General features: G+C 66.1%; 105 protein-coding genes, 1 tRNA gene, 1 other RNA gene and 1 pseudogene (1 of these 108 running past the window's edge). 51 read left to right on the forward strand and 57 right to left on the reverse strand.

Annotated features, from left to right (window positions below):
- A partial coding sequence (locus ACNSN4_RS03820; RefSeq protein ID WP_418284456.1) for an AbrB/MazE/SpoVT family DNA-binding domain-containing protein occupies window positions 1-511 on the reverse strand: 511 nt, incomplete at its 3' end.
- A gap of 165 nt (window positions 512-676) precedes the next feature.
- A complete protein-coding gene (locus ACNSN4_RS03825; protein WP_418284457.1) occupies window positions 677-1057 on the reverse strand; it encodes a DUF7522 family protein in 381 nt (126 codons plus the stop codon).
- A gap of 167 nt (window positions 1058-1224) precedes the next feature.
- On the opposite strand from ACNSN4_RS03825, the gene aglJ reads away from it, so the two are divergent.
- The 18 genes from aglJ (at window position 1225) to ACNSN4_RS03915 (ending at window position 18308) form a co-directional block, all read left to right on the forward strand.
- Window positions 1225-2196 (forward strand): S-layer glycoprotein N-glycosyltransferase AglJ, encoded by a 972-nt coding sequence (gene aglJ / locus ACNSN4_RS03830; RefSeq protein WP_418284458.1) that lies wholly within the window; start codon window positions 1225-1227, stop codon window positions 2194-2196.
- Between the two features lie 74 nt (window positions 2197-2270).
- Window positions 2271-3377, forward strand: coding sequence for an AI-2E family transporter (locus ACNSN4_RS03835; RefSeq protein WP_418284459.1), 1107 nt, complete (start codon window positions 2271-2273; stop codon window positions 3375-3377).
- Window positions 3378-3457: 80 nt separating this feature from the next.
- Window positions 3458-4603, forward strand: a complete 1146-nt coding sequence (locus ACNSN4_RS03840; RefSeq protein WP_418284460.1) for an FtsZ/tubulin family protein — start codon at window positions 3458-3460, stop codon at window positions 4601-4603.
- A 103-nt stretch (window positions 4604-4706) separates the two neighbouring features.
- On the forward strand, window positions 4707-5441 hold the full coding sequence (locus ACNSN4_RS03845) for a profilin-fold protein (RefSeq protein ID WP_418284461.1): 735 nt from the start codon (window positions 4707-4709) through the stop codon (window positions 5439-5441).
- 90 nt (window positions 5442-5531) lie between these two features.
- Complete coding sequence (locus ACNSN4_RS03850) at window positions 5532-6713, forward strand: 5-(carboxyamino)imidazole ribonucleotide synthase (RefSeq protein ID WP_418284462.1); 1182 nt, start codon at window positions 5532-5534, stop codon at window positions 6711-6713.
- Between the two features lie 52 nt (window positions 6714-6765).
- Window positions 6766-7380, forward strand: coding sequence for a 5-(carboxyamino)imidazole ribonucleotide mutase (purE, locus tag ACNSN4_RS03855; protein ID WP_418284463.1), 615 nt, complete (start codon window positions 6766-6768; stop codon window positions 7378-7380).
- A gap of 169 nt (window positions 7381-7549) precedes the next feature.
- Window positions 7550-7966: an NADH-quinone oxidoreductase subunit A gene (locus ACNSN4_RS03860; protein ID WP_418284464.1), complete on the forward strand. Its 417-nt coding sequence runs from the start codon at window positions 7550-7552 to the stop codon at window positions 7964-7966.
- Window positions 7966-8664 carry an NADH-quinone oxidoreductase subunit B gene (locus ACNSN4_RS03865; RefSeq protein ID WP_418284465.1) on the forward strand — a complete coding sequence of 233 codons (699 nt, stop codon included), beginning with the start codon at window positions 7966-7968 and terminating at the stop codon, window positions 8662-8664. Before ACNSN4_RS03860 ends, ACNSN4_RS03865 begins: the two co-directional genes overlap by 1 nt.
- Window positions 8661-10325, forward strand: coding sequence for an NADH-quinone oxidoreductase subunit D (locus tag ACNSN4_RS03870; protein WP_418284466.1), 1665 nt, complete (start codon window positions 8661-8663; stop codon window positions 10323-10325). Before ACNSN4_RS03865 ends, ACNSN4_RS03870 begins: the two co-directional genes overlap by 4 nt.
- Window positions 10325-11395 (forward strand): complex I subunit 1/NuoH family protein, encoded by a 1071-nt coding sequence (locus tag ACNSN4_RS03875; RefSeq protein WP_418284467.1) that lies wholly within the window; start codon window positions 10325-10327, stop codon window positions 11393-11395. Before ACNSN4_RS03870 ends, ACNSN4_RS03875 begins: the two co-directional genes overlap by 1 nt.
- Window position 11396: 1 nt before the next feature.
- The gene (locus ACNSN4_RS03880; RefSeq protein ID WP_418284468.1) at window positions 11397-11858 is read left to right on the forward strand and encodes a NuoI/complex I 23 kDa subunit family protein; all 462 of its coding nucleotides are present in this window, start codon (window positions 11397-11399) and stop codon (window positions 11856-11858) included.
- A gap of 49 nt (window positions 11859-11907) precedes the next feature.
- Complete coding sequence (locus ACNSN4_RS03885; protein WP_418284469.1) at window positions 11908-12174, forward strand: NADH-quinone oxidoreductase subunit J; 267 nt, start codon at window positions 11908-11910, stop codon at window positions 12172-12174.
- Window positions 12171-12530 (forward strand): hypothetical protein, encoded by a 360-nt coding sequence (locus tag ACNSN4_RS03890; RefSeq protein WP_418284470.1) that lies wholly within the window; start codon window positions 12171-12173, stop codon window positions 12528-12530. Before ACNSN4_RS03885 ends, ACNSN4_RS03890 begins: the two co-directional genes overlap by 4 nt.
- Window positions 12530-12832, forward strand: a complete 303-nt coding sequence (gene nuoK / locus ACNSN4_RS03895; RefSeq protein WP_418284471.1) for an NADH-quinone oxidoreductase subunit NuoK — start codon at window positions 12530-12532, stop codon at window positions 12830-12832. Before ACNSN4_RS03890 ends, nuoK begins: the two co-directional genes overlap by 1 nt.
- Window position 12833: 1 nt before the next feature.
- A complete protein-coding gene (gene nuoL, locus ACNSN4_RS03900) occupies window positions 12834-14885 on the forward strand; it encodes an NADH-quinone oxidoreductase subunit L (RefSeq protein WP_418284472.1) in 2052 nt (683 codons plus the stop codon).
- Window positions 14885-16414 (forward strand): complex I subunit 4 family protein, encoded by a 1530-nt coding sequence (locus tag ACNSN4_RS03905; protein WP_418284976.1) that lies wholly within the window; start codon window positions 14885-14887, stop codon window positions 16412-16414. Before nuoL ends, ACNSN4_RS03905 begins: the two co-directional genes overlap by 1 nt.
- Window positions 16407-17918, forward strand: a complete 1512-nt coding sequence (locus ACNSN4_RS03910; protein WP_418284473.1) for an NADH-quinone oxidoreductase subunit N — start codon at window positions 16407-16409, stop codon at window positions 17916-17918. Before ACNSN4_RS03905 ends, ACNSN4_RS03910 begins: the two co-directional genes overlap by 8 nt.
- 117 nt (window positions 17919-18035) lie before the next feature.
- Window positions 18036-18308 (forward strand): hypothetical protein, encoded by a 273-nt coding sequence (locus tag ACNSN4_RS03915; protein WP_418284474.1) that lies wholly within the window; start codon window positions 18036-18038, stop codon window positions 18306-18308.
- A gap of 88 nt (window positions 18309-18396) precedes the next feature.
- Here the strand turns inward: ACNSN4_RS03915 and ACNSN4_RS03920 are convergent, their stop codons facing one another.
- From ACNSN4_RS03920 to ACNSN4_RS03930, 3 genes are all read right to left on the reverse strand, one after another.
- Window positions 18397-18627, reverse strand: coding sequence for an H/ACA ribonucleoprotein complex subunit GAR1 (locus ACNSN4_RS03920; protein ID WP_418284475.1), 231 nt, complete (start codon window positions 18625-18627; stop codon window positions 18397-18399).
- A gap of 2 nt (window positions 18628-18629) precedes the next feature.
- The gene (srp19, locus tag ACNSN4_RS03925; RefSeq protein ID WP_418284476.1) at window positions 18630-18908 is read right to left on the reverse strand and encodes a signal recognition particle subunit SRP19; all 279 of its coding nucleotides are present in this window, start codon (window positions 18906-18908) and stop codon (window positions 18630-18632) included.
- Window positions 18909-19002: 94 nt separating this feature from the next.
- Complete coding sequence (locus ACNSN4_RS03930; protein WP_418284477.1) at window positions 19003-20913, reverse strand: ATP-binding protein; 1911 nt, start codon at window positions 20911-20913, stop codon at window positions 19003-19005.
- Between the two features lie 129 nt (window positions 20914-21042).
- Between ACNSN4_RS03930 and alaS the strand changes: the two genes are divergently transcribed.
- The 6 genes from alaS (at window position 21043) to citZ (ending at window position 29426) form a co-directional block, all read left to right on the forward strand.
- On the forward strand, window positions 21043-23823 hold the full coding sequence (gene alaS, locus ACNSN4_RS03935) for an alanine--tRNA ligase (protein WP_418284478.1): 2781 nt from the start codon (window positions 21043-21045) through the stop codon (window positions 23821-23823).
- An 18-nt stretch (window positions 23824-23841) separates the two neighbouring features.
- Complete coding sequence (locus ACNSN4_RS03940; protein WP_418284479.1) at window positions 23842-24648, forward strand: alpha/beta fold hydrolase; 807 nt, start codon at window positions 23842-23844, stop codon at window positions 24646-24648.
- A 117-nt stretch (window positions 24649-24765) separates the two neighbouring features.
- On the forward strand, window positions 24766-25479 hold the full coding sequence (locus ACNSN4_RS03945; RefSeq protein WP_418284480.1) for a type 1 glutamine amidotransferase: 714 nt from the start codon (window positions 24766-24768) through the stop codon (window positions 25477-25479).
- 140 nt (window positions 25480-25619) lie between these two features.
- Window positions 25620-26165, forward strand: coding sequence for a DUF2062 domain-containing protein (locus tag ACNSN4_RS03950; protein WP_418284481.1), 546 nt, complete (start codon window positions 25620-25622; stop codon window positions 26163-26165).
- 94 nt (window positions 26166-26259) lie between these two features.
- Window positions 26260-28146, forward strand: coding sequence for a PINc/VapC family ATPase (locus ACNSN4_RS03955; protein WP_418284482.1), 1887 nt, complete (start codon window positions 26260-26262; stop codon window positions 28144-28146).
- A gap of 131 nt (window positions 28147-28277) precedes the next feature.
- On the forward strand, window positions 28278-29426 hold the full coding sequence (citZ, locus tag ACNSN4_RS03960) for a citrate synthase (RefSeq protein WP_418284483.1): 1149 nt from the start codon (window positions 28278-28280) through the stop codon (window positions 29424-29426).
- A 30-nt stretch (window positions 29427-29456) separates the two neighbouring features.
- Here citZ and ACNSN4_RS03965 read toward each other — a convergent pair whose 3' ends face one another.
- The 3 genes from ACNSN4_RS03965 to ACNSN4_RS03975 form a co-directional block, all read right to left on the reverse strand.
- Window positions 29457-30692: a digeranylgeranylglycerophospholipid reductase gene (locus ACNSN4_RS03965; protein WP_418284484.1), complete on the reverse strand. Its 1236-nt coding sequence runs from the start codon at window positions 30690-30692 to the stop codon at window positions 29457-29459.
- Between the two features lie 168 nt (window positions 30693-30860).
- Window positions 30861-31724 (reverse strand): 2-oxoacid:ferredoxin oxidoreductase subunit beta, encoded by an 864-nt coding sequence (locus ACNSN4_RS03970; protein ID WP_418284485.1) that lies wholly within the window; start codon window positions 31722-31724, stop codon window positions 30861-30863.
- A 3-nt stretch (window positions 31725-31727) separates the two neighbouring features.
- Window positions 31728-33485 (reverse strand): 2-oxoacid:acceptor oxidoreductase subunit alpha, encoded by a 1758-nt coding sequence (locus ACNSN4_RS03975; RefSeq protein WP_418284486.1) that lies wholly within the window; start codon window positions 33483-33485, stop codon window positions 31728-31730.
- A gap of 300 nt (window positions 33486-33785) precedes the next feature.
- Between ACNSN4_RS03975 and ACNSN4_RS03980 the strand changes: the two genes are divergently transcribed.
- Window positions 33786-34430 (forward strand): ferredoxin--NADP reductase, encoded by a 645-nt coding sequence (locus ACNSN4_RS03980; protein WP_418284487.1) that lies wholly within the window; start codon window positions 33786-33788, stop codon window positions 34428-34430.
- A 329-nt stretch (window positions 34431-34759) separates the two neighbouring features.
- On the opposite strand, the gene ACNSN4_RS03985 is transcribed toward ACNSN4_RS03980, so the two are convergent.
- Together ACNSN4_RS03985 and ACNSN4_RS03990 are read right to left on the reverse strand one after the other, a co-directional pair.
- On the reverse strand, window positions 34760-35248 hold the full coding sequence (locus ACNSN4_RS03985) for a PaaI family thioesterase (protein WP_418284488.1): 489 nt from the start codon (window positions 35246-35248) through the stop codon (window positions 34760-34762).
- A complete protein-coding gene (locus ACNSN4_RS03990) occupies window positions 35245-36402 on the reverse strand; it encodes a pyridoxal phosphate-dependent aminotransferase (RefSeq protein ID WP_418284489.1) in 1158 nt (385 codons plus the stop codon). Before ACNSN4_RS03990 ends, ACNSN4_RS03985 begins: the two co-directional genes overlap by 4 nt.
- 120 nt (window positions 36403-36522) lie before the next feature.
- On the opposite strand from ACNSN4_RS03990, the gene ACNSN4_RS03995 reads away from it, so the two are divergent.
- Window positions 36523-37035 (forward strand): metal-dependent hydrolase, encoded by a 513-nt coding sequence (locus ACNSN4_RS03995; protein ID WP_418284490.1) that lies wholly within the window; start codon window positions 36523-36525, stop codon window positions 37033-37035.
- Between the two features lie 783 nt (window positions 37036-37818).
- Here ACNSN4_RS03995 and ACNSN4_RS04000 read toward each other — a convergent pair.
- Window positions 37819-38226, reverse strand: a complete 408-nt coding sequence (locus ACNSN4_RS04000) for a nuclear transport factor 2 family protein (RefSeq protein WP_418284491.1) — start codon at window positions 38224-38226, stop codon at window positions 37819-37821.
- A gap of 377 nt (window positions 38227-38603) precedes the next feature.
- On the reverse strand, window positions 38604-39005 hold the full coding sequence (locus ACNSN4_RS04005) for a hypothetical protein (protein WP_418284492.1): 402 nt from the start codon (window positions 39003-39005) through the stop codon (window positions 38604-38606).
- A 199-nt stretch (window positions 39006-39204) separates the two neighbouring features.
- Between ACNSN4_RS04005 and ACNSN4_RS04010 the strand changes: the two genes are divergently transcribed.
- Window positions 39205-40002, forward strand: a complete 798-nt coding sequence (locus ACNSN4_RS04010) for a TrmB family transcriptional regulator (RefSeq protein WP_418284493.1) — start codon at window positions 39205-39207, stop codon at window positions 40000-40002.
- Window positions 40003-40179: 177 nt separating this feature from the next.
- On the opposite strand, the gene ACNSN4_RS04015 is transcribed toward ACNSN4_RS04010, so the two are convergent.
- On the reverse strand, window positions 40180-40971 hold the full coding sequence (locus ACNSN4_RS04015) for a PHP-associated domain-containing protein (RefSeq protein ID WP_418284494.1): 792 nt from the start codon (window positions 40969-40971) through the stop codon (window positions 40180-40182).
- A 167-nt stretch (window positions 40972-41138) separates the two neighbouring features.
- On the opposite strand from ACNSN4_RS04015, the gene ACNSN4_RS04020 reads away from it, so the two are divergent.
- Entirely contained in the window at window positions 41139-41435 is a 297-nt protein-coding gene (locus ACNSN4_RS04020) for a DUF7565 family protein (protein WP_418284495.1), read from the forward strand.
- A gap of 14 nt (window positions 41436-41449) precedes the next feature.
- Here ACNSN4_RS04020 and rocF read toward each other — a convergent pair whose 3' ends face one another.
- Entirely contained in the window at window positions 41450-42355 is a 906-nt protein-coding gene (gene rocF, locus ACNSN4_RS04025; RefSeq protein WP_418284496.1) for an arginase, read from the reverse strand.
- A 91-nt stretch (window positions 42356-42446) separates the two neighbouring features.
- Here rocF and ACNSN4_RS04030 point away from each other — a divergent pair, with 91 nt between their 5' ends.
- Complete coding sequence (locus ACNSN4_RS04030) at window positions 42447-42662, forward strand: hypothetical protein (RefSeq protein ID WP_418284497.1); 216 nt, start codon at window positions 42447-42449, stop codon at window positions 42660-42662.
- 83 nt (window positions 42663-42745) lie between these two features.
- Window positions 42746-43279, forward strand: a complete 534-nt coding sequence (locus ACNSN4_RS04035) for an Rrf2 family transcriptional regulator (RefSeq protein WP_418284498.1) — start codon at window positions 42746-42748, stop codon at window positions 43277-43279.
- Between the two features lie 223 nt (window positions 43280-43502).
- On the opposite strand, the gene ACNSN4_RS04040 is transcribed toward ACNSN4_RS04035, so the two are convergent.
- The 6 genes from ACNSN4_RS04040 to ligA form a co-directional block, all read right to left on the reverse strand.
- A complete protein-coding gene (locus ACNSN4_RS04040) occupies window positions 43503-44684 on the reverse strand; it encodes an NAD(P)/FAD-dependent oxidoreductase (protein ID WP_418284499.1) in 1182 nt (393 codons plus the stop codon).
- An 80-nt stretch (window positions 44685-44764) separates the two neighbouring features.
- Entirely contained in the window at window positions 44765-45619 is an 855-nt protein-coding gene (locus ACNSN4_RS04045) for a nucleoside phosphorylase (RefSeq protein WP_418284500.1), read from the reverse strand.
- A 72-nt stretch (window positions 45620-45691) separates the two neighbouring features.
- Entirely contained in the window at window positions 45692-46096 is a 405-nt protein-coding gene (gene cdd, locus ACNSN4_RS04050; protein ID WP_418284501.1) for a cytidine deaminase, read from the reverse strand.
- A 134-nt stretch (window positions 46097-46230) separates the two neighbouring features.
- A complete protein-coding gene (locus ACNSN4_RS04055; RefSeq protein ID WP_418284502.1) occupies window positions 46231-46815 on the reverse strand; it encodes a GNAT family N-acetyltransferase in 585 nt (194 codons plus the stop codon).
- 79 nt (window positions 46816-46894) lie between these two features.
- Complete coding sequence (locus ACNSN4_RS04060) at window positions 46895-47629, reverse strand: MBL fold metallo-hydrolase (protein ID WP_418284503.1); 735 nt, start codon at window positions 47627-47629, stop codon at window positions 46895-46897.
- 77 nt (window positions 47630-47706) lie between these two features.
- Window positions 47707-49587, reverse strand: a complete 1881-nt coding sequence (gene ligA / locus ACNSN4_RS04065; protein WP_418284504.1) for an ATP-dependent DNA ligase LigA — start codon at window positions 49585-49587, stop codon at window positions 47707-47709.
- A 116-nt stretch (window positions 49588-49703) separates the two neighbouring features.
- On the opposite strand from ligA, the gene ACNSN4_RS04070 reads away from it, so the two are divergent.
- Window positions 49704-51260: a glutamate-cysteine ligase family protein gene (locus ACNSN4_RS04070; protein WP_418284505.1), complete on the forward strand. Its 1557-nt coding sequence runs from the start codon at window positions 49704-49706 to the stop codon at window positions 51258-51260.
- 364 nt (window positions 51261-51624) lie between these two features.
- Here ACNSN4_RS04070 and ffs read toward each other — a convergent pair.
- Both ffs and ACNSN4_RS04080 read right to left on the reverse strand, forming a co-directional pair.
- Window positions 51625-51936: signal recognition particle sRNA (ffs, locus tag ACNSN4_RS04075), an RNA gene on the reverse strand.
- Between the two features lie 110 nt (window positions 51937-52046).
- Window positions 52047-52460, reverse strand: a complete 414-nt coding sequence (locus tag ACNSN4_RS04080; RefSeq protein WP_418284506.1) for a DUF7548 family protein — start codon at window positions 52458-52460, stop codon at window positions 52047-52049.
- A 120-nt stretch (window positions 52461-52580) separates the two neighbouring features.
- Here ACNSN4_RS04080 and ACNSN4_RS04085 point away from each other — a divergent pair, with 120 nt between their 5' ends.
- Entirely contained in the window at window positions 52581-53039 is a 459-nt protein-coding gene (locus tag ACNSN4_RS04085) for a DUF7992 family protein (RefSeq protein WP_418284507.1), read from the forward strand.
- A 48-nt stretch (window positions 53040-53087) separates the two neighbouring features.
- Here the strand turns inward: ACNSN4_RS04085 and ACNSN4_RS04090 are convergent, their stop codons facing one another.
- Entirely contained in the window at window positions 53088-54113 is a 1026-nt protein-coding gene (locus tag ACNSN4_RS04090; RefSeq protein WP_418284508.1) for an aldo/keto reductase, read from the reverse strand.
- Between the two features lie 165 nt (window positions 54114-54278).
- On the opposite strand from ACNSN4_RS04090, the gene ileS reads away from it, so the two are divergent.
- Both ileS and ACNSN4_RS04100 read left to right on the forward strand, forming a co-directional pair.
- Window positions 54279-57431, forward strand: coding sequence for an isoleucine--tRNA ligase (gene ileS, locus ACNSN4_RS04095; protein WP_418284509.1), 3153 nt, complete (start codon window positions 54279-54281; stop codon window positions 57429-57431).
- A gap of 161 nt (window positions 57432-57592) precedes the next feature.
- Entirely contained in the window at window positions 57593-58063 is a 471-nt protein-coding gene (locus tag ACNSN4_RS04100; RefSeq protein WP_418284510.1) for a GNAT family N-acetyltransferase, read from the forward strand.
- Between the two features lie 90 nt (window positions 58064-58153).
- Here the strand turns inward: ACNSN4_RS04100 and lrpA1 are convergent, their stop codons facing one another.
- The 3 genes from lrpA1 to ACNSN4_RS04115 form a co-directional block, all read right to left on the reverse strand.
- Window positions 58154-58582, reverse strand: coding sequence for an HTH-type transcriptional regulator LrpA1 (gene lrpA1, locus ACNSN4_RS04105; RefSeq protein WP_418284511.1), 429 nt, complete (start codon window positions 58580-58582; stop codon window positions 58154-58156).
- A gap of 118 nt (window positions 58583-58700) precedes the next feature.
- Window positions 58701-59639 carry a thiamine pyrophosphate-dependent enzyme gene (locus ACNSN4_RS04110; RefSeq protein ID WP_418284512.1) on the reverse strand — a complete coding sequence of 313 codons (939 nt, stop codon included), beginning with the start codon at window positions 59637-59639 and terminating at the stop codon, window positions 58701-58703.
- A gap of 2 nt (window positions 59640-59641) precedes the next feature.
- Entirely contained in the window at window positions 59642-61537 is a 1896-nt protein-coding gene (locus ACNSN4_RS04115; RefSeq protein ID WP_418284513.1) for a 2-oxoacid:acceptor oxidoreductase subunit alpha, read from the reverse strand.
- 271 nt (window positions 61538-61808) lie between these two features.
- On the opposite strand from ACNSN4_RS04115, the gene dph5 reads away from it, so the two are divergent.
- Window positions 61809-62606: a diphthine synthase gene (gene dph5, locus ACNSN4_RS04120; protein ID WP_418284514.1), complete on the forward strand. Its 798-nt coding sequence runs from the start codon at window positions 61809-61811 to the stop codon at window positions 62604-62606.
- Window positions 62607-62663: 57 nt separating this feature from the next.
- Window positions 62664-63059, forward strand: coding sequence for a CBS domain-containing protein (locus ACNSN4_RS04125; protein ID WP_418284515.1), 396 nt, complete (start codon window positions 62664-62666; stop codon window positions 63057-63059).
- A gap of 128 nt (window positions 63060-63187) precedes the next feature.
- Here the strand turns inward: ACNSN4_RS04125 and ACNSN4_RS04130 are convergent, their stop codons facing one another.
- Window positions 63188-63415 (reverse strand): hypothetical protein, encoded by a 228-nt coding sequence (locus ACNSN4_RS04130; RefSeq protein ID WP_418284516.1) that lies wholly within the window; start codon window positions 63413-63415, stop codon window positions 63188-63190.
- On the reverse strand, window positions 63405-63662 hold the full coding sequence (locus tag ACNSN4_RS04135) for a hypothetical protein (protein ID WP_418284517.1): 258 nt from the start codon (window positions 63660-63662) through the stop codon (window positions 63405-63407). The genes ACNSN4_RS04130 and ACNSN4_RS04135 overlap by 11 nt, the downstream gene beginning before the upstream one ends.
- A 111-nt stretch (window positions 63663-63773) precedes the next feature.
- Here ACNSN4_RS04135 and ACNSN4_RS04140 point away from each other — a divergent pair, with 111 nt between their 5' ends.
- Window positions 63774-64148 (forward strand): CBS domain-containing protein, encoded by a 375-nt coding sequence (locus ACNSN4_RS04140; RefSeq protein WP_418284518.1) that lies wholly within the window; start codon window positions 63774-63776, stop codon window positions 64146-64148.
- A gap of 58 nt (window positions 64149-64206) precedes the next feature.
- On the opposite strand, the gene ACNSN4_RS04145 is transcribed toward ACNSN4_RS04140, so the two are convergent.
- From ACNSN4_RS04145 to ACNSN4_RS04195, 11 genes are all read right to left on the reverse strand, one after another.
- The gene (locus tag ACNSN4_RS04145; protein ID WP_418284519.1) at window positions 64207-65349 is read right to left on the reverse strand and encodes an ABC transporter ATP-binding protein; all 1143 of its coding nucleotides are present in this window, start codon (window positions 65347-65349) and stop codon (window positions 64207-64209) included.
- 4 nt (window positions 65350-65353) lie between these two features.
- The gene (locus ACNSN4_RS04150) at window positions 65354-66226 is read right to left on the reverse strand and encodes a carbohydrate ABC transporter permease (protein WP_418284520.1); all 873 of its coding nucleotides are present in this window, start codon (window positions 66224-66226) and stop codon (window positions 65354-65356) included.
- Between the two features lie 33 nt (window positions 66227-66259).
- On the reverse strand, window positions 66260-67165 hold the full coding sequence (locus ACNSN4_RS04155) for a carbohydrate ABC transporter permease (RefSeq protein WP_418284521.1): 906 nt from the start codon (window positions 67163-67165) through the stop codon (window positions 66260-66262).
- A 142-nt stretch (window positions 67166-67307) separates the two neighbouring features.
- A complete protein-coding gene (locus tag ACNSN4_RS04160; RefSeq protein ID WP_418284522.1) occupies window positions 67308-68714 on the reverse strand; it encodes an ABC transporter substrate-binding protein in 1407 nt (468 codons plus the stop codon).
- 183 nt (window positions 68715-68897) lie between these two features.
- Window positions 68898-70145, reverse strand: coding sequence for an MgtC/SapB family protein (locus ACNSN4_RS04165; protein WP_418284523.1), 1248 nt, complete (start codon window positions 70143-70145; stop codon window positions 68898-68900).
- 233 nt (window positions 70146-70378) lie between these two features.
- Entirely contained in the window at window positions 70379-71341 is a 963-nt protein-coding gene (gene artA / locus ACNSN4_RS04170) for an archaeosortase A (RefSeq protein WP_418284524.1), read from the reverse strand.
- A 284-nt stretch (window positions 71342-71625) separates the two neighbouring features.
- Window positions 71626-72078 (reverse strand): transcription elongation factor Spt5, encoded by a 453-nt coding sequence (locus ACNSN4_RS04175; protein ID WP_418284525.1) that lies wholly within the window; start codon window positions 72076-72078, stop codon window positions 71626-71628.
- Window positions 72078-72254 carry a protein translocase SEC61 complex subunit gamma gene (locus ACNSN4_RS04180; RefSeq protein WP_418284526.1) on the reverse strand — a complete coding sequence of 59 codons (177 nt, stop codon included), beginning with the start codon at window positions 72252-72254 and terminating at the stop codon, window positions 72078-72080. The genes ACNSN4_RS04175 and ACNSN4_RS04180 overlap by 1 nt, the downstream gene beginning before the upstream one ends.
- Window positions 72255-72368: 114 nt before the next feature.
- Window positions 72369-73523, reverse strand: a complete 1155-nt coding sequence (ftsZ, locus tag ACNSN4_RS04185; protein WP_418284527.1) for a cell division protein FtsZ — start codon at window positions 73521-73523, stop codon at window positions 72369-72371.
- A 123-nt stretch (window positions 73524-73646) separates the two neighbouring features.
- Window positions 73647-75158: a D-aminoacyl-tRNA deacylase gene (locus tag ACNSN4_RS04190; RefSeq protein ID WP_418284528.1), complete on the reverse strand. Its 1512-nt coding sequence runs from the start codon at window positions 75156-75158 to the stop codon at window positions 73647-73649.
- A gap of 59 nt (window positions 75159-75217) precedes the next feature.
- Entirely contained in the window at window positions 75218-76168 is a 951-nt protein-coding gene (locus ACNSN4_RS04195; RefSeq protein ID WP_418284529.1) for a calcium/sodium antiporter, read from the reverse strand.
- A 153-nt stretch (window positions 76169-76321) separates the two neighbouring features.
- On the opposite strand from ACNSN4_RS04195, the gene ACNSN4_RS04200 reads away from it, so the two are divergent.
- Window positions 76322-76564, forward strand: a complete 243-nt coding sequence (locus tag ACNSN4_RS04200; RefSeq protein ID WP_418284530.1) for an amphi-Trp domain-containing protein — start codon at window positions 76322-76324, stop codon at window positions 76562-76564.
- Between the two features lie 42 nt (window positions 76565-76606).
- Here the strand turns inward: ACNSN4_RS04200 and ACNSN4_RS04205 are convergent, their stop codons facing one another.
- On the reverse strand, window positions 76607-76801 hold the full coding sequence (locus ACNSN4_RS04205; protein WP_418284531.1) for a DUF7333 family protein: 195 nt from the start codon (window positions 76799-76801) through the stop codon (window positions 76607-76609).
- Between the two features lie 72 nt (window positions 76802-76873).
- A complete protein-coding gene (locus tag ACNSN4_RS04210) occupies window positions 76874-77887 on the reverse strand; it encodes a PhzF family phenazine biosynthesis protein (protein ID WP_418284532.1) in 1014 nt (337 codons plus the stop codon).
- 133 nt (window positions 77888-78020) lie between these two features.
- Between ACNSN4_RS04210 and ACNSN4_RS04215 the strand changes: the two genes are divergently transcribed.
- The gene (locus ACNSN4_RS04215; RefSeq protein WP_418284533.1) at window positions 78021-79370 is read left to right on the forward strand and encodes an alkaline phosphatase family protein; all 1350 of its coding nucleotides are present in this window, start codon (window positions 78021-78023) and stop codon (window positions 79368-79370) included.
- Between the two features lie 92 nt (window positions 79371-79462).
- Entirely contained in the window at window positions 79463-80041 is a 579-nt protein-coding gene (locus tag ACNSN4_RS04220) for a DUF7097 family protein (protein WP_418284534.1), read from the forward strand.
- Window positions 80042-80132: 91 nt separating this feature from the next.
- Here the strand turns inward: ACNSN4_RS04220 and ACNSN4_RS04225 are convergent, their stop codons facing one another.
- Window positions 80133-80873: a hypothetical protein gene (locus ACNSN4_RS04225; RefSeq protein WP_418284977.1), complete on the reverse strand. Its 741-nt coding sequence runs from the start codon at window positions 80871-80873 to the stop codon at window positions 80133-80135.
- 228 nt (window positions 80874-81101) lie between these two features.
- On the opposite strand from ACNSN4_RS04225, the gene ACNSN4_RS04230 reads away from it, so the two are divergent.
- The 4 genes from ACNSN4_RS04230 to gltB all read left to right on the forward strand — a co-directional run bounded on the left by ACNSN4_RS04230 (window position 81102) and on the right by gltB (window position 90460).
- On the forward strand, window positions 81102-81770 hold the full coding sequence (locus ACNSN4_RS04230; RefSeq protein WP_418284535.1) for a DUF6517 family protein: 669 nt from the start codon (window positions 81102-81104) through the stop codon (window positions 81768-81770).
- A 2094-nt stretch (window positions 81771-83864) separates the two neighbouring features.
- Window positions 83865-85205 (forward strand): PGF-CTERM sorting domain-containing protein, encoded by a 1341-nt coding sequence (locus tag ACNSN4_RS04235; RefSeq protein ID WP_418284536.1) that lies wholly within the window; start codon window positions 83865-83867, stop codon window positions 85203-85205.
- Between the two features lie 58 nt (window positions 85206-85263).
- Window positions 85264-85431 (forward strand): HEWD family protein, encoded by a 168-nt coding sequence (locus tag ACNSN4_RS04240; protein WP_418284537.1) that lies wholly within the window; start codon window positions 85264-85266, stop codon window positions 85429-85431.
- A gap of 313 nt (window positions 85432-85744) precedes the next feature.
- Window positions 85745-90460, forward strand: a complete 4716-nt coding sequence (gene gltB / locus ACNSN4_RS04245) for a glutamate synthase large subunit (RefSeq protein ID WP_418284538.1) — start codon at window positions 85745-85747, stop codon at window positions 90458-90460.
- 63 nt (window positions 90461-90523) lie between these two features.
- Here the strand turns inward: gltB and ACNSN4_RS04250 are convergent, their stop codons facing one another.
- Together ACNSN4_RS04250 and ACNSN4_RS04255 are read right to left on the reverse strand one after the other, a co-directional pair.
- Window positions 90524-92566 (reverse strand): ABC transporter ATP-binding protein, encoded by a 2043-nt coding sequence (locus ACNSN4_RS04250; RefSeq protein ID WP_418284539.1) that lies wholly within the window; start codon window positions 92564-92566, stop codon window positions 90524-90526.
- 84 nt (window positions 92567-92650) lie between these two features.
- Window positions 92651-93253, reverse strand: a complete 603-nt coding sequence (locus tag ACNSN4_RS04255) for an NUDIX hydrolase (RefSeq protein ID WP_418284540.1) — start codon at window positions 93251-93253, stop codon at window positions 92651-92653.
- Between the two features lie 156 nt (window positions 93254-93409).
- Here ACNSN4_RS04255 and proS point away from each other — a divergent pair, with 156 nt between their 5' ends.
- The 3 genes from proS to ACNSN4_RS04270 all read left to right on the forward strand — a co-directional run bounded on the left by proS (window position 93410) and on the right by ACNSN4_RS04270 (window position 97649).
- Entirely contained in the window at window positions 93410-94900 is a 1491-nt protein-coding gene (proS, locus tag ACNSN4_RS04260; RefSeq protein ID WP_418284541.1) for a proline--tRNA ligase, read from the forward strand.
- Between the two features lie 137 nt (window positions 94901-95037).
- Window positions 95038-96225, forward strand: a complete 1188-nt coding sequence (locus tag ACNSN4_RS04265; protein ID WP_418284542.1) for a hypothetical protein — start codon at window positions 95038-95040, stop codon at window positions 96223-96225.
- 119 nt (window positions 96226-96344) lie between these two features.
- Window positions 96345-97649, forward strand: a complete 1305-nt coding sequence (locus ACNSN4_RS04270) for a DUF7345 domain-containing protein (protein WP_418284543.1) — start codon at window positions 96345-96347, stop codon at window positions 97647-97649.
- Between the two features lie 74 nt (window positions 97650-97723).
- Here the strand turns inward: ACNSN4_RS04270 and ACNSN4_RS04275 are convergent, their stop codons facing one another.
- On the reverse strand, window positions 97724-97882 hold the full coding sequence (locus ACNSN4_RS04275) for a rubrerythrin-like domain-containing protein (protein WP_418284544.1): 159 nt from the start codon (window positions 97880-97882) through the stop codon (window positions 97724-97726).
- Window positions 97883-98375: 493 nt separating this feature from the next.
- Here ACNSN4_RS04275 and ACNSN4_RS04280 point away from each other — a divergent pair.
- Window positions 98376-99350, forward strand: a pseudogene (locus ACNSN4_RS04280) (class I SAM-dependent DNA methyltransferase); the annotation flags it as partial.
- 273 nt (window positions 99351-99623) lie between these two features.
- Here the strand turns inward: ACNSN4_RS04280 and ACNSN4_RS04285 are convergent.
- The 6 genes from ACNSN4_RS04285 to btuC all read right to left on the reverse strand — a co-directional run bounded on the left by ACNSN4_RS04285 (window position 99624) and on the right by btuC (window position 104646).
- Window positions 99624-99696, reverse strand: a tRNA-Thr gene (locus tag ACNSN4_RS04285).
- 613 nt (window positions 99697-100309) lie between these two features.
- Window positions 100310-100696: a peptide ABC transporter ATP-binding protein gene (locus ACNSN4_RS04290; protein ID WP_418284545.1), complete on the reverse strand. Its 387-nt coding sequence runs from the start codon at window positions 100694-100696 to the stop codon at window positions 100310-100312.
- A complete protein-coding gene (locus tag ACNSN4_RS04295; RefSeq protein WP_418284546.1) occupies window positions 100683-100904 on the reverse strand; it encodes a hypothetical protein in 222 nt (73 codons plus the stop codon). Before ACNSN4_RS04295 ends, ACNSN4_RS04290 begins: the two co-directional genes overlap by 14 nt.
- Before the next feature lie 146 nt (window positions 100905-101050).
- The gene (locus ACNSN4_RS04300; RefSeq protein WP_418284547.1) at window positions 101051-102040 is read right to left on the reverse strand and encodes a class I SAM-dependent methyltransferase; all 990 of its coding nucleotides are present in this window, start codon (window positions 102038-102040) and stop codon (window positions 101051-101053) included.
- A 108-nt stretch (window positions 102041-102148) separates the two neighbouring features.
- Window positions 102149-103366, reverse strand: a complete 1218-nt coding sequence (locus ACNSN4_RS04305) for an ATP-binding cassette domain-containing protein (RefSeq protein WP_418284978.1) — start codon at window positions 103364-103366, stop codon at window positions 102149-102151.
- Between the two features lie 137 nt (window positions 103367-103503).
- On the reverse strand, window positions 103504-104646 hold the full coding sequence (gene btuC / locus ACNSN4_RS04310) for a vitamin B12 ABC transporter permease BtuC (RefSeq protein ID WP_418284548.1): 1143 nt from the start codon (window positions 104644-104646) through the stop codon (window positions 103504-103506).
- A gap of 62 nt (window positions 104647-104708) precedes the next feature.
- Between btuC and ACNSN4_RS04315 the strand changes: the two genes are divergently transcribed.
- Window positions 104709-105875 (forward strand): PGF-CTERM-anchored ABC transporter substrate-binding protein, encoded by a 1167-nt coding sequence (locus ACNSN4_RS04315; RefSeq protein WP_418284549.1) that lies wholly within the window; start codon window positions 104709-104711, stop codon window positions 105873-105875.
- An 85-nt stretch (window positions 105876-105960) separates the two neighbouring features.
- Here ACNSN4_RS04315 and ACNSN4_RS04320 read toward each other — a convergent pair whose 3' ends face one another.
- The 3 genes from ACNSN4_RS04320 to ACNSN4_RS04330 form a co-directional block, all read right to left on the reverse strand.
- Entirely contained in the window at window positions 105961-107187 is a 1227-nt protein-coding gene (locus tag ACNSN4_RS04320) for a pyridoxal-phosphate dependent enzyme (protein WP_418284550.1), read from the reverse strand.
- Window positions 107188-107264: 77 nt separating this feature from the next.
- Window positions 107265-107456 carry a hypothetical protein gene (locus tag ACNSN4_RS04325; protein WP_418284551.1) on the reverse strand — a complete coding sequence of 64 codons (192 nt, stop codon included), beginning with the start codon at window positions 107454-107456 and terminating at the stop codon, window positions 107265-107267.
- 112 nt (window positions 107457-107568) lie between these two features.
- Complete coding sequence (locus tag ACNSN4_RS04330; protein WP_418284552.1) at window positions 107569-107727, reverse strand: hypothetical protein; 159 nt, start codon at window positions 107725-107727, stop codon at window positions 107569-107571.
- Between the two features lie 117 nt (window positions 107728-107844).
- Between ACNSN4_RS04330 and ACNSN4_RS04335 the strand changes: the two genes are divergently transcribed.
- Window positions 107845-109158: an NAD(P)/FAD-dependent oxidoreductase gene (locus ACNSN4_RS04335; protein WP_418284553.1), complete on the forward strand. Its 1314-nt coding sequence runs from the start codon at window positions 107845-107847 to the stop codon at window positions 109156-109158.
- A gap of 176 nt (window positions 109159-109334) precedes the next feature.
- Here the strand turns inward: ACNSN4_RS04335 and ACNSN4_RS04340 are convergent, their stop codons facing one another.
- The 3 genes from ACNSN4_RS04340 to ACNSN4_RS04350 form a co-directional block, all read right to left on the reverse strand.
- Window positions 109335-110555, reverse strand: coding sequence for a thiamine pyrophosphate-dependent enzyme (locus ACNSN4_RS04340; protein ID WP_418284554.1), 1221 nt, complete (start codon window positions 110553-110555; stop codon window positions 109335-109337).
- 75 nt (window positions 110556-110630) lie between these two features.
- Window positions 110631-111530 carry a DMT family transporter gene (locus ACNSN4_RS04345; RefSeq protein ID WP_418284555.1) on the reverse strand — a complete coding sequence of 300 codons (900 nt, stop codon included), beginning with the start codon at window positions 111528-111530 and terminating at the stop codon, window positions 110631-110633.
- A gap of 116 nt (window positions 111531-111646) precedes the next feature.
- The gene (locus ACNSN4_RS04350; RefSeq protein ID WP_418284556.1) at window positions 111647-112687 is read right to left on the reverse strand and encodes an NAD(P)-dependent alcohol dehydrogenase; all 1041 of its coding nucleotides are present in this window, start codon (window positions 112685-112687) and stop codon (window positions 111647-111649) included.
- Window positions 112688-112842: 155 nt separating this feature from the next.
- On the opposite strand from ACNSN4_RS04350, the gene ACNSN4_RS04355 reads away from it, so the two are divergent.
- Window positions 112843-113525, forward strand: partial view of an amidohydrolase family protein gene (locus tag ACNSN4_RS04355; RefSeq protein ID WP_418284557.1) — the 5' portion only. It continues 379 nt past the right edge of the window; the window shows 683 of its 1062 coding nt (coding positions 1-683); the start codon lies at window positions 112843-112845; the stop codon falls past the right edge of the window.

Genomic DNA, 113525 nt, shown 5'->3' on the forward strand with positions numbered 1-113525 from the left:
CGCGGTTGAGCGCTCGCTGGGCGAGGTCGGGATTGCCGTGCGCGAGCGCCTTCACGGCCTCGCCTCGCATCGTCGACCCCGTGTTCTCCAACCGTTCGAGGAGGTTGTCGAGGGTGAAATCCTCCGGGTCGACCGAACACCGGATAGAGATGTCCTCCGGCGTCTCTTCGATGACGCCGAGCCCCATCAGCTGCGTTTCGGCCTTATACACCGCGTTGATGTGCTCGCTGTCGAGCGTTCCCTCGCTCCGGACGTGGATCACGCGCCGTCCGAGCACGTACTGCGCGACGATCGCCCGCTCTAGCGACCTCGCGTCGAGCCCGTCCGCGTTGATCACGGCCTCCGACTCCTCCGTGCTCACGGACTCCGGAAGCACCGTGAGCGTTCCTTTGCCGCCCATCCGGAGCGATACCTCGTCGCCCTTGTTGACGCCGTGTTCCTTCGCCCACTCCGCGGGGAGGGTCATCGCCAGCGTCGACGGACCCAACCGCTGGACTTTCCGCGTTTCCATGCGTATCAATACCGCGGGATCGACCTTAACGTTGTTCCTATGGTCATTATACGCTTCCGAGAATATACAAGGTCTTGTGTCACGGGCGATCCACGTCGGTGTCTCGCTGTCGCCGTCATCGGTGATTCCGACAGGCAGTTCCGGGACGAGACGCGAGCGCTCCGGTCACGACGGATCGAACGATCGGAGAATCGCGGCGAGCGCGCTCGCGAGTTCCTCGAAGCGGTCTATCTCCATCGAATCGGTGGTCACCCAGATCCCGTGTCCGCCGTCGATAACCCGCGTGAGGTATCCGTTCTCGAAGACGCGTACCGTAAACTGGTAGTGCCCGAGCTGACTGCCCGTGTACAGCGCTTGGGCGTGGAACCCGTTGCGCTCGTTCTCCGCGAATCCGACGAGGTCGGCGGTCTGACTCAGGTCGCTGCGGAGGTAGAGCTGCTCGACATCGTCTTCGGTGAAATACGTGAGACTCCGGAGTTCGTCACCGGTCGCCGTTCGCGCCGCACTGAGCAGTTCGTCGGCGTGCGACCCAATAGAGTGTGACATACTGTCACGATCGTCCGACGGATACATGAGCGTATGGGTGGCCGCAGAACCGACCGCAGCGCGTCGCGGCCGGAAAAAGGGTGACCGGCACGGGAGCTTTGGAACGCAACCAGCAGGGCGACCTCGGAAGGACAGAGTTTAGCGACTCCCCCGTGATCGCCCGGATAATGAGCGAGTACGACGACGTCTGCGTCCTGCTGCCGGCGATGGACGAGATCGAGACGGTCGCACGCGTCGTCGAGGCGTTCCGTGACGCCGGAGTCGACGAGATCCTCGTGATAGACGGCGGGTCGACGGACGGAACCCGCGAGGCGGCCCGCGAGGCCGGTGCGCGCGTCGTCGAGCAGTCCGGGCGCGGTAAGGGACAGGCGGTTCGCGAGGCCGTCCGCGACCACATCGACGCCCCGTACGTCGTGATGGCCGACGCGGACGCGACGTACGACGCCGAGGACGTCGACGCGATGCTCGCTCCGCTCCTTGCGGGCGAGGTCGACCACGTCATCGGGAACCGGTTCGCCGACATGCGGCCGGGCGCGATGACTCGGCTGAACCGGATCGGAAACCGCGTCATCAACCTCTCGTTCCGGGCGATCCACGGCGAGAACTTTCGCGACATCCTCTCGGGATACCGGGCGTTCACCCGCGAATCGTTCCTCCGGCTCCACCTCACCGCCGACGGGTTCGGCATCGAGACGGAGATGGCCGTCGAGTGCGTGAAAAACCGACTCTCCGTGGCGGTCGTCCCAATCACCTACCGGGAACGACCCGGCGGCTCCGCGACCAATCTCCACCCGCTCCGTGACGGTGGTATGATCTTCCTCGAACTGTACCGAAAGGCGAAGACGAACAACCCGCTCTTTTACTTCGGGAGCCTCGGCGGCGTCTCGACGGCGGCGGGAGCAGTCATGACCGCGTACGTGCTCTATCGCTGGTTCGCGTTCGGCATCGCCCACGAGGTGATCGCCATCGGCGCCGTCGGCGCGACCATCTTGGGGATCCAACTGCTCATATTTGGCGTCCTCGCCGACATGATCCTCTCGCTGCACCGCGAGCAGGCCGCCCGCTACGAGCGGATCGCCGACGGCAACTCGTCGAACGCGTCCGCCGCTGCCGGGATCGATGAGCGCGACGACGACTGACGGCATCCAACGGTAGACGCTGTTCGACGGCTGGCGCCCCCATGGTTTATGTCGGGAGACGGAGACGGTCGGTCATGGACGAGAAGCGGTTCGTCATCGCCCTCTTCGGTCTCGTCGTCGGGGCCGTTACGCTGTTCATCGCCTACCGATTCGTCGCCCCGCTCACCGTCGCCGTCTTCCTGTACTACTCGACGCGACGGCTCTTCCACGAGCTCGAACGCTTCCGGCTCCCGGCCCGCGTTCGGGCGGTCGTCTCGCTGTCGGTGATCGGCGTCCCGCTCATCGGACTGCTGAGCTACACCGTGCTGTTGTTGCTGATAGAGGCGCGTCGGTTCATCGAGCAGTACCCCATCGCCGAGGCGCTCGGCGCGGAGAACTCGTGGGTCGGTGACCTCGCCGAGCTCTCGAATCCGACCTTCGACGGGATCGTCGCGGCGTACCGCTCGGGCCAGTTCGACCCCCTTATCGAGTTCGCGTCCGATCAGGCCGGGCTGCTGGCGAGCACCCTGTCGGGGCTCGTCCTCAACCTGCTCATCACGATCGTCGTCACCTACTATCTGCTGCTCGACGGCTCGCGATTCCACGAGTGGCTGCTCAGCTTCGACGACGACGCGATCGTCCGCGAATACCTCGAAGCGGTCGATGCGGAGCTGGAGGCGGTGCTGTACGGGAACCTGCTCAACGTCATCGCCATCTCGATCATCGCGGTCGTGACGTACACCGGGTACAACCTCGTCGCGCCCGCTGCCGTTGCGGTCCCGTACCCCGCGCTCGCGGGTGCGCTCACGGGGATCGCCAGCCTGATCCCCGTGATCGGGATGAAGATCGTGTATCTCCCGCTCGCGGCGGCGACGTCGGTCGGACCGATCCTCGGCGACCAACTCGCGTTGCTCGCGTACGTCGCCGGGTTCCTCGTGGTCGCCGCGGTGGTGGTCGACACGATCCCCGACATCGTCCTCCGACCGTACTTCAGCGGGAAGACGACCCACGTGGGGCTGCTCATGCTCGCGTACATCTTCGGCCCCGTCGTGTTCGGGTTCCACGGGCTGTTCCTCGCGCCGATCGTCCTCGTGTTGGCCCTCACGTTCGCCGACACGGCCCTGATACGGCTGCTCGGCGGTGACGGCGACGACACCGGTCCGGAGATCCCCCGGGGCCAGCGCCAGCTCGACGAGTTCTGAGTCGCGGTTGCGGTCGCCAACCCACCGCTCCGGCGCGCCGACCGAAGAGCTAAATCCTCCGTCGACGACCGGGGTGACGTATGCGTGTACACGTCGTCGGTCTCGGTGGTGCGGGCGGTCGGATCGCCGACCGGCTCGCGGCCGACCACGAGGGAGACCGATTTCTGCAGGGGGTCAACGCGTTCGACACGGACGCCGCCGCCCTCGACGCCCTCGACGTCCTCGACGAGTCGCAACGATATCGCTTCGGTGACGCGGCCGGGGGCGACGGCCTCGACGGCGACCTCCACGCCGCCCGACGGTTGGGCGACGCTCACGCGAGCGAGCTGACCCGTGTGATGGACGACGAGAGCCCGTCGTTCGCGGAGGCGTTCGTCCTCGTCGTCGGGGTCGGCGGCGGTGCTGGCGCCGGGGTCGCGCCGGCGCTCGCGACGGAGCTCTCGCGGCTCTACGAGGCCCCCGTGTACGCGGTCGCGCTGCTGCCGGCTCGCGCGGAGTCGTCGCCGGGGGAGGCAGCTCCCGCCCGAGCCGGCGCGGCCGCCGCCGACGAGCACCCGCCCGAACGCCCGCTCGCGGAAAAGAACGCGGCGCGGACCCTCGACGCGCTCTCCGAACGCTGTGCGGCGGTGTTCCCGTTCGACACCGACGACTGGCTCCGCCCCGGCGAGTCGCTCGCGGACGCCCGCGACCGATTGAACGGTGCGGTCGCCGAGCGCACCGCGGCCCTGTTCGGCGCGGGCGAGACGGATGACGCCGAATCGACGCCGCAGCAGGTCCTCGACGCGAGCGACGTCGCCCGTGCGGTCGGCGACGACGGGGAGATCGCGGCGATCGGTCACGCGACGCAAACCGTCGAAGCGCCGTCGTCGACCTCGCGGTTCGGGCTCGGGCTGTTCGGCTCCAACGAGCCCGCCGAGGTCGACACCGGCGCCGCGGTGTCGGCCATCGAGACGGTGATCCGAAAGGCGACCCGCGGGAAGTCGACGGTGGACGTGCCCGGCGGGCGGGCGGACCGCGCCCTGCTCGTCGTCGGGGGGCCACCGGCGTGGCTCAATCGGAAGGCGGTCGCCGACGGTCGGCGGTGGCTCGCCGAGGAGACCGGCTCGGACGCGATCTTGAGCGGCGACGCGCCGGTTCCGGACGGCGACACGGTGTTCGCGGTCGTGGTACGGTCCGGGATCGACGAGCCGGAACGGGTCCGCGAGATACGCGACTCCATCCGGTAGGTCGCGTCGAGCCTCGGTCGGTCGACGGTGGCCCGCCCCAATTCGATCGCCACCCCAGATCCGAACCCGAACGGATTAACCGCATGTGGCACCCACTACCGCCGTGACTACCCACGCCGACCTCGGGCTCGACCTCGACGTTCGCGACACGGACGCCGTCGCCGAGCAGCGCGACGAGCTCGTCGCCGCCGTCCGCGACCACGCCGGAACGATCGCCTACCAGCTCGCGCGTCTCCAGGGCGGCGACTACGGACGAACGGAGCTGTCGACGCCGGGCGGCGCGTGGACCGTCAAACACGAGGCGGGCGAACTGGAGTTCCTGCTGTTCTCGCCGAAGTCGGGCTCGGACGTGTACGTGATCTCGACGAAGCAGCCGCCGGATCCGATCGACCTGGCGGACGCGCTCGCGGACTACGACAACTTCGTCGCGGCGTGGAACGAGTACGTCGACTCGCTGTCCGGCGTTCTCGACGGCGTGAGCGCGGAGTTCCCTGAACCGGTGTCGACCGACGGCGTCGTCGCCGAGCGGGATCGCGTGCTGGACGTGATCCGCGAGACCTGTACCGTCATGGCCGGCGAAATCTATCGGTACGAAGGGGACGACTACGGGACCTACACGGCCCGGGTCGACGGCGACCGCTGGGAGCTGAAGTGGGACGAAGGCGCGGTCTCGTACCTCCGCGTGGGCGGCTCCGGCGGGCTCTACCTCCTCTCGCAGTACGAGGCGCCCTCGGCGGCCGACGTGCGGGAGTACGCCGACTCGTTCCGCGGCTTCGTCGACGCGTACAACGAGTTCGTCGACGACCTCGAAAGCGACCTCGCAGCGATCGACCTGTGAGGCCGACTCGTTTTAAATAGGCACGTTCGTGGATATTCTTTCGCAGGATGTGGGAATATTTATGCACTAACGTCGGGTACGCGGCCGTGTATGTCGATCACTCTGCCGGGACCGACGCTCGGCGTCGTCGGCGGCGGACAGCTGGGTCGAATGATGGGGGAAGCGGCCGCGCCGCTCGGCGTCGATATCGTCGTGTTGGATCCGACGCCCGACTGCCCCGCGTCGCCGGTCGTCAGCGACCAGATCGTCGCCGATTTCGGCGACGAGGAGGGGATCCACGAGCTCGCGCGCCGCGTCGACGCGCTCACCTTCGAGATCGAACTGGCCGACCCCGACGTGCTGGCCGCGGCGAGCGCCAAACACGACGTGCCCGTCCACCCCGATCCCGACACGCTCCGGACCATTCAGGACAAGCTCGTCCAGAACGAGATGCTCGCGGACGCGGGTATCGCCGTTCCCGACTTCGCCGCGGTCGCGACCGCGGGCGGGCTCGAACGGGTGGCCGAGGAGTTCGGCGGGGTCATGCTCAAAGCGCGCGAGGGCGGCTACGACGGCCGCGGTAACGTCCCCGTCGAGGACCCCGCAGACGCCGCTGACGCGCTCGACGCGGTCGGCGGAAACGCGATGGCGGAGCGCTTCGTCGACTTCGAGCGCGAGATCGCGGTGATGGGCGTCCGCGGGGCCGACGGCGAGACGCGAACGTACCCCGTCACGGAGACGGTCCACCGCGAAGAGATCCTCCGAGAGAGCGTCTCTCCGGCGCGGATCGACGAGACGACCGACGACGCGGCGGAGGCGGTCGCGCGCGACGTCCTCGACGCGCTCGACGGCCGCGGGGTGTTCGGGATCGAGCTGTTCGAGACGCGCGACGGCGAGATACTGGTCAACGAGATCGCGCCGCGCCCGCACAACTCCGGGCACTGGACGATCGAGGGCGCGCGCACGTCACAGTTCGAGAACCACGTCCGCGCGGTGCTCGGGTGGCCGCTCGGGCCGACCGAGCTCGTTTCCCCCGCGGTCACCGCGAACGTGCTCGGGGATGTGGCGGAGACCCAGATCGCGACGCTTCGCGGCGTCGACACGGTGCTGGCCGCGCCCGACGCCGACCTCCACTGGTACGGGAAAGGCGACGTGCGCCCGCTCCGGAAGATGGGGCACCTGACGGTGACCGCCGGAGACGGCGACGCGGACGCCGGGGGCGCCGTCGACCGCGACGCCCTGCTCTCCCAGGCGCGGGAGCTGCGCGACGGACTGACCTTCCGAGACGCCTGATATCGTCGCCGCATCCGGCAGTTCCTTACCGTCTACCGTCGAATCGCCTCGCATGACCACTGTCTCGGACCTCATCGACCGGCTCGAAGCGGAAGCGGCGGCCGACGCCGACCCGGAAACGACCCCCGACGTGGGGATCATCATGGGGTCGGACTCGGATCTCCCGACGATGGAGGGGGCGTACGACGCGCTCGACCAACTGGGGTTCGCCGAACAGACGGACTTCCACGAGTCGCCGGACGCGCGGTTCACCTACGAGAGTTACGTCGTCTCCGCACACCGCACGCCGGAGCTCATGTACGCGTACGGCGAGACGGCGGCCGATCGCGGGCTCGACGTGATCATCGCGGGCGCCGGCGGGAAGTCCGCCGACCTCCCGAACATGACCGCGTCGCTCGCGTACCCGATCCCCGTCATCGGAGTGCCGGTGCAGGAGAAGTCCGTGGACTCGGTGATCGGGATGCCCACCGGAGCACCGATCGTCGCGGTCGACGCGGGGAAGTCGTACAACGCCGCCCTGTCGGCCGCGCAGGTGCTCGCGCGCGAGCACGAGGCCGTCGAGGAGCGGCTCGTCGATCTCCACGACGAACAGAAGACGGGCGTCGCCGACGTCTCCGCGGCCCTGCACGATCTCGGCCTCGACGGGTTCCGCGAGCGCGACGACTGAACCGCGCTATCGACCGGACCGAAAGCGGGTAGATCGCAGTCAGCGGTGGATAGATCGCAGTCAGCGGTACGGTCTCGTTCGCGGCCGGTTTCGGCAGCGTTGCCCCGGTGCGGTGAAGACTCAACGCTTATGAGGGGGCGGTCCAAACCCTCGCACGTTACAGACCTATATGAGCGATTGGATAGCTATCGGCGCCTTGGCGGTCGTCGGCCTGCTCATCCCGATAGGGATGATGACGGTGTCGGCGTTACTCCGCCCGAGTGTGCCTGAGACCGGTAAAAGTACCACCTACGAGTCCGGCGAGACCCCGACCGGCGGGACCCAGATCCGGTTCAACATCCAGTACTACATGGTCGCGCTGTTGTTCGTCGTGTTCGACATCGAGACCGTGTTGCTGTTCCCGTGGGCCGTCATCTACCGCCCGGCCATCAGTGCCGGCGTGCCGATGATCGACCTGCTGTGGCCGATGCTGGCGTTCGTCGGAATCCTCGCCATCGGACTCGTCTGGGCGTGGCGGTCGGGCGCCATCAGCTGGGCTCGGAGCCCGCGCGCCACCCGCAGAAAGACGGAGCGTGACCTGAACTAATGAGCAGCGATCAACCCTTCATCACCGACGAATCGCAAGTCGTAACCAAGACCCGAGACAGCCGTATGTCGGGTCAGGGAGACCGGTTCAACTCCCGGCTCCGTGAGGCGTTCGGCTCCTCGCCGTTCATCCTCACCAAGTTCGACAAGTTCCTCAACTGGTGTCGTGGCTCCTCGATGTTCATGCTCCAGTTCGGGATCGCCTGCTGCAGCATCGAGATGATGCACACGTACGCAGTGAAACACGACCTGGACCGGTTCGGCAGCGGTGTCCCCCGCGCCTCGCCCCGGCAGGCCGACGTGATGATCGTCCCCGGGACGATCGTCTCGAAGTTCGCTCCCCGCATGAAGCGCGTGTACGACCAGATGCCCGAACCGAAGTTCGTCGTCGGTATGGGCTCGTGTACCATCTCCGGCGGTCCGTTCCAGGAGGGGTACAACGTGATCAAGGGCGCGGAGGAGGTCATCCCGATCGACATCCACGTCCCCGGGTGTCCGCCCCGCCCCGAGGCGCTCGTCTACGGCGTCGTGAAGCTGCAAGAACGCGTCGCCAACGGTGAGGCCTCGCCGGTCACGGTCAAGCCGTACGAACTGGAGCAGTTCTCCAACCTCGAACGCGACGAACTGGTCGAGAAACTCACGGACCAGATCGACGAGGACGAACTCGTGATGCGGTACAACTTCGCTGATTCGCCATGAGTCTCGAACGACCAGACACCACCGACGACGCCGCGATCGAGCGCACACCTGACGAGATAGAAGCGCTGCTCGGCGACCTCGTCGTCGCCCGTGACGATCACCTGAACGCCCCCGGATTCGTCATCCGACCGGACACGGTCCAAGACACGCTCTCGGTTCTGAAAGAGCAGGCGGGCTACGACCACCTCTCGTCCGTCTCCGCACAGGAGTACGAGAACCGCTACGAGTCGATCTACCACCTGAAGAAGTTCGACGACCCGACCCAAGAGGTCAGCATCGTCGTCCCGGCGGACAAGGATAACCCGGTCTCGGAGTCCGCGGAGCCCGTCTTCCGCACCGCCGACTGGCACGAACGGGAGGCGTACGATCTCATCGGGATCGAGTACGACGATCACCCCGACCTCCGGCGGATCCTCCTGCCGGAGACGTGGCAGGGTCATCCCCTGTCGATGGATTACGATCAGGACCAGCCGCAGATCGCCTCGCTGCCGGACCACGTCAACCCGATCCAACAGCACCACAAGGACGACGAATCGGACACGATGTTCCTCAACATCGGTCCACACCACCCGGCGACCCACGGCGTGCTCCACCTGAAGACGGTCCTCGACGGCGAGCAGGTCATCGACGTCGAGCCCGACATCGGCTACCTCCACCGAAGCGAGGAGCAGATGGCCCAGAGCGGAACGTACCGTCACCAGATCATGCCGTATCCCGACCGCTGGGACTACATCTCGGCGGGCCTCCTCAACGAGTGGGCGTACGCCCGCGCCGCGGAGGACCTCGCGGACATCGAGGTACCGGAGTACGCGCAGGTCATCCGGACGATGGGCGCGGAGATGTGCCGTATCGCCGCGCACATGCTCGCGCTGGCGACGTTCGCGCTCGACGTGAACGGCGACTTCACGGCGACGTTCATGTACGCGATCAACGACCGCGAGCGCGTACAGAACCTGCTTGAGGATCTGACGGGTCAGCGGCTGATGTTCAACTACTTCCGTCTCGGTGGGGTCGTCTGGGACCTGCCGGAGCCGCGCGAGGAGTTCTTCTCGAAGACCCGGGACTTCCTCGACCAGCTGCCGGGGTCCGTCGAGGAGTACCACAACCTCGTCACGTCCAACGAGATCTTCCAGATGCGGACGATCGGCACTGGCATCCTTCCGCCGGAAGTCGCCAAGAATTACGGGGCGACCGGTCCGGTGGCTCGGGGATCCGGAGTCGACTACGACCTCCGCCGCGACGACCCGTACGGCTACTACGACGAACTCGATTGGGACGTCGTCACCGAGGACGGCTGCGACAACTTCTCGCGGCTGCTCGTTCGGATGCAAGAGGTCGAGGAGTCCGCGAAGATCATCGGACAGTGTATCGACTTGCTCGAAGACTGGCCCGAAGACGAGCGGACGATTCAGGCGAACGTGCCGCGGACGCTCCGCCCCGACGACGACGCCGAGATCTACCGCGCCGTCGAGGGGGCGAAAGGCGAGCTCGGCATCTACATGCGCGCCGACGGAACGGACAAGCCGGCGCGGTTCAAGATCCGCTCGCCCTGCTTCTCGAACCTCCAGACGCTCCCGGAGATGGCGAACGGTGAGTACATTCCCGACGTCATCGCGGCCCTCGGGAGCTTGGACATCGTGCTCGGGGAGGTGGACCGCTGATGACGTCGTCGGCACCGCTGTTCCCCGAGCTCATCGCCGAGACGCTCGGCATCGGCGGCGTCCTCGGACAGGCCATCGGCGCACTCATCGCGGCGGCGGTCGTCGGAAACATCGTCCTCGCGTTCACCGGTGTCGCCGGTCCGTGGGCGAAGCGGAAGATCACGGCGGCGTTCACCGACCGCATCGCCGTCGACCGCGTCGGCCCGTTCGGGCTGCTCATCATTCCGGCGGCGGCCGTCCAGCTCCTCGCGAAGGAGCTCATCATTCCCGAGGGCGTCGATCGCCCGTCGTGGGACATCGCGCCGGTGATTCTCCCGGCGTCGGCGCTGCTCGGGTTCGCTGTCATTCCGATGGGGCGGCTCGGTCCGATAAACTTCCACCTCGCGGATCCCGAGGTCGGTTTCGCGTTGGTGTTCGCGTTCGCTTCCATCGCCTCGATTTCGCTGGTGATGGCCGGATACGCGTCGAACAATAAGTACTCGCTGCTCGGCGGACTCCGCGCGGTCGCGCAGAACCTCGCGTACGAGATCCCGCTGATCGTCACGGCGATGTCGGTCGTGATCTTCGCGGGGACGCTCCAGATGAGCGGTATCGTCGGCGCGCAGACGGAGACGCTCGTGACGATCGCCGGGTTCGATATCCCGGCGTGGTACGCGTTCGTCAACCCGTTCGCCTTCGTGCTGTTCCTCACGGCGAACATGGCGGAGATCGGGCGGAACCCGTTCGACATCCCGGAGGCACCCACCGAGATCGTCGGCGGGTATCAGACGGAGTACTCCTCGGCGTACTTCGTCCTCTTTTATCTCGGCGAGTTCGTGCACATCTTCCTCGGTGGTGCGATTCTCGCCGTGACGTTCCTCGGCGGCGCATCCGGGCCCGGCCCGGAGAGTATCGGCTTCATCTGGTTCGTGGTGAAGATCTGGGGCTTCTTCCTGTTCACGCAGTGGGCCCGCGCCGCGCTGCCGCGCGTCCGTATCGACCAGCTGATAGAGATCGGCTGGAAGGGAATGCTGGTGCTGTCGTTCGCGAACCTGGTGCTCACGGCCGTAATCGTGGGGGTGATCGCGTAATATGATCGGACTCATGAAATCGATGGCGACGACGATGAAGCACGCGCTGGACGGGAAGACGTTCACGGTGGAATACCCGGAGGACGCGCCCGACGTGAGCCCGCGGTTCCGCGGCGTTCACAAGTTCAGCCAAGAGCGATGTATCTGGTGTCGGCAGTGCGAAAACGTCTGCCCGAACGACACGATCCAGATCGTCCAAGACGACCAGCGGAACGGCGAGCAGTACAACCTTCACATCGGCCAGTGCATCTACTGCCGGCTCTGTGAGGAGGTCTGTCCCGTCGACGCGATCCTGCTGACACAGAACTTCGAGTTCACCGCGGACACGAAAGACGACTTCGTGTTCAACAAAGAACAGCTCAAGAACGTCCCGTGGTACAAGGGGATCGACCCGCTGGAGTCCCGGAACCCCGATCGCAGTGCGTGGATCGGGGAGGGTGACGGCGAGATCGACTACCAGTAACGGGCGCGTCTCGAAATCTTCAAAGGGGTTCTCATAGGAGACAAACACAATGGTTTATGCTACCATCGCGTTCGGGCTGTTCGCCGCGGTCACGCTGGCGTTCAGCCTCGGGGTTGTCCTAGCGCGCGACGTGTTCCACGCCGCGTTGCTTCTAGGCGGTGCCCTGACGAGCGTCGCGGTGCACTACGTGATGTTACAGGCGGAGTTCATCGCCGCCATGCAGATCCTCGTCTACGTGGGCGGGGTTCTGATCTTGGTCACGTTCGCCGTGATGCTCACGCGATCGGACACGGAAACGGAGGTGAGTAGAGTATGAGTGACGGTGAATCAGGGAGTCGCGGACGACTCGTACCCGCAGTGGCGGTCGGACTCCTGTTCGCCGTGATGGTCGTGACGGTCCTGTCAGCGGAGTTCGGCGCGGAGGCCGCCGGATTCCCCGAGGACGCGTCGGTGATCCACAACATCGGGTACGCCATGTTCAACCTCGGCGAGTACGGCGTCGCGACGATCCCCTCCGAGGGGTTCCTCGCCGCCTTCCTCATCGCCGCGGTCGCACTCGATGTCGCCGTCGACGGAGCGGTCTACCTCGCGAAACGCGAGCAGGACGGCTCGATCGTCTCCGCGGTCGGACGGGCGTTTACCGACGGCGGTCGCGACGGGGGTGAGCGGTAATGGTGCCCGTCGAATGGTACCTGCTGCTCTCGGTCGCGATGTTCTGTATCGGATTGCTCGGCGTGTTAACGCGTCGCGACGCGCTGTACTTCCTGATGAGCATCGAGCTCATGATGAACGCGGCGAACATCAACTTCGTCGCGTTCGCGCTGTACTACGGTGACCTCACGGGGCAGGTGTTCGCGCTGTTCGTCATCGCGCTCGCCGCCGCCGAGGTCGCCATCGGAATCGGCATCATACTCGTGTTATACCGCAACTTCGGCGTCACAGACGTCACTGTTCCAACGGAGATGAGGTGGTAACATGGTGGACGCATTCGCATACGTTCCGGCGATCGTTCTCCTCCCGTTCTTCTCGTTCCTGATCGCGCTCGGGGCCGGAAAATACCTCCCGAAGGGCGGTGCCTTCGGCGGCATCGCGGCGACGGCGGGGTCGTTCCTGCTCTCGCTGTGGGTGTTCGCGACGGTCGCGGGCGGTCGCGCGTACAACGAAACGATATACACGTGGGCCGGTACCGGCGGAATCGGTCCGACCGACGTCGAGCTGACGTTCGGGCTGCTCATCGACCCGCTGTCGGCGCTCATGCTCGTCATCGTGACGCTCGTCGCGCTGCTCGTTCACGTGTTCTCGCTCGGCTACATGAACGACGAGGGCGAGACGGGGCTCCCGCGCTACTACGCCGGACTCGGCCTCTTTACGGCCTCGATGCTCGGGTTCGTCGTCGCCGACAACCTGCTGATGGCGTTCATGTTCTTCGAGCTGGTCGGGCTCTGCTCGTACCTGCTCATCGGCTTTCACTTCCGGAAGCCGGGACCGCCGTCGGCCGCGAAGAAGGCCTTTTTGGTCACCCGCTTCGGCGACTACTTCTTCCTCGTCGGCGTCGTCGCGGTGCTGGCGACGTTCGGTACCGCGCAGTTCGCCGGACCGGAGTCGTTCCCGGCGCTCGCTGACGCGGCGCTCAACGGCTCCGGCGCCGTCGCGTGGATTCCGGGCGGACTCGAACTGCAGACGTGGCTCACGGTCATCGGGCTCCTCGTGCTCGGCGGCGTCGTCGGGAAGTCGGCGCAGTTCCCGCTGCACACGTGGCTCCCCGACGCGATGGAGGGTCCGACTCCCGTCTCCGCGCTCATCCACGCTGCAACGATGGTCGCGGCCGGCGTCTACCTCGTCGCGCGGATGTTCGGCTTCTATGCCCTGACGCCGACGACGCTCGCCGTCATCGCCTTTATCGGTGGCTTCACGGCGCTGTTCGCCGCGACGATGGGGCTCGTCAAGGACGAGCTGAAGCAGGTGCTCGCGTACTCCACCATCTCGCAGTACGGCTACATGATGCTCGCGCTCGGCGCGGGGTCGTACGTGGCCGCGACCTTCCACCTGATGACGCACGCCTTCTTCAAGGCGCTGCTGTTCCTCGGCGCGGGAGCGGTGATCATCGCGATGCACCACAACGAGAACATGTGGGACATGGGCGGGCTCAAGTCTCGGATGCCCGTGACCTACTGGACGTTCCTCGCGGGGTCGCTCGCCCTCGCAGGGATCTTCCCCTTCGCGGGATTCTGGTCGAAAGACGAGATCCTCTACGAGGCGTTCATCCACGGCCTCAACGACCCGCTCCTGCTCGGCGGCTGGGTGATGGGCCTGCTCGCCGTGCCGGTCACCGCCTTCTACACGTTCCGGATGGTGTTCTTGACGTTCCACGGTGAGCCGCGGACGGAACTCGCGGCCGACCCCGAACCGGTCCGGTGGAACGTGAAGGGCCCACTCACGGTGCTCGGATCGCTGGCTGTCGTCGCCGGGTTCGTCAACATGGTTCCCGTCCAGAAGCTGTTCGGAATCGACGGGATCGACCTGCTCACCCGGTGGCTCGACAACGACTTCGGCGGTATCGACGGCGTCCGGTACTCCGCGTACAACGACCTGCTCGCAACGCACGGGCACGAGTCGGCGTACCTCGCGGACAGCGAGACGACGACCCTCCTCGTCGCCGCCGGACTCAGTCTCGGTCTCGCCGTCGCCGGCGTCCTCGTCGCGTGGCGGCTCTACAACGTTCCGTCGCCGACGGAGCACACGGCGAAGCTCGGCGGTATCAAAGACGTGCTGTACAACAACTACTACCTCGACGAACTGCAGGTATGGCTCGCGTATCGAACTGAGGACGTCGCCGGCGTCGCCGACACCTTCGATCAGGGGATCATCGACGGCGTCGTCAACGGCGCCTCGTCGGTGAGTCTCTTCGGTGGCAATCGGATTCGCCGGATCCAGAGCGGCGTGGTCTCGCAGTACGCGGCGCTGCTCACGCTGGGGCTGGTCGCGTTGATTCTGGTGCTCGGCGTCACCGGGGGGTGGTTCCTGTGATACTCGAAGCGATCATCGGATTCACCTTCGTGAGCGCGCTCGTCGTGCTGCTCGCTCCCAACGAGTGGGCGGGGAGGCTCGCGTTCGCGCTGAGCACCGTCCCGTTCGCCGGTGCCCTGTACCTCTGGTCCGGCTTCGACGGCTCCGGGAACGCGCTCACGGGCGGCACCATCGCCTACGAGACGCAGGTCGAGTGGCTGGAGGTCGGTGGTCGGTCGGTCTCGTGGTTCGTGGGACTGGACGGTATCAGCCTCCCGCTCGTCGTCCTCACGACGTTCCTCGTCCCGCTGGCTATCATCAGCGCGTGGACGCCGATCGACACCCGACAGAGCCAGTTCTACGGACTGATGCTGTTCATGGAGGCGAACCTCCTCGGCGTGTTCGCTGCGCTTGACTTCTTCCTGTGGTTCATCTTCTGGGAGGCCGTCCTCGTCCCGATGTACTTCCTCATCGGCGTGTGGGGCGGCCCCCGCCGGAAGTACGCCGCGATCAAGTTCTTCGTCTACACGAACGCGGCGTCGCTGCTGATGTTCATCGGCTTCATGTCGCTCGTGTTCGCGCTCGGCGACTCCGTGAGCTCGTTCGCGCTGCCGGAGATCACGGGGGCGCTCGCGGACGGCGGGCTCGGCACGTGGTTCGGTATCGCTCCCGGAACGATCGCGATGGGCGCGTTCCTCGCGATGTTCCTCGGGTTCGCGGTGAAGGTGCCGATCGTGCCGGTTCACACCTGGCTGCCGGACGCACACGTCGAAGCGCCGACGCCGGTGTCGGTGCTCTTGGCCGGCGTCCTCCTGAAGATGGGGACGTACGCGCTGCTCCGATTCAACTTCACGATGCTGCCGGACCAGGCGTCCGCGCTCGCGGTCCCGATCGCGGCCATCGCCGTGATCAGCGTCATCTACGGCGCGATGCTGGCGCTGGCACAGCAGGACCTCAAGCGCATCGTCGCGTACTCGTCCGTCTCGTCGATGGGGTACGTCATCCTCGGGCTCATCGTGTTCACCGAGTACGGCATCGGCGGCGCGACGTTCCAGATGGTCGCGCACGGCCTCATCTCGGGGCTGATGTTCATGGCGGTCGGCGTCGTGTACAACGCCACCCACACGCGGATGGTCGGCGACATGGCCGGGATGGCCGACCGGATGCCGATCACCGTCGGCATCCTCGTCGCGGGCGCGTTCGGCTACATGGGGCTCCCGCTGATGGCCGGCTTCGCCGGTGAGTTCTTCATCTTCGTGGGCTCGCTGTCGGCTCCGGCGCTCCCGTACGCGCCGGTGTTCACGGCGCTCGCGATGTTCGGAATCGTCATCGTCGCCGGTTACCTGTTGTCGGCGATGCAGAGCACGCTGTTCGGACCGTTCGAACTGGCGACCGACTACGACGTCGGCCCGGCGCCGTTCCACGATGTCGCCCCGCTCGCGGTGCTTCTGGTGGCTATCATCGTGCTCGGCGTCGCGCCCGACATCTTCTTCGAGATGATACGTGACGCTGCGGTTCCGGTGGTCGAGGGGGTGAGCATCGATGGTTAACGCGGTGCCAGCAATTACGGCGCTCGCGCCCGTGTTGCTCCTCGCGTTCACCGGGCTCGTGCTGTTGTTGGTCGACACCGTTCGGCCGGACGCCCGGTCGAACACGTCGAGCGCGGTCGTCGCCGCGCTCGGTTCGCTCACCGCGCTCGCTGCGACGGCGTGGCTCGTCGTCGGCGGAACCGGTGGCACAGGAACTGGCGGTGCGATCTACCTGTTCGCGGACGCGATCAAGGTGGATACGATGGCGCTGTTCTTCACCGCCATCTTCGCCTCGGTTACGGCGCTCGTCGTCGTCGCGGCGCACGACTACTTCCACGACCACGCCGACCCAGCGTCGTTCTACTCGCTCGTCGTCTTCGCCGCGACCGGGATGGCCCTCTTAGCCGTCTCGAACTCGCTCGCGGTCCTGTTCGTCGCACTGGAGATGGTGTCGCTGCCGTCGTACGTGCTCGTCGCCTTCTTCAAGCGGAACCGCGGGAGCGTCGAGGCGGGGATGAAGTACTTCCTCGTCGGCGCGCTCTCCTCGGCGATCTTCCTGTTCGGGATCTCGCTCGTCTACGCGGCGACCGGCTCGCTCATCCTGAGCGATGTCGCGGCCGGGATGGAGTCGCTCGACGGACTCGTCGGAATCACCGGCCTCGGGATCGTGATGATCGTCGGCGGAGTCGCGTTCAAGACGGCGTCCGTGCCGTTCCACTTCTGGGCGCCGGAGGCGTACGAGGGCGCGCCCGCACCGGTGAGCGCGTTCCTCTCGTCGGCGTCGAAGGCGGCCGGTTTCGTGGTCGCGTTCCGCTTGTTCACCGAGGCGTTCCCGGTCGGCGCGTCGCTCGCCGCCGACATCAACTGGGTGCTCGCCTTCGGTATCCTCGCAGCCGTGACGATGACGCTCGGTAACTTCGCGGCGGCCGTTCAAGAGGAGGTCAAACGCATGCTGGCGTACTCCTCGATCGGTCACGCCGGGTACGCGCTCATCGGCGTCGCCGCGCTCTCCGCGGACGGGAGCGGGAACGGCGCCGTGATGGGCGCGGCGATGGCGCACCTGCTCGTCTACGGATTCATGAACACCGGCGCCTTCCTCTTCGTCGCGATGGCGGAGCGCTGGGGCGTCGGACGGACGTTCGAGGACTACGCCGGGCTCGCCCGTCGGGCACCCGTCGCGTCGACCGCGATGGCCGTGTTCATGTTCTCGCTCGCGGGGCTCCCGCCGTTCGCCGGGTTCTTCTCGAAGTACTTCCTGTTCATGGGCGCCATCGATAACGGGTTCGTCTGGCTGGCGGCGTTCGGTGCCGTCAACAGCGTCGTGTCGCTGTACTACTACAGCCGCGTCGTGAAGGCGCTGTTCATCGACGACCCCGCTTCGGAGAGCGCGCTGGACACGATCGACGTGCAGCCGACGGCGCTGTACGCCGCCGTCGTCTTCGCGGCGGTCGCGACGGTGCTCCTGCTGCCCGGCTTCGGCCCGGTCATCGAGACGGCCGAGGCGGCGGCGTCGGCACTGTTCTAACGCCGCTGCGGATTTCGCCCCGCCCGGTCATTTTCGGTATTCCGCTTTCGATGGCGGTCTCGCTCTTTCTCGTCCGGTAACCGCAGGTATTACCGCGTCCAGCCCCTACGGTGTGGTATGAGTCGTAGCCGGACGTACCGGTGTTTGAACTGTCTCGAACACACGATCACCCGCGAGTTCGACGCCTCACATCTCTCGGTGACGTGTCCGAACTGCGGGTCGTTCGAGCGGTTCGTCAACGAGGACGTGTTCGAACAGTTCCAAGCGTTCGAGGAGTCACCGCCGTCGGAGATCGACTGGGGGCGACTCGAACGGACCGAGAAGTTCGTGGTCGCCGAGCGGCTCGCACGCTCGACCAAGACGATAGAGGATTTCGCTATCGCCGAGTGATCGGCCACTCGGCGCAGAGCGTGTGGGACCGCAGGGCGAACGGGGGAATGACCGGAGCCGGCGGGACGAGCGGGGCGGTTCGATTGCGTTATCGCGAGTACAGCTTTCCGCCGACCAGCGTCGCGAGTCCGACGCCGTCACCGGGCGTGACGGCGACGTAGGGGTGATCGACCGGTCCGAACACGTCGACGACGCGACCGACGGTCGAGAGCGACTCGTCGACGACGGCGGCGCCGATTCGGGGCGGCTCCTCGCCGGCGTCGCCTCTGGCGATCGCCAGGCCGCCCGCGGTTCTGACGACGGTGCCGACGCGTCGCATCGTCACTCCCGTATGACCCCGAGGTAAGCGGCGATCGCCTGTACGAGGTCGTTTTTGGCCGTGTCCTCGGTGCCTTTGACGACGACTGCGCCGCGCGGCTCGAACTCTCGCGAGTAGGTTTTGTCCCGTTCGATCACCGCGTCGTAGCCGACCTGCTGGACCGCCTTCGCGATCTCGTCGACCGTCGGGTCCTCGACGGCCAGATCCATCGGAACGCGACGCCCGTCCGACCGCGAGCGGTCGGCGTCGAAGTACGCGGGATAAACGACGTTCTCGACCATATCGGAGAGCCGAGCGCGCGGCGTAAGGTCGTTTCGGACCCGTGCCGGTGAACGCCCGTCAATCGACCGCCGACTCGCGGGCGATACGACGCACTCAGTCCGTCCGGAACTCGAACCGGGCACCGCCGCTGTCGGCGGTCAACGCGCGGACTTCCCAGCCGTGGGCCTCGGCGATCTGTTCGGTGATCGCGAGCCCGAGCCCCGTTCCCGCTTCGTCGGTGGTGAACCCGTTCTCGAACACGCGGTCGATGGCGCCTTCGGAAAAGCCGGTCCCGTCGTCCTCGATGTAAAACCCGGTTCCGGGGTCGTCGCCGCGGAACGTCACCTCACCGACGCGGACTGTGATCGGGTCTGTCTCGGAGTTTTCGTCACCACGAAAGACGGCGTCGCCGTCTCTCGAACGACCGTGTTCCACGCTGTCGCCGGACTCCGTCCGGCCGCTAGTCGAACCGTGGTCCACGCTGTTCCGAAACACGTTCTCCAGCAGCTCTCTGGTCCGCGCCGGGTTCGCGTCGAGCGTGACGTCTCCCGAGACGATCAGCTCGGCGTCTCCCGTGTCGACGGTCTCCCACGCGTCCCGTGCGAGCGTTCCGAGTGAGACTGGCTCCGTTTCGCCGACCGCTCTGCCCTGACGAGCCAGCGAGAGCAGGTCCTCGACCAGTTCGTCCATGCGATCTATCGCTTCGCCTGCCTTCGCGAGATGGGCCATCTCGCCCGTCTCCCGCGCGAGTTCGACGTATCCCTCGGCGACGGAGAGCGGATTCCGAAGGTCGTGCGAAACGATGCTCGCGAACTCGTCGAGCCGCTCGTTCTGTCGGCGGAGCGTCGACTCCCGCTCCCTGCGCTCCGTCACGTCCGTGTAAATCGCGTACCCGGAGACGTTCTCGGCGTCGAGCCGGATCGGGACCACGTGGAGGATGAAGTGTCGCGGGCCGTCGACGGTCTCGCGGGTCACCTCGCGGCGGACGTTCTCGCCGCGCCGCAGGCGCTCGTTCAGGTCGGCGGCCTCCCGCTCGGCGTCGGCGGTCGCGGGAACGATGTAGTCGTCGACGGACTCGCCGACGACGGTCTCGGCGTCGTACCCGAACGTCTCCTCGAAGGCGTCGTTCACGCGGTGGACGATCGGTTCCTCGTCGACGAAGTCGTACGCGACGGCGGGGTCCGGGATGTTCGCGAACAGCGCGAGCAGGTGGTCGCGCTCGGCCCGCAGCGCCTCGTTGGTTCGGATGCGGTCGAGCGTCTCCTCGACGTGCGACGCGAGCAGGTCCGCGAGTCGCCGGTCGGACTCGTCGAACGCGTCGGGGTCGGTCGACACCAACTGAAGGACGGTGTCGTCGCCGACGGGAACGGTGAGCGATCGGTCGTACGGGCTCTCCGCGGTCGCGCTCGGCGCGACGACCGACTCGCCCGTTTCGACGACGGTTCCGGCCGCGCCCTCGCCGACGCGGACGCGGTTGCACTCGCCGACCGGGACGGCGGCCGACGCCGCGACGGGCTCGACCCACTCCCCGGTGCGAACACCGACGAGACAGTGATACGAGGGGAACACCTCGTCGGCAACGGCTATCGCGGCTTGGTGGGCTTCCGATACGGTTCTGACGGACGCGAGCCGCGTGGTTCCCGCGTTGAGCCGTTCGATTCGCGAGGGCGACCGAGAGGGCGGCTCTCGCACGCAGTCACGCTCCTCGCGGCTCGCGAGCCAGCGGACGGTCGCGTCGAGATCCGTTGGTGAGGTCGCGATCGCATCGACGGACGGATCCGTCGCGACCGCCTCCGTTGTGTCCTCGACGAACGCGACCACCGGGCTGCTCCACGACTCCTCGCGGAGCCGGTCAAGGTCACTCTCGTCGACGACGACCACGGCATCGACCGCTGCGAGGGACTCGTCGGCGACGTCGGTGGGGGCGACGGTTCGCGACGACAGCGACTCCGGGAGATCTCCCGTGAGCGTCGACGGGTCGGCGAGGATGAGAGCCGTCGGGTCCTCGCTCGACGCGGAGTTCACGATATCGTCATCTCGCCCGCGCCGAGTATAAATATTCCTGCCGACTGTTCTCGATCGCCGAATTGGCTCCGGGAGCGGTCGGGAACCACCCCGGAACCCTTTTGGACGAACACGGGCCACGTTCGTGTAATGAGCGATCTCGAAGCGGAGTACCGTCTCGACTACTTCGAGGAGGAGGGCTTCGATCGGAAGGAGTGTTCCTCCTGCGGGGCGCACTTCTGGACCCGAGACCCGGACCGCGAACTGTGCGGCGAGCCGCCGTGTGAGGACTACAGCTTCATCGACGACCCGGGCTTTCCCGAGCCGTACTCGCTGTCGGAGATGCGTGAGGCGTTCCTCTCCTTCTTCGAGGCGCACGGCCACGAACGGATCGACCCGTACCCGGTCGCGGCGAACCGATGGCGCGACGACGTCCTCTTAACGCAGGCGTCTATCTACGACTTCCAGCCGCTCGTCACCTCGGGACAGACGCCGCCCCCGGCGAACCCCCTCACGATCTCACAGCCCTGCATCCGGATGCAGGACATCGACAACGTCGGCAAGACGGGGCGGCACACGATGGCGTTCGAGATGATGGCGCACCACGCGTTCAACACGCGAGAGGAGGTGGACGAGGACGAGTACGCCTACCACGGCGAGGTGTACTGGAAAGACGAGACCGTGGCGTACTGCGACGAGCTGTTCGAGAGCCTCGGGGCGGACCTCGAAGAGATCACCTACATCGAGGACCCGTGGGTCGGCGGCGGAAACGCCGGTCCCGCTATCGAAGTCATTTATAAGGGAGCCGAGCTGGCGACGCTCGTCTTCATGTGCATGGAGCAGGACCCGGACGGCGAGTACGAGATGAAGGACGGCAACACGTACTCGTTCATGGACACGTACATCGTCGACACCGGCTACGGGTTGGAGCGATGGACGTGGATGAGCCAGGGGACCGCGACCGTGTACGAGGCCGTCTACCCCGACGCGATCGACTTCCTGAAGGAAAACGCGGGAATCGAGCACACCGAGGAGGAACAGCGCCTCGTCCACCGTGCAGCGAAGCTCTCCGGGCGACTCGACATCGACGACGTCGACGACGTGGAGGCCGCTCGCGGCGAGATCGCCGATCGACTCGACGTCGACGTGGACCGCCTGCGCGAGCTGGTCGAGCCGCTCGAATCGATCTACGCGATCGCCGACCACTCGCGGACGCTCGCGTACATGTTCGGCGACGGAATCGTTCCCTCGAACGTCGGCACGGGCTACCTCGCGCGGATGGTGCTCCGACGGACGAAGCGGCTCGTCGACGAGGTCGACGTCGACGCGCCGCTCGACGAGCTGGTCGACATGCAGGCCGAGCGACTCGGATACCGGAACCGCGACACGATCCGCGAGATCGTTCGCACGGAGGAGCGGAAGTACCGCAAGACGCTGGAGCGCGGCTCGCGAAAGGTGGAGTCGCTCGCCGACGAGTACGCCGGCACCGGCGATCCGATCCCGACCGATGCCCTGCTCGAACTGTACGACTCCCACGGGATCCAGCCGGACATGGTCGCGGATATCGCGGCCGACCGCGGCGCCGAGGTGGACGTCCCCGACGACTTCTACGCGCTCGTCGCCGACCGCCACGAGGAGGCCGATGCCGCCGAACACGACAGCGACCGCGACGAACGGCTCGGCGACCTCCCCGAGACGGAGAAGCTGTACTACGACGACCAGGGCCGCACGGAGTTCGAGGCGGTCGTCCTCGACGTGCTCGACCGCGAAGAGGGGTACGACGTCGTCTTAGACCAGACGATGTTCTACCCGGAGGGCGGCGGTCAGCCGGCGGACAGGGGACAGCTGACCGTCGGCGAGACGACGGTCGACGTCGTCGATGTGCAGGAGGAAGACGGAGTCGTGCTTCACCGAACCGACGCGGACCCCGGCAAGGGAGAGTTCGTCCGCGGCCAGGTCGACGGCGACCGGCGCGATCGGTTGCGCGCACACCACACCGCGACCCACCTTATCGGGCACGCGGCTCGCGAGGTACTCGGCGATCACGTCCGACAGGCGGGCGCACAGAAGGGGATCGACTCCTCGCGGCTCGACATCCGCCACTACGACCGTATCTCCCGGGAGCAGGTGAAAGCGATCGAGCGCGTCGCCAACGAGCTCGTCCGCGACGACGTGTCGGTCCGACAGGAGTGGCCCGACCGCAACGAGGCGGAGGCCGAACACGGGTTCGACCTGTACCAGGGCGGCGTCCCGCCGGGAACCAATATTCGCCTGATCCACGTGGGCGACGCCGACGTACAGGCGTGTGCCGGCACCCACGTCGACCGCACGGGCTCGATCGGCGCCGTGAAAGTGCTGAAAACCGAGCCGGTGCAGGACGGCGTCGAGCGGATCGTGTTCGCCGCGGGCGAGGCGGCGATCGAGGCGACCCAGCGGACGGAGGACGCGCTGTACGACGCCGCGAGCGTGCTCGACGTCGACCCCCTCGACGTGCCCGAGACCGCAGAGCGGTTCTTCGAGGAGTGGAAGGCCCGAGGAAAGGAGATCGAGAAGTTAAAAGAGGATCTCGCGACCGCCCGCGCGTCCGGCGGCGCGGACGCCGAAGAGGTCGACATCGGGGGGGCGGTTGCGGTGATCCAGCGGCTCGACGGAGACGCCGACGAGCTACGCGCCACCGCGAACGCCCACGTCGACGACGGAAAGGTCGCGGTCGTCGGCAGCGGCGCCGACGGCTCCGCGAGCTTCGTCGTCGGCGTTCCCGACGGGGTGGACGTGAACGCCGGGCAGGTGGTCTCGGACCTCGCCGCGCGCGTCGGCGGCGGCGGCGGCGGGCCGCCGGACTTCGCGCAGGGCGGCGGTCCCGACGCGGACCGGCTCGATGACGCCTTGGCTGCCGCGCCCGAGATCCTCCGCAGCCTGCAAGAGGCGTAACTCGCCCACTGATCAGCCATGCCGTACGCGAACAACGCAGGCGTCGAGATCCGGTACGAGGTGGACGCACCGAACGCCGGCGCCCCCGACGAGGCGGTCGTGTTCTGCGGCGACGTAGGACTCGGCGCGTGGCAGTTCGGCTGGCAACACGCCGCGCTCGCTGGCCCGCACACGGTCATCACCCCAGAGACGCGAGGAATCGGCGAGTCGGATACGCCGCCCGGGCCGTACACGGTCGAGGGGCTCGCAAGCGACGTCGACGCCGTCTGCGCGGCCGAGGGCGTTCGGAACGCGCACCTCGTCGGCTACGGGCTCGGGGGGATGGTCGCGCTCGCGTACGCGCTCGGGTCCTCGCGGCCAGCGAGCCTGACGGTCATCGGCACTCCGGCGGCCGGTGACAGCTACAACCCCGCCGGCGTGTGGGCCGACCCGTCGTCGCCCGCAGCCGTGGAGGGGTCGCTGACCGGGCTGCTATCGGAATCGTTCCGCGAGGTACACCCGGACGTGATCTCGCGGATCGTCGAGTGGCGGCTCGGCGAAGACGGGGACCGCGAGACGTGTAAGGCACACTGCGCGGCGATCGAGGAATTCGACGTCTCGGGCCGACTGTACGAGATCACGACGCCGACGCTCGTCGTCCACGGCACCGAGGACACGGCGTGTCCGCGCTCCGCGGCGGTGTCGCTCGCCGAGGGACTCCCTCGGGGAGCGCTCCACGCGATCGAGGACGCGCGCCATCTCGTCGGCGTAGAGGCGTCCGCCGCGGTCAACGACGCGATCGTCGGATGGCTCGCCGAGCACGCGAGCGACTCGCTTACGGAATGATCGTCGAGTGATCCGCCGAGGAGAGTCCGCGGGTCGTGCGGGGACACCGCTCTCTGACGCCGGTACCGCTTCGCGCCGTCGCAACCGTTTTGTCTCGGTCGCGCCTCGTACGCGATAATGACTCGTCTCCGCTTCGCTCTGTTAAACGCCGCCCACGAGGGCGCGAACACCCGGCGGAACTTCCGTCGGGAGCTCGACGCCGACCTCGTCGAGTTCGACGTCACCGACGGCCACCTGCCCGACCACACCGACTTCGACGGCGTGATCGTCACCGGCTCGCGCTCGTCCGTCTACTGGGACGAGGCGTGGATTCCCCCGCTCGTCGACTACGTGGCCGACGCGGCCGAAGACGACCTGCCCGTTCTCGGCGTCTGTTACGGCCACCAGGTGCTCGCGGAGGCGCTCGGTGGGCGCGTCGCCGGAATGGACGGCTTCGAGATCGGGTACAACGAGATCCGGCATCGCGGCGGCGACGAGCTGTTCGACGGGGTCGACGAGTCGTTCACGGCGTTCACCACGCACGGCGACACGGTCGTCGAACTCCCGCCGAACGCGACGCCGCTCGCCGAGAACGAACACGGGGTCCACGCGTTCCGTGACGGCCACTGCTGGGGCGTCCAGTTCCACCCGGAGTACGACACCGAGACGGCTCGCGAGGTCGCCGACGGGAAACGAGAGCAACTCAACGACGCACGCGTGGACGCCGTCCTCGATTCGATCACTCCGGAGGCGTACGCGGCCGCCTGCGAGGCGAAGGCGCTGTTCGACAACTTCACCGCCTACGCGCGCCGAGTGCGGGCCGACCGCGATGTCGTCGTTGCGGACGACTGATATCGACCGCGTTCTTGATAGGAGCGCTGCTGAAGCGGAGGCTCCTCACGTGAGCGCTCCCGAGGTGCTCCCCTGAGTGCTCTCGGGGGAGGTCGTCGGCTCCGACAGCTACTTTCCCCCCTAGTCCATACCAACGCTTGATGGTTTTGTCTCGGGTGCAAGCGGTGTTCGACCGGGCAAAATCGGAGATTCACCGCTCGTTCACCGAAGAGTACACTCCGAGACAGACCGCGGGTAGTTTCTCGCTCGGAGTGTTCATCACGATGCTCCCGACGCTCGGCACCGGACTGATCCTCTTCGTGGTCCTCGCGTGGGCGATTAACCGAATCAACCGCATCGCGCTGTTCGCCTCTGTGATCGTGTTTAATCCGGTCGTGAAGTGGGGCGTGTACGGCACCAGCTTCGCGCTCGGAACGACGATTCTCGGTCCCGTTCCCGGCGTGACGCGTTCGGCCGTGTCGCTGTCGGCCGGATCCGACATCGTCGTCCGGCTGCTGGTCGGGAACCTGATCCTCGCAGTCCTCGCCACGGTTATCGCGTACCTCGCCGCGTTCCGGCTCGTTTCGGCGTACGAGCACGACGCGCTCCCGGTGGTCGGTGGCGTCACAGACCTTCTCGGCTCCGACGACGGCAACGCGACCCCCGACGGCGAGTCCGTCGAGTGCGCCGACGGCGGCGAGCGCTGACCGGCGCGCCGCGGTCGACGCACGAACAGATCGGTATCGACGGTGGGTGGTCACGGTCGAACACGCTTATACGGTTCCCGCCCGGAACCACCGTATGAACGTAGTACCGGACACCAGTGCGGTCGTCGACGGCCGCGTGTCCGAACGCGTCGAGGACGGCTCTTACGAGGGCGTGACGGTGATCGTCCCCGAGGCCGTCGTCGGTGAGCTGGAGTCGCAGGCCAACGACGGTCTCGAATCGGGCTGGGACGGACTGGGCGAGCTCAAACGGCTCGCCGACTACGCCGACGACGGGGCGATCGAACTGCGGTACGTCGGCAAGCGCGCCAGCGGCGACGCCCGGTCGCACGCCCACGAGGGCGACGTCGACGCGCTGATCCGCGACCTCGCCGCCGACCACGAAGCGACGCTGCTCTCCAGCGACATCGTACAGGCGGAGGTCGCCCGCGCGAAGGGGATCGACGTCGAGTACGTCGAGCCCGTCGCTCGGGGCGTCGTCGACGAGCTCCCGATCCAGCACTTCTTCACCGACGAGACGATGTCGGTCCACCTCAAGACGGGCACGAAGCCGAAGGCGAAACGCGGATCGCTCGGTGAGATGCGGTACGTCGCCATCGACGAGGAACTGACCGACGAAGAGCAGATGCGCGAGTGGGCGACGTCGATCGTCGACCTCGCGCGCCAGTCGAACGAGGGGTTCATCGAGCTCTCCGGCGACGGGATGGACATCGTCCAGTTCCGGAACTACCGGATCGCCGTCGCGCGCCCGCCGTTCGCGGACGGGATCGAGATCACGGCCGTTCGCCCGATCGCGAAGACGACCCTCGACGACTACGAGTTCGCCGACGAACTGCGAGAGCGGTTCCTCGAACGGAAGCGGGGAGTGCTCATCTCCGGCTCGCCCGGGGCTGGCAAGTCGACGTTCGCACAGGCGGTCGCGGAGTTCCTCAACGACAACGACTACGCGGTCAAGACGATGGAGAAGCCGCGCGACCTCCAGGTCGGGCCGGAGATCACCCAGTACGGTGCGCTCGGCGGGGAGATGGAGAACACCGCCGACTCCCTGCTCTTAGTACGGCCCGACTACACCATCTACGACGAGGTGCGCAAGACGAACGACTTCGAGGTGTTCTCGGACATGCGGATGGCCGGCGTCGGGATGGTCGGCGTCGTCCACGCGTCGCGGGCGATCGACGCGCTCCAGCGGCTCGTCGGTCGCGTCGAACTCGGCATGATCCCGCAGATCGTCGACACGGTCGTGTACATCGAGGCCGGCGAGGTCCACACGGTGTACGACGTGACGACGGAGGTGAAGGTCCCGGCCGGGCTCACCGCCGAGGACCTCGCGCGCCCCGTCATTCAAGTGTCCAACTTCGAGACGGGTCGCCCCGAGTACGAGATCTACACGTTCAACCGGCAGGTCGTCACGGTGCCGCTTGACGAGGACGACGAAGAAAGCGAGACCGGCGTCGGCCGCATCGCGAAACAGGAGATCGAACGCGAGATCCGGTCGGTCGCGCACGGGCACGTCGACGTCGCCCTCGAAGGCAACGATCGGGCGGTCGTGTACGTATCGGAGGGTGACATCGGCACTGTCATCGGGAAGGGCGGCGGGCGGATCAGCGATATCGAGAGTCGGCTGGGGATCGAGATCGACGTCCGCACGCACGACGAGAAGCCGGGTGAGCGCGACAGCGGCTCGGGCGGCACCGGTCGCGGATCGAACGGACAGGGCGGCGGTCAGGTCGGCGAGGAGCGCGGGACTGCCGTCCAGCCCGAGATCACCTCACGGCACGTCGTCCTCGACGTCGACGGCGGCGTCGGCGAGACGGTCGAGGTGCGTGCGGACGGCGAGTACCTCTTTACCGCCACCGTCGGACGCGGCGGTGAGGTACAGGTGTCGCGCGGCTCCGCGATCGCGGAGGAACTGGAGGACGCGATCGATCGGAAACGGACAGTGACCGTCGTCCCGGCTCGGTAAGGGGGCGCTTCCGCAGCGGCCGACGCTTCGGACTCGACCGCCGTCGTTCGACTTCACGCAATTCGACGATCGTCGTGTCCTATTCCTCCTGAAAGATAACGCTTTTTTGGCGGTGGTCGGAATCTCCGTGCATGTCAGACGAGTTAAAGCGTGGGCTCGAGGGTGTCCTCGTCGCGGAGTCGGAGCTGAGCCACGTCGACGGTGAGGCTGGCAGGCTCGTGTACCGTGGATACGACATCGAAGAGCTCGCGCGTGGCGCGAGCTACGAGGAGGTGCTGTACCTCCTGTGGCACGGGTCACTGCCGACGCGCGAGGAACTCGACTCCTTCGCCGCGGAGCTCGCCACGGAGCGTGACGTCGACGACGACGTCCTCGAGACGGTTCGGATGCTCGCCGACGCGGGAGAAGAGCCGATGGCTGCGCTCCGGACTGCGGTTTCGATGCTCTCAGCGTACGAGCTCGAGCCCGATTCGGACCCGGCCGACCTCGAGGCGACGCTTCGGAAGGGGCGTCGGATCACGGCGAAGATCCCGACGGTTCTCGCCGCGTTCGAGCGCGCCCGCCAGGGAGAGGAGCCGGTTGCTCCCGACGGTGACCTCTCGCACGCTGCCAACTTCCTCTATATGCTCACGGGGACAGTTCCGGACGACGTGAGCGAAGAGACGTTCGACATGGCGTTGACACTGCACGCCGACCACGGGCTCAACGCCTCCACGTTCACCTCGATAGTTATCGGCTCGACGATGGCGGACGTCTACTCCGGTGTCACCGGCGGGATCGGGGCGCTCTCCGGTTCGCTACACGGTGGCGCGAACCAGGACGTGATGGAGTTGCTGTACGAGGTCGACGAGTCCGAGAAGGACCCCGTTCAGTGGGTGAAAGACGCCCGCGCGGACGGTCGGCGAATCCCCGGGTTCGGTCACCGCGTGTACAAGGTGAAAGACCCGCGCGCGCGCATCCTCGAAGAGAAGCTCCGCGATCTCTCGGAATCGTCCGGCGACACGAAGTGGCTCGACTACACGACCGCGATCGAAACGTATCTCACCGACCAAGGGCTCGTCGAGAAGGGAATCGCACCGAACGTCGACTTCTACTCCGGTTCGGTCTACGACTCGATGGGAATCCCGCTCGACATGTACACGCCCATCTTCGCGATGAGCCGCGCGGGCGGTTGGATCGCACACATGGTGGAGTACCAGGAAAACAACCGACTCATCCGTCCGCGTGCACGCTACACCGGACCCGAGACTGCCGAGTTCGTTCCGATAGACGAGCGGTAGGCAGTCTCGGGAGCGGCGTCGCTTGGTGTTCTACGAACTCAACCGCTCTCGGGCGAACTTCGCGAGCAGCGGGAGGTCGTCGAGGTGGATCAGCTTCGCCATCGCGGCCTTATCGCCGTGGTTCACCTCCTCTAAGGTGTCGTTGTCAGTCTGCCGGAGATCGCGCATCAGCCGGTCGTACCGATCGTTCGGGGCGAGGTATAGCAACCGTGTGAGCATCAGCCGAGAACGCATTCGTGGTGCGACATCACGATGCCACAGGTCCTCGTATATCGAGAGGCTCTCGGCGTCGACTCGCCGCTTCGAGTCCGTGAGACACCGATCGATGGTGGCGGCCGCAGCGCGAGCGGACTTCATCCCTTTGTGAATTCCTTCGCCCCACAGCGGATCGATGGTGGGAACCGTATCGCCGATCGCGAGGAATCGATCGGTGTGCATCTCATCCGGCATCTGGATGTGTGCGGACCCGCGGTGAACCTTTCCGTTGATCTGTTCGGCGTCGGCGAATCGAGGGTCTCGTTCGATCCACTCGTTGAGGTAACCGTCTACCGTTTGTCCCTCTTTGGCGAACTCTCGGTGCCGATCGTTTTGGATGTAGCAGATCCCCACCTTCGCGGTGTCTTCACCCGTCGCGAAGATCCACGAGTAGCCGCCCGGAGCGATGTCGTGATCGAGTCGTAACATCATGGCCCGACGGAGGTCGGCGTACTCCGGATGGTTCATCTCGACCCCCTTCATCTCGTACTCGATGCCGATCGCTTGGTTCTCTCGTTCGAGGTCGACCACGTCGAGCGCGCTCGCGATGGGCGCGGCTGGCCCGGTCGCGTCCACGACGATGTCCGCGTAGATCTCCTCGTCGCCGTTGTACTGGACGCCTTCGATGACGCCGTCGTCGTCGAGAATCGGCCGTGAGACCCGGGCGTCGAACCGATACTCGGCACCGTTCTCGCGGCCGTCCGCCACGAGGAACCGCTTGAACTCCGCGAACTCCAACACGGCGCCCGGCTGGTAGCTCTCGTAGTAGTTGTTCGGTGACTCCAACACGACGTCGTCGGTGTACGACATGACCACGTCGTCGGGGATGCCGAACGCCGACATCATCGACGGGAACGTCCCGGCCGTCGACTTGTTGCTTTGGCGGGGGAAGTCGGCCTCCGGTTCCGTTTCGAGAACGACGACGTCGTAGTCGCGCGTCGCCAGGTCGCGGGCGCACTGAGCGCCGGCCGGTCCGGCACCCGCAACCACGACGTCGTAGCGATCAACCATATACTCGCTAATACGGACCCATGTAATTAGGCTTGCTGAAACTCGTCGGGAACCCCTCGCGAGACCGCTTCGTCGACCGATTTTGGCGGTTTTCCGAGGTCGGAATATTACTGCTCGACTCGCGTAGAACCGGCAGTTCCCGGTGAGAAAATTCCCGCGTCGGCCCGTTCAGTAGAACTCGCGAACGAGGTCCGTCGCGCTCTCGGGCGCGCCGTCCGGGATGACGGACATATCCTCGTCGACGCCGTGCTGTTCGTGGTACGGTACGGAGTCCTCGTTCTGGTAGATGACGCCCTGGTACTCCTGCTCGGAGTTGAGGATGGCGTCCTTCGCGTCCTCGCGGTCGGTCGGATCGTGGTCGGTCTCTTTCAGGTCGACCAGCGAGTCGCGGAAGTAATCGTACGTGTCCACGTCGTTGAACGTGACGCAGGGGGAGTAGACGTTCACGAAGCCGAATCCGTCGTGTTCGACCGCCTTCTGGATGATCTCCTGATGCCGGAGCGCGTCGGAGGAGAACGACTGCGCGATAAAGGTCGCGCCCGACGCCAGCGCCAGCGCGTGCGGGTTGACGGGGGGCTGCTTGGGCCCGTCGGGGCTCGTCGACGTCTCGAAGTCCTCGCGCGAGGTGGGCGACGCCTGTCCCTTCGTCAGCCCGTAGATCCGGTTGTCCATCACGACGTACGTCATGTCGACGTTCCGCCGGACGGCGTGGACGAAGTGGCCTGCGCCGATGGAGTAGCCGTCACCGTCGCCGCCGGCGACCATCACTTCGATGTCCGGTCGCGCCATCTTGACGCCGGTCCCGACGGGGAGTGCGCGCCCGTGGACACCGTGAAGCGCGTAGCTGTGCATGTAGGTGCCGATCTTGCCGGAACAGCCGATCCCGGCGACGACGAACGTGTTGTCGGGATCGTTGCCCGTCTCGGCGAGGGCCTTCATCATCCCGTTCATCGTGCCGAAGTCGCCACAGCCCGGGCACCAGGTCGGTTGCTTGTCGGATTTGAAGTCGGTGAATCGAATGTCTGAGCTCATTGGTTACGCCTCCACCCCCGTCGCGAGGGTCGCCTTGATATCGTCTGCGAGTTCGTCGGCCTTGAATCGCACGCCGGTGTACTTGTTTATCCGCTCGACGCGCTCCAAGACGTCGTGTTCGACGAGGTTCGCGAACTGTCCCCGTTCGTTACACTCGACGACGATCACGTCGTCGGCCGCCTGCACGTCCTCGGTGAGGTCCGGGCGCGGGAAGATGTACGGCACCGACAGGACGCGAACGGTGATGTCGTCTTCGGCGAGGAGCTCGACCGCCTCGGCGATCGCTCCCTCGTTCGACCCCCACGAGATCACGAGCGTGTCGGCGTCTTCGTCGCCGAACTCGCGCGGGCTCCAGTCTTCTCGGTCGCGGGCGGTCTCGACCTTCCGATTGCGCTTGTCGACCTGCGCGACGCGCATCTCGGTGTCCTCGGTCCGTCGGCCCTGCTCGTCGTGTTCGAGGCCGGTCGACATGTGCGCGCCGTCCGCCGTGCCGGGGAACGCGCGCGGTGAGATCCCGTCGTCGGTGATCTCGTGCGGCTGGAAGCCGCCGGACTCGCTCATGTGGCCGTCGATGTCGGCCTCGTCGACGACGAAGCCGCGGTCGATCTCCACCTCGTCCATGTCGAAGGTCTCCGGGGAGAACGTCTGCTCGGTGACCGCCATCGAGAGGTCGGCGGTGAGATAGACGGGGATCTGGTACTTCTCGGCGAGGTTGAACGCCTCGACGGTCTTCCAGAAGCACTCGTCGATCGTCGTCGGTGCGAGCACGAAGCGGGGGATTTCACCGTGCCCGCCGTACAGCATGTGGTTCAGGTCGCCCTGCTCCTGTTTCGTCGGCATTCCGGTTGACGGACCGGAGCGCATCACGTTACAGATGACGAGCGGGGTTTCGCTCGTCGCGATGAGCCCGAACGTCTCCGTCATCAGGTCGATTCCGGGTCCGGAGGTCGCGGTCATCGACCGCGCGCCCCCGCGAGCGGCACCGAGCGCCATGTTGATCGCGGACAGCTCGTCTTCCGCCTGCACGACGTGGCCGCCGTAGCGTTCGATCCGGCCGGTGAGGTACGTCATCACGTCGGTCGCGGGCGTGATCGGGTATCCGGCGTAGAAGCGGCACCCGGCCGCGATAGCGCCCATCCCGATCGCCTCGTCGCCGTTGAGGAGGACGTAGTCCTCGTCCGTGGTCTCCAGGTCGTAGTCGAACTCGTGGTCGAACTCCTCGGCGACGTACGACTGGCCCGCGCGGGCCGCCTCCTTGTTGTTGTCGACGAGCTTCTGTCCCTTGTCCGAGAAGCGCTTTTCGAGGGCCGAGTCGAGGTTCTCGATGGGGAAATCGGCCACTTCACAGGCCGCGCCGAGGGCGACGACGTTCCGCATAATCGCGCCGCCAGCCTCCTCGGCGAGGCGCTTGAGCGGCACGTCGATGCCGATCATCTCGTCGGGAATTTCGACGTTCTGCATCGTCGTGCGCTCCCCGTCGTAGATGATCACGGAGCCCTCGTGAAGCTCGTCGAGGTTCTCCTCGATGGTTCGGGGGGTCAACGCGATGAGCACGTCGAGCCGGTCCACGACGCTCTGTACCTTGTCGACGGAGGTTCGCACCTTGTAGGCGGTGTAGCCGCCGCGGATTCGCGAGGCGAAGTCCTTCGACGTAAACACGTGTCGACCCGCGCGGGAGAGCGCTTGCGCGAAGATCTTTCCCGTCGAGTCGATGCCGTCGCCGGCTTCTCCGCCGACGGCCCAGTTGAAGTCCGCTGCCATGCTATGCCGACGCTTTCGCCGGACTCATCAAAAGACTTCTGGAAGGAGTCACCGACGTGTTTTTGGACGTTTGTTTGCGGTCTCGCGAATATTGTCACTTATTAGGGGTAGTATCTGCTCACATGGCGAATACACTGGACGAACGTTTTCCACATTCCGCACGATCGACCCGCTCTGTCGCAGGGTATTTCGACGTTCGTCGAACCAATTGCTCCGGCTTCGCCACGTCATCTCCGCGGCGACACAGGCAGCGTCGTCGCCGACGGGAACACGTTTGTGTCCGCCGCTCGGATCGTATTTATGGAGACGACAGTCACGGTCAGCGCGGTCGAGGAAGTCGGCCGCAACACGTACGCGCTCACGTTTCGCGCCCCGGACGAATTCGCCGCCGAGCCCGGGCAGTTCGTCAAACTCGGCACGGAGATCGACGGCGAGTCCGTCGCCCGTTTTTATACCCTTTCGTCGCCGACGGTCGGCGAGACGTTCGAGGTCACGGTCGGGATCGACCCCGAGGAGGGCGGCGAGTTCTCGGCGTTCCTCGCCGACGTCTCGACCGGCACGGAGATGACGCTCTCCGGCCCCTTCGGCGACCAGCACTACGACGGGGAGCCGCGCGCGGTGGTCGTCGCGGGCGGGCCGGGCGTCGGCCCCGCGGTCGCCATCGCGGAGCGCGCGCTCGACGACGGCGCGGAGGCCGCGATCGTCTACCGCGACGACGACGTGTCGCACGCCGAGCGGCTGGACGCGCTGGAGGCTCGTGGTGCCGCGGTCCGCCTCCTCGACGAAGCCGAGGCGCTGGACGGGGCGGTCGCCGAGGCGCTGACGGGGGTCGAGGGCGAGACGGTCTTCGTGTACGGCTTCGCCGACCTCGTCGCCGACGCCGAGGCCGCGGTCGAGGCCGCCGGCGGCGACGCCGACGCCGCGAAGGTCGAGAACTTCGGCTAAACGTAGTTTCGGACCTTTCAAGCGATTACTTATAAATCGTCGACGCTGGGTCGATGAAGAGCGCCTCCAAAGCCCCAGCCGGGAGGCGCGCGTTTGAATCCCACCCCGCACAACACCGCCCCGCACAACACCGCCCCGCACAACACTGCCCCGCACAACACCGCCCCGCACCTCACGCCTCCCCAGCCTCGTCGGACCGGCGCGTCGCGCCGGTCCGGCTCCAGCGAGGGACCGAAGGTCTCTCTGGCAGTCGGGCTTAGCCCGACGACCTCGCACGCGCTCCTCGCGGCCTATCGGCCACTCGGAGGCGTGCGCCGACTGCGAGTCCGTCACTCCCCCTGATCGATGTCCCACGGCGCGTCGTCCGGGAGGTCGCTCGTCTTATACACGCCCCTGCCGACGGCGACCTCTCGGCCCTCGCGGTCGGGCCGCTCGCCGTCGGCACTCAAGTACTCGTCCGCGTCGCTCGCAGGCTGGACGACCGCCACGTCGACGACGGCGGTCTCGCCGCCTTCCCGGACGGCCTCGGCGGTCGCGACGAGGTCGTCGGTCGCGGGCGAGAGGTAGTCGATCCGGAAGTCGATCGTCGGCGTCGGAAATCCCACGAGCGACGTCGCGGCCGCGCCAGCGATGCTGTCGGCCAGCGAAAAGGCGACGCCGCCCTGCCCGATGGCCTGCTGCCGATTCGAGGAGTGCTTCTCACCGAAACGCAGACACCCGACGGCTCGCCCGTCCGCGGCCTCCGTCACCTCGATGTCGAGGAGGTCGCGAAACGGGCTCCGGTTGAAGTACGCGAGGATAGGCTCCTCGTCGCTCATCGCGACTCGCTCTCGGCGTCCGGATCCCGGGCCGTCGAGTCGCCTGCACCCTCACCGCCGAAGTAGTCGGCGAGCCGCTCGGCGGCCTCGACCGCTCGCGGCGTCACGAGCGCGAACCGGATCCAGTCGCCCCGGGCGGTGCCGAACGCGTTGCCGGGCATCCCCGCGACGCCCGCCTCGTCGATCAGCCGCTTCACGTTTTCCATGGTGCCGGGGAACCCGTCGAACCGCGCGAGCACGTAAAACGCGCCGTCCGGACGGCTGTACTCCGCGCCCGCGGCGTCGAGCGCGTCGGTGAACGCGTCGACCCGGTCGGCCAGCAGCTCGCGGGCTTCGGCGTAGTACTCCGGCGGCGTCTCGGCGAGCGCGTGGTGGACCGCGTACTGCGACGGCCGCGGGCCCGCGACGTTCACGAGCATGTGCCTCGCCTTCGCTCTGAACACGTGCTCGTCGGGAAACAGTCCGTAGCCGACCCGGAACCCCGTAATCGCCATCGACTTGGAAAACCCGCTCGTGACGATCACCCGGTCCGAGTCGAGCGTCAACGCGGACTCGAACGAGCCCGTCAGATCGAAGTGGTCGTACACCTCGTCGACGACGACGAGCGCGTCGACCGCTTCCGCGATCGAGAGGACCTCCCGAACCGCGTCGAGGTCGTAGATCGCGCCGGTCGGATTGTTCGGCGTGTTGAGCGCGATGAGTGCGGTGTCGTCGCTCGCGGCCTCGCGGATCGCCGCCACGTCGAGCCCGCCGTCGTACGCCGTCGGCACGAGCGTCGCCTCGCCGCCGAGCATGCTCACCTTACCGGGGTAGTACGGGTAGACGGGATCCATGAGCAACGCCTCGTCGCCCGCGTCGCGCTCGAACGCGCGCGCCATCGCGAGGTAGTTCGCCTCCCCCGTCCCGTTCGTGATGACGACGCGGTCGACGTCGACGTTTCGTCGCTCGGCGATCGCCTCGCGGAGCTCCAGCAGCCCCTCACTCGGCGGGTACTGGAACGAGTCGGACGGGAGATCGGCGTACTCTCGGAGCGACTCACGGAGTGCGACCGGCGGCTCCCAGTCGGGATTACCGCTCACCATGTCGATGACGTCACCGTCCGCCGCCCCCGCGTACTCCATAACGTGGAAGAACTTCGGCTCCTCGTACTCCATACCGACGGCTCGGGGCCGGGCTCCGTGGCTCTTTCGACCGCGGCTGGCGGCGTATTCGAACGAGGCCGCCGGCCGTCACCGATTCGGTGCTTTCACTTACGGCCCCGGCAACCCCGTCGTATGAACAAACGGGGTCACGTTCTCAACGCGCTGCTGCTCGCGCTCGGACTCGGGGTCATCATCGAGCCGAGCCTCAATCTCGAGACGGTGCGAACCACGGCACAGATCACGGTCCCGATCGTGCTGGGGGCGCTGTTTCCCGACGTCGACACGGCCTTCGGTCGCCACCGAAAGACGCTCCACAGCCTCCCGGTGCTCGGGGTCTTCCTCGCGTACCCGATCCTGTTCGGCAACCTCCAGTACGTCTGGATCGGCGTGTTGACTCATTACCTCCTCGACGTGGTCGGGAGCCGCCGCGGGATCGCTCTCTTTCACCCGTTCTCCGACAAGGAGTACGGCATGCCGACCGGCGTCACGACGAGCAGCAAGTACGCGGACCTCGTCACCGTGATCATCACCGCCCTGGAACTCGTCGTCTTCTGGGCGATCCACACCTACGTGATCACGCTCGATCTCGACGTCGCCGCCGCCACTCGGGCGGCGAGCGACGCGGCCGCGGGCCTCGGGATCTGAGTCGCTTCGGGTCGTCGCTCGTCGAGATCTGGATCGGTCAGCACCGTCCTTACCGAACTCCTCACTTGGCGACAGAAACCGATCCGATTCCGGTCAATACGGGGGATTGGCTCCGTTGAAATCCTATTCATCAGCCAATTTTCATCTGAAACAACCGGTCGCTGAAAACTGCAAACCGAACATGAGCGGCAACCGCTATTACCACAAGAGTCCTTCCTCAAAATATCAATAGAAGTTTGTACATAATGACAAAGTGTGGTCTATGCCCTCCGAAATTCATGGCTATACAACCAAAACAAAGCTACTTCATCTGATTTTCTGGACAGCTGTTCTTTCTGCGTTTATAAGCGCGTCACTGGGATACAACTTCCTAGTCACTGTGATCCTCGCCGTCATTGGTGGATCGATTGTAGCTGGTGTGGTCTTCCTAGCGATCACCTACGAGTAAACGCATCTCTGTACTGATCGATCCGATCTGGCCGAATCGGAAACAATTCTGTGTGAGATACGCGCCCTGCATCTTGCAACGTGAACGGCACGTTATCTCGAACTGATAGGATTCTCTGCGGTCAACTCGCACGCTTTGTCTACCGGCTGTTTCAGGAAGGATATGTCTGTATGATAGACTTTCAACAGAGCCGGGAGATTCACATACCGACGTGGAACACCGACCGACCCACATTGCGTCAGAAACCGCGTGCGAGATACAGGGTATGTCTGCCTCAGTTCGGACCGAGGTGACAGACGCGATTCGCGTGGAGAGTCAACAGATGAACGTCTCGTTTACGCGTCGAGCGCGGCGTTGAATAGCGCGGTGTCAGCGTAAGACCTCCACTGAACGATCTTCCCGTCTTTGAGATCAAAGACGTGTGCATTCGGGTATGTGACTGACTTCCCTGACTTGCGATACGTCCCACTCCACGTGTGAAGCAGGACCACGGTCTCACCACTGGCGACGTATCGCTCTGGATCGACCGAAACGTCCTCCCACTCGGTTCCGACCCTGGAAAAGACGTTCTCGACAATTTCGTCGAACCCGTGGTGCGTCCCGCCGCCAGCGATTCCCTTTGGTTCGTGCAACTCCACGTCGGGATCCATGAGGCCTCGGATAGCCTCGAAATCGCCCTCAGCGAACCGATCGTACAGTTCTTTCACTCTCTCGATGTTGGTTTTCTCTGTCTCTCCCGGCATATGGATCACGTTGTATACGATAGCTGAGAACATAGCGTCATAGGCTGCCACGCTACCATGGATAGTAACCAGATGGCTTGTGGGGGAATTGCCAGAGATCAACGCGCGATAATCAAGGCAGGTCGGACAGGCCAGCAATCCCGGAGAGCCCCTTCACCAGCTCTCCCCTCATTTGTGACGGGAACCTCCGGAGAAACATCGGTGCTCGATATGCGTTTTGTATGCAGCAGTGCCGTTTCGAGCTACTCAGCGTTTGTCAGTAAAACCATGACCGATACAGAGCGCGAGTTCAGCACCACGGTTCTGCCTGTTCCTATCTTGAAGGAGAGGAACTACCCCTCAATGAGCCTGCTTGTCGACTAGACAGCCTTCAAAATTCAGTTCGCCCGCACGATGATCGCCTGCGGGGACTCCGGGTCAAATAGAATATCTGCCCTCGCTGCAGGCGCTCCGCCACCGCCTTCGACAGGCCACGCGAACTGCCAATCGCTCCACTGAGCTCTCTCATCGACAGAGACGCTTAATCCTCCCGGGACGCCATCAAAGGGGATTGTGTCGCTGGCTGTCTCCGCTTCGACCTCAACCTCTTCAACATGGAAGAAATCAATTTCACTTTCTCCGATCCGGATACGAACCGTTCTGGCACTGTCGGAGTAATTGTATACGCGGATTGAATACTCTCGTTCGTCACCCGATCCCAATCCAAGCGACGTACATCCAGCGATCGCCGCGCCAACGACTGTGCCACTCCCACAGAGGAATTGCCTTCGTGAGACCATGTGTTGTCACATCTATAGTTATTTAGTAAAATTAGGCTTTGTTGAAATCCTCTACGGCTAATACTGCTAACTCATCCGCGGTCAGTACAAGTTACGCATCATCCAGTGTGGGATACCCAAATCCGGCACGGGGCTCCCGGAAACCACTGAGAGTGAACTATCTCTCCCCTTTTTCCGATATCGGCCCCTACGAGGGAGTATGGCGGAAAAGTCGACCGAACAACTCGAGTACGAGTGTGCCAATTTGCTCAAAGAGTTAGGCTTCAGCGAGTACGAAGCCTACACGTTCGTCTATCTCCTCCAACTCGGGACTGGCACCGCAAAGGACGTCGCAGAGATCGGCGACGTGCCTCGCACCCGCGTCTACGACGCGGTTGATGCCCTTCACGAAGCTGGATTAGTCGATATCCAACACCGGTCACGCAAGAAATTCACGCCGGTGTCACGAGAGAGCGCACTCCGCAAACTTGACCTCCAACGTGAGAACACCATCACCGAGTTGAGCGAACTGTTTGAACATCTCGAACCCGCCAGCCGTCAGCCCGAGGAGTTCGGAGTATGGACGGTCACGGGTCATGAGGCCGTCACCAGTCGTCTCCTCGAATTTATCGACGACGCTGACGACGAAGTCATCTACATGACAGTTGACGAACTCCTTACTGACGACCACCTCGACCATCTAGAGGCGGCTGAAGAGCGTGGCGTCGATATCTATCTCGCGGGCCTTTCCGAGTCCGTTCAGGCCGAGATTCAGGAGCGGATTCCCTCGGCTAAACTCTTTGAGACGCTGTGGGCGTGGGGCGATGAGGGAGCTGGAAGCCTGCTTATCACCGACAAGCGAACTGCCCTCGTGAGTGTCATCAGCGACCAAGACCCGACGGATCGTATCCACGAGATGGGAATTTGGGGGACAGGCAAGCGCAACAGCCTCGTTGTGGTGTTGCGAGCTATCTTCACTTGGCGACTCGACACCCTTTCGCCCGAATCCGATCAATAGCCTCCTTCAGCGAACGGCTGTTTCATTCGATACTGTGTCTGAACAAGAGATTTCAACAGAGCCTCAACTCGTTATGAAGGGTAACATTTGCACGTGACCGACCACTCGTGCAAGACTCGCGCGTTGTAGCTCGCACGGCTCCCGGAACACCCGCTCGAACTGGCAGACCCTCGGTGCTCACTTCGGTCGATAATCCGCGATTCCGCCCGCGTAGACGCTCACGTCGTCGAAGCGTCCCTCGTAAGCGACGTTGCTCGGGAGGGTCGGCTCGTCGCCGGAGAGGAAGAGCCGATCCGCCTTCGTCCACGTGTTCTCGTAGGCGAGGTGCGCGAATTCGACGAGTCCGCGGAGCCGATGACCGAGGCCGCCGCGGTGGACGACCGTTCGGGGGCGTCGCTCCCGGAAGGCGTCGACCACCGCGTCCGCGTCGTCGAGACTCCCGTCGAACTCGGTCCACGCCTCGCCGACCGTGCCGCGGAGGTGCGCGTACGACGAGCCGAATCCGGGTCGGTCCGTCGACTCGGCGATCCGACGCGCGCGAGCGTTCTGGTGGGGGAGGAGCTTCGTGTTGTACGTCTCGACCGCGTCGAGCCGAGTCGCGTGCGCCGCGATCTCCGGTCGCGTGAGCGAAATCGTCGCGAAGCCGGGATGGGGGACGAGCACGGCCGCATTCTGTCGGTCGAACTCGGCCATCGCGGCTTCGAACGTGATGTAGTCGGGGACCGGATCGGTCAGTCCGAGCACGAGGAGATGTCGGCGGTTGCCCCAATCGCCGGTGAACACCTCTCGGGCGGGGACGACGGTCAGCTCGTCGTCGGAGTGACGGGTCGCGCGCTTCCGGATCGTCGGGAGCCGAGTGAAATGCGGGGCGTACACGAGCGCGTCGATCCCACGCTCCTTGGCGAGGGAAACGACACTGTCGTCGAGCACCTTCACGTGGGCGTCGACGCGCGTTCTCGATCGAGTCACGAGTTACAGGTGTGCGTCCCCGAGCAAAGGCGTATCGTTCGACCTCGGGGCGACCCGGGGACCGGAGCGACGCAGAGTAGCGAGGGGGGCGGACCACCGACTGAGAGTCTCTCGTCCCTCGGCCCTCGGGGGAAACCGTTAATCCCCCTCGGGGGAGACCACAGGACATGCCCCGCTGGACGTGCGGAATCGACGGTTGCGACGCCGCCTTCGACGACGTGGAGTCGGCCATCGTTCACCAGACTAACGGCCACCAGCGTCACGAGTGTAAGGTGTGCGGCACGATCGTTCCGGACGGCTACTTCGCCATTCGCCACATGTTCGACGAGCACACGCGGGCCGAGTTCGTTCGCGCGTACGACGCCGACTCCGCGGCAGTGCGTCGACGCGAGGAGATCAAACGCGAGATCGAGCACGACGCCGACCTCCAGCAGGTCGTCGAGGCGCTCGATCGGGAGCAGTAGGTCGCGGTCCGTTCTCAGAGGACCCGTTTTCCGAACGCGCTCGCGGCCAGCTCGGTCGCGAGCTCCGCGGTCTCGTTGTGCTGATCGAGCGTCGGGTTCACCTCGACCAGCTCCATCGATCTGAGGCAGTCGGCGTCATCGACCGTCTCCATCGCGCTGTGGGCCTCGCGATAGGTGACACCGCCGCGGACTGGAGTCCCTACGCCAGGCGCTTCCTTGGGATCGAGCCAGTCGAGGTCGAGGCTGACGTGGACGCCGTCGGCCCCGTCGGCCGCGACCGCCATCGCCTCCTCCGTCACCGCGGTGACCCCTCGTTCGTCGATGTCGGACATCGTGTACGCGGCGAAGTCGTGTTCTCGGATCACGTCGATCTCCGCGTCGTCGACCGACCGAAGGCCAACGAGCGCGACGTTTTCGGGGGCGAGCCCGGGTGCGTTCGCCCAGTCGGTGTCGGCGAACTCGTCCAGTCCGAGCGCGGCCGCCAGCGGCATCCCGTGAACGTTCCCCGACGGGGTCGTCGACGGCGTGTTGAGGTCGGCGTGGGCGTCGAACCACACCGCGCCGATCTCCGCGTCGCGGGCGGAACCGACCAGCGAGCCGATGGCGATGGAGTGATCGCCGCCCAGCGCGAGCGGCACGTCCCCGGCCGCGAGCGTGTCGCTCACTGCGTCGGCGAGCCGCCGACTGACGTCCGCCGTCTCTCGGAGGAACTTCGCGCTTCCGCGGCTCGGCGCCTCGGTGTCCGGATCGCGCTCCTCGGCGCGCGGAACGTGGAGGTCACCGGCGTCGACCGTCTCGACGCCCGCGCCAGCGAGCTGGTCGGCGAGTCCCCCGTAGCGGATGGCTGACGGTCCCATGTCGACGCCGCGTCGGTTCGCCCCGTAATCGGTCGGCGCACCGATGATCCTGACAGTGGTCATATTCGACCACGAGACGCGCCGGGTCATGAAAGGACGGGATTGGGCCCGTCCGATCGAACACGACTTTGTCGCTCTACGCGAATCGCTTCGTATGAGCGGCCCCGGACAGGATTTCGCCCCGGAAGACATCGAACCCGTCGGAGCCATGATCGTGGTCGCGTTCACCGGCGCAGTGATCGGACTCGTCGGCGCGGGCGTCTCGCTCGTCGCGTCGGAACTGGGATATATACTCGTTCTGCTCGGCGTCGTCGTTACGCTGTCGAGCCCGGTCGCGTACGTTCGCTTTCGCGACCTCCACGGGGAGTAAGACCGCCGAACCGCGACTTCGGTCGCGATCATTTATAATGTCCTTCCATCGCATTTAAGCAGGACGGCCATGTAGACGGGTCTATGTCATCTATCGAGCTCACATCGAGTCAGAAAAGCATCCTCACGGCGCTCATCAACCTGTACGGGGAACAGGAAGACGCCGTCAAAGGCGAAGCGATCGCCGAGGAGGTGGATCGTAACCCCGGCACGATCCGCAACCAGATGCAGAGCCTGAAGGCCCTCCAGCTGGTCGAAGGCGTCCCCGGGCCGAAAGGCGGGTACAAACCGACCTCGAACGCCTACGAGGCGCTCGACATCCAGCGCATGGACGAGCCCGCTGACGTTCCGATCTTCCACGAGGGCGAGGAAGTTCCCAGCGTCAACGTCGACGGGATCGACCTCTCCAGCGTTCACCACCCCGAACTCTGCCGCGCGGAGATCCACGTACAGGGGTCGGTCCGTAACTTCCACGAGGGCGACTCCGTCACCGTGGGCCCGACGCCGCTCTCGAAGCTCGTCATCGACGGCACCGTCGACGGCAAGGACGACACCGCGAACATCCTCATCCTCCGTATCGACGACATGCGCGCGCCGGACGAACCGGCCGAGCACTGAACTGAGGACCGAACGCCGCACGCTACCGCTCCGCCCAGTTGCTTGACGGTGGCGGACGGTCCGTCGTTCGCGGACGCTTTTGCCGATTCAGGTATTTGCCGATTCAGCGGTTCGAGAACTCCGCGACTACGCGACTCACTGACCGACAAGCGGCGTCGTTAGCCGTACCTCACGCCGTTGTCGCCGCGAAAAACGGAGTCTCAGCGTCGCGTTTCGCCCGCGCTTACATATCGCCGAACGCGCTCACGCCGCGCCCGGCCGAGGAGACCTTCGCGATCCAGCGGACCGCGATCGATTTCTTCAGGAGCTTCGCGGGGGTTCCGCCGAACGTCTGAATCGGCATCCCCATCACGTCGTGTGCGACCGCCTCTTCGCCGATCGAGATGACGGTTCCCTTGTCCGTGTGTTCCCACGACTGAAGCGGTGCGCCGCGCGCGGCCCGCGCGAGGTTCTCGCCGGCGACCTCGGCGGCCTGCCAGGCGGCCTGCGCGGTCGGCGGCGCGATGTCGTCGTCGCCCTGCTCGATCAGCGCGGTGTCGCCGATGGCGAAGACGCGGTCGTCGCTGGTGGTGAAGTCAGAACCGGCGTGAACGCGGTTCGACCGCTCGTCCTTCTCAATCTCGATCGCTTCCAGCTCGGGCTGGCCCGTGATACCGCCCGTCCACACCAGTACGTCGTACCCGAGTTCCTCCGGCTCCTCGTCGTCGCCGCCGCCGAAGTACACCGCGTCCCCGTCGGCCTTCGAGATGAAATCACCGGTGAGGATCTCGATGTCGGCGTCTTCGAGCCGCTGTCGGAGCGCGCCCTGAAGCTGCGGGTCGTTCCCCGGGAAGACCTCGTCGAGCCCCTCGACGAGCGTGATCTCTATCGGGGCGCGGTGCTTGTCGCGGTACTCCGCGATCTCGCCCGCGGTCTGGATGCCGGAGAGGCCAGCGCCGCCGACGATCACTTCGGCCGGGTCCGATCGGGTGGCGTCGGCCGCGGCCGAGCGGACGTCCTCGTGGATCGCCTTCGCGTCGTCGAGGCCCTTCAGCTGGTGGGCGTTCTCCTGCAGCCCTTCGATGCCGAAGAAGGCCGTCGTGGAGCCGACCCCCAAGAGGAGGTAGTCGTAGTCGACCGTCGTCCCGTCCTCGGTCTCGACGGACTGCGACTCGGTGTCGACGTCGACGACGCGGCCCTGTACGAAGTCGGACTCGGGCGATTTGATCTCGTCGACCGGGATCGTGATCTTGTCCGCGACCCCGGGGTTTCGGATGGCGCGGTGAACCTCGTGGAGCACGAGGTGGTAGTCGTGTTCCGAGATCCACGTGAGATCGGCCTCGCCCTCGCCGACCTCGTCTTCGAACGCCTTCACTGCCCCTGCCCCGGCGTACCCGGAGCCGACGACGACGACCTGTGTAGTCATGCGTGATATTCTACGGTCCGCGGATAAAGTCGCTTTGGAACGTCTCTGACGCGGCCGTCGGTCGGGAGGCGCGCCTCGCTCTACAGCGAGAGCCCGGCGTGCCACCGGTCCGCGCCCGCCTCGCGTTTCACCTCGTCCATCCGCGCGAGGAGCTTCACGGCGAGGCTCGCGGTCTCGGCCGCCCGAGACTCGCCCTCGGTTCGGAACTCGCCGGTGATCCGATTCGCGTAGACGGAACACACCGCTCCCGCGCGGAGCCCGTACACGTTCGCGATCGTGAGAACGGCCGATGCCTCCATCTCGATGTTCTTCACGTTCGCGTCCTGCAATTCCGCGACCAGTTCGTCGGAGCCGGCCGCCTCGAACCCCTCGAATCCGGGGCGTCCCTGCCCGGCGTAAAAGGAATCGGCGCTCATCGTGATTCCGGTGTGGTAGTCGTAGCCGAGCCGTTCCGCGGCGGCGACGAGCGCGGAGACGACCTCGCCGTCGGCGGTCGCCGGGTAGTCCTCGCGGACGTACTCGTCGCTCGTTCCCTCCTGTCGGACCGCGCCGGTCGTGATCACGAGGTCGCCGACGTCCATCTCCGGCTGGATCGCGCCACAGGATCCGACCCGGATGAACGTGTCGACTCCCACGCGAGCGAGCTCCTCGACGGCGATGGCGGCCGACGGGGAGCCGATCCCCGTCGACGTCACCGAGATCGGTGCCTCATCGTAGCTCCCCGTGGCGGTGCGGTACTCGCGGTGGTATGCGACCTCCTCGTACTCGTCCCACAGCGCGGTGATCTTGTCGACGCGCTCGGGGTTACCCGGGAGGAGCACGGCGTCGGCGACGTCGCCCTCGCCGACCGCGACGTGGTACTGCCGCTCGTCGTTCGGGTCCTCGCTGTCGCCGTGGGCGGTGCCGTCGTCGCCGTGGGCGGTGTCGTCGGTCATGTTCCCGACCTTCGACGAGCCGTTTAAAAGGAGTTCCGTCTTCGGAGCAGTCGCAGGGGCGGCGACGACCGCTCAGACGTCCCGCGCGTCGTCGAGGGTGCCTTCCGAGATGGTGTTCGGGAGCAGTTCGCCGAGGGTGTACTCGCTGGTCTCGCCGTCGCCCTCGTCGCAGATCACGGGGAGGTCGGCCTCGGCGAACTCAGCGAGCGTCTGTCGGCACATGCCGCAGGGCGTGACGCCGTCGCGGACGCCGGACGTCACGACGAGTCGGTCGAACTCGCGATGGCCGTTCTTCACCGCCTCCGCGACGGCGACCTCCTCGGCGTGGAGGCTGTTGGAGTAGTTGGCGTTCTCGATGTTACAGCCGGTGTACACGGTGCCGTCGGCGGTGCGGAGCGCGGCGCCGACGCGGTACTCGGAGTACGGGACGTGCGCGTCGTCGAGGACATCGCGGGCGGCCTGTATCAGCGAATCCATATCGGAGGCGTCGGTCGGCGAGCCGATAAGCGGTGTGGGTTGACGGCGCGTCGGACGGTGTGGGTTGACGGCGCGTCGGACGGTGTGGGTTGACGGCGCGTCGGACGGTGTGGGCTGGCTGCGCGCTCCGCCGCCTACCGACCCGTGTCGTACTTGTACGTCGCTGACTCGGGATCAATGCCGAAGTCCTCGGCCGTCTCCGTCGCGTCCGCTTCCGCGTCGCCCGCCGGCTCGGCGTTCTTGAACGCGTCGCGGAACCGCTCGGGCATCTCGAACTCGTCGACGGCGAGTTCGAGCCCGACCACGCCGCCGCCGAGGAACTCCCGCTTCTCGTCGAGTCGATCTGAGAGCGCGGCCGGGAGGTCGTCCGTGTCGACTTCGTCGAACCCGAACTGCGTCAGGTACTCCGGCTGGTCGGTGAGGACGTACACCGTTTCGAACCCCTCCGCGGCCGCGGTGTCGACGAGTCGCTCGACGACGTGTGCGCCCACGCCTCGCCCGCGCCAGTCGGGAAGCACCCCGATCCCGGTGAGTTCGATCCGCTCCGTGTCATCTCCGCGATGGAGGCGGAGTCGGCCGAAGCCTGCTCTGTCGCCCGATTCTTGATCGACCGCGATCACGTAGTCCCGTGACCGGAAGGCGACATCGTCGAGCCCGAGCCGCTCGATCGCGTCCAGTAACCACGCCTCGTCACGGTTCTTGGCGTCGCGGACGTACATGCCCTACCCTACGTCGGCCGACGTAAAAACGGTTCCCTGCGTCAGGATCGACAGGCGGGTGCGATCCGTGGCGTGCCACCTACTGGTTCGCCGAGCGAGCGTCGAGCGCGACCGGAATCGACCGCGCGGCGACGTCGCCTGCGAACGCCTCGCCGTCCGCCGCCAGCTTCTCGAAGGTGTCGTAGTGGATCGGGACGACGAGATCGGGATCCATCGCCTCGGCCAACTCCGCGGCCGCGTGCCGGTCCGAGACGATGCCGCCGCCGCCGATGTTCGCGAGGAACACCGAGACGTCGAGCTCCGCGAACCCGTCGAGCGCGTCGGAGTCGCCGGGCCAGAAGACGGTCCGATCGCCGAGCCCGAGGAGGAACCCGCACCCGAGCCCGGGCGGGTGCGTCACGGACCCGTCGGCGTCGGCGTTCGGCCCCTCCGGGTCGTTGTACGCCGCGACCGACCAGACGGTCGCGTCTCCGGACGGCGTCTCGATGTCGACGCGCGCCTCGTCGTCGACGCGGACCACGTCGTAGTCGGCCGCGAGCGACTCGATCGACTCCACGTCTCGGTCGATCCCGGCGGGGTCGACGGCGTCGTAGATCACGAGCGTCGCCTCCTCGCTCGCGACCGACCGAATCCCCTCCGGATCGTAGTGGTGATCGTGCGTGACGACGACGACGTCGCCGTCGCGCGCCCAGTAGTCGTCGAGGACGCCGTACCGGCCGGGATCGGTGTACGCGACCGGCCCCTCTTCGGGTTCCAGTCGCGCCGTCGCGTAGCCGAGCCACTCCACGGTGACATCGTCGTATCGAACGGTCATACACGCGTGTCTGGACGCGTCCGTCTTGAGGGTGGCTATCGTTCGTGCGTCACCGTCGGAGCTGTCGCTCCCGAGAGCTACCCCGCGTCGTCCGCGAGGCGTGCGATCCGTGCCACCGAGTCGGCGTCGCCCACGGACTTGTCCTCGCGCACGGCGACGAACCGGGGGAACCGGAGGGCGTAGCCGGACGAGTAGGTCGGTGACGTTTGGATCTCCTCGTAGCCGACCTCGATAACGACCTCCGGGCGGAGCGTGATCTCCGTCCCCGTCTCGCTGACGACGTGCGGCTCCAGCCGCGTCGTGAGGTCGGCGAGCTCCTCGTCGGTGAGGCCGGTCGCGACCTTGCCGATCGCGGCGAACTCCCCGCCCTCGGCTTCGTTCGTGTTCGCGCCCGTCCCTTCACCACCCGAGCGCACCCCGAGCAGAAACGTTCCGAACAGCTCAGCGCGCCGACCCTCGCCCCACTCCGCGCCGACGACGACGGCGTCGAGCGTCTCCACGTCGGGCTTGCGCTTCAGCCAGTCCCGGCCCCGGTCGCCGGGCGTGTACGTCGCCTCCGGATTCTTTAGCATGACGCCCTCGTGGCCGGCGTCGAGCGCTGCTTCCTCTGCCGCCGCGATGTCGTCCGCGTCGCTCGCCAGTTCGAGCACCGCCGCCGCGTCGGGGAGCACCTCCACGAGCCGGTCGTGCCGCACCCGAAGCGGCTCGTCTAACAGGTCCTCTCCGTCGGCGTGGAGGCAGTCGAACGCGTCCAGTCGGAGAGTGACCTCGTCGCGCATCCGATCGACGTCGTGTTTGCGCCGGAACCGACGCAACACCTCCTGAAACGGGAGCGGATCGCCTTCCTCGTCGACCGCGACGACCTCGCCGTCGAGGATCACCGGAACCGACACGCGGTCCTCGATGCACTCGGCTATTTCCGGGAGCGCGTCGGTCACGTCGTCCATGTTTCGGGAGTAGAGCCGCGGACCGAGGCCCGCCGCGGCGCTCGCGTCGTCGCCAGCGCCGTCATCGTTCGCCGGTACGTAGTGGACCTGCACTCGGGCCCCGTCGAACTTCGTTTCCACGGCCACCTCGCCGAAGGCGTCGAGCGCGTCGGTCGCGGTCCCCGCCTGCGCGAGCATCGCCTGGACGGGGCGACCGACCGCCAGTCCCTCGTCCCGTAGCCCGTCGAGTCCGCCGTCTCGCGCCAGCGTCGCGACGTGGCCGTAGTCGTTCGTCACCTGCAGCGCCCCCGCGACGGCTGCGACCGCTTCGTCACTCGCTCGGAGCGCCGGGTCGTCTGCGTCGCCACCTGCCCGATCCCCGTTCCCGTCACCCGACTCGCCCGGAGCGTCTCCGTCCCCCGCAAGAAACGCCTCGGCGACGGCGTCGCGGACGGTCCCCTCGCCGACGCCGATCCGCATCTCTCCGAGCACGAGCCGCGCGAGGAGCTTCGACTCCGCGGAGCTACAGCGGTTGAACAGTCCGAACAGCGCGTCGAGCTTTCGCGATTCGCTGCCGTCGCCCGCGGTGGCCGCTACCCCTCGAAGAGCGTCGTCGACCTCGGCGACGGTGAGCGATTCGACGGAGCCGCCGCCAGCGCTCCCGTCTCCCCCGCCGAACGCGGCCAGTCCGCGTTGCCCGCCGAACTCGAACTCGGACGCGACGGCACCGATTTCGCCCCGTTCGGCGAGTCGCTCCTCGACGTCGTCTGCGGTCACGTTCGGCCCCGCGGCGCGGGCGATCGCCTCCCGACACAGCGCCGGGCCGATGTCGAGGGTCCGCGCGTCGTGCGCGGGAAAGACGCGACCGAGCAGGAATCGGGTGACGGTCGCGAGGTCGTCGGTGTCGTCTCCGCCCGCTGCCGTGCTGCTCCCCGCTGCGGCAAGTAGGTTGGCAACCCGGATCGTCGTTTCGATATCGGCCGCCTCGGCGGCCAGTCGCTCGGCTTGCTCGGCCAACGCGGCGAACTCCATACACCGAGTGGGCCGTTGCCGGGCAAAAACGACCCGATACGGGCGGGCGTGCCGTCCGTCCCCAAACCGCCGATCGGCCGGTGACCTTTTTAGTATCCGGAGTCGTCGACCGTTCCATGAGCACCGATTCCGCCCTCGCGGACGGCGTCCGCGAGGCGCTCGCGGTGGACCCCGACGAGTTCGTCGCCCGCGTCGAAGCGGAAGCGGAGATCGTCAAGCAGGAGCTGCGGGACGGCTCCTTCGACAACCACCAGTCGATCGTCGGCTTCGAGTACGAGTTCTACGCCGTCGCCGACGGCCGGTGGAGCGAGGAATCCCGGGCGGGCGAGTACGCGCTGATGCGCGTTCCGCGCCGCCTCCTCGAGCTGATGGGCTTCGAGAAGGAGCTCGGACTGCACAACGCCGAGATGTCGACGAGCCCGCAGCCGCTCTCGGACCACGGGCTTCGGGCGCAGCTCGCGGAGGTTCGCGCCCGGCTGGAGGCCGCCGAGAACACCGCCGGCGTCGAGGGAATGCGGCTCGTCTCCGACGCCCTCTGGACGATTCCGCCTGCCGGCGAGACGGCTCGAGGATACCTCACCGACAGCGTCGAGCTCGACGGAATCGTCGTCGCCGTCAACATGAGCGACGCGGTGCGGTACCACGCGATGGCGAACGCGGGCACCGACGCGAAACGCGGTACGGTCGTCGAGGCACCGGGCGTGTCGCTGCCGGCGGACACGGTGATGCCGGAGAGCCTCATCACCTCGATCCAGCCCCACTACCAAGTCGCGCAGGCCGAGACGCTGCCGGAGCACTTCCGGTACGCGCTGCGGATCGCCGGGCCGCTGCTCGCGCTCGGCGTGAACGCGCCCTTCTTCCCGCCGGAGCTGTACGACGACGACTGGGACGCCGAGCGCGTTCTCGCGGAGGGCGCGACGGAGAACCGCGTTCACGTGTTCGAGTCGGTACTCAACTCGCGGACGGACGCGGACAAGGTTCGCTTCCCGCGCGACGTCTACGACCTCGAAACCGCGATCGATCGGATCGTCGCCGACGAGACGCTCATCCCGATGCCGGAGTCGGAGGACTCAGACCGGTTCGACGACGCGTTCTCGACGTTCCGGACGAAGCACGGCAGCTACTGGCGGTGGGTCCGCCCGGTGTTCGAGGGGGCGAGCCGGTCGAGCGCGAACGCCCGGATCGAGTTCCGGCCCATCGCCGCTCAGCCGACCGTTCGCGATTCCATCGCCTTTCAGGCGGCGTTCGCCGGGCTGATGCAGGCGCTCCCGCAGCGCGAGCATCCCGTCATCGGACTCGACTGGGAGACCGCCCGCGACAACTTCTACGCCGCGGTCGCCGACGGGCTCCGCGCCGATATCGAGTGGATCGGACTCGACGGCGAGCGGACGACCGACACGGACGCGCTCTACGGCGACCTGCTCGACCACGCCGAGGCGGGGCTCCGGACCGCGGGCTGTCCCGAGGGGGAGGCGGCCTCGTGGCTCGCGCCGCTTCGGTGGCGCGTCGCCAACCGCACGACGCCCGCGAGTTGGAAGCGAGATCGGGTCCGCGAGCGGCTCGACGACGGCGACGACTTCGAGACCGCCGTGCTCGACACGCAGCGGGAGTACATCGACCGACAGTCGGAGACGCTGATCGAGGGCGGGTTCTCTGCGTGGACGGACGGCTAACCGACGAGCGAGCGCGACCACGTGTGCTCGTGACCGCAGTACCCACACGTGGCTTGGCGCGCCCGTTCGCGCCGCACGCGGCGCGAGCGGACCGCGAGGGAGGCCGGCCGGGCGCTTATAAGCACCCGGCCGCCGAGGTTGGGGAGGCGTGAGGTGCGAGGCGGTGTCCGGGCGGTGTGAGGCAGTGTCCGCGCGATGTGAGGCGGTGTCCGGTGAGGCGATTCGGCTGGGACTCTGGGGCGTCTTCCTCGACACCCGTTTATAAGCGAGCAGTCCAGGCTGTGGAACTGTTCGTCGGAGACCCGTGAAAATGCGCATATATGACGGAGTCACCGCTTACACGTCGACTGAAACCGCGTATGAATGACGGACAGGCGGGGTGGCCCGGCGTTCCAGCGCGGGGTATCCCGGTTGCCTTCTCCACCCCGCGACCCGACGAGCGACGGGCGTCCGGCGGTGGGCTGCTCGCTTCCGCGCCTGACCCGTTGTCGCCGACGAACCGCGACGGACCGCTCCTGCGAGCGGGCGTCACGGACCGCTGTCCCCGGCGGACGAGGCTTCCACGTTGGCTCTCGGGGCCCGCACCGGTCTGACCGGACGCGCCCGCTGTTCGGTCCCCGCTAAAGACTACCTCACGGGTGACGAGCGGGGCCTAACCGCCCGACCTAGTCCACTTCAGTGTACACGGGTACTCCTTAAGGGCCTTTCGTTCGCGGGAGCGACAGCGCTCCGCTCACCGATCCGCACCGATCGACTCGGCTCTCGCCGAGCGCTTCCGGCGGGCGCTCACGCCAACAGCTCGCGAGCGTACACGGCCGCAAACGCCGGGATTGGCACCGAAACGGCGACGACCGCGGGGGCGTGCCACTCCAGCCAGCGGAACTCGGCGAACATCGTCGTCGGTTCGATCGCCATCGCCCACGCCGCCGCGCTCAGAGTCGTCGCGAGGCCGAGCATCACCGCGACGCCGGCGAGGGTTCCCGGGTCGAGGTTGCCGCGCTCGACGGAGGCGATGACGACCGCGCTCACTAACGCGAACAGCGCGATGCCCCCCGCGCCGATCACCCCGGAGGCGTAGTAGCCGGCGAGCTGCGTGGCGTATCCCGACCCCGACACGAGCGCGTACGGCACGGCGAGCACGAGGACGGTGACGACCGCGGAGCCGATCCCCGCTCGACGCGAGACGTCGCGGAGCTTCATGCGAACTCGTCGGGTCGGCATCGGGGTAAACGGTCCGGATCGACATCGGGGGGCGGCGCTCAGACCGGCGTGCCACTGCGGTCCCGTATCGTTTTGAGTCGGCGGCGCGGAGAAGCGGATATGAGTCTCGATGTCGATCCACCGCACCCGCCAGAGCTCGCCGCCGTCGACCCGAACGAGTACGAGGACGCCGAGGTCGCCGGCGGGGAGTACCGCCGCGACGAGCTGGAGGCGTTCCTCCACGAGGGCGCGTGGGAGGAGGCGTTCGCGGAGTGGGCCGCCACGAGCGACATGGACGAGGAAGACTGGCAGATCGCGCTCGACCTCGAACTCCCCTCCCGATTCGACTTCTTCTGGGACGACTTCGCCGACCGCGTCGGCTACCACGCGCCGGGGATCCCCGAGGACTGGAAGGAGCGCGAGCTCCACCCCGACCTCGACTCGTGGGGAACCGTCTCCGCGATCAACGCCGGGCTCACCGAATTAGGACAGGTCGTCTGCGAGACGCTCAAATCGGAGTACATCGACTGGGAGGCCGAGTTCGAGGCGCCGGACGACCTTCCGGATTTCGACGAGTAGTGGGCGAGGCTCGCGGCCGCCACGGTGTCAGCGGCGGTTCTCGGCCCCTTAGTGTCCCCAGAGATTCCCGTCCGGGTCGTACCGCGCGTCCATGATCCGGTCCCACTGCTCGTCACTGAGGTCGAGATCTGTCGCGGCGACGTTCTCCGCGAGCTGGTCGGTCGTTCGCGCGCCGACGATCGGGACGCAGGTGAACTCGTCCCACTCCGTGAGCCACCGGAGCGCGACCTGTGCCGGAGTCGCGTCGAGCTCGTCGGCGACCTCGCGGACCGCGTCGAGGACCTTCCAGCCGCGCTCGGAGAGGTAGAAGCGCTCGAAGCGGTCGTCGAAGCTCGCCCGCGACCCGTCCGGCGCGATCACCTGCTCGGGGTCGTCGGGGTCGGCGCGCTCGTACTTTCCCGTGAGGAAGCCGCCCGCGAGCGGGGAGTACGGACAGACCGCGATGTCCTGGTCGATACACACGTCGAGGTACTCCTCGACGTCCTCGTAATAGCCCGCGTGGTGAAGCGGCTGCACCACGTCGAAGCGGGCGTAGTCGTTGACGTCGGCGGTCCACAGCGCCTTCGTCAGCTGCCACGCCGCCATCGTCGACGCGCCGAGGTAGTGCACTTTCCCCTCAGAGACCAGCTCGTCGAGAACGCGCATCGTCTCCTCGATGGGCGTCTCCTCGTCCCAGCGGTGGATGTAGTACACGTCGAGGTAGTCGGTGTCGAGCCGGTCGAGCGTCCCCTCGACCTGCGCCCGGACGTGTTTGCGGCCGAGTCCCGAGTCGTTCGGGCCGGGCTCGCCGCGCCCGTCGAACGGGAAGTACACCTTCGAGGCGATCACGTAGTCCTCGCGGTCGCGCTCCGCGAGCCACTCGCCGACGTACTCCTCGCTCGTCCCGTTCGGGTTCCCGTACACGTTGGCGGTGTCGATGAAGTTGACCCCGTGGTCGGCCGCCGCGTCGAGGAGTTCGTGCGCCTCCTCGCGGCCCGTCTCCACCACGCCGTTCGTCTCCCGTCCGAAGCGCCACGTCCCGAAGCAGAGTTCGGAGACGCTGAGTCCCGTGTCGCCGAGCCGTCGGTAGTCCATACTCACACGTCTCGTCGACGATTTATAAAGCGTGGCGGCAGCGGGCGGCGCGGTGCTCGACCGACCGATCGAGACGATCCGACGGTGTTCATTCACCCCGTCACTCCGTGTCACAGAGACACGCGACTCCGTCGTATTCAAATATCCGCGCCAAGACCGATCCGTATGGACGATATCGACGACCAGTACACGCCCGCGGACGTCGAGTCCGGGGTCGACGAGTACTGGGACGAGACGAACGCCTACGAGACGGCGAAGGAGGCGCACGCCGACGACCCGCCCTTCTTCTTCGTGGACGGCCCGCCGTACACCTCCGGGCAGATGCACCTCGGTACGGCGTGGAACAAGACGCTGAAAGACGCCGTCATCCGCCACAAGCGGATGACCGGCCACCGCGTCACCGACCGCCCGGGCTACGACATGCACGGGCTCCCGATCGAGGTGAAAGTCGAGGAGGAGCTCGGCTTCGAGAACAAACGCGACATCGAGGAGTACGGGATGGAGCCGTTCATCCAGCGGTGCAAGGAGTTCGCCCTCGAAAACCGCGCGGCGATGGACGACGATTTCAAATCGATCGGCGTGTGGATGGACTGGGATGACCCCTACGAGACCATCGACCCCGAGTACATGGAGGCCGCGTGGTGGGCCTTTTCGAACGTCGCCGAAAACGGTCTCGTCGAGCAGGGGAAACGCTCCATCTCGCAGTGCCCGCGGTGTGAAACCGGGCTCGCCAACAACGAGGTCGAGTACGAGCACGTCGACGACCCCTCTATTTACGTGAAGTTCCCGCTCGCGGACCGCGAGGGGAACCTCGTCATCTGGACGACGACGCCGTGGACGGTTCCCGCGAACACCTTCGTCGCCGTCGACGAGGAGCTCACCTACAACGCCGTCCGCGCCGAGAGGGACGGCGAGGAGGAGGTGCTCTACGTCGCGGAGGCGTGCGTCGAAGACGTCCTGCGTGAGGGCCGCTACGACGAGTACGAGATCGAGGCCGAACTGACCGGCGAGGAACTCGTCGGCTGGACATACGACCACCCGCTCGCGGACCACGTCGCCGAGTACCCCGACTTCGAGGGTGCCGGACAGGTGTACGCCGCCGATTACGTCGAGGCCGACCGCACCGGACTCGTCCACTCCGCACCGGGTCACGGTGAGGAGGACTTCCACCGCGGCACCGAGCTCGGACTCGACATCTACTGTCCCGTCGGTCCCAACGGGGAGTTCACCGACGAAGCGGGCGAGTACGCCGGGGAGTTCGTCCGCGACGCCAACGACGACATCATCGACGACCTCGTCGCCGACGGTCACATGCTCGCGCACGGCACCGTGAACCACAGCTACGGCCACTGCTGGCGCTGTGACACGGGGATCATCCAGCTCGTCACCGACCAGTGGTTCATTTCGATCACGGACGTCAAGAGCGACCTCCTCGACAACATGGAGGAGTCCGAGTGGCACCCGCAGTGGGCCCGAGACAACCGGTTCCGCGACTTCATCGAGGACGCGCCGGACTGGAACGTCTCCCGCCAGCGCTACTGGGGGATCCCGATCCCGATCTGGGTGCCGGAAGGCGCTGATCGCGGCCACCTCGACGAGGACATGGTCGTGATCGGTACCCGCGAGGAGCTCGCGGAGCGGGTCGAGGAGGACATCGACCCCGCGGCGATCGACCTCCACCGCCCCGCCGTCGACGACCTGACGATCGTCGAGGACGGCACCACGTACCGCCGCGTCGAGGACGTCTTCGACGTCTGGCTCGACTCGTCGGTCGCTAGCTGGGGTACCCTCGGATACCCGACGAACGAGGCCGACCACGACGAGCTGTGGCCCGCCGACCTCATCATCGAGGCGCACGACCAGACCCGCGGCTGGTTCTGGTCACAGCTCGGGATGGGGACCGCCGCGGTCGGCGAAATCCCCTACGAGGAGGTGCTCATGCACGGGTTCGCGAACGACGAGAACGGTCGGAAGATGTCGAAGTCCGTCGGTAACATCGTCACCCCCGAGGAGGCGATCGACCGCGCCGGGCGCGACCCGCTCCGCACGTACCTCCTCAGCCACGACCAGCAGGGGGTCGACCTCGCGTTCGAGTGGGACGGCCTCGGCGAGATCCAGGGGAAGCTCAACATCCTCTGGAACGTGTTTCGCTTCCCGCTCGAGTACATGGCGCTCGACGGCTACGACCCGGCCGACGCCTCCCTCGACGACGGCGAACTCGAACTCGTCGACGAGTGGGTGCTCTCCCGCCTCCAGTCGGTCGAGACCGAAGTGACCGAGGCGTGGGCGGACTACCGCGTCAGCGACGCCGTCAACGCCGTCATCGAGTTCGTCACGCAGGACGTCTCACGCTTTTACGTGAAAGCCGTCCGCGACCGCATGTGGGAGGAGGCCGACTCCGCTTCGAAGCGCGGCGCGTACGCCACGCTCGCGACGGTCCTCGACGAGGTCGTCAGACTGCTCGCGCCGATCGCGCCGTACCTCACGGAGCGGATGTACCAGACCCTCGACGGCGAGGCCACGACCGTCCACCAGCTCGCGTATCCCGAGCCGAACGACGGACTCCACGACCCGGACCTAGAGCGTGACATCGCCGTCCTCCGCGACGTGGAAGAGGCGGCCGCGAACGCTCGCCAGCAGGCCGGTCGCAAGCTCCGGTGGCCCGTGCCGCGGGTCGTCGTTGAGACCGACGACGAGGAGGTCGCCGCGGCCGTCGACCGGCTCGCCGACCTCATCGCCGACCGGGTGAACGCCCGCGAGGTGACCGTCACCGACGCCTTCGACGAGCTCGTCGAGACGGCGGAACCCGAGATGTCGGCCATCGGCCCCGCGTTCGGCGCCGACGCCCAGAAGGTGATGGGCGCGGTGCAGGGTGCGACCCGGACGGCGGTCGAGGCGGACGAGATCACCGTCGACGGCGACGTCGTCGACCTCGACGACGAAATGGTCGAGTACGTCGCCGAACCGCCCGAACACGTCTCCGGTGCCGACTTCGAGGGAGGGACCGTCTACGTGGACACCTCGCTCACCCCCGACATCGAGTCCGAGGGGTACGCCCGCGACGTGATCCGCCGGGTTCAGGAGATGCGCAAGGAGCTCGACCTCGACGTCGAGGCGCGGATCCGCGTCGGCGTCGCCGTCGACGACGACCGCGTCGAGGGGTTCGTCGCCGAGCACGCCGACCTGATCGCCGGCGAGGTGCGCGCGGACGAGTGGCTCGACGACCCCGCCGACGCCGCAGGCGCGGACGGCGGGCTCGTCGAGGAGTGGGACGTCGAGGACGTCATCGTCACGATCGGGATCGAGCCGGTGGCGTAGTCGGCGATCGCGTAGTCGACGATCGCGTAGTCGACGATCGTGGCGTCACTCCATCGACGAACTCCGTTCGTGACCTTCGTGAGGCGGTCGGGCGGGGCGTACACTGTGCGATCAGTTCGCAACCCGAAACCTATAGGTGACTTCTTTACTCATGGTCATACATGCATGTCCGGGCGGCCAGCCCCGACGACGCGGACGCGTTGCGAACGGCGGTGTCCCGTGCCCGCGAGACGACCGTCTTCGACGACATCGGCGCACCTTTACTCGATGTCTCCGCGGCCGGCGTCCGAGAGGCCGCCGCCGAAGCGGAGTGGTCGTACCTGATGGAAGACGAGGATGGACCCGTTGGCGTCGCCATCGCTCACCCGGACGCGGAAGGGGCGGAAGCGGAACTGCTCGCGCTCTGGGTCCATCCGAGCCGTGCGGGCGAAGGGGTCGCGAAAGAGCTGCTCGCCCGTATCGGATCCTCGGTGACCGACCGCGGCGTCGACACCCTCCGGGCGACGGTGCCAGCCGATAGCCCCGGCGCACAGGAGTTCTTCCACGCACACGGTTTCTCGCGGCGTGGTACGCGACGCGGGCACGCAGGCGACGAGTCGATCGTCGTTGCCGATGCGAGCGCGCTCGGGTGATCGCCTGACCGTCAGACCGAAAAAACCGTTATCGACTGTATCGTCCCAACGACCACGAGGATAGCACGAGGTCGAACGCTCGACCGTCGCTCACTTTAACCGTTCCTGTAAAAATGACGGGTGTGCGGCGGTGACGCCGTCGACCGCCAGCAGTTTCTCGGAGATCACGTCGCCGAGTTCGTCGCCGTCGCCAGCGCGCACCTCCGCCATCAGCATGTGGTCGCCCGAGGAGGTGTACAGCGCCTGAATCTCCGCGAGTTCTTTCAGCGCGCGGGTCGCTTCCACGTACTTGCCCGAGTCGACATCCATTCCCACCATCGCGATAGACTGCGAGGAGAGCTTCTTCGGGTCGATCTCAGCCGAATATCCGACGATCACCCCTCGCTCTTCGAGACGGTCGATGTACTTCCGAACGGTCGGTTTAGAGACCTCTGCCCGCTTCGCAATCTCGGCACAGGAGGCCTGCGCGTCCTCCTCTAACACCGACAGGATCCGTTCCTCCGTCGATACCGTACTCATACATCTACCTTGTCGCCACGGAAAAAATACCTTGCGAACCGAAAAACGAGCCGAACGCACGGAAAACAGTTGCGGGCGGACCGTCGAACAGACGGCCGGTCACCCGAACGTCACCGTCTCAGGCGTGCTTGTCGAGGAACTGGTCGTGTGAGCGCTCCCACTCGTACTCGTCGTCCCAGTACCGCTCCGCCAGCGGCTCCTCGGGCATTTCGCCGATCGTGCGCTTCTCCTGACCGTAGGACGGACGGTCCTCGTCGACGTAGTAGCGGCCGGTGAGGACCTTCCCGTCGTGCAGCGCCTCCTCCGTCTCGCGCATCATCTCCGCGGCCTCGACCTTATCGGTCGGGTCGAAGTCGTACTCTTCGGACTCCTGAACGTCGATGTACGGGACGTACTGGCGCGCGTCCTTGTTCCACGTCGGACACTGCGTCAGGAAGTCGACGTGCGCGAAGCCGTCGTGTTCGATCGCCTCGATGATGATCTCCTTCGCCTGGTTGGGGTTGACCGCGGCCGTGCGGGCGACGTAGGAAGCGCCGGCGTTCAGCGACAGTGAGAGCGGTTTGAGCGGCTCCTTGGCACTGCCGGACGGCTGCGTCTTCGACTTGTGGCCCTTCGGGCTGGTCGGGGACGTCTGTCCCTTCGTAAGCCCGAAGATCTCGTTGTTGAAGACGATGTACGTCATGTCGTGGTTCTCCCGGGCCGTGTGGATGAAGTGGTTGCCGCCGATCCCGTAGCCGTCGCCGTCACCGCCCGCGGCGATGACTTCGAGGGCGGGGTTCGCCAGCTTCGCGGCGCGGGCCACGGGCAACGAGCGCCCGTGGATCGTGTGGAACCCGTACGTGTCGAGGTAGCTGTTCAGCTTCCCGGAACACCCGATCCCGGTACACAGAAGCGTCTCTTCGGGAGTGCGTCCGACTTCCGGGAGCGCCTGTTTGAGCGCCTTCAGGACGCTGAAGTCACCACAGCCCGGACACCAGGTCGGCTGCGGCTCGACGCCGGGGGTGTACTCGTCGCGGTCGATCTCTCGCTCCTCTCCGATTGCTGAAAACGTGCTCATGGTTAGTCACCTGCGGCTGGGACGAAGGTGGTCTGATGGCCGGACGCGTCGCCGTCGCCCTCGATGATCGCGGCCTCGAACCCGTCGACGACCTCGGCGGGCTCGAACGGGTTTCCGTTGTACTTCAGCAGGCTCGACAGCTTCTCGCCGTAGCGGCCGAGGTTCTTCTGGACGAGCCCGCGGAACTGTCCGGACGCCGTCATCTCGACGACGAGGACTTCGTCGACGCTCTCGACGAACGCCTCGACCTGTTCGGTCGGGAACGGGAGCATGTCGGAGACGCCGTACGACTTCACCGAAATCCCGGCGTCGTTGAGACGACCGACGGCCTCCTCGACGGTGCCCTGCTGGCTCCCGAACGTGAGAATGCCGTACTGGGCGTCCTCGGGACCGGCGTACGAGCCGGTGTCTTCCCCATCGAGGTCCGCGCGGATCGCTTCGAGCTTCTGTGTTCGCCGGTCGATCTGCGCGACGCGGTTGTCGGGCGACTCCGCGATGTGCCCGGTCGGGTCGTGCTCGTTGCCGGTCGCGAGGAAGCGACCGCCCTTCTGGCCGGGGATCGAACGGGGTGAGACGCCGTCCTCGACGTCGTGCTGGAAGCGGTGGAACTTCCCGTCTGGCGAGTGCGGCTCGTCGGCGAGCGCGTCCTCGGTCAGCGTCTTCCCGAGCGTCGGGTTCGGATCGCGGTCGAAGTGGCTCTTCGGGACGTTTACCAGCTCGCCGCCGAGCTTCTGGTCGTACAGCAGGATCGTCGGAATCTGGTACTCGTACGCCAGCCGGAAGGCGATCCGGGACTGCTCGTAGGCCTCTTCGACGGTTCCCGGGGCCAACACGACCCGCTGGGAGTCGCCCTGAGACGTGTACAGGACGTGTTCGAGGTCGGACTGCTCCGGTTTCGTCGGCATCCCGGTCGACGGCCCGGCGCGCATGGCCTCGACGAGGACGACCGGTGTCTCCGTCATCTCGGCGAGCCCGAGCGGCTCGGACATCAGCGCGAAGCCGCCGCCGGACGAGCCGGACATGGCCTTGACGCCGGCGTGCGACGCGCCCACCGCGAGGGCGGCCGCCGCGATCTCGTCTTCGACCTGCTCGGAGATCCCGTCGAGCTTCGGCAGGTTCTGCGCCATGATGGTGAACACTTCCGTCCACGGCGTCATCGGGTAGCCGGCGATGAACCGGCATCCTTCGTCGATCGCGCCGTAGGCGATGGCGTCCGACCCGGACATGAGCAGCTGCGTCTCGTCGTGTTCGCCCGTCGGAACCGAGACGTCAGGGGCGTCGATGTCGTACTCCTCGCTGACCTGATCGTACGCGGTCTCGAGGATCTCGAGGTTCGGTTCGAGGATCTTCTCAGGCATCGCATCGCGCATGAGGTCCTCGACGTGGTCGAGTTCCATGCCTGTCAGCGCACAGGTCGCGCCGACGCCGGCGGTGTTGCGCATGACTTCACGACCCATGTCGCGGGCGAGCCCGCGGAGGTCGAGGGGGTATACGTGCCAGTTGTTCTCCTCGACGCGCTCGTCGAAGTTCGGAATCTCCGAGGCGTCAAGGAGTCCCTCGTCGTAGATGATCACGCCGCCCTCGCGGAGTTCATCGAGGTTCTCCGAGAGGGGTTTGATCTCTTCGTTCCCGTATATCGCCTCCTCCTGCGGATTTCGGGCGAACGAATCGCCGAGCGCGAGGAGGAAGTTGTAGCCGTCACCGCGGGACTGAACCGGGTCCGCGGACGCGCGAACTTCGGTGTACGTGTGGCCCCCGCGGATCCGCGACGGGTAGTGCCGATGCGTGAAGACGTTGAGCCCCGACCGCATCAAGGCTTTCGCGAAGTTCTGGCTGGTCGAAGCGATCCCGTCACCGGATCCCCCCGAAATCCGCCAGATGAGTTCATCATCAGTCATAGTGGTATGTGAGCCCGTGAGGGCCTAGTGATTCGACGTTGTAGTGGTGACCTCTTAGGGCTTGCTATGGAATCACAAGGAACAATCATGAAGATCTATTAGGAGGGTCGGGATCGCTATTATTTTCTGAGGGACTCGTCCGGGAATCGCCTCGGAGTCGAACGGAACAACCGGTCTGACCTCGACGCCGGTGGATAGCGTTTCACACCTCCGATCCGTCTGTACCGACCCGTTTCGCGCCCTTTTAACCGGCGCGCGACTGACGGACGCTATGCTCACCTTCATCGGACTCGGCCTCTACGACGAGCGATCCGTCAGCGTCGAGGGGCGCGATGCGCTTCGCGCCGCCGACCGCGTTTTCGCGGAGTTCTACACCAGTCGGCTCGTCGGAGCGACCGTCGAGGACCTCGAGGCGTACCACGATGTCGATATCGAGGTCCGCTCCCGCGAGGGCGTCGAACAAGATCCGGAGCCGATCTTGGAGGCGGCCGCCGACGGCGACGTCGCCTTCTGTACCGCGGGCGACACGATGATCTCCACCACGCACGCGGACCTCCGGCTCCGCGCCGAGGAGCGCGGAATCGACACCCGCGTGATCCACGGAGTGACCGCCCAGTCGGCGGCGTCGAGTCTCACCGGCCTCCAGAACTACCGCTTTGGCAAGGCCACCACGCTCCCGTTCCCGTACGCGCACGGCGGCGGCGACGTTCCCGATAGCGTGATACAGACGATCGAGGCGAACCGCGAGCGCGGGCTCCACACCGTCGTTTACCTCGATATCAAAGTCGGCACCGGCCCGACGGGGCCCGACCCGGACCACGAGGAGTACATGACCGCCGACGTCGCCGCCGACCTGCTCGCGGACGGGTGGCACGACGAGCTCGCCGTCGTCATCGCCCGGGCCGGCTCACCGGACGCGGTCGTCGCCGCCGACCGTCTGAGCGTGCTCGCCGCACGCGACTTCGGCGACCCGCTCCACCTCCTCGTGATCCCCGGCGATCTCCATCACGTCGAGGCGGACGCCTTGACCGGGTTAGCCGGCGCCCCGCCGGAACTCGTCGAGGAGTGATCACGAGTCGGCAGCCAACCGGTCGTTTGATATTACTGTGTCTCGTTATCACGGCTCATGGAGGATACGGACGAACTTCTCGTCGAGCGACTCATGTCCACTGATCTGCTCACGATCGGCCTCGACGAACCGGCCGCGAAGGCGGCACAGCGGATGCTCGACACCCAAAAGAACTCTCTGCTCGTCGTCGACGACGAAGGGCGGCTCTCGGGGCTGATCACGGCGACGGACTTCGTCACGCTCGTCCGCCAGAACGACCCCGAAGACGAGACGCCGGTGTCGGCGTTCATGACTCGCGAGGTCGTCACCGTCGGGCCCGACGACACCGTCGAGGAGCTCGCGGAACCGACGGCACACGGGTACACCCACCTCCCCGTGACGGACGCGGACGGCGTGGTCGTCGGGATGGTGTCGACGACCGATCTCACGGCGTACCTCTCCCACAAGCGGTAGCGGACGGTGCGTGGCCGGTTCGCGGTTCAACTCGATGGGCGCTCTCGCTACGCCCGCTTCGGCGCTCCCGCTACACCCGCTTCAGCGCTCTCGCTACGCCCGCTTCAGCGCTCGCCTCAACGCCCGACTCAGCGCTCGCGCGCTTTCGTCTGTGAATCGAAAACCGCTGCGCCGGCGATGAGAAAGCCGACGATCGCGGTGATGAGCGCAATGCTCCCGATCGCGACGACGGCGACGGAGAACAGCGCGTCCGGCAGTATCCGTGCCGAAGTGAGCAGAGAGACCGCAGTGACGAAGCCGATCAACGCCAACAGTCGCCCGAACCGCCCCGTATCGATTCCAGTGTCACTTGCCATAGTCTCGTAGCTCCGCGATCACGCCGGTGTACTCGTCTTCTCTCGCGGCCGCGCCGAGTGAGTGGATCGACTGACAGACCCACATCCCCGCCGTGAAATTCAGTAGCGCGACGAACGACACCAGTCCGACCTGCGTGTCAACGGTCAGCCCGATCACGATCGCGGCGGTGAGCGTGACGGCCATTATCGCATGCGTGAGAAGCGATCTGTTCCCGAAATCGACCAGTGCGGCGGCTACCCCTGCCATGGTGTAACACAGGGGTCGAAGGCGTATATATGACTCGTGCCAACGACCACGGATCGCCCGTCCGTTGCACGTTCCGGAAGAGTCATTTCACACGATACCACATGGCATGATATGGATATGAACGACCGGACCCGCGTCAGCGACGTGATGTCGACTCCGCTGGAGACCATCGGCGCGAAAGAATCGATCCAGGAGGCGGCCCGTCGCATGACCGACGCGAACATCAGCGCGCTCGTCGTCACCGCGGGAAGCGGCTGTATCGTCACCCAGAGCGACATCATCGGCGCGGTCGCGGCGGGTCGAGACACCACCGAAACGCTCGTCGGCGACGTGATGACCGAGGACGTCGAGACGGTGACGCCGGACCTCATGATGGAGGAGGTGGCCGCGATGATGACGATGTACGGCGTGAAACACCTCCCGGTCGTCGACGACGACTACGTCGGAATGGTGTCGTCGACCGACGTGGCCGCGCACCTCTCGTGACGACCGTCGTGGGGGCTCGACGCGTTCGGTAGCGCGTCGGTTGCTATCGTCTCAAACGTTAGTTTCCCGCCGGCGTGCCCACCGCTTCGGCATCCCCGCTCGGCGTAGAGGAGTGATACAGCGCCTCGCCGGTCTCCGGATCGAACAGATGGAGACGGTCGGGATCGTACGTGAGCTCGACGGCGTCACCGGGCTGGAGCGCGCTGCGCGGCTCGGCCTGTACCTTACATTCCGTTCCACCGACCTCGCAGTACAACAGTAAGCTGTCGCCCAACGGCTCGGTGACGGTGACGGTCGCGCCGAACGTCTCCTCGCCCAGAGACGGTGCGGCGCCAGCGAGGTACAGGTCTTCCGGGCGTACGCCGAGCGTCGCGTTCCGGATCGACTCCGGACGCGAATCGTCGACGCGTTCGGTCGGGAGCGGGATGGAGAACGCCTCCTGAACGGCGTGACCGTCGACGATCTCGACGTCGAGCATGTTCATCGCCGGATCGCCGATGAACTCCGCGACGAATCGATTCGAGGGGAAGTCGTACAGCTTTTGGGGCGGATCGACCTGCTGGATCTGCCCGCCGTCGATGACGGCGACGCGGTCCCCGAGGGTCATCGCTTCGGTCTGATCGTGGGTGACGTACACCGTCGTCGTCGCCAGTTCGTCGTGGAGCTTGGAGAGCTCCGCACGCATCTGCACGCGGAGCTTCGCGTCGAGGTTACTCAGCGGTTCGTCCATCAGGAACACCTCGGGATCTCTGCAGATGGCGCGACCGAGCGCCACTCGCTGGCGCTCTCCGCCGGAAAGCGCAGCGGGCTTGCGGTCGAGCAGGTCCTCGATGTCGAGAATTGACGCCGCCTCTGCGGCCCGCTGTTCGATCTCGTCATCGGTGAACGATCCCGCCGACTTCATCCCGAACGTCATGTTCCGTTTTGCCGTCATGTGCGGGTACAGCGCGTAGTTCTGGAACACCATCGAGATATGCCGCTCGTTGGGTTCGAGACCGGTGACATCGCGGTCTCCGATTTCGATCGTCCCGCTCGTCACCGACTCGAGTCCCGAAACGAGTCGCAGCGTCGTGCTCTTTCCACAGCCTGAGGGTCCGACGATGACGATGAACTCCCCGTCGCGAACTCTCAGGTCGATACCGTCCACCGCGGTGATGTCGTCGAACCGCTTGACGATGTCGTTTAGTTGAATTGTTGCCATGTGTCTACTTCTGTTGAACGCCGAACGTTTCCAGCAGCGGCTTGTGCAGTACTATCAGCACCACGAGCGGTGGGAGGAGCGCGATCATCGCGCCCGCCATAATCAGTCCCCACTCGATCTGTCCGGCCGCCGCGGTCCCTTCGAGGCTTTTTAGCCCCACTTGGACGACCTGCTGATCTCGGCTACTTATCACGGCGAGGGGCCAGAGGTACTGGTTCCACGCGTAGATGTAGGTGATCACCGAGATCCCGGCGATCATCCCCTTCGACATCGGGATCAGCACGTAGACCAAAAAGTGAATCCCTCCGACATCGTCGAGCTTCGCGGCTTCGACGATCGACGACGGAATGGACATAAAGTGCTGTCTGAACAGGAACACGGCGGTCGCGCTTGCGAGGTACGGGGCCGTAATCGCCAGCATCGAATTCGTCCAATCGAGGGTCACCATCAACTCGAACAACGGGACGATCCGCACTGGAACCGGGAGCATCAGCGTGAACAACACGAAGACGAACGCCGCGTTCTTGTACGGGAAATCGTAGTAGACGAGCGCGAGTGCGGCCAGCAGTGACAGGCCGACCTTTCCGACGACGATGGCGACCGCCATGATCGTCGAGTTGATCAGGTACGTCCACATGTTGAAGTCCGTCATCACCCGGTAGTAGTTCTGATACGCCTCGCTACCGGGCGAGAGGTTCGTGACGTCGTAGATCTCCGCGACCGATTGCGTGCTCATGACCGCCGCGAGAACGAGCGGCAGCGCCATCAGCCCGATCGATCCGATGAGGCCGACGTGCATCAGTAGGTCGTCCGGAAGCCGATCGCTCACCGTCTGCTCGCGGGCGTCCGTCGTCTGCTCTCTATCGCGTGTCGTCATTTCCGACGTGGACGTGCTGTTTGCCATCTGTGATCACCCGTAGTGTGCGTATCGGTCAGAGACGCGGAGTTGGACGTACATCAGCGCGCCGACGAGAACGAACAACACCAGCGACTGTGCGGACGCGTATCCGAGATTGAAGTTCTCGAACGCGTCGATGTAGAGGTTGTAAATCAGGATGTTCGTCGCGCCGCCGGGCCCGCCGCTCGTCATCAGATCGATGAGCGGGAACGTCGCGAAGAACGCGTAAATCGTGTTGATGACGATCAGGAACACGAGCGTCGGCGACATCAGCGGGACGTAGATCCGGAACAGTCGGTTGAGCCTCCCGATTCCGTCGAGCTGTGCCGCCTCGTCGATCGTGTCGGGCACGTTGTTCAGCGCCGCGATCATGAAGATGATGTTGTAGCCGAGCTGCTTCCAGATCGCGGCAACTGAGACGACCATAAACGCGAGTGGCCCGTTCTGTCGCCAGTTAAACGCGATTTCCATCCCGAACAGCGATCCTATCGCTCGGATATAGTAGGTGATAATCCCGAGGTCCGGCTGGAGCAGGAACAACAGAACGAGTCCCGCGACGGCAGGCGGTAACGCGTACGGCCAAATCGCGGCGATCAGGTATACCGACGTGCCGCGGTCGACTTCGTACATCATGAAGGCGATGAACAGCCCGCCGAGCATCGTACCGAACACGACCACCGCGGCGAACGCGAACGTCACGACGAGGCTGTTCCGGTAGCTCTCGGACGCGAACATTCGGGTGTAGTTGTACAATCCGGCGAACGACTCGTCGACGAGCGTCGTCTGGTAGAGGCTCAACCGGAACGTGTCCACTGCGGGGTAATACAGAAAGACGAGACAGACGGCGACCGTCGGGAGGAGTAACAGCGCTGCCTGCTTGTGGTCGTTGAACACCGCTCGCGCGCTCGATTCAGCCATGAGTTACCGCCACCACCTGTGCATGTGTATGGTCATGTCGAAAACGTGGGTCAAATACGTACCGTCTACCGAGCCGTCGACGTCGCTTTCGCGGTCGGCGTGGCAACAGTCGTTCGGTCGTCCGTGCCACACATCGTCGTTACTATCCCTGCCGCTCGATGTAGTCGGCGAGCGCCTCTTCGATGTCTGTGTTCGCATCGTCGAGCACTTCGTCGACGGGTTCGCCGTTGAGCACCGACACCGCTGATTCCGCGATCGTCGTCCGCGCATCGAGGAACGGCCCGATAAGCGCCCCCCGAGTCGCCGGCGTGTCTCGTCCTTCGCGGAGCTGGTCGAGTGCGACGCGGAAGTCCGGATTGTCGTCGTAAAACCCCTCGCTCTCCAGGTTCTCGACAGCCTCCTCTCGCACCGGGAAGTACCCGGTCCCGCGGTGCCACCGCTCCTGTTGTTCCGGTTGGGTCAGCCAGAGGAGGAACTCCCCGGCGGCCTGCTGCTCGGGTCCGTCCTGACCGGCGGGGATCCACACGGAGCCGCCGCCGATCGTCACGCCGGCGCGGTCGCCGCCGGGCGACGGGATCCGCGCCGCGGCCGCCTCGAAGTCGTTGTCGGCAGCCCCCTGCAGCATCGGGTTGATACTCGACGTGGAGTACAGCACCATCGGCGCTTCCTGGGTGAAAAAGCCCTGTTGGGCCTCTCCCCACGCCTCGATTCCGGTCGAGAGATACGCGCCCATCTCGTTCAGTTCCTGCCACCACTCGAAGACGTTCATCCCGGCCTCGCTGTCGAGGTACGTCTCGGTCGGGTCGCCGTCGCGACCGTTCTGGTTGTTCACGAGCGGCTGGTCTTGGAGGGCGAACCACTGCTCGACGAACCACGAGTGGTTCGGCCAGGTGATCCCGTAGTTGTACCCCGCATCCATGAGGTCCTCGGAGTAATCGAGCACCTCCTGGAAGGTCTCCGGCGGGGATTCGGGGTCGAGTCCGGCCTCCTCGAAGGCGTCTTTGTTGTACATCATGAGCGCGTTCGAGGAGTTGAACGGCATCGAGTTGAGCCGGCCGTCGATCCGGTAGTAGTTGAGCACCGGGTCGAGGAAGTTCTCGAGTTCGAGCTGTTCCTCCGGGATGATATCCTCGACCGCCACGAACGCGCCGCTGTCGAGCGCCTGCTTCGTCCCGACCTCGAACACCTGCGCCAATCCCGGTGGGTTCCCGGCGCGGACCGCGTTGATCGTCTGGTTCATCGTTTCCCGATACGACCCCTGTTCTATCGCCTCGACCGTGATCGTGTCCGACTGCTCGCTGAAGTCGGCCGCCAAGTCCGAGACCATCTGGCCGAGGTCGCCGCCGAGCCCGTGCCAGAACTCGATCTCGACGCTGTCGACGCCCTCGACCTCGCCCTCTCCGGTCACCGGTGCAGGCCCGTCGTCGTCGTCCGAACAGCCCGCAACTGCGGTCAGCCCACCGACGGACGCCGCGGCCCCGACGGTCCGAAGTACGTTTCGTCGCGACGCCGCGCCGTCGCCGACGTTTTTTTGTCGATTATTCGTCATGGTACCGCCTCTGTTGACCTCCATTATTAATAATGCTGCTGGTTCCAGTCACCGAATCTCTCGCCTGTTTCCCTGCCATCGATCGATTGTCTGTGTTAGGCAGTAAGAACGATGCTATGAGTGGTACCGAGCGCTACCGAGCGGTACCGAGCGGTACCCCGCGATACTCGCGGGCGCCCCGTCTCACAACACGAGCAGTGGAATCCCGACCGCGACCCCGACCGCGATCAGCACGAGGTTCCAGACCAGTACCGGCCGAACCAACTCGCGAGCGATGCTCGCGGCGAACGCCGTCTTGACGAGGATGCTCGCGGCCGTCCCCGCGACCACCCCTGCGACCGCCGTGTCGACGGCGATCTGTCCGGTCCCGAGCAGCGAGACCGCGGTCGTCGTCGCCGTCCCGGAGGAGACGAGCCCGGCGAGAAACGCCGTCGCGACGAACCCTCCCGCACCGAACGTCCGCTCGGCTCCGGCGGAGACGAGCAGGACGACGAGGAAGAGCGCGCCGAACGTGAGCGCGTTCCGGAGGCTGAACGGCGACGTGAGCTCCGCCTCCATCGTCGTCCGCCAGTCGCTGCGCAGCACCGCGATGGCGATGCCGACGACGGTAATCGCCCCGAGCGGAGCGCCGACGATCAGCGCCGCTTCCGGGACGAACGCGGCGACGACCGCGGCGTTCCGAAACGCCATCGCGGCGTTCGCTAACAGGATCGACCCGACGGCGATGTCACGGAGATCGGTCCGCCCCTTCGCTCGCTTCGCCATCTCGGCGACGACCGCCGTCGAGTTCACGAGCCCGCCGAAGAATCCGGTGACGGCGTAGCCGCGGCCCTGATACCGCTTCACGAGCACGTAGTTGACGAAACCGATGGCGCTGACGGCGACGACGAGCGACCAGATGAGCCGCGGCTGGATCGCGTCCCACGGGTCGATCGTCTCCGCGGGCAACAGCGGGAAGACGACGAACGCGAGGATGGTGAACTCGACCGCGCTCCGAACCTCCTCGCGAGAGAGCCCCCACGCGAACTCGTGGAGCTCCCGTTTGAGAACGAGCAGGAGAGAGGAGAGCACGGCCACCGTCACCGCCTCGATGAAGAACTCGTTCGCGACGAGCGCGCCGACTCCGTACGTCACGAGCATCGACACGGACGTCGTCAGCGAGAGCCCGTCGACGTCGTCTTCGACGAAGCTCCGGACCGCGAGCAGCACCGCGCTGGCGACGATCAACAGCCCGCCGACGACGAGCAGGCCGTCGGCGTCGAGCACCGAGAACACGGCGGCCGCGAGTCCGATCAGCGCGAACGTTCGGATCCCGGCCGACTTCTGGGACCACTCGCGTTCGATCCCGAGGAACATCCCGAGCGCGGTCGCCAACACCAGTTTCGCGACGTTCGTCTCCAGCACGACCAGCGGGTCGAACGCGTCCATCATCGGTCCAGACCTCGACGTCGCGGATACCGCGGCCGTCGTAACTGTTGTCGACACTGCAGACGCCGCAGACGTCGCAGACGTCGCAGACGTCGCAGACGCCGCAGACGCCGCCCTCGACTCAACACTATCCCTGCGCACATGCGGAGATATATCTCAGATATAGCCCTATATCTTGCTATATACACACATATATTTTGTATGCCAAAACGACGAATCCGGTGTGTCTCCGGCAGTCACCGGTTCGTCGGCTCGCGCGGCAGGTCGAGCGACTCGGTCAGGTCGTGTTCCTCGCCGGTGAGCACGTACAGCACGTCTTCCAGAATCACGACGAGCTCGGGGAGCTCGCGCACGACGAGGAACGTGATCCCGATCAGCGCGACCACCGCGAGGAGCTGGCTGATGATCCGGTCGGAGACCAGGAACGAGACGCGGTACGGGTCGCTCGCGCCGAACATCAACAGGACGAGGTCGGGCTGCCAGTGCATGTACTGGTTACCGGAGACGACCGAGATGAACGTCGTTCGGAGGATGTTGAGCACGTAAATGAGCGGAACCGACACGGCGAGCGCACGGACTTTCCGGCTCAGCGGCGCCTGCACGGCACTCACGAGTCCCCCGAAGATAGCGATGCTACCGAGGCCGGTACACGCCAGCACGACGTGAATCCGAACCGTGTGCCCGTCGTTCAACAGCCACTCGTAGGCGGCGTCGTACCCCTCGTTGCTCGTCACTCGCTCCGGAGCGTAGCCGAGGAGGTCGATCACCATTCCGGTGTGGGTCGCCACGATCTCGATGAGGATCCGCCGCGGCTCGGGGACTGCGAGCCCGGCGACCGTGAACGCGGGAATCGTCTCGAACGGGAGGTAAATGAACAGCATGATCGCGATCGCCCGCGTGAGGGTGAACAGCGATCCGCGACCGTCGTACAGGAGGTATCCGGCGTACACGCACGCCGGGACGCCGACGAGCGCGAGGATCGACTCGACGTAGCTCTGGTGTTCGAACGCGAAGTACGGTACCATCGTCAACCAGAACAGGCCGAACAGTCCCCACGTTCCCGCTGCGAGCGACCGCCCGGCGTCGAGCCCGCGGCTGTCGAGCAGCCACGAGAGGGCAAAGAGGATCGCGACGAGCCACGCAAACGTGAACGTGTCCGGCAGCACGCCTAGCGTCGCCGACACGCCCGTTGCGAACATGTCCGAACCGTCGGGTGTCGTCGGATAAAGCCCTTGTCGTTCCCGACGATTCGTCGGGTACCTCGCGGGTTGGTGTGCCCAGAGACGACCGTCCCTCGCACAGCGCCCGTACGGGGTTGTCGCACCCACGTGTTCGGGACGCGGGTGGGATACCGGACTCCTGGACGGCGGTCCGAGCGGGGAACAGACACGTCAGCGAGAAGAGAGACCGGGGAGCGGAGAGAACGAACCGCACCGGCCGAAACCCCCGGGATCAATCGAACGGTTCTCCCGCGTCAACTCGGTTACCGCTCTTCCGAGTCGAGGACGCGGATCTGGTCGCCGCGAACGGTGACCGGAATCGGGACGGTCGCCTCGTACAGCTCGACGGTCACCTGGTCTTTCCCCTCGTCGATCCGCTGCACACGGGCCTTCTCGCCCTTGAACGGGCCGGCGATGAGCTCGACGATGTCGCCTTCGCCGATCCCCTCGACGTCGGGGGTCGGCGAGAGGAAGTGCTCGACCTCAGAAAATGGACTCTCCGCTGGTCCGTCACCGGCTTGAATGACGCCGCGGGCGTGCGGGATCTCGTCCAGAATGCGAGCGAACACGCTTCCGTCGCTCGCCTCGACCATCACGTAACTCGTCAGCTGATCCGGTGCGATGACCGCCTGGATCTCGGGCATCTCTTTTTCGGCGAGCATATCGGCGACGGTCCGCTCTTGTCTCGCGGTCGTCTTGACCGAGAAGATCGGCATTATGCGCCGACCCCCGGCAGGAGGCTCATAATCGCGAAGATCATGAATCCGATGAAGCCGACGAGGATGATGCCGGCGCCGGCGATTTTCGAGACCTGGAGGAACTCGTCGGTGCTCGGCGTGCTCGCCAGCTTCAGCACGCGAATGTAGCTGTTGAGGTCGTACGGAACGTCCATGTTACGACCGAGTTCGAGACGAGACGGTTTTTACCTTTTGATGCGGCGCGTCGGCGTCGAGTGAGTGTATCCGCACTGTTGCCGCGCGAACCGGCCCCGTCTACAGCGGCCGCTTCACTCCACGTAGTCGATGTCTTCCATCTCCGCGGCAGTTCCCTCCGGCGGCTCGCCGTTACGGCCGTAGATCTGCGGGGACTCGACGCCGGTCACGACGATCATCGTCCGCATCTCGCCTTCGAGCTCCTCGTCGACGGAGGTCCCCCAGATGATCCGCGCGTCGGGATCGATCCGGTCGTAAATCTCTTCGACGACGCCTTCTGCCTCCTCGATTGACATGTCGGTCCCGCCGGTGACGTTCACGAGCGCGGAGTTCGCACTGGAGATGTCGACGTCGAGCAGCGGCGAGCGGAGCGCGCTCTTCACGGAGTCCTGCGCCTTCGAGTCGGAGTCGGACTCGCCGAGGCCGATCATCGCGACGCCGCCCTTCTCCATGACGGTGCGAACGTCTGCGAAGTCGAGGTTGACCAGCCCGGGCATCGTGATGAGCTCCGTGATTCCCTTCACCGAGCGCATGAGCACCTCGTCGGACACCTTGAACGCCTGCCGGACGGGGAGCTTTCCGACGGCGTCGAGAAGCCGGTCGTTGGGGACGACGATGACGGTGTCGCTCACGTCGCGAAGCCGTTCGAGCCCCGCCTCGGCGTTCGTCCGGCGGACTTCGCCCTCGGCTGTGAACGGGGTCGTGACGATGGCGATGGTGAGCGCGCCCGACTCGCGGGCGGCCTTGGCCACGACCGGCGCGGAGCCGGTTCCGGTCCCGCCGCCGAGCCCGGCCGTGACGAACACCATATCGGAGCCGTCGATCGCGTCCTGAATCTCCTCTTGGGACTCGATCGCGGCCTCCTCGCCGACCTGCGGCAGGGAGCCGGCGCCGCGACCCTGCGTCTTCTGCTGGCCCATGAGGATCTTCGTGTCCGCCTCGATGTTCACGAGGTGCTGAACGTCGGTGTTGGCCGCGACCAGCTTGGCGCCGTGGATCCCTTCCTGGGTCATCCGATCGACGGTGTTGCCGCCCGCTCCACCGCAGCCGACCACCGTGATGTTCGTCTGGAGGTCTTGTAGGACGTCCTGCAGCTCGTCGTCGGTCATCGTCCCGCTCTGTGGAGGGGCCCCGTCGTGGCCGTCTGCGGCGGCGTCGCCGGCCGACCCGGCGTCATCTGCCGGGGCTCCCTCGGCTTCGTCGATGGCGTCCTCTACGATAGAGTCCATTATATGGTGTGGTTGCGACCCGGACGTATTTATTTTTGCCCGATCGTCTGACGCCGGTCAGACATCCGCGACGGCCGTCAACGCGGGACGTATCGCGGGGTTCAGCGTGTGAATGCGGACGTATCACTCGCCGATACTATCATGGTCGCCGACGCGTTCCTCGCGGCCGTCTGAATCGATCGGGAACCGCTCCGCTCGCGTGCGAGAGACCGCTTCGGGCGCAACCGTCTCGCCACCCACCTCGACCGCGTCCCCGTCGGCGAGTCGGCCGAACGCCGGCCCCTCCGGGACGCCTCGCTCCGCGGCGAGCTCCGGGTCGAACGCCGTCTCCCTCGCCACGACGACCCCCTCGTCACTATCGACCTCGACCTCGTCGTATCCCCGCTCTAGTACGCTCGCGAGGTCAGCGACGAGGTCCCCGTATCCCGGCGCGCCGGTTTCGGTCGCGAACGCCGCGCGGCCCGCCGCCCGCGTCCCGGACTGCTCGGTCTGGAACGCCACCGCGTTCGCCTCCACGGCCGCGCGCGTCGCATCGGCGTCCACGCCCTGTGCCCGCGAGAGGAGCTCGACCGGGAGTTCTCCGATCCGGACCGGTTCCGCGTCCGTGTCGGCGGACGCGGACACCGGTCTCACCGCACCGAACCGGAGCCCCTCACCGACGGGTTCGAGCGTCTCCTCCAGTCGCTCGACCACCGCGAGCGGCCGATCGCCGACTTCCCGGACCCACGTCTCGCTGACGACCCGATGACCGAGGTCCTCGATCACGGCGGCGAGCTCGGGGCGACTGCCCTCGATCACGGCGAGGTCGGCCTCGCTCCGCGCGAACGCCTGCTCGATGATCGACTCGTTCGCCGCGGCCGCGCCCATCTCCCCGAGCGCCCAGTCCGCACCGACGTGGCCCACGGCCCACTCGGTCTCGCGGACGATCCGCGTGAACCGCGGGGCGTAGTGGCCGCCGCCGAACCCGACGACGTGACGGGGCTCCGTCCTCTCTTCGCTCCGGGGGGCGGTCCCCGTCCTCTCCTCGCTCCGGGGGACGGTCCCCGTCCTCTCCTCGCTTCGGAGGGCCGCCCCCGTCCCCCGAAGGTCCAACACGGCCCGGGCGACCGCGCGAGCCGCCTCGGCGTCGGTCCACTGCGGCTCGTCGGAGCCGAGTTCGACGAACAGCGACGGGACCGACACGTCGGTCGGCCCGTGGTGGGTGCACTCGATACCGACGTCGTACCCCTCGGGCGCGCGAGCCGACAGCGCCTCGACGACGCGTTTTTCCGCGCCGGGCGCGGCCCGTGCGAGCGTCCCCGGCTCGCCGCCGTACGGGGCCGGACCGAAGTTCCCGGTGACGTGCGCGGTCAGGAGTTGCCCGGTGTCGCCGGAGTGTCGAGAGACGAACGCGAGGACCTCGGGCGAGCCGTCGGCGTGCGGCGACTCGGCGAACGCGGCCGACGGGTCGTCGAGTTCGATGTGGAGGTCGTCGAACTCGCGCAGTTCGAAGCCGTCGGTCCGGTAGTACGTTCCACCCCCCTCGGCGTCGGATCGATTCGGGTCCTCGTGGGCCGTCCAGTCGCCGAGTTCGAGCAGCCGCTCGCCGATGTGTACGGAGGCGCTGTCGGCCCGGCTGACGACGATCGCTATCACGTCCGATCGGTCGGCGCGGGCGGCCGAATACCCGTCGGTTCGCTGCAGTCAGAGTGCCCTCACGGCAGTAACAAGTAGATAAACGCGACGTAGCCGGCGACGAGAACGCCGCCGTCGAGCCGCGAGAGCCGCTCGCCGCGGTACATCATCGCGACGAGGACGAGGGTGAACGCGACCAACGCGGGAAACTCGAAGCCGCGGACGCCGGGGCTCACGCTGATCGGAGTGATCACCGCGACGATGCCGATCACGCCGAGGACGTTGTAGATGTTCGAGCCGACGACGTTACCGATGCTGAAGCTCGCCTCGTCGCGGACGGCGGCGACGACGCTGGCCGCCAGCTCGGGCAGCGACGTCCCGAGCGCGAGCACGGTGAGCCCAATGAAGATGTCGGAGAAGCCGGCCGCGGCGAGCAGCGACTGCCCGCCGCCGATGAGCCAGCGCGAGCCGAGCACGAGCGCCACGAGCCCGCCGACCACGGCTCCGGCGTCACGAGCGCGCGCGTCCGGCATCTCGTCGCGTTCGGCGGCCGTGATCCCCGACTGTGTCCGTTGAATTCGACGCATGACGACGACGGTGAACGCGACGAGGACCCCGAGCAGGACGACCCCCTCGATCGGCCCGATCTGCCCGTCCCAACCGAGCCCGACGAGCAACAGCGCTGCGAGGAGCATGAACGGGACGTGTCGCTTGAGTACGGTCTCCGAGATGTCGAGCGGCCGGATCAGCGCGGAGAGGCCGAGCACGAGTCCGACGTTCGCGATGTTCGAGCCGACGATCGCGCCCAGTCCGATGTCCGTCGACACCGTGACGGCGCCCAAGAGGGCGACGAACAGCTCCGGCGCGGTCGTCGCGAACGCCACGACGGTGACTCCGACGGTTGACGCCTTTAACCCGATCGCGAGCGCGAGGTCGCTCGCGCCCCGTACGAGTAGCTCGGCGCCCGCGTACAGGAGGGCGGCGCCGCCGGCGAGCAGGAGGAGTTCGGTGAGCGGCGACCCGAGTAGCACACCCCGCGATTGAGAGCGACGGGTAAAAAGCATCGCCGTTTGACACCAACGAGGTCCGCGTTATCGGCGTTGAGTCACGTTGTCAAAGGACGAACTCTCGCCAGACAGGAACGCTCGACGGAGGATATCCCGATTAAAAACGTACTGACAGGTATGCCAGAAGAAGAGCTGTTCAAAACCGAGGAGCGGGAACCGAGATCGGCGATCGCGACGGCGTTACGTGACGCCGCGGATCAGATCGAATCGGGAACGGTCCAGTTAGCGAGCGGCGAACAAAAACGGACCGTGGCCGTTCCGGAAACGCCCCGATTCGAGGTCGAACTCGAACGACTCGCGGACTCGGAAACCGGGGAACAGCGGTACGAACTCGAGTACGAGATCAGGTGGACGAAGTAGGCGCTCGGTGTCCGTCTCCGGACGCTCTTTCGAGCCGTCGAATCAGACTTGACTCGCCCGGAACTCCCCGTGTTTCATCCCGAGGGCGAACGCGATAGCGCCGAAGACGAGCATCGACGGAACGACCATCATCAGCGTCGTCTGTAGCGTCATCATTCCACCGCCGATCAGCCCGCCAGCGCCGATCGCGACGAGCAACACGAGCAGTCCGGCCGCGACTGGGAGGTTGAACTCCATACCCCTGGTACGGTCCGATCGAACCTAAGGGTTCGGCCGACGGCAGCGTAGGCGGTCGGTTCGTGGCTGTCGTTACGCCTCGATGATCTCGTCGTCGCCATCGTCGTCCGGCACTCGTAGCTCGCCGTCGAGTGCGACCACGCCGCGCCCGCCGATCGCGACGGTGTCGTCTCCGTCCCCAGCGCCGTCACCGCCCCCGGCGTCGTTTCCGACTCGAACTCGGACGTATCCCGGGCGATCCACGAAGTGGCCCTGCTCGAACCGCAACTCGTCCGGGAGCTCGCCCTCGAACGCGTCGACGGCTCGGAGGTACCCGCCGACCGCGCCGCTCGCCGTCCCCGTCACCGGGTCCTCGGGGACGCCGTACGCCGGGGCGAACGCCCGGCCGTGCAGGGTCGACTCCGCGTCGAGCGTGTCGAAGGTGAACGCGTAGATCCCGGCGACGTCGAGCGCAGCGGAGATCTCGCGGACTGCGGCGGCATCGGGGTCCGCCTCGCCGAGCCGTTCGAGGAAGTTCACGGGGACGACGAGCCACGGGAGCCCGGTCGAGGCGACGGCGACGGGGAGGTCGGCCCCGACGTCGCGCAAGGCGGCGGGGTCGATCCCGAGGGCGTCGCCGAGTCGGTCGGCGTCGACGCGGTCGCCTTGGTCGTCCGCGTCGCCATCGGTGTCGTCTCCCGCGGCTCCCGCGGCTTCCGTATCGTCGATCACGTCGACCGTCGGCGGGTTCTGGCGCATCCAGACGGTTCCGTCGTCCCCGACCGTGATCCGCAGGTCGCCGACGTTCGTTCGGAGAGTCCGTTCGCCGCTGTCGATCGCGCCCTCCGCGTACAGGGCGGCGTAGCTCGCGATCGTGGCGTGGCCGCAGAGGTCGACCTCGTCGGTCGGGGTGAAGTACCGAACACGCTCGTCAGCGCCGTCACCGGCCTCGGTGAGGAACGCGGTCTCGGAGGCACCGAGCTCCGCGGCGATCCGTCCCATCAGGTCGTCGCTCAGTCTCGCGGCGTCAGGCAGAACGCCGGCGACGTTGCCAGCGAGCGGCTCGTCCGTGAACGCGTCGACGAGAAGGGTCCGTCGCGTTTCCATGTGCGTCCCTCTCCGCCCGTCCTCAAAAGCGTCCCGAGGGACCGTCGCAATCGTCGGCGGGTGCGCTCTTGGCCCCTTCCGATCCGGATGGTCCGATGTCAACTCTTTTGACCTCCACGACGGATGTAGCCCTATGGGCCTCTTCGACCGGCTGCGAGGGAACGACACCCCCCGGGTGGCGTTCATCGGGATCGACGGTCTTCCCCACAGTCTCGTCGCCGACAATCCGGACACGTTTCCGACGCTGTCCGCGATCGCCGGCGAGGGCGACGGCGGACGAATAGACAGTATCATCCCACCCGAATCGAGCGCGTGCTGGCCGGTGGTCACGAGCGGCGTCAACCCCGGCGAAACCGGGGTTTTCGGGTTCCAAGACCGAGAGATCGGCTCCTACGACACGTACGTTCCGATGGGGCGGGACGTTCAGGCGAAACGCGTGTGGGACCGCGCCACTAAGGCGGGACTCGACGCGACGGTGATGAACGTCCCCGTCACCTTCCCGCCGCAGCGGTCCATCCAGCGGATGGTCTCCGGCTACCTCTCGCCCGACGTCGACAAGGCGGCGCATCCGGAAGAACTCCGCCAGTACCTCACCGAGAGCAACTACATCCTCTCGGTCAACGCCAAGCTCGGCCACAAAGCCGACAAGACGGAGTTCATCTCGCACGCCCGGAAAACCCTCGACGCCCGCGCAGCCGCGTTCTCCCGGTACGTCAAGCGGGACGACTGGGACCTGTTCGTGGGCGTCTTTACCGCCCCCGACCGGATCAATCACTTCCTGTGGCGCGACTACGAGGAGAAGGGGACGTACCACGAGGATTTCCTCGAGTTCTACGCCGCGCTCGACGAACACATCGCCGCGATCCGGCGCGCGCTCCCGGACGACGTGCGTCTAGTCGTCGGATCGACGCACGGGTTCACGCGCCACCGCTACGACGTCTACTGTAACGAGTGGCTCGAACAGGAGGGCTGGCTCTCGTACGAGGACGGCGACGACCACGGCGCGTTGGCCGACATCGACGACGACACTCGGGCGTACTCGCTCGTTCCCGGTCGGTTCTATCTCAACATGGAGGGCCGCGAGCCCGACGGCACGGTCCCCGAATCGGAGTACGAATCCGTTCGTTCCGAGCTGCAATCCGCCCTCAAATCGTGGGAAGGGCCGAACGGAAAACCGGTCGCGAAACGCGTGGTCGAGCGCGAAACGGTGTTCCGCGGTGACCACGACGAGATCGCTCCGGACCTCGTCGTCGTCCCGAACAACGGGTTCGACCTCAAATCCGGCTTCCGCCCTCACGACGCGGTTTTCGACTCGAACGGTCCTCGAACGGGGATGCATACCTTCGAAAACGCGGCGCTGTTCGTCGACCACCCCGACGCGAACATCGAAGACGCCGACCTCCTCGATGTCGCGCCCACGCTTCTCCGCCTCCTCGACGTCGACTACGGTCGGACCGAATTCGACGGCGCCAGTCTCATCTAGATCCTCTTGCGGGCGTACTCCCATCAGATTCTCTTCGGCCGCCAGTTTGACTCCGTGAACGGGTTGAAGTGTGCCCCCTCCCTTGGATCGATATGGAACACACGCCGGACGGGACTCCCGTCGGCGTCGACGACCCCTACGGCGTCGCCGGGATCTGTGACCACCTCACCGACGACGGCCGCTGCCGATTCGCCCTGACGCGCTCGGGCGACGATCCCGACTTCGCCGCCGACCGCCGCGCCGACGGATACGCCTGTCACGTCGGCGCCGACGAGCGATGGCGAGCGTGTCCGCATTACCGCTCGACGACCGACGGTCGCGAGTGCGTCAGGTGCGGGCTCGGAGAGGTTCGGATCGCGCACGACGGCAGTCGACCGCTCGTTGAGGAACACCACCTTTCGTACGGCACACCGAATCGGGAGAAGGGACCCGAAAACGGCTTGGCCGTCGACTCAGACGACTCTGACTCCGGGGACGGGGACGGTCCCCACGAGATCACGGTCGCACTGTGTCGCTGGTGTCACTCGAAGGTCCACAACTCGTTCGCGCGGATCGACGACGACGCGAGTCCCGACCCCGCTGCCATCGCGGAGCGGGAGTCGCGACGGAGTACAGAACAGACAGAGTCCGCCTTCAAAACGGCAAGCGAGCGGTACGCAGACGAGCGGTAGTCGCAGACGAGCGGTAGTCACAGACGAGCGGTGGTCGTCGTCGATCGACGATCCCCGTCAACTGGTCCATCGGTGCCCGTCGACCACTGACTCACGCGTTTGGCTTCGGACGAATGAGGTCCGCCAGCGAGACGAGGATGCCGAGGAACCAGCCGAGCGGAACCGAAATCCCGATCCACATCAGGAGGTATCCGAGTCCGGCGAGCCCCCACTGTTCGCCGAACGTCTCCAGGTCGAACGCGCCGCGGAGCGTCTCGTTGACGCCGCCGACAGCGAGGAACGTGTCGAGGATCCACCGCGCCAGTTCGTAGCTCGGTGGGAGAATCACGTCGCCGACGGCCGGGGTGAGTATCGCAGCGACAACAGGGGGCAGGAAGATGGCCGTCATCGCGAACGGATACGCGAGGAGGACGCTGACGAAGCGCCCGCCGACCTTCGAAAATCCGGCGGCGAGACCGGCGGACGCGATGGCGACGACGCTGGCGAGCCCGATCCCGAGCATGACGTCCGTCGGGAGTTGGAGGTGTGCGACAACGGTCAGCGAGCCCCACACCACGGTCGCCACCAGCACCGCGCCGACGACGCCGAAGCGGGTGACCGCGGAGTCGAGCTTCGAGGCGTAGTACCGCGTGGCGAACCCGACGAGAAGGAGGGGGTACGCCACCGCGACGAGCGGTGCGCCGAGAATCGCCCAGAGGTAGTATCCGACTTTTTGAATCCCCGTCTCGGGCTTCCACTTGCCTAACACCGCGCTCGGATCGAGCTGTCTGGGGAACACCACCTCCATCCACGTCTCGTGGAGCCGAACCACGTCAAGGAGGAGCGCTTCCACCAGCCCAATTTGTCCTCGGCGTTCCATTTGGCACACGTCGCGGGCGACGTGACGTGAACTTTGTGCCTTCGCTCGGTAGATGTATCAAATACATAATGACTCATCCGGGAGAGAGGTGAGTGTGCGGTTCAACGCGCAGATAGGCAGTTGACCTCCGTACCTCGCGATTATCAGAGATGATCTTTCAGCCCGACACGTTTAACACGACAAGCTGGCGTACCCACACCCATGCATAGACGTGAACTGATCGCGGCGGTCGCCGCATCGACGTCCGTCGCCGTCGCTGGCTGCGCTGGCGGTGAAGACGGGAACTACGAGTTCGACGCGGCGCCGGCGCGGATCCCGGCCGAGGAGGCCTCGGAGGCCGGGTACGAGGGCGAGGAGCCCGAACCGTTCACACTCGAACAGGAGTTCGATGTCGCGGGCGTAAACGCGCGGGTGTCAGCGACGACGTGGGCCGCGGGGTACGAGAACTCGGACAACGGGTCCGCGCTGTTCGTGGCGAGTACGCCGGACGCTTCCGTGGGCGGTCAGTCGGTCAATCCGCTCGTTCGCGCGAACGACGCCGAGCTGATCCGGCGGCTGTTAGAGCAGGTCGACGGTCAAGGGGTGGGCGGCGACGGGACGGAGATCGAAGCCGACGACATCGAGTCCCGCGGCTCAGAGACTCGGACCATCCTCGGCGAGGAGGTCGAGGTGTCGATCCTCGAAACGACGATCGATGCGGACGTCGAGGGCGGGGACGGTTCGAGCGGTGAGACAGAGGACGTGCCCGTTCTCCTGTACCTCGCGACGGTTCAGCACCGCGACGATGTCGTTGTGCTCGTCGGCGTCCACCCGGTTGCGGTCGACGCGGGCGACCAGCTCATGTCTCTCATGCAACAGGTCGAGCACTGAGCTGAATTGGACTGAACTGAAACAGCTCTTCCCACCGAGATGCTCGTTTTTTGACGCTGTTTCACGGTGGTTTTCGATAGTCTGTTGGTACGTAGGATGTCCTCGGTCGTTTGAGGATGTTTCCGGTTCGCGAAGCTTCTGCGTTCGCAACTCCTTTATGACAGATCGGCACAGTTGAAGTATCCCGTAACACGAGACTCCGGCGAGGTCGTGGGGTTTTGACGTGCGATCACGGTGTCGCCGATCCGACAGCAGCAGCTCTCGTAGTTGCGGTTGCCCATGATGTACTGTAAGGCTCAGAGTCGTAGTCGGTTGGTGGCCGCTCTTCTACTTGGTATCATTCTTTTCTCTATTTTTTGTGTTGGTACTGGCTTAGTCTCCGCTGAAACGGAGTCTAATATTATTTTAAATAATACCGGCGAGTCTAATGGAATTTCACCCGGCGATAGGGAACATAATATATCGAATATCCAGATATCTCGTGACTTAGAAAAATCAGAAACCAATGGTAGTCTTTCGTTGTTTATTGATTTTTCTGAACTAGAAAATAATACCGTTGATTATTCTAATGTAGATCTGAAGAACATTCGGATATCAAATGGAGAATTAATAAACATATCACGAGATAGTAGTACAGATCATACTGTTCTACATTTGAAGTTGGAACAGTATAACTCAAATGAGGAACTTAACATTCACAACATAAGATTCGATAATATCAATACTAGCTCTGCAGAGGCACCATCTACGTCTCAATATAACCTTGCTGCTGTAAATTCTAGTGAGAATATTACTTTTGCTGATTTGACTGCCCAAAATAGAACTGCAGCATCGAAACCATTCAAAATAGCTGGAGCAACAATTGAGGTTCCAGATCAGGCAACAGGATCAAGTCAGCTAGAATCTGATGAACTGACTAAACCTAGCGTTACCGTTAGAAATGTCACATCTAACGTGAATACAACACTTGTAATTACGCAAGCAACAGGAGATCAGATGATTATCGGATATGATTCATACTTAATAGAACCACCTCGGGAAGCTACCTTATCTACTCGGTTTCTAGGGGGCAAAATACAGGCATACTTGGCGCCGACAGCGCGTATCAATGATGAAAATCTGACTGTAGGTGAGCCTGCGCCTCAATCGTTATATGATTCAGCTATTGCCTCTGACAACGCCCACATCTTAAAAGGGAATATTGATTTTGAAAATACAAAATATAACTCAAGTGTATCAGATAATATCACTATCGCTAACGCTGAACTTCAGGATTTAGAGAATGATGACACACCATTCGTAATTTCATTACATCCACTTACGAGTTCTGGGGACATTCTTCTTAACACATCGATAGGACACTCAAAAGTCTTATCTGGCAATAATAACGACCTAAACATATTTCTCACAAACAGTTCAGAATATCAAGTAAAACTGTGGCATAGTAATAGATTTGCAGTTACTATGCGTTTGGCTAAGAATCAAACAAAGGGAGACTATGTAAAATTGAATTCCAGTTCAGTCCTTCCAAATTCTGATTTAAATAACCAACTGGTCAGAAATGGGGTTTCTGATCAAGCCTATATTACAATTAGAACTGGAACAGGCTCGAATATATCTAGCACAGACTACGAGATCTACAACTCGACAACTATTGAAGAGCGAATCTACGCAGGAAATCCACTAATATATAATGCCAGTAACACTGATTCTGAAAAAATTGAAATCCATCATATCAAAGAGAATAACACTATTATCTCCGGTGTAGGAGACCCTATTTCCGACACTAGCCATATCATTTTTAACACCTCTGAAATGTCTAGCGGAACTTACGTTCTCTCAGATGGTTCTTCACAAATTTCTCCTAAATTCCGCATTATTGGCGATACTGAACAACAAGTGAATCTCAGCCTCAAGGATCCCACACCGACGACCGGTACTGAATTTGATACTTTTGTCCACCACAATATTAGAAATACCAATATCTCACTCACAAACACCGCAAACGAATCAATAGCCGCATCGGCTGAGCTTACAACCACAAGCGATGGCAGCATCCCAATTTCTCTCAACACGTATGCGGCCGGAGACCCGTTGCTCGCCGACGACTTCGTCACGGTCGGGGCGAACGCGACGGTTGAGTCGGTCGACGTGTCGACGCCGAACGGAACGCTACCACCGGGTGAGTACACCCTTGCTGCCCGCTCGGAGCACGGCTCCGTCACAACGAGCGCGAACGAGACGATCACCCTCAAACAGCGCGCAACCCGCAACGTGACGGCGTACACAACGACCGCCCTCGATCCCGACGAACCGGGGACCGCCGCCGACCTCAGGGGCGCGATCGCGAACGATACCCTCTCGGCCTCGGAGACGGTGACAGATGACGACACGGTCGTGTACGCGGTCGATGCCTCCGGACTCTCCGGAGCGCCAGCGGCCCGCAACACAACGCTCGACACCGGCAGCGACATTGACGATTTCGACGGGCTTTCTTTTGGCGTCCGCGCGAACAACACGACACTCGCGACCGAGACGCTCTCGACGAGCGACGATGACGACCCGATCGGCGCGGTTCCGACGGACGCGACCGCTCGCGTCGACGAGGACGGGTTCTACCTCGTCGCCGCCGGTGACGACGCACTCGCGACCGACGACCCGCCAGCCGACGGAACGGAGTTCACGGCCACCTTCCGCGTCGACGACGATCGGCTCCGGGCCGCCGCCGCACCCGACGACGACCACGTGGTCACCACGACCGTGACCTACGCGGTTGACCGAGACTCGGCGGACGACAGCGAAGCTCTCGCGGACGACGGGAACGCAACCGGTGGGGACACCGACGACGGCGGGACTGACGGAGGCGGTGACGAGACGAGTGAGACGGCCGAGAGCGGTGGAGTCGAGAGTGACGGCGCGACCGACGAGACCGGCGGAGCCGCGAGCAGCGATGGGGATGGCGGAAGCGGTACCGATGGAAGCGATGGCGGCTCCCAGCCGGGACGCGGCTCGCTCGGCACTGATGACACACCGGCGGGGCAGGAGCCAGAGGACACTGACAGCCGCACCAGCGGTGAACTGCCGACTGACGCCGCCCCGTCCGGCACAGCGACCGGTGCGCGTGCCGTCGCCGACCTCCGCGTCGCGTATCGAGATCATCCGAACGCCGTGGCCGACGCGTCTGCGACTGCCCCTCGTCCCACGGTGCGTGGCAACGATGCCGGGGAGACCGTCAACGAGAGGGCCCCGGTGGACGCGGATTCGACTCCGACCGACGGTTCGGCTGGTCGAGAGACTCCGTACGCGGAACCCGATTCTCCCGGCTACGATAACGCACCCATCCGCTCGACCGCGTACGACGTCCCGGGCTTCGGCCCAGTCGTGACGCTGGTGGCGTTGGTGAGCACGGCCCTGCTCGCGACGCGACGCCCCTGAGCACCGAGGCTCGTTAGCTGGCGATATTCTTTTGCTGGACCGACGCATTCGGGGAGACATGAGCGCCACGATCAATCCGCCACAGGAGCGGACGTGCGAGCTGTGCGGCCGCGCGGAGCGGTGGGACGCCGAGGACACCGGTTGGCGTATTGTAGACGACCCGGGAAACGTCTACTGTATCCACGAGTGGGACATCAACGGGACGTACATGCCGATAGAGGACTGACAGTCGGGGAGTGACATTTTATCTGCCTTGTTCTGACTGTTGACTGGTTGATTCCCGTTCGAAATCACATATATCATATTACGGTAGTGTAGAGGATGTTCAACTGGTATCCCGAATTTCATCGCGGTGTGCGGGACCGATCGATAGAGAATTAAACTTCTTTCTCGAATACGAGTTATATTTGTTCGCGCGTTCATATTGATGCGGGGTATTCACCCCTGATGAATAATTACCTTATATTCCCTAATGTGTGTACGATTGTTCCTACCCGTATCAGGGTCATATCTATAAGTGGGTACTCAAAGTGCGTAGTATGACCAAGCCACGTAGTGACACCCGCGGGGTAGGGGAGGCAGACCTCGCGGGCCACAGTGGGGGGCTGGCAGCGGTGACCGACGAGCGATCGAACTGCGGTATCGGCGGAATCGTCGATCTCGACGGCGACCCGACGCACGACACCGTCGCCGACGCGGTCAGTTTACTGGTGAACCTCGAACATCGGGGAACGACGGGGGCCGAACAGGACACCGGCGACGGGGCGGGTATCATGGTCGCGCGGCCGGACGAGTTCTTCCGCGACGTCGTCGACGCGGACCTCCCCGAGGAGTACGCGGTCGGCTCCCTGTTCATGCCGACCGAGCCGAGCGTCCAGGCGGAGATCCACGACGTCATCGCCGAGGTGTTCTCGGTGTACGGGCTGGAGGTGCTCACGTGGCGCTCCGTGCCGACGGACAACGACGACCTCGGCGCGACCGCGCTCGATTCGGAACCGGAGGTCGCACAGCTGTTCGCCGCGCCCGTCGAGGGCGCTGGCCTCGCCGAGCGGTTCACCACCGAAGAGACTCGGCCGGACGACGTCGACCCGGACGTGCTCGGCTTCGATCGCGCGCTGTACGCCGCCCGACGAGAGATCGAGAACGCCGTCGCCGACGTCGACGGTGCCGGCCGGTTCTACGTCTGCTCGCTCGACCGCCAGCGCGTCGTTTATAAAGGGCTGCTGAAGGGCTCACAGCTCGCCGGCTACTACCCGGACCTCGACGACGAGCGGTTCGCGAGTCACGTCGCGTTGGTCCACGCGCGGTTCTCGACGAACACGCTCGGCGCGTGGCACCTCGCGCACCCGTACCGCAACATCGTCCACAACGGCGAGTTCAACACGATCCGCGGGAACGTCAACTGGATGCGCGCCCGCGAGAACGACCTCGACCACCCGGCGTTCGGCGCGGAGCTCGACACGATCAAGCCGGTGATCGACGACCCGAACCAGTCCGACACCGCGAGCGTCGACAACGCGGTCGAACTCCTCCTGCAGGCCGGTCGCGACCTCCCACACACGCTGCGAATGCTGATCCCCGAGGCGTTCCGCGACGACGACCTCATGGACGCCGCCCGCACCGACTTCTACGACTACCACGCCTCGCTCGTCGAGCCGTGGGACGGTCCCGCGCTCGTGATCGGTTTCGACGGCGACCGCGTCGCCGGCGTCCTCGACCGAAACGGGCTCCGACCCTGCCGGTACGAGGTGACCGAAGACAACCGGCTCGTCGTCGGCAGCGAGGTCGGTGCGCTCCCGACCGATCCTGCGGAAGTGACCCGCCGCGGTCGACTCCAGCCCGGAGAGATCTTCGTCGCGGACCCCGAACAGGGCCGCATCGTCCCCGACGACGAGGTGTTCGACGAACTCACGGACGAGAAGTACGGCGAATGGGTCGCCGACGGGCAGGTCGATCTCGACGACGTCGTCGAGGAAGACGAACTCGCGGCGGGGATCGATTCGATCGAGAGCGACTCGGGGGTCGAGAGCGACTCGGCGACCGGGGGTGACCCGGCGGCCGGGGAGGGCTCCGATGACGACCCCGTGGAGCCGACGGTCCGCGCCCATCAGGCCGCGTTCGGATACACGACCGACTCGCTGAACCACCTCGTCGAGCCGATGGCGAGAGACGGGAAGGACCCGGTCGGCTCGATGGGCGACGACACGCCGCTCTCCGTGCTCGCGGACGTCGACCGCCCGCTGTTCACGTACTTCAAGCAGCTGTTCGCGCAGGTGTCGAACCCGCCGATCGACTACATCCGCGAGGAGCTCGTCACCTCGCTGGAGACCCGGATCGGGAACCAGCGCAACCTGCTCGACGAGACGCCGGAACACGCCGAACAGCTCGTCTCCGACTCGCCGGTGCTCACCGACGCCGAAACGGCGGCGCTGAAAGAACTCGACGGCTCGCCGGTCGACGGCGGTCCGTCCTTCTCGGCCGAGACGGTCGACGTGACGTACGGTCGCGACGGGTCGATCGCCGACGCCGTCGAGCGGATCCGGTCCGACGCCGCGGCGGCGATCGAGACCGGCGCAGACGTGCTCGTGCTCTCCGACCGCGCGATCGGTCCGGACCGGCTCGCGGTGCCGAGCCTGCTCGCGACGGGCGCGGTCCACCATCACCTCGTCCGGAACGGACTGCGAAACCGCGCGGGGCTCGTCGTCGAGTCCGGCGAGCCGCACGAGGTGCACCACCTCGCGACACTCGTCGGCTACGGCGCCGACGCGGTCGACCCCTACCTCGCGTACGCCTCCATCGCGGACGTGGTCGCCGGGCCCGACGGCGCCGACGAGAGCGAGGCGCTCGCGGCGTACCGCCACGCGCTGGAGGACGGGCTCCTCAAGACGATGGCGAAGATGGGGATCTCGACGATGGAGTCGTACCAGGGCGCGCAGATCTTCGAGGCCGTCGGACTGAACTCGCGGTTCGTCTCCGAGTACTTCGAGGGGACGGAGATCCGCACCGAGGGGATCGGCGCCGAACAGATCGAGGACGACCTCCGGACCCGTCACGCGATGGCGTTCGGCGCCGACCCCGAACTGGAGACGATCGGCGAGTACGAGCACCGCTCGTCGGGCGTGAAACACGGCTGGAACCCCCAGACCGTCGGGACGCTCCAGCAGGCGGTACGCGGCGGCGACTACGAGCAGTACCGCGAGTTCGCGGAGCTCGTGAACGACCAGTCCGAGGAGCTGCAGTCGCTGCGCGGCCTCCTCGAGTTCGACTCCGACCGCGACCCGGTTCCCGTCGACGAGGTCGAGTCGGTCGAGTCGATCGTGACGCGCTTCTCGACGGCCGCGATGAGCCTCGGAAGCCTCTCGCCGGAGGCCCACGAGAACAACTCCATCGCGATGAACCGACTCGGCGCGAAGTCGAACACCGGCGAGGGCGGCGAGCCGCCGGAGCGGTTCAACACCGAGAAGGAGTGCAACGTCAAGCAGGTCGCGTCCGGCCGCTTCGGCGTCACGTCGGAGTACCTGGCGAACGCGGAGGAGCTGCAGATCAAGATGGCGCAGGGTTCGAAGCCGGGCGAGGGCGGTCACCTCCCCGGGAAGAAAGTCAACGAGATGATCGCGCACGTCCGGTGTTCCACCCCCGGCGTCGGGCTCATCTCGCCGCCGCCGCAACACGACATCTACTCCATCGAGGACCTCAAGCAGCTCATCTTCGACCTGAAAGCCGCGAGCCCGGAGGCGGACGTCAACGTGAAACTCGTCTCCGAGGCCGGAATCGGCACCATCGCAGCCGGTGTCGCGAAGGCCAACGCCGACGTCGTCCACGTCTCCGGTCACGACGGCGGCACCGGGGCCTCACCGAAGACCTCGATCAAGAACGCGGGGCTCCCGTGGGAGCTCGGGCTCGCGGAGACGAACCAGATGCTCCGCGCGACCGGCCTGCGCGACCGCATCCGAGTCACCGCCGACGGCGGGCTCAAGACCGGCCGAGACGTCGCCGTCGCCGCCGCGCTCGGCGCCGAGGAGTACGTGTTCGGCACCGCGTCGCTCGTCACCTCCGGCTGCGTGATGGCCCGACAGTGTCACGAGAACACGTGTCCGGTGGGCGTCGCGACCCAACGCGAGGACCTCCGAAATCGGTTCCCCGGACAGCCGGACCACGTCATCAACTACATGACGTTCATCGCGCAGGAGCTGCGCGAGACCATGGCCGAGCTCGGCTACACCGAACTCGAGGAGTTCATCGGCCGTCCCGAGCTGCTCTCTCAGCGCGAGACGGACCACGAGAAGGCCAAACACCTCGACCTGTCGGCCGTCATCGCCGAGCCCGCGGGCGACGCGCGAACGAAGACCCGCGAGCAGGCGCATCCCGGCATCGACGAGCTGCTCGACTGGGACCTCATCGAGGAAGCGACCCCGGCCATCGAGGACGGCGCGCCCGTCGCGCTCACCCGCGACATCGACAACGTCGACCGCGCGGTCGGCGCCACCCTCTCGAACCGCGTCGTCTCCGCGCACGGCGGCGACGGACTGCCGGACGACACCGTCACCTGCCGGTTCGACGGCTACGCCGGGCAGAGCTTCGGCGCGTTCCTCGCGCCGGGGATCACCATGGAACTGTCCGGTGCCGCCAACGACTACGTCGGTAAGGGTCTCTCCGGCGGCCGGATCGTGATCGACACGCCCGACAAGGCCGGGTACGACCCCGCCGAGAACGTGGTCGCCGGAAACGTCTGTCTGTACGGCGCGACGAGCGGCGAGGTGTACGTCAACGGGGTCGCAGGCGAGCGGTTCGGCGTCCGCAACTCCGGCGTGAAAGCGGTCGTCGAAGGCGTCGGCGACCACGGCTGCGAGTACATGACCGGCGGCGTCGTCGCCGTGCTCGGCGACACGGGTCGCAACTTCGCGGCCGGGATGTCCGGCGGCGTCGCGTACGTGTACGACCCTGACGACCGGCTCGCCGCCCGCGTGAACCGCGGGATGGTGTCGCTATCGGAGACGCTCGACGAATCGGACGAGGAGATGCTTCGGCGCCTCGTCGAGAACCACCGCGCGTACACCGACAGCGAGCGCGCGGCCGAGCTGCTCGACGACTGGCAGGCGGTGCTCGACGACTTCGTCCGCGTCTTCCCCGACGCCTACGCCGATGTCATCGCCGAGGGCAAGGGCGCGGACGTCCGCGACGAGCCCCCGGCGGCGGCCGAGACGGTCCCCGGCTCCGTGGCCGACGCGACCGGACAGGTGTCGTCCGACGACTGATTCGGACGGCGAGGCTCGACTTCCGTTCGCTTCGCTATTCGGTCGGTCCGCTCTCTCAGCGGCTCAATCGTCGAGCGTCTCGCTCTCCACCGACGCCTCCGTCCGCGTCCGCTCGACCGCGCGGTCGACGTGGCGCTCGCGAGCGCGCTCGACGAACTCCTCGGGGAGCTCGTCGATCTCCCCGGCCTGCACGCCCCAGAGCTTCGCGTACAGCCCGTCGGTCGCCAGCAGGTCGTCGTGGCTTCCGCGCTCCACGACCTCGCCGTCCTCCAAGACGAGCGTCGTGTCGGCGTCGGTCACCGTGGAGAGCCGGTGAGCGATGACGAACGTGGTGCGGTCCGCGGAGAGCCGGTCCAGCGACCGCTGGATCAGCATCTCGGTCTCGGTGTCGACCGCGCTCGTGGCCTCGTCCAGGATCAGGATCGCCGGGTCCTGGAGGACGACCCGCGCGATGGCGACGCGCTGGCGCTGGCCGCCCGAGAGCTTCACGCCGCGCTCGCCGATCCGCGTCTCGTAGCCGTTCGGCAACGAGTCGATGAACTCGTGCGCCTCCGCCGCCTTCGCGGCCTCGATCACGCGCTCGCGGACCGCGTCGCTCTCGACGTCCTCGTCGATACCGGTGAAGCGTCCGTATCGGATGTTCTCCGCGATGGTCCCGTCGAACAGGGTGGTGTCCTGTGCGACGTATCCGACGTTCGACCGGAGGCTCGCGAGGGTCACGTCTCGAACGTCGCGGCCGTCGACGCGGACCGCGCCGCCGGTCACGTCATAGAGTCGGAGCAGGAGCTTCAGGAGGGTCGATTTACCGGCACCGGTCGGCCCCACGAGCGCGACAGTGTCGCCGGGATCGGCCGCAAAGGAGACGTTGCGGATCACCTCCTTGTCGGCGTCGGCGGGGTCGACCAGGGCGTTCTCCGCGTACGCGAACGAGACGTCGTCGTACTCGACCGCGCCTGAGGCCTCATTCTCGTCGCTTTTGAGGTCGACCGCCCCCTCGCCGCCGAGGTCGACCGCCCCCTCGCTGTCCGCGATCCGGATCGGGATGTCGCGGAGGCCGAACACGCGTTCGGAGGAGGCCTTCGCGTTCTCGTACTGGTCCACGATGTTCGACACCTCCGCGAGCGGCGCGACGAACTGCTGGGTGAGGAGGACGAACGTGACGAACGTCCCCACCGTGAGCGTCGTCGTGAACGGGCCCGGCGGGCCGGATGAGAGCCAGTAGCCCCCGACCGCGAAGGTGGCGGCGAACGCGAGCCCGGCGAACAGCTCCATCCCCGGTCGGTAGACGTAGTTGAGCCGGAGGATCGACATCGTGCGCTCGAAGTACCGCTTCGAGGCGGTTTCGACGCGGTCGCTCTCGTGCGCCTCGGTGTTCGAGGTCTTCACGAGCTCGACGCCCGAGAGCGCGTTTTCGAGCGCGGTGTTGAGATCGCCGACGACGGAGCGCTGCGCGACGTACCGCGGCTCGACGGCCCGCATGAACCACACGGTAAAGAGGATCATGAGGGGGATCGCGGAGAGCGTGACGACGGCGAGCTCGTAGTTGTAATAAAAGAGCACGCCGGCGATGCCGACGACCATCACGCCGAGGCGCGCGGAGTTCTGGAGGGCGTTATCGAGAAAGACCTCGAGGTTCGAGGCGTCGTTGTTCAGCACCGACATCACCTCGCCGGTCTGCTTGTCGTCGAAGAAGGTCATGTCGAGCCGCTGCATGCGGTCGAACGAGTCGGTCCGGACCGCGTGCATCACGCGGTGCGCGAAGTTGTTCGCGGCGATCCCGTAGATCCACGTGAACACCCCGGTCGCGACGAACGCGCCGACGATGAGGACCACGGAGAACTGAAACTGCGCGGCGGATTCGGCCGGGAGCCACGCGTCGGGGACGCCGGGAAGGGTGTAGGGACCGTCGCCCGTGAAGACGGCGTCGATGGCGACGCCGAGGACGACCGGCGGCACCAGCCCCGCGACGCGGGCGATCACGTTCGCGGTCATCCCGATCACGAGCCAGTGCGCCTCGGCGGCGCCGTACTCTTTAAATAGGCGGAGGAGCGGGCGATCGACGCGATCGCGGTACACTTCGAAGGCGTTGCGATCGTCGGCGGCCATGCGAGAACGAGCGGACGAGAGTGTATGTATCCGACGGCTTCGGCGGGACGTTCTGGGACCGGCGGCGGCGACCGTTTTTAAGCCTTATATCGGTAGCTCCGCGTCCGCGCCGACGACGCGGTCGGCCTCGTCGGGCGACCGCCAGTCGGTCGTGCGCTCCAACAGCTCGACGACCATCCGACCCGTCACGCCCCAGACGGTGTAGCCGTCGACGTGGAAGTAGTGAACGCGGTGGTCGCCGTACTCCGGGTGGCCGATCCGACGCTCGGACTCGTAGTTCGCCGGGTCGGTGAGCGCCGAGACCGGGAGCACGACGACCTCCGCCACCTCCGCCTCGTCGGGGACGTACTCGCGGTCGGGCGCGACGCCGACGAACGGGCGCACGGCGTACTTGCTCGACGTCCGCGTGTCGTCGAGCCGCCCCACGACGTCGACCTCGTCCGGCCGCATGCCGACCTCCTCGTTCGCCTCCCGCAGAGCGGTGTCGGTTAGGGTCCGATCGATCAGCTCGCGGCCGCCGCCGGGAAAGCTCATCTGGCCGGGATGTTCGCCGAGGTGCGTCGCCCGTTTCGTGAACAGCAGGTGAGCGTCCCCGTCGCGTGCGAGAACGGGTGCCAGCACGGCCGCTTCGCGACGGGCACCGGTGACCGTCCCGGGCGTGTGCCGCCGAAGCCCCGACAGATCCATACCGGCGGTAGGTTCCCGGACGGGGTTAACGTTTCTCTGCATTCCGACGCGCTGAAACGACCCGCTCGGCGTGGACGTCGCAGCTGACTCTCAGCGCCTCGAACGACTGGCACGGCTTCGGACGTTTTAAGCCCGCGACCAACCCTTCACTGGACAATGACCGACGACGACCAGGAGCTCGGCATCACCGAGTCCAAGTCGCACAACACCGGCGAGTGGTACGCCGAGGTCGTACAGAAGGCGGGGCTCGCCGACTACGGCCCCGAGGGCATGAGCGGATTCATCGTCACCCGCCCGCGAGCGTACGCCGTCTGGGAGCGCTTACAGGGGTTCCTCGACGCGAAGTTCAAGGACACGGGCGTCCAGAACGCCTACTTCCCCCTCTTCATTCCCGAGTCGTACCTCGAACGCGAGAAGGACATCGTCGAGGGGTTCGACCCCGAGGTCGCGTGGGTGACGGAGGCCGGGACGAAGGAACTCGAAGAGCGGCTCGCGGTCCGCCCCACCTCCGAGTCGATCATCACGCCGTACATCAGCCAGTGGGTTCGGAGCCACCGCGACCTCCCGCTGCGCGTGAACCAGTGGTGCTCGGTCGTGCGCTGGGAGGCGACGGAGACGAAGCCGTTCTTCCGCACGAAGGAGTTCCTCTGGCAGGAGGGCCACACGGCGCACGCGACGAGCGAGGGCGCGTGGGAGGAGACGCTCACGCGGCTCGACCAGTACGAGTCAGTCTACGAGGACCTGCTCGCGATTCCCGTCCTAAAAGGGCAAAAGCCCGACCACGACAAGTTCCCCGGCGCGGAAACGACGACCACCGTGGAGGCGCTCATGCCGGACGGGAAGTCGGTGCAGGGCGCGACCTCCCACCACCTCGGCCAGTCGTTCGCGGAGGCGTTCGACATCACGTTCTCCGACGAGGACGAAGAGGACCGCACCGCCCACACGACCTCGTGGGGCCTCTCGTGGCGCGCGCTCGGCGCGCTGATCATGACCCACTCCGACGAGCAGGGGCTCGTGCTCCCGCCCGGCGTCGCTCCCGAGCAGGTCGTCGTCGTCCCGATCTGGCAGGAGGACACGAAAGACGACGTGTTAGCGTACGCGCAGGCGGTCACGGACGACCTCGACGACGCGGGCGTCCGCGTCGAACTCGACGACCGCGACGAGCGCAACCCCGGGTTCAAATTCAACGAACACGAGCTCAACGGGGTCCCGCTCCGGATCGAGATCGGCCCCCACGAAGTCGAGGACGACGAGCTTACCCTCGTCCACCGGCCCGACGGCGAGAGCGTCGTCGAGGACCGCGACGGCGTGGTCGACACCGTCCGCGACCACTTCGACGAAATCTACGCGAAGCTGTACGCGGCCGCCGAGGAGACCCTCGACGGCGAGGTCCGCGAGGCCGATGACCGCGCCGGAATCTTAGGCACCCTCGGCCAGCACGGCGGCTACGTGAAGACGCCGTGGTGCGGCGACGAGGGCTGCGAGGAGCCGATCAAAGAGCCGATGGCCGCCGAGATCGTGATGGTCCCGTTCGAGGACGACGATCCGCTCGTCGGCGGTGGAGATGACGGCGATACCGACGACGAGACCTGCGCGATCTGCGGCGAGGACGCCGAGCGGACGGCGTACTTCGCGAAGTCGTACTGACGCTCGGGCGTTCGGTCCGTCCCTGTTCCGAGCAGTCGCGATCACTGTCCGCATCGTTACTGTTTCCCAATTAACCCGCGTTGATCCGGCTTAACGGAGTTCCATTTATATAGGGGGAGGGCGCGTACGCTCCGGTAATGAACCGAAGGATCGCGCTGCTCGTCGCCGTCGTCGCCCTCGTCGGACTGGCGGGAATTGCGGCGGCCGGACCGGTCGGATCGGTCGTCGCGCAGGACGACGCGGGCACCGCCGACGGCGACGCCGAGAGCGACGGAACCGAGCCGACGAACGAGACGACAGATCTCAGCCCCGGCGAACGACTTTCGGGCGTGATCGGCGTCCAGAACGCCGAGGTCTCCGGCGAGGTCGAATCGCGCGCGTTCGAGGTCGGACTCGACCGCGCGACGACCGACGAGGAGCGCGCCGCCGTCGTCGGTGACCGACTCGACCGCAACGAGCAGCGGCTCGCCGAAATCGAGGCCAGACAGCAGGAGCTCCGCGAGCGCCGAGACGCCGGCGAACTGAGCGAAGGGGCCTTTGCCGCCCGGATGGCGGAGACGAGCGTCCGCGCCGAGCAGGTCAAACGCGAGACGAACCGGAGCGCCGATGTCGCCAGGGGCCTCCCTGAGTCGGTCAGAGACGACCGTGGCCTCCACGACGACCGCCTCGACAGGGTCCGCGATCGCGCCGGTAACGCGAGCGGACCGGAGATCGCCGCGATCGCCCGCGGCGTCGCCGGAAACGACGTCGGCGGACCGCTGGCCCAGCACCGCCGCGGTGCCCCCAACGGGACTCCCGGCGGAGCAGATCGACCCGGCTCTCCGGGCGGCCCGTCCGGTGACGGCGACTCGTCCGGAACCGGGGGAGCGGCAGATGACCGCGGATCCAACGATACTCGCGGACCTGCCGACGACCGCGGACACGGGCCGGGGAACGTGACCGACGACGGAAACGCGACAGCGGTCCACGCCCCCGCCTCGGCCGGTCCCGGAACCGACGTCGACGAACGCGGCGGCACGGACGCCGCCGACGGCGCTGATGGGGGCGGAGTCAGCGACGCACCCGGGGACGTAACCGGTGGTCCGGGGGACGCGAACGGCGGTTCGAACGCCGCGAGCGGTGGGCAGAGCGACACGGAGCGCGGCAGCGGAAACGTCAGCGACGCCGACCGCGGGAGCGCTTCCCGCGCCGTCGCGACGCTGAGGGACGTCGCGGTCGACCGCGCGACCGCCGGGTGGTCGACGGTTGCCGGCACCGCGGCGTCCGTCGACGCCCGCCTGCGAAAGGGAGTCGATATCGGTTCGCTCACGGGTCCCGATGCGTAACGCGGCGACGCACGTACCTGCGGCACAGGCCGATTCTGGGAGTTCCGATCGGCGGGACGGAGAGCGACATCGCTCCTGAGATGCGAAGCGATTTATCCGATCGAAATGAGTGTCGTCACGTGCAGCGAACGGTCGTTCTTCTCGTCGTCGTCGCTCTCGTCGCCGTCGGCGGAGTCGCAACGCTTGGCAGTGTCGCCGGCACAGGCGACGCCGGCGTCCCGGCGGGCGGGTTCGAACAGATGGACGTCGATCCGGACGACGTTCTGATCACCGTCGCCGTGGAGCCGAACGGAGACGCGATCTGGGAGATTCAGTACCGCGTGCGACTGGCGACGGACGACGAGGAGCAGGCGTTCGAGGAGCTCCGCGCCGACGTGGACGCCGACCCGGAGGCGTACACGGACCGCTTCCGCGAGCGGATGGTCGCGACCGTGGACGCCGCCGAGACGGCCACCGGCCGCGAGATGGACGTCACCGACACGACGGTGACCGCCGAGCGCCGAGAGCTCCCGCAGTCGTACGGCGTAGTCACGTACCAGTTCCGGTGGCACGGCTTCGCGGCGGTTGACGACGATCGACTCAGTATCGGCGACGCCATCGACGGGATGTTCCTCGACGACGCCTCGTCGCTCATCCTCTCGTGGCCCGACGGTTACGAACTCGTTACCGTTTCCCCGTCACCGACGGAGACGCGGGACGGAGCCGTCGTCTGGACCGGCCCGATCGACTTCACCGGGGGGGAACCGCGGGTTACCGCTGAGCCCGAGGGAGTCGCTGGGCTCTCCGCGATTCTTGTCGCCGTCGCGCTCCTCGTCGTCGTCGGGGGCGCAGTCGCGTATCGTCGGCGTCAGAGCCGCCCGTCAGTTTCGACTGACGACGAGGCGACGACCGGCGCGGAGTCGTCCGCCTCGGTCGGTCAGTCCGACGACGCGACCGGCTCCAGCGAGGCGGCCGCTGTCGACGGCGTCGGCGACCGCGACGCTGGCAGTGTCGACGGCGTCGGCGACCGCGACGCTGGCAGTGTCGACGGCGTCGAGGCCACCGGCACCGAGGAAACGGCCGACGTTGGGCAGACGAGCGGTGATGACGGGTCGGCAGCTGATGGCTCGGTAGCCAGCGGTGCTGGCGACAGCGCCGCGCCCGTCGACCGAGAGCTGTTGAGCAACGAAGAGCAGGTGCTCCGGCTCATCGAAGCGAACGGCGGACGCATGAAACAGAAACGAGTTGTCGAGGAGCTCGACTGGACGGCCGCGAAGACCAGTCAGGTCGTCACGGGGCTCCGCGACGACGGCGAACTCGACGGCTTCCGGCTCGGGCGAGAGAACGTGCTATCGCTGCCCGACTTCGAGGCGGCGGCTACCACCACCGAAGACGACGTCGACGGCGACGACGAAGACGGTACGACCGGCGATGGCGAACGCTGACGGCCGCCGCGAATCCTCTCTCGGGAGTAGTCGCTACGGCTCGTCACCGCGATGCGGGCTCCGTACTGGCCGTCTCAGAGGTCCCGGGAGCGCCCGATATGCCGAAGCTCCCCGCCGCACTCACACGTTCCGGCGGTGTCGACTAACGCACCACATCTGAAACATTCGTACAGTTCTCGCTCGCTGCAGTCGTATTCTGGTCGCATACTGTGACACACGCTGCCAAGAGCCATAGCTATAGCCCTAATATACTTTATGTTGTATAACTCACGGTTAGGGACGGTATCGACGAACGATCACTCGTCCCGATGACGCTAGGTCAGTCGTGAACGGGCTGGCAAGTGGCATCGGACCCCCCGGGAAGATTCGCCGCTTGAGGGCGGCGAGGACGTCACTCGCAGAGACACTCGTATCCGCGAGATGAGCGTCCGATAATAAGTACATTATTTGATAAGTAACCGTAACTAGTCTTCTCCGCATTAGTCGAAGAAAAGTCTATACGGCTGCCCGCATTCGTCCGTGTCATACGTGATGACCCGAAAACACGTCGGGCGAAATACCAGGAATTCGGGACGGATCAACGTCTCTGGTTTCGAATTCGATAAACTCGATCTCGAGATCGGCGACGCGGTCGACATCGGAGTTACCGACGCATCCGCCGTCGAACATGTCCTCATTGACAGCAAGGATTCGGACGAATTTCTCATTGTAACCCCTCCCTGACGGATGCAACGTTCACTCACCTACCGCACGAATCGCGATCTGTTCTCTAACTACTACCTCGACGAGCATCTCCCCGAGACAGAGGAGTGGAATGAGGTTGACGACGACGAACTAGCAGCCGCGTACGACGAGATTGTCGATCTCTACGACCGGGAGAAAAGTACGGCTCCAAAGCGGAACGAATCCCAGCTGGAGGAGAAGTTCATCCGGCCGATGTTCCGGAAGCTGGGGATTCCCTTCGAAGTCGAGGAGAGCACGAGTCGGACGCAACGCCGACCGGACTACGGCTTCTTCGAGACCGAAGACGCCGCACGTGACGCCTTCGAACGTCGCGAGGGGGGTGGCGACTTCTACGAGAACGCGGTGGCCGTCGCCGACGCCAAGCGCTGGGGGCGACCACTCGACACGCGGGGTAGCGGCGAACACGAGCGCGACTTCGAGAACCCGAGCTATCAGATCCACGTCTACCTCCAGGAGACGCCCGCGCGATGGGCAGTGCTGACGGATGGCAAAAAGTGGCGGCTCTACTACGGGCCGACGAGCCACCGGCTCGACTCCTACTACGAGGTCGACCTGCCGACAGTATTGGAGACGGGCGATTTGGAGGATTTCAAGTATTTTTACCTCTTCTTCCGTCACGGTGCGTTTCTCGAGGACGCCGGCGGCGACTGCTTCCTCGACGACGTCTATGACGAGTCCAACGTCTTCGCGCAGGACCTTGGGGAGGACCTCCAAGACAACATCTACGAAGCTATCAAGGTGCTCTCGGAGGGGTATCTCCAGTATCCGGACAACGACCTCGACGAGGAGGACCTCGGTCTTATCCACGACTCGTCGCTCATCTATCTCTACCGGCTCATCTTCGTCCTGTACGCGGAAGCCGAGGGGCGTGACCTGTTGGACACGGACAACGACATTTACGAGGAGTCCTACAGCCTGAACGCGCTCAAGCAAAAAGTCGCCGACGAACTCGACGCGAAGATCGAGAAGACCGACCGACTCATCGACGAGATCGTCTACGACCTCTACGACCTGACCGACGAAGAGATCGAGATCGTCGAGTCCGCCGTCGCCGACGACTGACGACGCGGGCGACGATCACGTCACACTCGCCGGTGGACGAGACGGTAGACGAGACGAGACGAGACGAGATCACAGTGACCGACGGTGGTCCGCGAGTCGCTCTACGTCGCTTTGCTCTGCGTCATATCTCTTCCCGCGGCTCTCTGTCTCAGTCGTCCCGCCAAAAGAAGCCGGAGGAGGGATTTGAACCCTCGACCTATTCCTTACGAAGGAATCGCTCTGCCAGCTGAGCTACTCCGGCACTCACTATACAATTCCCGAAGGGAAAAATAAGGGTTCCGAAACGGCGACGGCGCCGGAATCGACCCGATCACTTCGCCGCCGGTGGGTGCGCCAGTCGCGACCTAATCGGCCGAGTACGGTTCAGATAGCTGATCGTGTTGTTATCGCAGATATCTCGGCGTGATCGTTTTGGGGCATCCCCGATATTTACAGGAATATAAGGATAACGTATAAATATCTGGTCGGACTTCGGTTTTGTTGTGGTACACTGGTCGTGTGCCGCGACGGCGGGGATAGACTCCCCGACGGTGTGCCCGGTCGGAGCCCGTACCGGGCGGCAGCAGTCACGCCGGTCGCATCCCCCACCGCGACCCGGCGCGACGGTCACCTCTCAACGCGATCCACCGCGGCCCGCCTGGGACCCACGCCTCCGGCGTGTCAAGCGCGAAATCGCCTCTGGCCCCGACGCGTCCCGCGGCCGTGGACTCTTGTCATGTGACGGGCCCGTCGCCGTTCGACCCGCGGCATCCTCGGGTCGAACGGCAGTCACGCTGTTCGTTTGTGACCGTTCCGAACAGGAGCCCCGCTCTTCGCGATTCGAGACGCCGCCGGTCGCGACCCGCACAGTGCCGTCACCGAAAGAGCCGCCTGCCGACGCCCCGCATCGCCGAGAGCCCGCTCGCGACGGCACCGACCGCTCCGGTGACCCGGACCTCGGCGGGCGAGACGCCGAGCGCGCGGGAGACGACTCCGGGGCGCGCGCCGGTGCCGAGCACGGCCACCGTACGCCCTCGAACGCGGAACTCCGTCGCGAGCCCGGTCGCGGTCAGGAATGCGGTCGGACCCGCCGCGTCGTCGTCGGGCAGGCTCCGCGCGACGCGAATCGCATCGCGAACGCTATCGATCTCGACGAAGAGCCGCGCTCCCGTCGAGTGGACGTCGAACTCGACGCCGTCGACGGTCAGCGTCAGGTCGTCCGTGACGACCGAGAGCGGCGCCCTCGGATTACTCCCGCTCACGAGTCGTGACCCGAACGGTCCCGTCGAGCCGCCAGTTGGCGTGCTCGACGTCGTCGCCGGTCCCGCTGGGCACGTCGACGGTCATCTCCTCGAACTCGTAGATTATCTCGGCGTTACGCCCGGTCAGACGGTCGTACAGGCCGATAGCGAGGTCCGGCCACGTCGTCGTCTCGTCGATACGCTCTTCGGGTGCATCTGCGTCACTCATACCCGATAGATGGTACCGAAACGACATAAAAGTGTTACCTGACAGAAACGAATTCCGGCGTGAGCCGTCTGGCTCCGCGTCTCCGTCCCCCCCGCGCACAAGGGCGCCAGGCGCGGCGTGGGGCGCGGAACGCAGTCGTGCGAGCGTTATCGCCGCGTCAGACGCACGTCGAGACACACGTTGTACTCGTGGGGCGCGTACGACTTGACGACGTGTTCGGTCTCGACCGACACGTCGTACTCGGCTCCGGCCGCCTCGCGAATCGCGCGCGTCCCCGGGCCGAACGGGTCGTCTTCGTGTTGGATGTCATAGAAGTGAAGCGCGCACTCCTCGCCCGCCAGCGCCACGGCCGTGTCGAGGAACGCGTCGGCCGAGTGCGGGAGGTTCATCACGAGGCGGTCAGCGGTATCGGCGTACGCGTCGGTCGTCTCCCGCACGTCGCCGGCGATCGCCGTGACTCTCTCCGCGACGCCGTTGCGCTCGGCGTTCTCGCGGAGGTAGTCGATAGCCACGTCGTTGAGGTCGCAGGCGACGACGTCCGCGCCGCGCGCCGCCATCGGGATCGCGTACGGCCCGACGCCGGCGAACATGTCGATCACGGACTCGTCGGGAGTCACCTGCTCGATCACCCGATGTCGTTCGGTGGCGAGCCGCGGAGAGAAGTACACCTCGGCGACGTCGAGCGCGAACTCGTGGCCGTACTCGCGGTGGACGGTCTCGGTGCCGTTCCCCGCGAGGACGTCCCACCGCCGGACGCGCAGTTCGCCCTCGATCGGCGAGGCGCGATTGAGCACGGTTTCGCAGGGCAAATCGGACGCCATAACGGCATCGGCGATCTCGCGGGCGCGCTCGTCGTCGTCCTCGTCGACGATGACGATATCACCGAGTCGCTCTAGTGAGGGCTCGTAGCCGAGGATCTCCGCCGGCGTCTTCGGGCGGTCGCGTTCGGCGGCGTCGCGCTCGACCAGGCTGTCCGCGAGGTCGTCGGGGAGGGCGCCGGGGTCGGTGACGGGGATGTATATCGTGTCGCCGTCGACCGCGATCCGGTGGTCGCCGTCGAGGAGGCACGCGTCGGCGAGCCGCTCGCGGACGGCCTCGCCGCGCTCGCGTGCGACCGCGACGCAGGGAACGCTCATTACCGGAGCGTGGCGACGCGACTCATAAACGCTGACGCTTCGCTCCCGAAGCGGTGGACCGACCCAGAGCGGTCGGGTGCAGACAGACGAGACCGCGGGCGTCGGAGGCTATCCGTCGACCGGTTCGTCGGCCGATCCCGTACTCGGTTCGTCGACGATCGCATCCCGTACCGCGTCGAGCAGTTTGCGGTCACGGATATCGGCGTCGACCGTGACCGTCCGCTCCGCCGCCGCGACGAGATCCGGCGGCGCGGCTCCGACCCCGTCGCCCACGACCACCGCCACGTCTGCATCCCGCACGAGGTCGCGTGCGGCGTCACGTCGCTCGGGAGCGACGGCCTCGAACGGCGGCGCGGTGACCATCGGTCCGTCCGCGTCGCGCGCGACTCCCGCGAGGGCGTCGCCCGCGGGCACGACGCCGGCGGAAATCCCGTGTCCCGCGGCCGCGACGCGTGCGGCGACGCGCGCAGCGCCGCGCCCGGTGCCGACAACGTGGACGGTTCCGGTGGTTGCCGCGGACTCGTCTTCGTCCCCGTCGATCGACTCTCCCCCGCCGACCGCGTCGAACGCGGTGATCGAGGGCGATCCCGTCGCGGGATTCCGCCCGACGAACGCCTCGGCGTCGAAGGCGGCCCGGAGCGTGTCGCCGGTCAACACCGCCTCCGGCGGTCCGGCGGCGTGGACCCCGCCGTTCGCGAGGACGACGACCTCGTCGCAGTACCGCGCGGCCATGTCGAGGTCGTGGATAGCGGCGAGCGCGCCCCGCCCCTCGTCGACGATGCCCCGCACGAGACCGGCCGTCGCCACGGCGTGGTTCACGTCGAGGCTGGCGGTGGGCTCGTCGAGCAGCAGGGCCGGCGTCTCCTGTGCGAGGGCCCGTGCGAGGAGCACGCGCTGGCGCTCGCCGCCGGAGACGGCCGCGATCGACCGGTCGGCGAACCGCTCGACTCGCGCGGCGGCCATGGCCTCGTCGACCGCGGCCGCGTCTTCGGGACCGTGACCGTCGAACCGGCCGAGGTGCGGCGTTCGACCCATCTCCACGACGTGGCGCACGCGGAACTCGAAGGAGAGCCCGGTGTCCTGCGGCACGCTCGCCACTCGCCGACCGGCCTCGCGCGCCGACAGCGTCGAGACCCGATCGCCGCGGAGTTCGACGCTGCCCGCGTCCGGCTCCACGGTTCCCTTGATCGCCCGGAGGACGGTCGACTTCCCCGCGCCGTTCGGCCCGACGAGCCCGACGAACGAGCCGCGTTCGACCGTCAGATCGACGCCCGAGACGACGTCGAGGTCGCCGTACGAGACGGAGAGGTCTCGGACCGCGATCAGGGGTTCGTCGCCTGGCCCGTCGTCGGCCGTCCCGTCGCCGACCGCGCCGTCGCTGGCTGCTCCATCGACGACCACCCCGTCACCAGCCCCGGACAGATCCGGGAGCGGATCCTCGTCCGACCCGGTGTCGTCGACGCTCACAGCTCGTGCACCTCCCGTTTGGTCAGCAGATAGATGAAAAAGGGTGCGCCGACGGCGGCGGTGACGACGCCGACCGGCAGCTCGGTCGCCCCGGCCCTCGCGAATGTGTCGGCGGCGACGAGGAACGCGCCGCCGGACAGCGCCGCGGTCGGGAGCAAGATTCGGTGGTCTGGACCGACGACGAGCCGAAGGATGTGCGGCACGATCAGCCCGACGAACCCGATCACGCCAGCGAACGCGACCCCTGCGGCCGTGATGAGCGCGCTCGCCGCGAGCAGGAGCCGCTTCGTGCGTTCGACCTCGATCCCGAGCCCCCGCGCGTCCTCCTCGCCGAGTAACAGCACGTTGAGATCGCGGGCGTAGACCAACAGGACGAGAAAGAGCGGTGGGACGACGACAGCGGTGACCGCGACCTCGCTCCACGCCGCCCCGGAGAGGTGCCCCATCAGCCACGCGACGATCCGCCGGAGCGACTCGCCCGCCTGCAGCTGGAGGTACGAGATGACCGCGCCGAGGAACGTCTGGATCGCGACCCCGGCGAGCAGCAGCGTGGCGACGGGCGTGCGGCCGTGACGCGTCGCGATGGCGTACACGCCGAACGCGGCGAGGAGCGCGCCGACGAACGCGAAGAGGCTCACCCCCGCGCCGTACGAGAGACCGACTTGGACCGCACCGACGACCGGGAGGGCCACTGTCGTCGACAGCGCGACCGGGAACACGATGAACGCGACCGCGCCGACGGCCGCGCCCGAGGAGACGCCGATGATCGACGGATCGGCCATCGGGTTCCGGAAGAATCCCTGCATCACGGTGCCAGCGGCCGCGAGCGCGAACCCGACGAGCGCGGCCAGCAGGATCCGCGGGAGTCGGACGTGGAGGACGATCCGCTCGTGGACGTCGTCGACGGGGAACGAGAACGGCGAGTGATACGAGACGCCGGCGTGCGGTAGCGCGAGCGCTCCCGTGCGTCCGGTTCCGATCTCCACACCGGCCGGGATAACGGCCGCGTTCAAGACGATCTTCACGACCTCCGCGGGCGGGATCCGGACGGGACCGATTCCGGCGCTGACGACGATCACGAGGGCGAGCAGCGCGGCTAACGCGGCCGACCACCCCGTGGTCCGTCGCCTGATACGCATTCGATATGCAACAAAACTTGTAGTAGGTAAATACTTATTGGATGAGCGGCGTCGTCCACTCGATGCGTGACAGCTTCGTACTCGTGACCGCCCTGCTCGTAACGACCGCCTTGATCGGCGGATTCGCGGGCGTGGCGGCAGGCACAGGACCGACAGTAACCGGGCCGACGACGGCCGACGGCGAGCCCGCGCTGGGCGACGCGCCGAGCGCGCCGCAGACCGAGGCGGGCGAGTGCTCGTTCCCGGTCACGGTGACCGACGCGACCGGTGAGGAGATAACGCTCGACGAGCCGCCGGAGCGGATCACGACGACGAACCCCTCCGCGGCACAGATACTGTGGGAATTCGGCGTGCAGGACCGAGTGGTCGGCGTGACGGAGTTCGCGCTGTACCTCGACGGCGCCGACGAGAAGACCGGCGTCTCCGCGGAGGGGCTCGGCGTCGACATCGAGCGCGTCGTCGACACCGACCCGGACCTCGTGTTGGCTCCCAACGCGTCGGCCGGACAGGTCGAGGACCTCCGGAACGCCGGGCTGACGGTGTACCACTTCCCGGAGGCGACCGACGTCGACGATATCGCGACGAAGACGGAGACGATCGGTCGACTGGTCGGGGAGTGTGAGGCCGCCGCCGACACGAACGAGGAGATGAACGACGCGGTCGCGGACGCGCGCGAGCGGACCGCCGACATCGACCGCCCGACCGCGCTGTACCCGCTCGGAAGCGGATTCGTCGCCGCCAACGACACGTTCATCCACGAGGTCATGACGATCGGCGGCACGGAGAACGTCGCGGCGGCCGAGGGCGACGGCTACCCGCAGCTCTCCGACGAGGTCATCCTGCAGACCGACCCCGAACTCATCCTCGTTGACGACCCCGACGCGCCGATTATGACCGAAGAGCCGTACGCCAGCACGACCGCCGGACAAGAGGGGAACGCCGTCGTGGTCGAAGTGCAGTGGCTGAACCAGCCAGCGCCGCGGAGCGTCATCGTCGCGACGGAGAGCATCGCCGACGGCGTGGAGGCGTACAACGCGGCGCAGACCGAGGACGAGACGACGGACGAGTCGGCCGACGGCTCGGCGGCCGAGGACGACGCGACTGAGGACGACTCGGTCGACGATGACGCGGACGACGCGCCGTCAGTCGACGACGAAGCGCCCGGCTTCGGGGTCGTCGCGGCCGTCGTCGCCGTGCTCGCCGCCGGACTGCTCGCGCGCCGCGAGTGAGTTGCGGGCGAGTTGCGGGCGAGTTGCGGGCGAGTTGCAAGTGAGCCCAGAATAGATCGGAGGCGCTCGTCCGCGGCGGCTTCTTTTATATACCCTGGCCCATCAGATGGCTGCGTAACACGTCCGGCGTCTTGAGCCCGGCGTCGCTGTTTATCAGGACGACCGTCTCGTCGCCGTCGAAGAAGCCGTCCTGGGCGAGCGCCCACGCGCCCGCGGGAGCGGCCCCGCCCGTCGCGCCCATCTCCATCACCTCGTTCTGCGCGACCGCGACCGCGCTCGCGAGGATGTCCTCGTCGGGCACGCTCACGGCGGTTCCGCCGCTCTCGGTGACCGCCTCGACCGCGGCCGCGCCGCCCGCGGGGTCGGCGATCTCCAGCTCGCCGCAGATCGTGTCCGGCGTCGACCACGGCTCCGGCTCGTCGAGCCCGCGCTCGACCGCGGCCGCGATCGGCGCGCACCCCTCCGCCTGCGCCGCGACGACCGTCGGCACTCCGTCGGTCGCGCCGACGCGCTCCAGCTCGGTGAATCCTTTATAAATCCCGGTGACGACCTCACCGGATCCGGTCGGCACGACGACGACGTCCGGCGCCGCGCCGAGGTCGGCGACCAGCTCGAACGCGAGCGTCTTCACCCCGTCGTGGCGGTACGGCGTCGCGAACTCGCCGAGGTCGGTGTAGTCGGTCTCCAGCTGCTCGTCGACCGCCGCCGCGGCGTCGGGGAATCGCCCCCCGACCACGCGCATGTCGCCGCCGTGGACGTTCGTCATCGCCTTGTTCGAGAACGCACAGCGCGAGGGGACGAACGCGTACGAGCGGAGGTCGGCCCGGCCCGCGTACGCCGCCATCGACTGCCCCGCGTTTCCGGGGCTCGCACACGCGAGCGGCTCGACGTCGTCTCCCGCAGCCGCCCGCGCCGCGACCGCGGTCAGCGCGACCGAGAGCCCGCGGTCGAGGACGGTCCCCGTCGGGTTTCGCCCCTCGTCTTTGACGTACACCGCGTCGACGTCGAGTTCGTCGGCGAGCCGCTCCGTCGGGACGAGAGGCGTCGTGCCCTCGCCCGCCGAGATCGCCGCCTCGGCCGGGAACGGGAGCAGCGCGTCGAAGCGCCAGTGGCCCCGTCCGACGCCGGCGGGACCGTCCTGCGGCGATCCGAGGAGGGCCTCCGGATCGACCGCGTCGTAGTCGTAGGCGGGGTCGAGCCCGCGCGCCTGCTCGTCGGCCGAGACCGTCGTCGGGTCGGCCGTCTCGTGGACGCGACCCGACGCGCGACTCTGCAACCCGCGGAACGCCGCCGTCGTCTCCGTCGTCTCCATATTCGTCAGTAGGGCGGGGGCGACTAATCGCTTCCCTCTCGGAGCCGGATCGCGATCGATTCGACGCTACGTTCGCGTTACTCCTCAGAGGCGGTCTCGGTGACGAACAGCCGTACCCGCTCTCCGGGAGTCAAGCCGTCGACGAGCAGTCCGAACTCGTCGCGTCCGGCGAACGAGCGAACGCGCGGGGCAGGGGCCGCTTCGTCGGCCCGCTCACAGACGAGCTCGATCGTTCCCGTGTCGTCCGCTCGAAGTGTGAACTCTTGCATGGGTCGCGATACCACGGTCTCGCGTATAGAGGTACGTGCGAACGCGTGCTGGAACGCCGGAACGAGTCGCCGGTACGATACCGTACCCCCTGTACGTGAGAACCGGACGGCCTCACACGAGCATGGAGACGAACCCGTACACGGTCCCGAACAGCAGTATGAGGGTCAGGAGGATCGCAAACCACGTGCGGCCATTGCTCGGAATATCGGGCGCTTCTGAGGGGTAATACGGCGAAAGCGGGTTATTCGATTTCGGGTCGTCATCGCCCATACGCGATTGGTACCGTCGGCTGCGTAATCACCGTTTGGTGCGCTTTCGTCGCATCTCGCTCGCTGCGGGTGTCGACGGAGCCGGTCGCTTATAAATTCACACCTCGATGTCTCACGTATGAACGGAGACGTTGCCGTCGTCGGCGGCGGGCTCGCGGGGCTCGTCGCGGCGACCCGGCTCGCCGAACGGGGCGCGGACGTGACGCTGTACGAGCGACGGCCCGCGATCGGCGGGCGCGTGCGAACCGAGCGCGTCGACGGCTTCACCCTCGACCGCGGCTTTCAGGTGGTGTTCACGAGCTACCCGGCGGTCGCGAGCGAACTCGACAGCGACGCCCTCGACCTCCGACGGTTCGCGCCCGGCGCGACGATCTGCCGCCCCGGATCGCGATCGGTGCTCTCGGACCCGCTGCGGGACCCGCGCGGCTCGTTCGCCTCGCTTCGCAACGACGAGATCTCCTTCTCCGATAAACTCCGGACGCTCGCGCTCCGATACGACCTCGCGAAGCGCGACGAGGGCGACTTCTTCGCCGGTCGCGACGCCTCGATCCGCGAGTACCTCCGCGACTGGGGGTTCGACGACGACTACGTCTCCAACTTCGTCGAGCCGTTTTACGGCGGGATCACGCTCGACCGAACGCTGTCGACCTCGAAGGCGGTCTTCGAGTACACGTTCCGCGCGATGAGCCGCGGCGCGATCGGCGTCCCTGCGGCTGGGATGGCCGCGCTCCCCCGCGCGCTCGCCGACCGCGCCGCGGCCGCCGACGTGGCGATTGAAACCGGCGAAGCCGTGGAGTCGGTCCGGATCGCGGGACAGGGACGGATCCCCTTCCGAACCGGTCGCGGCGACGCCGAGGGAGCCACCGTCGGACTCGCCGACGGGTCGACGGGCGAGTTCGACGCCGTCGTCGTCGCGGTCGGTCCGCCCGAGGCCCGCCGGTTGACGGGAATCGAGTCGATCCCGACGGAAGGCGTCCCGAACGTGACGGGCTGGTACGCGCTCCCCGCGGGCGAGTCGTTCGAGACGGGCAGGCGGATCCTGCTCAACGCGGCCGCGGAGTCGCCGAACGCCGTCGTCCCGATGTCGGAGGTCGCGCCCGAGTACGCGCCCGACGACCGAGCGCTGCTCGCGGCGACGTTCCTCGGCGACGACGCGCTCGACCGCGACGCCGACGCTCTCCGGACAGATGTCCGAGACGCCCTCGAGTCGTGGTATCCCGGCCGCGACTTCGGGGGGCTGGAGACGGTCGACGTCCACCGGATCCCGTTCGCGCAGTTCGCGCAGCCGCCGGGCGTCCACGCCGACCTGCCCGACCCGGACGACCCCGAGGGGCCGGTCGTGCTCGCCGGCGACTACACGGAGTGGTCGTCGATTCAGGGCGCGCTCGAAAGCGGTCAGAAGGCGGCGCGGGCGGCGGGCGAGTATCTATAGCCTATCGTCGTATAGCCTATCCTCGTCGACTCCGGACGCCCAGTCTGATTTCGACTTGCGTCGCAGTTGTTCGATGTCGACATCTCGGTCACTAAGCTCTCGCTTGATCTTCTGGAGACGGTCCATCGCGCCCATCATATTGCAGCACCTGCCGATCAAATCGGGTTTCCTGCTCTTTAATTTTCCCGCAGAAACGCCCCCTCACCGTGCTCGTCGACCGCGGCGAGCAGCTCGTCGCGCTGGCGACGGAGCTCGGGCGGCAGCTCGGCGTACGCGTGCTCGAACATGTCGGCCGGATCGGCCGTGAGCGTCTCCGCGGCGTCTATCGCGTCGGCGACGACGTCGTCGGCCTCCTCGCGGATCGCCGCGATTTCGTCGTCGTCGATCCGATCGGTCTCGCGGAGGAACGTCTCCATCCGGTCGATCGGGTCGAGCGCGCGCCACGGGTCCACGTCGTCGGGATCGCGGTAGGCGGAGGGGTCGTCCGCGGTCGTGTGCGCGCCGAACCGGTACTCGACGAACTCGATCAGGGCGGGGCGGGGGACGTCGTCGGCCGACCCGGCTCCGCCCTCCGAGTCGTCGCTCCCGGACCCGCCCCCGTCGCCGCGCGCCCGATCGGCGGCCGCCGCCGTGATCGCGTAGCTCGCCAGCGGGTCCATCCCGTCCACGCGGACGCCGTCGAAGCCGTACGCGGCCGCCTTCTCGGCGAACGTCGCGCTCGCCGTCTGGTCCGCCTCGGGGATCGAGATCGCCCAGCCGTTGGCGTGACAACAGAAGAGCGTCGGCGTGTCGAAGACGCCCGCGAAGTTCATCGCCTCGTGGAAGTCGCCCTCGCTCGTCGCGCCGCCGCCGAAGTGCGCGGCGACGACGCGGTCCTCGTCGCGGTAGTCGAACGCCCACGCGGCCCCGACGGCGTGCGGGAGGTGCGCCGCGATCCCGATGTTGAGCGGGAAGACGTTGCCGTCGGCGATCGCCTCGGTCCCGGACTCGTGGCCCATCCAGTAGGGGAGGTACTCGGAGAGCAGGTCCCGAACGACGATCGCGCCGTGCTCGCGGTACTGGTAGCTGATCAGGTCGCGGTCCGCGAGCGCGTGCGTCGACCCCACCGCCGAGCCCTCCTGGCCCGCACAGGGGGCGTACGTCCCGATCCGGCCCTGTCGCTGGAGGCTGACGGCGCGCTCGTCGAACCGGCGGGTGACCACCAGATCGCGGTAGATGGCGCGGAGCGTCTCGTCGGACAGGTCCGGGACGGTCGCGTCCGGAAGCGGTCGCCCGTCAGCGTCGAGCACGCGGTACACGTCCTCGTCGGCGAGCGGGTCGGTCGGGGAGTCGGCGTCGGGGGGATCGGGGGAGTCGGCGTCGCTCGTCGCGTGCGGGTCGCCGCCGTTCTCGTCCATGCTCGATCGCTGTGTGCTGCGGTCACAAGGAGTTAGCGGTCACGGCGAGCGCGGAAGCGGCCGCTCGCCCCCTCGTCATCCGGCGGTGTCGTCGGTGCTGACGACGTATATCCCGACGGCCATGATCAGCCCGCCGCCGAGGAACCAGCCGCCGAGCGACTCGCCGAGCAGGAGCGCGCCGAGCGCGGCCCCGACGAGCGGCTGGGCGAAGAAGTACACCGCGACCGTTCCCGCGTCCGCGTACTCCAGTCCCTTATACCAGCAGTACCACGCGGCGGCGGTGCTCACCACGCCGAGGTACAGGACCGCGGCGACGATCGGAAGCGTCACCGGGAGGTCCGCGACCCCGAGCCCGCGCATCGACAGTTCGATCGGGACGAGCGCCGCGAGCATCGGGACCGCGAACGCCGTCGAGTACGTCGCCGTCTCCAGCGCGGAGTACCGACGAACCAGCGGCTTCCCCCAGACGGTGTACGCGGCCCAGCCCGCGCTGGCGACGACGAGCATCGCGATCCCGGCCGCGCTCCCCGCCCCGATCGCGCGGAGGTCGTACTGCCCGGCGAGCACGACGATGGTCCCCGCGAGCGCGACCGCGACGCCGACTCCCCGGCGACGCGTCAGGAGTTCGTCGAGGACGACGACGCCGGTGAAAACGGTGAAAACCGGCGTCAACACGGTGATCAGCGCGCCTTCGCTCGCGGTCGTGAGGTCGGTGCCGACGAACTGCGTCGCCATCGTGAGCGCCACCCAGCCGCCGAGCGTGGCGAACGCGGTCCACTCGCTTCGGCCGAAGCTCCGGGAGGGATACCGGAGTCGGACGACGCCGACCAGCACCGCGGCGCCGACCGCGACGCGGAGGAACGCGAGCGTCAGCGGGGGAATCGCGTCGAACCCCCACTTGCTGACGACGTACATTCCGCCCCAGAAGGCGGCCGCGAGCAGCGGCGCGTACGCCGTCCACGCTCGGCGTCCCATCGTGAACGGCCGATTTCGACCCGGGGGAGTTGAATGACGGGGATCCGGCGACGAGCGTGGTGCGCGGGAGCCGCCGCAAAAAATGCGAGGTTCGTCGGTTCGCGTTCGGGCCGCGCTCAGGGCGTGATAACGGCGCGGCCGTCGATCTCGCCGTGTTCGAGGCTCTCGGCGACCGAATTTATATCGCCGAGGTCGTACCGACTGGTGTGGAGATCGACGTCGCCCTGCTCGACGAGCGCGACGAGCTCCTGTAACTCGGCGTAGCGCCCGACGATGTTACCGACGAAGGAGAACTCGCCGTTCACCAGCGCCTGAGCCGGCTCGTGGATGTGTCCGCCGTAGCCGATGATGTGGTGGTTGCCGCCGGCGGCGGTGATGTCGGGCGCGTAGCCGGTGGTCACGTCGGCGCCGACGAAATCGAGCACCTGCGCGGCGCCCGTCCCGTCGGTAATTGCCTCGATCTCGGCCGGAACGTCCACCTCGCCCGGGTTAACGAGATGGTCGGCGCCGTACTGGTCCGCGAGATCGAGCGCCGACTCCTTGAGGTCGACGGCGGTGATACGGGCCGCGCTCATCGCGTCTAGACACTGGAGCCCGATGTGACCGAGCCCGCCGACGCCGATGACGACGGCGTGGTCGCCGGGGTTCAGATCGCCGACGGCCTTCTTCGCGGCGTGGTACGCCGTGATTCCGGCGTCCGCGTGCGGGGCGATGTCGATGGGCTCGACGCCGCCCGGCAGGGGGATCACCGAGCGCTCGCTCGTGTGCAGGTACTCGGCGAAGCCGCCGTCGGTGGTGAGCCCGTTGAACGCGCTGTTCTCGCAGTACATCGTCTCGCCGAGCCGGCAGGGACGGCACGTGCCGCAGGTCTGGACCGGGTGACAGATAACCGGGTCGCCCTCTGAGACGATATCGACGTTCTCTCCCGTCTCGACGACGGTCCCGGCGTTCTCGTGTCCCAGCGTCAGGGGTAGCTCCTGCGGGACGTACTCCTCCCACATCCCCTCGATGATGTGGTTGTCCGTCTGGCACCATCCCGCGCCCTCGACCTCGACGATCACGTCGTCGCCTCCCGTCACCGCCGGTCGTTCGACCTCGTCGATCGCGAGCCCCTCGGTCATGTCGTCGGTGTACTCGTGGAGTCTAGCTGCTTGCATGTGTTTGTCTCTCTTGCACACACCCACATAAACATTCGTTACGTTTTCGGCGGGAGACCGAAACTATGTATGGGTTTCAAGTTTTTACCTTACCAATGGTAACATTACTGAACGATCCTTATAGTTATGTGTGGGCACTTCACACAGTATTACGTATGTACGAGAAGGACGGCGAAGAGATATTCGTCATTGACGGGCACGTTCACCTGTGGGACGCCCGCGAGGAGAACATCATTCACGAAGGGGGCGAGCAGTTCCTCCAGTGTTTCTACGACTACCACACCGGGTTCACGCCGGAGGACAAACAGTGGGACATCGACGAGTACCGGCACTACGGGGCCGACCGAATGACCGAGGACCTCTTCGGGAACGCGGCGGCGGACATGGCGATATTCCAGCCGACGTACCTCGACGATTTCTACGACGAGGGGTTCAACACGACGGAGCAGAACGCCGAACTCGCGGAGCGGTACCCGGAGCGGTTCGTGCTCAACGGGAGCTTCGACCCGCGTGACGGCGAGGAGGGGCTCCGCTATCTCGAACACCTCAAGGAGGAGTACGACATCCCGGGCGTGAAGCTGTACACGGCAGAGTGGCGCGGGGACTCGAAGGGGTGGCGGCTCGACAGCGACGACGCCTTCGAGTTCTTAGAGAAGTGCTCGGATCTCGGGATCGAGAACATCAACGCGCACAAGGGGCCGACGATCCGCCCGCTCAACCGCGACGCGTTCGACGTGAAGGACGTGGACGACGCGGCGTCGTCGTTCCCGGAGCTCAACTTCATCGTCAACCACGTCGGGCTCCCGCGACTGGACGACTTCTGTTGGATCGCCGCACA

Origin of the sequence: Halorubrum marinum, assembly GCF_048381195.1 — an archaeon.
In the GTDB taxonomy this organism is placed as follows: Archaea; Halobacteriota; Halobacteria; order Halobacteriales; family Haloferacaceae; genus Halorubrum.

What these genes read in the sequence shown, in the direction of transcription:
- ACNSN4_RS04035 (WP_418284498.1), top strand. Translation starts at nt 42,746, where the DNA reads ATGTCATCTATCGAGCTCACATCGAGTCAGAAAAGCATCCTCACGGCG.
- ACNSN4_RS04140 (WP_418284518.1), top strand. Translation starts at nt 63,774, where the DNA reads ATGGATATGAACGACCGGACCCGCGTCAGCGACGTGATGTCGACTCCG.
- ACNSN4_RS03990 (WP_418284489.1), bottom strand. Translation starts at nt 36,402, where the DNA reads ATGGAGTACGAGGAGCCGAAGTTCTTCCACGTTATGGAGTACGCGGGG.
- ACNSN4_RS04350 (WP_418284556.1), bottom strand. Translation starts at nt 112,687, where the DNA reads ATGCAAGCAGCTAGACTCCACGAGTACACCGACGACATGACCGAGGGG.
- artA (WP_418284524.1), bottom strand. Translation starts at nt 71,341, where the DNA reads ATGTTCGCAACGGGCGTGTCGGCGACGCTAGGCGTGCTGCCGGACACG.
- dph5 (WP_418284514.1), top strand. Translation starts at nt 61,809, where the DNA reads ATGCTCACCTTCATCGGACTCGGCCTCTACGACGAGCGATCCGTCAGC.
- ACNSN4_RS04265 (WP_418284542.1), top strand. Translation starts at nt 95,038, where the DNA reads ATGAACCGAAGGATCGCGCTGCTCGTCGCCGTCGTCGCCCTCGTCGGA.
- ACNSN4_RS04240 (WP_418284537.1), top strand. Translation starts at nt 85,264, where the DNA reads ATGAGCGCCACGATCAATCCGCCACAGGAGCGGACGTGCGAGCTGTGC.
- ACNSN4_RS03885 (WP_418284469.1), top strand. Translation starts at nt 11,908, where the DNA reads ATGGTTTATGCTACCATCGCGTTCGGGCTGTTCGCCGCGGTCACGCTG.
- ACNSN4_RS04145 (WP_418284519.1), bottom strand. Translation starts at nt 65,349, where the DNA reads ATGGCAACAATTCAACTAAACGACATCGTCAAGCGGTTCGACGACATC.
- alaS (WP_418284478.1), top strand. Translation starts at nt 21,043, where the DNA reads ATGAGCGATCTCGAAGCGGAGTACCGTCTCGACTACTTCGAGGAGGAG.
- ACNSN4_RS04180 (WP_418284526.1), bottom strand. Translation starts at nt 72,254, where the DNA reads ATGGACGTTCCGTACGACCTCAACAGCTACATTCGCGTGCTGAAGCTG.
- ACNSN4_RS04055 (WP_418284502.1), bottom strand. Translation starts at nt 46,815, where the DNA reads ATGTACGTCCGCGACGCCAAGAACCGTGACGAGGCGTGGTTACTGGAC.
- ACNSN4_RS04300 (WP_418284547.1), bottom strand. Translation starts at nt 102,040, where the DNA reads ATGAGCGTTCCCTGCGTCGCGGTCGCACGCGAGCGCGGCGAGGCCGTC.
- ACNSN4_RS04205 (WP_418284531.1), bottom strand. Translation starts at nt 76,801, where the DNA reads ATGGAGTTCAACCTCCCAGTCGCGGCCGGACTGCTCGTGTTGCTCGTC.
- ACNSN4_RS03870 (WP_418284466.1), top strand. Translation starts at nt 8,661, where the DNA reads ATGAGTCTCGAACGACCAGACACCACCGACGACGCCGCGATCGAGCGC.
- ACNSN4_RS04135 (WP_418284517.1), bottom strand. Translation starts at nt 63,662, where the DNA reads ATGGCAGGGGTAGCCGCCGCACTGGTCGATTTCGGGAACAGATCGCTT.
- ACNSN4_RS03965 (WP_418284484.1), bottom strand. Translation starts at nt 30,692, where the DNA reads ATGGTTGATCGCTACGACGTCGTGGTTGCGGGTGCCGGACCGGCCGGC.
- ACNSN4_RS04090 (WP_418284508.1), bottom strand. Translation starts at nt 54,113, where the DNA reads ATGGACTACCGACGGCTCGGCGACACGGGACTCAGCGTCTCCGAACTC.
- ACNSN4_RS04325 (WP_418284551.1), bottom strand. Translation starts at nt 107,456, where the DNA reads ATGCAAGAGTTCACACTTCGAGCGGACGACACGGGAACGATCGAGCTC.
- btuC (WP_418284548.1), bottom strand. Translation starts at nt 104,646, where the DNA reads ATGCGTATCAGGCGACGGACCACGGGGTGGTCGGCCGCGTTAGCCGCG.
- ftsZ (WP_418284527.1), bottom strand. Translation starts at nt 73,523, where the DNA reads ATGGACTCTATCGTAGAGGACGCCATCGACGAAGCCGAGGGAGCCCCG.
- ACNSN4_RS03940 (WP_418284479.1), top strand. Translation starts at nt 23,842, where the DNA reads ATGCCGTACGCGAACAACGCAGGCGTCGAGATCCGGTACGAGGTGGAC.
- proS (WP_418284541.1), top strand. Translation starts at nt 93,410, where the DNA reads ATGACCGACGACGACCAGGAGCTCGGCATCACCGAGTCCAAGTCGCAC.
- ileS (WP_418284509.1), top strand. Translation starts at nt 54,279, where the DNA reads ATGGACGATATCGACGACCAGTACACGCCCGCGGACGTCGAGTCCGGG.
- ACNSN4_RS04045 (WP_418284500.1), bottom strand. Translation starts at nt 45,619, where the DNA reads ATGACCGACGACACCGCCCACGGCGACGACGGCACCGCCCACGGCGAC.
- rocF (WP_418284496.1), bottom strand. Translation starts at nt 42,355, where the DNA reads ATGACCACTGTCAGGATCATCGGTGCGCCGACCGATTACGGGGCGAAC.
- ACNSN4_RS04150 (WP_418284520.1), bottom strand. Translation starts at nt 66,226, where the DNA reads ATGACGACACGCGATAGAGAGCAGACGACGGACGCCCGCGAGCAGACG.
- ACNSN4_RS03865 (WP_418284465.1), top strand. Translation starts at nt 7,966, where the DNA reads ATGAGCAGCGATCAACCCTTCATCACCGACGAATCGCAAGTCGTAACC.
- ACNSN4_RS03950 (WP_418284481.1), top strand. Translation starts at nt 25,620, where the DNA reads ATGGTTTTGTCTCGGGTGCAAGCGGTGTTCGACCGGGCAAAATCGGAG.
- ACNSN4_RS03875 (WP_418284467.1), top strand. Translation starts at nt 10,325, where the DNA reads ATGACGTCGTCGGCACCGCTGTTCCCCGAGCTCATCGCCGAGACGCTC.
- ACNSN4_RS03945 (WP_418284480.1), top strand. Translation starts at nt 24,766, where the DNA reads ATGACTCGTCTCCGCTTCGCTCTGTTAAACGCCGCCCACGAGGGCGCG.
- ACNSN4_RS04060 (WP_418284503.1), bottom strand. Translation starts at nt 47,629, where the DNA reads ATGACCGTTCGATACGACGATGTCACCGTGGAGTGGCTCGGCTACGCG.
- ACNSN4_RS04295 (WP_418284546.1), bottom strand. Translation starts at nt 100,904, where the DNA reads ATGAGTGACGCAGATGCACCCGAAGAGCGTATCGACGAGACGACGACG.
- gltB (WP_418284538.1), top strand. Translation starts at nt 85,745, where the DNA reads ATGACCAAGCCACGTAGTGACACCCGCGGGGTAGGGGAGGCAGACCTC.
- ACNSN4_RS04110 (WP_418284512.1), bottom strand. Translation starts at nt 59,639, where the DNA reads ATGAGCACGTTTTCAGCAATCGGAGAGGAGCGAGAGATCGACCGCGAC.
- ACNSN4_RS03980 (WP_418284487.1), top strand. Translation starts at nt 33,786, where the DNA reads ATGGAGACGACAGTCACGGTCAGCGCGGTCGAGGAAGTCGGCCGCAAC.
- ACNSN4_RS03970 (WP_418284485.1), bottom strand. Translation starts at nt 31,724, where the DNA reads ATGAGCTCAGACATTCGATTCACCGACTTCAAATCCGACAAGCAACCG.
- srp19 (WP_418284476.1), bottom strand. Translation starts at nt 18,908, where the DNA reads ATGGTCGAGAACGTCGTTTATCCCGCGTACTTCGACGCCGACCGCTCG.
- ACNSN4_RS04200 (WP_418284530.1), top strand. Translation starts at nt 76,322, where the DNA reads ATGCCAGAAGAAGAGCTGTTCAAAACCGAGGAGCGGGAACCGAGATCG.
- ACNSN4_RS04175 (WP_418284525.1), bottom strand. Translation starts at nt 72,078, where the DNA reads ATGCCGATCTTCTCGGTCAAGACGACCGCGAGACAAGAGCGGACCGTC.
- nuoL (WP_418284472.1), top strand. Translation starts at nt 12,834, where the DNA reads ATGGTGGACGCATTCGCATACGTTCCGGCGATCGTTCTCCTCCCGTTC.
- ACNSN4_RS04250 (WP_418284539.1), bottom strand. Translation starts at nt 92,566, where the DNA reads ATGGCCGCCGACGATCGCAACGCCTTCGAAGTGTACCGCGATCGCGTC.
- purE (WP_418284463.1), top strand. Translation starts at nt 6,766, where the DNA reads ATGACCACTGTCTCGGACCTCATCGACCGGCTCGAAGCGGAAGCGGCG.
- ACNSN4_RS04320 (WP_418284550.1), bottom strand. Translation starts at nt 107,187, where the DNA reads ATGGAGACGACGGAGACGACGGCGGCGTTCCGCGGGTTGCAGAGTCGC.
- ACNSN4_RS04030 (WP_418284497.1), top strand. Translation starts at nt 42,447, where the DNA reads ATGAGCGGCCCCGGACAGGATTTCGCCCCGGAAGACATCGAACCCGTC.
- ACNSN4_RS04210 (WP_418284532.1), bottom strand. Translation starts at nt 77,887, where the DNA reads ATGGAAACGCGACGGACCCTTCTCGTCGACGCGTTCACGGACGAGCCG.
- ACNSN4_RS04040 (WP_418284499.1), bottom strand. Translation starts at nt 44,684, where the DNA reads ATGACTACACAGGTCGTCGTCGTCGGCTCCGGGTACGCCGGGGCAGGG.
- ACNSN4_RS03920 (WP_418284475.1), bottom strand. Translation starts at nt 18,627, where the DNA reads ATGCGACGCGTCGGCACCGTCGTCAGAACCGCGGGCGGCCTGGCGATC.
- ACNSN4_RS03835 (WP_418284459.1), top strand. Translation starts at nt 2,271, where the DNA reads ATGGACGAGAAGCGGTTCGTCATCGCCCTCTTCGGTCTCGTCGTCGGG.
- aglJ (WP_418284458.1), top strand. Translation starts at nt 1,225, where the DNA reads ATGAGCGAGTACGACGACGTCTGCGTCCTGCTGCCGGCGATGGACGAG.
- ACNSN4_RS04335 (WP_418284553.1), top strand. Translation starts at nt 107,845, where the DNA reads ATGAACGGAGACGTTGCCGTCGTCGGCGGCGGGCTCGCGGGGCTCGTC.
- ACNSN4_RS04130 (WP_418284516.1), bottom strand. Translation starts at nt 63,415, where the DNA reads ATGGCAAGTGACACTGGAATCGATACGGGGCGGTTCGGGCGACTGTTG.
- ACNSN4_RS04255 (WP_418284540.1), bottom strand. Translation starts at nt 93,253, where the DNA reads ATGGATCTGTCGGGGCTTCGGCGGCACACGCCCGGGACGGTCACCGGT.
- ACNSN4_RS04005 (WP_418284492.1), bottom strand. Translation starts at nt 39,005, where the DNA reads ATGGTCTCACGAAGGCAATTCCTCTGTGGGAGTGGCACAGTCGTTGGC.
- ACNSN4_RS04085 (WP_418284507.1), top strand. Translation starts at nt 52,581, where the DNA reads ATGAGTCTCGATGTCGATCCACCGCACCCGCCAGAGCTCGCCGCCGTC.
- ACNSN4_RS04275 (WP_418284544.1), bottom strand. Translation starts at nt 97,882, where the DNA reads ATGGCTCTTGGCAGCGTGTGTCACAGTATGCGACCAGAATACGACTGC.
- ACNSN4_RS04115 (WP_418284513.1), bottom strand. Translation starts at nt 61,537, where the DNA reads ATGACTGATGATGAACTCATCTGGCGGATTTCGGGGGGATCCGGTGAC.
- ACNSN4_RS04220 (WP_418284534.1), top strand. Translation starts at nt 79,463, where the DNA reads ATGGAACACACGCCGGACGGGACTCCCGTCGGCGTCGACGACCCCTAC.
- ACNSN4_RS04010 (WP_418284493.1), top strand. Translation starts at nt 39,205, where the DNA reads ATGGCGGAAAAGTCGACCGAACAACTCGAGTACGAGTGTGCCAATTTG.
- ACNSN4_RS03890 (WP_418284470.1), top strand. Translation starts at nt 12,171, where the DNA reads ATGAGTGACGGTGAATCAGGGAGTCGCGGACGACTCGTACCCGCAGTG.
- ACNSN4_RS03850 (WP_418284462.1), top strand. Translation starts at nt 5,532, where the DNA reads ATGTCGATCACTCTGCCGGGACCGACGCTCGGCGTCGTCGGCGGCGGA.
- ACNSN4_RS04155 (WP_418284521.1), bottom strand. Translation starts at nt 67,165, where the DNA reads ATGGCTGAATCGAGCGCGCGAGCGGTGTTCAACGACCACAAGCAGGCA.
- ACNSN4_RS03975 (WP_418284486.1), bottom strand. Translation starts at nt 33,485, where the DNA reads ATGGCAGCGGACTTCAACTGGGCCGTCGGCGGAGAAGCCGGCGACGGC.
- lrpA1 (WP_418284511.1), bottom strand. Translation starts at nt 58,582, where the DNA reads ATGAGTACGGTATCGACGGAGGAACGGATCCTGTCGGTGTTAGAGGAG.
- ACNSN4_RS04165 (WP_418284523.1), bottom strand. Translation starts at nt 70,145, where the DNA reads ATGATGGACGCGTTCGACCCGCTGGTCGTGCTGGAGACGAACGTCGCG.
- ACNSN4_RS04345 (WP_418284555.1), bottom strand. Translation starts at nt 111,530, where the DNA reads ATGGGACGCCGAGCGTGGACGGCGTACGCGCCGCTGCTCGCGGCCGCC.
- ACNSN4_RS04330 (WP_418284552.1), bottom strand. Translation starts at nt 107,727, where the DNA reads ATGGGCGATGACGACCCGAAATCGAATAACCCGCTTTCGCCGTATTAC.
- nuoK (WP_418284471.1), top strand. Translation starts at nt 12,530, where the DNA reads ATGGTGCCCGTCGAATGGTACCTGCTGCTCTCGGTCGCGATGTTCTGT.
- cdd (WP_418284501.1), bottom strand. Translation starts at nt 46,096, where the DNA reads ATGGATTCGCTGATACAGGCCGCCCGCGATGTCCTCGACGACGCGCAC.
- ACNSN4_RS03825 (WP_418284457.1), bottom strand. Translation starts at nt 1,057, where the DNA reads ATGTCACACTCTATTGGGTCGCACGCCGACGAACTGCTCAGTGCGGCG.
- ACNSN4_RS03840 (WP_418284460.1), top strand. Translation starts at nt 3,458, where the DNA reads ATGCGTGTACACGTCGTCGGTCTCGGTGGTGCGGGCGGTCGGATCGCC.
- ACNSN4_RS04080 (WP_418284506.1), bottom strand. Translation starts at nt 52,460, where the DNA reads ATGAAGCTCCGCGACGTCTCGCGTCGAGCGGGGATCGGCTCCGCGGTC.
- ACNSN4_RS03995 (WP_418284490.1), top strand. Translation starts at nt 36,523, where the DNA reads ATGAACAAACGGGGTCACGTTCTCAACGCGCTGCTGCTCGCGCTCGGA.
- ACNSN4_RS04020 (WP_418284495.1), top strand. Translation starts at nt 41,139, where the DNA reads ATGCCCCGCTGGACGTGCGGAATCGACGGTTGCGACGCCGCCTTCGAC.
- ACNSN4_RS04125 (WP_418284515.1), top strand. Translation starts at nt 62,664, where the DNA reads ATGGAGGATACGGACGAACTTCTCGTCGAGCGACTCATGTCCACTGAT.
- citZ (WP_418284483.1), top strand. Translation starts at nt 28,278, where the DNA reads ATGTCAGACGAGTTAAAGCGTGGGCTCGAGGGTGTCCTCGTCGCGGAG.
- ACNSN4_RS04000 (WP_418284491.1), bottom strand. Translation starts at nt 38,226, where the DNA reads ATGCCGGGAGAGACAGAGAAAACCAACATCGAGAGAGTGAAAGAACTG.
- ACNSN4_RS04100 (WP_418284510.1), top strand. Translation starts at nt 57,593, where the DNA reads ATGCATGTCCGGGCGGCCAGCCCCGACGACGCGGACGCGTTGCGAACG.
- ACNSN4_RS04160 (WP_418284522.1), bottom strand. Translation starts at nt 68,714, where the DNA reads ATGACGAATAATCGACAAAAAAACGTCGGCGACGGCGCGGCGTCGCGA.
- ACNSN4_RS03985 (WP_418284488.1), bottom strand. Translation starts at nt 35,248, where the DNA reads ATGAGCGACGAGGAGCCTATCCTCGCGTACTTCAACCGGAGCCCGTTT.
- ACNSN4_RS04070 (WP_418284505.1), top strand. Translation starts at nt 49,704, where the DNA reads ATGAGCACCGATTCCGCCCTCGCGGACGGCGTCCGCGAGGCGCTCGCG.
- ACNSN4_RS03860 (WP_418284464.1), top strand. Translation starts at nt 7,550, where the DNA reads ATGAGCGATTGGATAGCTATCGGCGCCTTGGCGGTCGTCGGCCTGCTC.
- ACNSN4_RS03915 (WP_418284474.1), top strand. Translation starts at nt 18,036, where the DNA reads ATGAGTCGTAGCCGGACGTACCGGTGTTTGAACTGTCTCGAACACACG.
- ACNSN4_RS03955 (WP_418284482.1), top strand. Translation starts at nt 26,260, where the DNA reads ATGAACGTAGTACCGGACACCAGTGCGGTCGTCGACGGCCGCGTGTCC.
- ACNSN4_RS04215 (WP_418284533.1), top strand. Translation starts at nt 78,021, where the DNA reads ATGGGCCTCTTCGACCGGCTGCGAGGGAACGACACCCCCCGGGTGGCG.
- ACNSN4_RS04230 (WP_418284535.1), top strand. Translation starts at nt 81,102, where the DNA reads ATGCATAGACGTGAACTGATCGCGGCGGTCGCCGCATCGACGTCCGTC.
- ligA (WP_418284504.1), bottom strand. Translation starts at nt 49,587, where the DNA reads ATGGAGTTCGCCGCGTTGGCCGAGCAAGCCGAGCGACTGGCCGCCGAG.
- ACNSN4_RS03880 (WP_418284468.1), top strand. Translation starts at nt 11,397, where the DNA reads ATGATCGGACTCATGAAATCGATGGCGACGACGATGAAGCACGCGCTG.
- ACNSN4_RS04340 (WP_418284554.1), bottom strand. Translation starts at nt 110,555, where the DNA reads ATGGACGAGAACGGCGGCGACCCGCACGCGACGAGCGACGCCGACTCC.
- ACNSN4_RS04315 (WP_418284549.1), top strand. Translation starts at nt 104,709, where the DNA reads ATGCGTGACAGCTTCGTACTCGTGACCGCCCTGCTCGTAACGACCGCC.
- ACNSN4_RS03910 (WP_418284473.1), top strand. Translation starts at nt 16,407, where the DNA reads ATGGTTAACGCGGTGCCAGCAATTACGGCGCTCGCGCCCGTGTTGCTC.